The following is a 101,019-nucleotide window of genomic DNA, read 5'->3' as shown; positions in this document are numbered from 1 at the left end:
GGAACATGGTGCACGTCGACGTGGCTGCGCCTGCCGCGGCGGGCGGGAACACCTGGAGGAACACCGAAGAGCCGGTGAGCGTGTAGATCGTCCCGGACTTGTAGGCGTTGAAGCCGGTGTCGCAGGCGACGCGGGCCCGGCCGCCGGCTTCCTGGTAGGTGCCGTAGCTGCCGGGCCACAGGGTGCCGTTGACCGTGTTGTCGTTGAAGTTGTCGACCAGGGCCGAGATGCCGGTCATCGGTGTCTCCTGGCGGTGGCTCAGGCCGCCGAGGTGATCCGGCAGAAGTCGGCGATGGTGAGGGTGAAGTCGTTGCCGTCCGGGGTCATGGTCACGCCGTGTTTGGTGAGGGGGATGATGTCGGCGTCGGTGCCGCCGGTGGTGTCGGGGTCGTAGCAGATGAGGACGGCGCTGATGGGGTTGCCGGCGGTGGCGGTCCAGGTGATGTCGGCGCAGTCCAACGACACGCGGTCGTTTGCGGTGTCGACCGTGACGGTGACGGAGCTGAGCGTCTTGCGGCCGAGGGTGGTCTGCTCGTTGGAGGCGCCGGCGAGGAGGGTGGCGAGGTCGGCGTAGTCGCGCATGGTGGCGTCGGAGACGATGCCGCTGGTTTCGATGGGGACGGCGATGAGGGCGTCGTTGGCGGCGAGCAGGGACGCGTAGTAGGCCTGGCGGCCGAGGGCTACGACGAAGGCGATGTCGGCCACGGGTTCCTCCGGTGGGCGCGGGTGGTCAGCGGCCGGGTGGAGGGGTCCCGGGCCCTCGCGGGCGGTCCTATCGGAGCACGGGGGGCGGCGGGGAGTGCGAACGAGATGAGTGTAAGAATTTTTGACACTGCCAAATTATGGAGTGTATGATTCTCGGCATCACCGATCGAGGGGTTTCAATGCGCACCTACGCCACCGCCGACGACGCACTCGCCTACGAAGGCCCCGGCCTCGCCGACTTCGTCACCCCCGACGAGCTCAACCAGCTCATCGACGGCACCCTCGCCCCCGCCACCATCACCACCCGCTACATCGAGCACATCACCACCCAGACCAACTACACGGTCACCGACGACGCGGACGCCATGCACGCCGACCTCCTCGGCTTCATCCGCACCGAGATCGACATCGCCATCGGTCACCGCGAGCAAGAAGCGCTCGACGCCGCGACGCAGAAGACCCTGGACGAACTCCGCGAGCACGAGCGCGCCTCGCTCCACAAGAAGATGGAACTGATCGCCGCAGCCCGCAGCCGAACCGCCTCCAAGGGCGCCATCGCCAACGCCCTGGGCATCAGCCGGCCCACCCTCGACAAGATGCTCAAGGACCAGGAGTACCGGGCGCTGTTCAACAACGCGATCGAGTACCTCACCAAGCCCGGTACGGACCTCGCCGAGTACCGCGAGGTGCTTGACCAGCTGCTTGGGGAGGACTGGGTGAACCGCTACAACAACCTGCTCGGCATCCGTGAGGTTCGGGCTCAGGCGGTCGCGCTCGTGGAGGCGCTGACGGTCGTCAGCGACCTGGTGGGCCTGGAGTTGTCGGAGGAGCGGACGACGCTGTTCGCGAACGCCCTCGCGGCCGCCAAGGAGTTGGCCGCGTGAGATAGCGCAGAGGTCCACAAACGCGAAGCCCCGCCCGGTGAAGGGCGGGGCTTTCGTACTGCGGGCTCAGGCGCCGCTCCTGCCGAACAAGCTGGAGGTGCTGTTCGAGGTGGCGTTCGCCGAGGACGACGAGCCGGTGTTGCTGATGTTGAACGTGGCGGTGAGCTTCGGGGCGTTGCCCTTCAGGAAGGCCAGGCCGGCGAGGACAGCGCCGATACCGAACCCGGCCATCTGCACGGCGTGACCGACCTGCTCCAACTGCGGGGCGACGCTGCCGGTGACGCCGATGACCATGGACGCTCCGGCGCCGCCGGCCAGCAGCCGGGCGGGCCACACGTCCCTCTGTACCACAGCAGGCGGGGACGGCGCCTGGATCGGGGCGAGCGTCGGGGGTGCGGGCTGGTCCGAGTAGTACGGGCGGATCTCGCCGGACAGCATGTCCTGGCCCCAGGCGATGGCGCCGGCCGGGGCGGTGACGGGCTGGATGATGGTGGGCTGGTTCATGGCGGGTCCTCAGTTCTCGGTGTCTGTGGCGGGGAGGTAGAAGTGCTCGGCCTTGCCGGCCTTACGGACCAGGACGCCGCGGGTGACCCACAGGTCGAGAGCGCGGCGGACGGTGTCCCGGGAGCCGAACGGGCCGGCCTCGGTGAGATCGGCCTTCGTCGTGGAGCCGTGCTCGGCGCACAGGCGGAGGAAGACCCGGTACAGGTCCGGCCACTCGTCGCGGCCGACCGGGCTGCCGTCCGGGTAGGTCGACGCGGGCGGGGCAGTGGGCTTCGGCGGGAGGGTCTCCTTGACGAGGTGCAGCTGGCCCTGCGGGGCGAACCGGCCGACCGGCCGCGACGGTCCAGCCGAGTGCAGGTGGGCCACGTCCGCGGCGATGTCCAGGTCGGTGACGTACTCGGCCCGGCACCGCGGCGGGTCCGTCAGGGGCATCTCCGGCGCGCCGAAGTAGAACTCGCCCGGCCGAGTGAGCTGGTTCGGTGTGAACCCGGCGGACTTCCAGCCGGCTCCGAAGACGAACTGGGCGTGCCCTGCCTCGGCGACGCGGGTGCAGATCCTGTTGGTGTAGTTGCCGCGGGCGTCGGTGTCGCCGCCGAAGACCTTCGCGGAGGGCTGCTGGGTGGCGGAGAGGAACTGGATGGCGAAGCCGCGGGCGATGGCGAGGAGCGACTGGTAGGTGGTGGCGACGGGCTGCTCAGCGGGCCCGGCGTCCGGGTCGCCCTTGGCGGCGGCGGCTTCCTCCTTGCGGAGCTCGTCGTCCTGGCGGATCAGCTCTGCCAGTTCGTCGGTGACGACCCACCATGCGGGGCCGTGCACGCCGGGGATCCACTTGCGGACCGCCTCGCGGCCGGCCGCCAGCTCACGCCGGGACAGCTCTTCGAGGACCGCGCCGCGGCGGTCGCATTCGGCGCGGATGGCCTGCAGGAGGTCGCGAGCTTCCTCGGGTCCGCGGGCGAGGCGCTTCATGAGCGGCTCCCACGGTCCGAGCTCGACGGCGCCGGGCTTCATGTCGATGCCGTACAGCTCGACGTCGCGCTTCTTGAGGAGCTTCTTGATGATGAGGTTGACGAGGCCGGACTTGCCCCAGTCGGAAGCGCCAGCGATGAGGGTGTGCCGGTACAGGAGGGTGAGGTAGACGGGGCGGCCGTACTCGTCCCAGCCGATGCGGATCGGGGCGGCCGGGTCGTCGTCGTTGTCGTCGGCGTAGGGGATGGCCTTGTCGTGGAACGGCCCGCACTGGACCAGGGGCGCTTCGGCGGGCGCTGTGGCGATGGCGCCCGCCGGCACGGTGTTCACCTCGGCGGGCTTGGCCGCCGCAGCCACGGCCGGGGCGACGGGCTTGTGGTCCTTGCGGTAGCGGATCAGCCACGGCACGTACGCGCCGTACGCCGCGCCGGTGGTGACGGCCGCAGCGGTGAGGGACACGCCGCCGGGCCCGGCACCAACCGCAGTGGCGACGTCCGCGAAGGCGAGCGCCATGCCGGCGCCGCCGTTGAGGAGCGCCGGGTTCTGGAAGCGCAGGCCGACTCCGGCGACAGCGGCGGACGCCAGGCCGAGGCCCGTATAGGCCGCGACGGTCCAGCCGCCGGCGCCGGCGAGGTTCTGCCACCAGCCGAGTGCGGTGGCGGCGCTGACGGTGAGGGTGGGGGCCAGTTCGACCTTGTATCGGAGGGTGAGGGTGTAGGTGCGGCGGGCGACGGCTACGCAGCTGGCCAGGAGGCGTCGGGTGGGGGCCGACTTGTCGGTGGTGGCCAGCGCAGAGGCATCCCAGGTGGTTGCTGCCGACGACGACGGTGCGGCCTGAAGGCCCTTTTCCGGGCCGATCGGGGCTCCTCTCGTCGTCGTCGGCATCGCCGTCACGGTCGTCGCTTGGGCGGCCCGGATCGGCCTGGGGAGGAACGGCACCTCGACGGGGCCGGCGTACTGGGCCACGGAACTCTCTCCTTCGCATGGGGTAGCGGCAGTAGGTGGTGCGGTGAGGCGTCGAAGGGCTACAGGTAGCCGCCAGTGCCCTGCTGCGGGTTCTTCTGCGCGTCACGGGACAGCACCGTGCGGACGTAAGCCGCATCAGCGGTGATGCCGTGAGGCGCGAGCGCTTCAGCGATCTGACGCGCTGAAGCGTCGGGGAGCGCCTCGCGCATCACCCGAACCGCTTCGGCCTTCGACATGGCGGCGAAGTCCGCATCGGGAAGCGACTCACCCGCATCCGCGACGGGCGCATCAGCGGCTTCGAGGCGCGGCACGGTGATGACGCGCGGGGCCGTATCACGGCGCTGACGTGCGACGACATTGGGCGCATCATGCGCCGCAGCGGACTGCCGGGAGGCGGGTGATGCGGTGATGGCGTGTGGCTGCTGCAGGGTGATGACGATGTGCTGTGCATCACCGTCCGCCTCTGCCGTGACCGCGTGGCGGGGTGCGGTGACGCGCTGAAGGTGATGCGCATCGTCGGACGATGCGGCACGCTGCGCCTCGTTCTCGATGACGGTGAGGCGGGCGCCGACCGACTTGCGCATCACGCTCCACGACTTGGTGAGGAACAGCATCCAGGCGAGGCCGGGGATGACGGGCAGTGCGGTGGAGACGCGGCCCTGCTGGCGGAGCGCTTCACGGTGCTCGTAGCGGTGCCACATCTCGAAGGACAGTTCGGCGATGATCGGCGCGGCGGAGAGAATGACGCCGCCGACGAGGCCCCAGTGCTCCATCTGGGCGTGCGTCCAGTTGACCCAGGCACTGGTGGAGACCATGGCGAACATGGCGAGGCGGGGGGCGAGGCCGGAGTCGGGGCTGGCGGCGTATCGCTGGGAGAGGAGGGCGAAGAAGAGGGCGGCGATGTCGAACATGCCGGCGCCGAAGACGGCGACTTCTTCGGGGGCTCCGAATTTGCCGGTGAGGAGGGTGTAGATGGACCAGGTACCGACGGTGAGTGCTGCGCCCATGACGAGGATGAGTGCGCCGCGGATGAGCTTGTCGGTCCCGGTGCTGGGCTGCTCGTTCATGGGGGTGGGTGTCCTTAGCGGGTGGTGGGCTGGTGGTTGGGGGCGATGGCGTTGGCGGTGAGGTGGAGGAGAGCTGCTGCGAGGGCGAAGGTCGCGGCGGCCGTGAGCCGGAGGTGCTGCTGGTTGGCGGCGAGCGCGGCGGGGATGTTCCAGCGGAGCGCCCAGGCGGCGGCGGTGACGACGAGGAGTTGGGTGAGGACGGCTGCCGCGACGGCGAGGGCGCCGGGCGTCCAGGTCCAGGCGGTGAGGGCGAGGGCGATGGCGATGGTGGAGAGCGTCTGGTGTTCGGCGGGGGTGGCGGGGCGGGTGGATTTCATGCCGGTTCCATCTCGTCGGTGAAGAAGCCGTACGACCGGTCCGGGTCGCCGGCGAACCTGATGGCGATGTTGTTGCCGCCGATGCTGCTGACCGTTCCGGTCTGGCCGACGTACTTGGCGCAGGAGCCGTCGTCGGAGTACAGGTTGGTGATGCGGACGGGGTCGCCGGGCTTGGGCGTCTTGGCCATTGGGTTCTCCGTGTGTGGTTGGCGGGGTGTCTGAGTGCCTGCGGCTGCCGCACAGAGCTGTGGCTGTGCGGCGCCGTACGGCGGTCAGCCGGCGGTGTTGAGCGGCATGCGGAGGGCTACGTCGGTGAGGCGCTGGTAGAGGTTCCTGCCGGGGCCGCCCTGGTCGTACTGGCGTGCGGCGTCGATCAGGGCGGCCATCGCGTCGAGGTCGACGTCACGGCGGGCGCTGGTGTAGCTGTCGACGGTCTGCTGCTCGTAGTCGGTCATCGAGTTCTCCTTCGGGGTCTGGGCTGGGCGGAGGGGGCGGGCGTTACTGGGTCGGGTCGCCAGTGAGGATCAGCTCGTCGATGTCGTCGCTCATCTCGTTGCGCTGCGCGACCTCGGCGGCGATCTTGCTGATGGTGGACAGGCGGATGACGTTGATGAGTCCGGTGGCGGTGCCGTCCCGGCCGGCCGCGATGGCGAAGTGCCAGATGCCGGCGGGGACGGGCGTCTCCGGGTCGTTGCTGAGGTGGATGCTGGCGGTCATGGCGGATTCTCCTTCAGGGGATGCGGTGGCAGGTGCCGGCGTGGGTGTTGGCGGCAGCGTCGGCGGTGGCGCGTTGGACGGGCTGCTTGTGCTCGGCGTGCGGCTGGCTGCTGCCGCAGCCCGAGCACTTCCAGCCGTAGCCGCGGAACCAGAAGCCGAGGAGGGTGGCGCGGTGGACGGTGATCAGGGCGCCGCCGGCGGTGCGGTACTCGGTGACGGGTGTCAGGGTCACCGGGTGATCACCCAGTCCTTGGGGGCGTCGCGGAGGTCGCCGCGGACGAAGAAGTCCTCGCCCTTCGGGGGCTTGCGGGGCTCGGTGGTGGTGAAGCCGTCGAAACCTGCGCGGAAGAAGACATCCCAGCTGTGGGTGCCGATCTTCGTGAGCAGGCCGGTGCGGTCGCGGCGCACGAAGACGTAGCTGTTGGTGGCGATCAGCTGAGCGTTGCGCTCGTCGCCGTTCGGGCCGAGCAGCCAGATGTACTCGGAGTCGGGGGCGTAGTACGTCCGGTGGAGCTCTGCGGTGCGGGCCCAGTCGGCGTGCCGGCGGCGCATCTCGGTCTCGCCGGCGCCGGTCGGGATCTGGGCGATGATCGAGCGGCCCCAGGAGTCGATGCCGTCGGTCGCGCGGTCGACGAGGCGGTTGGAGATGCGGTTGAGAACGGACATGATGGTGTTGCCTTCTCATCTGCTCGTTGGTGGGTGGTGGGGTGCCCGGGGCGGTCGGCGTTCTTGGTCGGATGGACGACCGCCCCGGGGCTGAGCTAGGTCCAGTGCCAGACCGCGTTGCTGCGGGCAGCGGCGGCGGCGGATGCCCCGAGGTCGAGGCAGGCGCGGTTCCAGGTGGGGCCGGCGTGCGGGGCGAGGGCCTTGAGGGCTTCGGCGATTCGTGCGGCCTGCGCGGGCTGGATGTCGAACCCGTCGGAGTCGCGCGCGAAGAGGGCCTGGAGGGCCTGCCAGTCGGCTCGGGGGGCGATGTTGCGGAGGTGTTCGCCGAGTTCGGCGTGGGCGTTGTAGCTGCGGGATTCGATCGTTTGGGCGTGGTCCCAGTTCCATCCCATTCGGGTGCCTCTCAGTTCTTGCGGAGCTGGTCGGGGCGGTAGGCGCGCTCGCCAACGGCGAGTTCGACGATTCGGTTGTCGAGGCCCTTGACGGCGACGAGGCCGTTGCTGTTCTGGACGACGGTGCCGGTGCGGCCGAGGGTCTTGGGGTTCTGGTCGGTGGCGTCGATGACGGTGACGCTGTCGCCGGTGTTGAGCACGGGGGTTCCCTTCAGGGGGCCAGCTGCTGTTAGGCGGCGGCCGGCTGCTCCCAGCCGAGGGCTCGGAGGAGTCGGACGGAGTTGTCGAGCACTTGCTGGTCGGCGAGCTGGTCGATGACGGCTTGGGCGTCGGCGGGCGTCGAATCGGCGGGGATGTCGCCGAGGGCGGTGGCGACGGTGAGGGCGCCGGCTTCGTATTCCTGCTGGGTCACGGGTGGCTCCTTGGTGGGTTGGTGCGTCACCAGCTATGAAGGACCGTTGCCCGTCTCGCCGTGGGGGGTGCAGTGCCAGTCGGGGACTGCCGGGTCGTTCTTGTCGGGGTTGGTGCTGTCGGTGGGCGGGCGGGGGCGGGGGATCTTGGGGATGAGGGGGCCGGGGGCCCAGTTGTCGTCGCTCACTCGGAGTCGGGCTGGGGCTCGGCGGGCGGCTGCTCGGTGGTGGGCTGGGGGACGATGACGAGTTCGGCGAGCGGCTTGGGCTCGTTGTAGTTGCCGGCGTATCCCATGGGGTTCTCCTTGGGGTTGATGGTGCGTTGGCCGATGTTGGGTGCTCCGAACGGCGGGGTGGGTCGGGAGGGCTGCCGGCCGAAGGCGTTCCAGGCGGCGGGTCCGGTCGGGTCGTCGAAGCCGTCCCAGATGCGGGGGCTCGGGGCCGGCATCGCGATGCTGGCGTTACTGGACGGAGCGCCAGTACTCTGTGCCATGGCTGCCTCCTCTGTTTGCGCAGGTGGGCGGTACAGGTTGGGCCCGGTGTGTCACCACCGGGCGCGGCAATTCGGCCCCGGTCCGGTCATCCGGTCGGGGTTTTTCCTTGCACTGGAGAGCCTAGATGACTACTGGCGCATTGACAAGTAATTCCCGTAGGGTGGCACCATGACGGCCGCCGACGAAGGGAGGAGCACCCCGGACATGGTCACGTTTACCGAGATCGCCAAGCGGCTCAGAGACCGCGGACTCGTAGAGAAGCCCATCACCAGGCAGGGTGTACGTCACATCGCGGAGACCGACCCGGAGTGGCCAATCCCCGCCGATCGATGGCTCAAGATCGGCAACGCTTGGGCCATGGACTGGGCGCCCATCGAGGCGTTCTTCCAGTCACGCGACACGAAGGGTCGCGGACCGGATGCCCGCCCCCGTAAGCGCGCCGGCGAGTCCTCCCCGTCGGCAGAGTAGGCATCGCACACAGCTGCGCCCCACCATCACGTGATGGTGGGGCGCAGCTGTCGTTGGAGCTACCCGAGGTAGTCGATCTGGAAGACGTGCACGGTCTTGGTCTGGTGTCCCAGGTAGAGCACGGCCATCAGGTGGTCAAGGACAAGGGTCCGCATCACGCCGTCGTCTTCGCCGTAGGGCGCCGTGCTGCCAAGAGGGTCGTTGCAGACCTGGGCGAGCGCCAGGGTCAGCTGCGCGGAGACGTCCGGGGGGAGCGAGTCCCATACGGTCCTGATGGTCGGCTCGTCGTGAAGTCTGTAGGTCATCCGCTGTCCTGGTGATCAGCGCCCCGAGGGTCGCGAGGGGTGCCCGCCTTCGGGCTAACAGCTACGTGCGCGAGCGTAGTCGGCGCGGATGATCGCCGTCCTCGGAATCTGAAGTTCAGGCGGCCTGGCGGGCCCTTATCCTCGCGGCTTCGGCCTGGACCTTGTCGGTGATATCCGTCCACTCGCCGGGGATCGGCAGGCCGGCCTCTTGCGCAGCCTTGGCCTCGATCACCCGTTGCGCCGTGATGAGCAGACGTTCGGCGATGCCCTGCCACTTCGCGAAGACGGCGAGCATCTCATGCGCCGGTGCCCGGTTGATCTCGCCGAGAAAGCGGGTCGAGAGGGCGGGTGTGCCGAGGGCGTCGCAGATCCGCTCGATAGTCCAGGGCTGGTCGGCGCTCATTTCGTCTCCCGTGGGTGCTTCGGGTATCCGGGCGGGAAGTCAGGCCGTCCGGTGGTCGCCATGGCGTAGCGACGCCCAGCAACCGTAGCGCAGTGCGGTTTCGGCGAGCAGGGACTAGATGCCTTTGGTGCCCTTGTCTTCGCTGATCGCTTCGGCGAAGACCGGGGCCACCGCCTCGACCGAAGCGATGAAGAGCGGCAGCCTGTCCTCCGGGATCCCGAAGTTGCGACCGATTGCGGCCAGATCCTGCTCGGGGGGACGGGTGAGTTGCTCGCCATCTCCGGGGAGGTCTTCGGGGGCGATGGTGCCTGAGCGGATGTACATCTCCACTGGCTTGATCCCCATGGCGATGGCGAGTGCGCGTTGCGTGTCGATCTTCGGGATCATTTCGCCGCTCATGGCCCGGCTGACGGGAGCGGCGTCAATGCCGGCTGCCTTGGCGAGGCGAGCGATGCCGCCCCGCACTTCTGGGTCGTAGCCGGTGGCTGCGGCTGTTGCGCGCAGCCAGGTAACGAAGGCGCTCCGTTCAGCGTCCATGGCTTCCTTTGCGATGTCGGCGATTCGTGCACTGGTGCCGATGTTAGCGCGAAGACTTGTCTTTGAACATGTTGACTCACGCGCAAAGGTGCAGGTGGGCGGCTTTCGGTGAATCCGGTGACACGAGAAACCGTGCATGCGTGCATGAAGTGTGCGATGATTGATGCACGGGTGCCGATACTGGCGCCGCTCACCAACCACGCTCCCGAAGGGGGTGCCATGCGGATCGCCTTCAACCCGGCCGCCCTCTCGGGGGCAGCTGCGGAAGCCGGGGACACCATGCGCAGCGGGCGGCTCAACTACGAGCTCATCGCGCGCCGCGCCGGCCTGGACCGCGCCGTCGTCAGTCGCGTACACCGCGGAGTCAACCCGCCCGACCTGCGTACGGCCCTCGCTCTTGCCCTGGCATACGAGCTGCCGGTCGAGCGTCTCGTCTCGATCCAGCTCGACCTCGCGGCCGTGGCCTGACCACATCAATGCGTAGGGCCCAGTGCGTCAACACCGGGCCCTCGACTCACTGCAACCGCGCCCCTCAGGTCTGGAAAACCAAGGCGCAGAAGGAAGTGACTCAATCATGGCAGCTGTTCTTGAGAAGTTCCACAGTCTCCCGGCCGCCCTCGCGCCGGCCCTCCCGGACGACGCGCCGCACCCGATCCGGTTCCAGCGGATCCGCGAGGGTGTCGTCGCCGCCTACTCGCCGGCGCAGCTCGCTCGCGCTGACGCCTGGCAGATCCTCACCGACTTGTTCGGCACCCTCATCGACGTGACCCCCGCCTCGGTCGTGACCGCATGAGCGCCTCCACCGTGTCCCGCCCCACCGAGAACGCCGCGATCGGCAAGTGCCGCCCGCCGGCCCTCCCCTCCGTCGGCCAGATCCTGCACCTCCGGGCGCAGGCCCGACGCCGCCTGGACCGCGCGTTCACGCACCTCCTCGACCACCAGCTCGTCCGCGTCCTCGCCGCCGGGAAGGTGGGCGAACTGTGAGCCTCATCGCCCGCTTCTCCGGCCCGAAGGCCGCAGCGCAGACCGTCCACACCGCCGAGAAGGCGCAGCAGGCCGGCTTCGTCGACGTGCAGACGCACTACGAGCCGCCGACGGGCCAGCACTCGGTCACCGGATCCCTGCCCGAGCAGGCCGCCACGCGCACGGTCGACAGCATCCTCGGCCGCTGACCGCCCCGGGCCGCCCCGCGAAGGGGCGGCCCGCCCTCACATCCCTGCTCCTGCCACCGGAGAGCACCTCAGTGATCAGCAACTCCACCCCGGCTGTGTCCGCCTACGCCCGCGCGGTCGAGCCCGAGCCGTCCGTCACCATCACGGACGCCACCTTCTTCGGCCACGGCTGGCAGCCCACCACCATCGCCACGCTGCAGGCCATCTGGTTCATGCCGCAGGGCATGAGCTTCACGGTCGACGAACTCGCCGTGTGGTTCGGGCAGCTCGGCTGGAAGAGCACCAACGGCCGCCCGTTCGGCCAGGACGGTGTGCGCCGCGAGCTCGCCCTGATCCGGCAGGCCGGCTACATCCAGGCCGTTCGACTCCGAGGCGCTGGCGGCAAGGTGACGGGCATCCGCTACGAGATCTCCAAGCGGGCGCGAGCGGAACTGCCCGCCGCGAGCCCTTGGATTCCGATCCAGACCGCCGAGACGGAAAACCCCAGCTCGGACCATGTGCCGTCGCCGACAGGAGATGGTCGCCGACAGGAGAAGGTCGGCAACGGAAACCGCAGGTCGCACCATGTGCCGTCGCCCACAGGACATGGTGGGCGAGCCGAGATGGTGAAAAGCCCGTCTGTGCAGGTCGCACCATGTGCCGCTGGCAAGCCGTCCCCCCCACACCCCCCGGAGGAGGTGGAAACCTCCTCCCCCTACCCCCTCAAGCAGCCGGCTGCGCCGACGGAGGAGGAGGCGGACTTCACCGCCGACGAAATCCGCCACGCCGAACAGTTCCTCCAGCTGCTCCCCGCCCCATGGACAGTCGGCCGCAAGACCGCCCAGCGCCTCGCCCCCAAGCTCCTGGAAGCCATCACCGCGCAGGGCTGGAACCTCGACGACAACCTCCAGGCGCAGCTGGCCAGCAACCCGGACGGCATCAAGCGGCACGCGTCCGTCCTGGAGAAGGAACGCATCGCCGACCTGCCCCTGCGGTCAGCCGTCCTGAAGCCCGCCACACAGAGCCGGCACCAGGGCGCAGTGCCCGCCAACTGGCCGGCCTGGTGCGAAGACCTCGACTGCGACCGCGAGACCCGCCGACGGTCCTTCACCAACGACCAGGGCTTCGTCTACGCCGAAGAGTGCCCCGCCTGCCACCCCGACACCCAGACCCGACAGGAAGCCGCATGAGCCCCGACTACGACGAGCCGGCCGACGACGCCTGGGAGCTGAACGGCATCTGGGACGAGCTTGCCGAACAGGCCGTCATCGGCGCGATGATCATCTCCCGGCGCGCCATCGGCGAGATTGAACTCGTCCTCGGCAACGGCGACGCGTTCTTCCGCGAGGCCCACCGCATCCTGTACAAGACGATCCTGGCGATCCACGACACCCCGGGACAGAACGGCGCCCCCGATCCCATCAAGATCGTGGCCGCGCTGCGCTCCACCGGCGAACTGCAGCTGGCAGGCGGCCCCAGCTACCCTCACCGTTGCGTTGACGCCGTACCCACAGGCGGGGTGGGCGTCGACTACGCCGACATCGTCCTCGACCTGTACGGCCTGCGGCAGATCGAGCAGATGGGTATCCGCCTGGTGCAGCGGGCCCGGCTGCGCGACACCTCCTCCGACGAGATCGCGGGCATGGCGCTCACCGAACTGCAGCAGCTCTTCGGCGAGACGGCATCGTCCACCGAAGCGAAGCTGTCCGTCGCCGACCGCTGGCCGGACTTCCTCGACGAACTGGATGCCGGCGCCGACCCGCGGGCCGTGGACACCCCGTGGCCGGACATGAACGAGGTGATCCAGTTCAAGCCGAAGGAGGTGACGATCGTCGGCGCCGCCACGTCCGGCGGGAAGTCACTGTTCGCCCTCAACCAGGCCGCGCACGTTGCGTTCCGCCGGAACCTGCCGGTCCTCGTCGCGTCGATGGAGATGGGCGGCTCCGAGCTGCTGTCCCGCCTGACATCGGCGGAGGCGAACATCGAGATGGATGCGATGATGCGCCGGCGGTTCGGCGACCAGGAGTGGCTGAAGATCGCCCGGGTCACTGAGCGGATGACGTCGACGGCGGCGTCGAACTTCATCCTCGACGACTCGCCGGTCCTGACGATCTCCAAGATCCGGTCGCGGGTGCGGTGGATGGAGTCGCAGGGCCGCAAGCCCGGCCTGGTCGTCATCGACTATGCGCAGCTGATCACCCCCGAAGGTCCGAACGCGGGGAAGAACCGCACCCAGGACGTCGCGAACATCTCCCTCGGCATGAAGCGCATCGCCGACGAGTTCGACGTGCCGGTCCTCGCCCTCGCCCAGTTCAACCGCGGGCAGGCCGGCCGCCGCCCGGCCGCAACGGACTTCAAGGACTCCTCGCAGATCGAGCAGGACGCCTCGACCGTTGTCCTGCTGCACCGTGAGCTCGACGAGGAGGGTATGGACACCGGGCCGAATGCCGGGAAGGTCATGGCGATCATCGCGAAGAACCGCAACGGCAAGCGCGGCGTGGAGGTCTGGCTGCAGTTCGAGGGCCGGTACGCGTCGCTCCGCAACCTCACCTCGCAGACCCCGCCCCTCTAAGGAGGAAGTCGCCATGAAGATTCCAGACCAGGGCATCTGTGCGGTGTGCGAAGTCACGGTGCGGCTTCGCCGCGACGGACGAACCTTTCGGCACTCGCGGCCGTACGACCCCGACGGTCCGATCTACGCGACCGACACCTGCCCCGGAGCGGAACAGCACCCTGCGGTGCGGCTGGAGATGATGTTCGCCCGCTGGCTGCACGCCCACCACACCCGACGTGACGCCCGCGAAAACCCGGTCACCTACCTCGCGCAGTACGTCTTCCGGGCGTGCTCGCGTACCCCCGCCAAGGGGCCAGCCGAAGTGACCTGGTCCACGGCGGAGGAGCTGCGCCTGTTGTACCTGCGCCCGGGAGTGAACGACTGGCTCGCCCGGTACATCGTTCAGGCCGCTGCAGAGTACGACCGGTACGACGAGCAGCGGCGGGCTGTCGCGTAGCTCGGGGCGACCGCACCTTCCCGGCCGGCCCCACCTGCTGCTCCTCTCCGCCGAGTTGAGCGCATCCCGCCACGTCACAGCACTACCCGCACGCCCAAAACCGCGAGACAATTGACTACGAACCAGGAGGAATCACCATGACCCTCACGCCCTCCCGCATCCAGCGCCGCCGCACGGCCGGCTGGCGCAAGCCCGAGAACGGCGTCTACGTCGGCCGCGGCACCCGCTGGGGCAACCCCAGCCGCATCGTCTTCGACCCCACCACCGCCGGCTGGCACCTGCACCACGACAACGGTGGCAACATCGGCGTCTGGCCCACCGCAACCGCCGCCCGCGGAGCCGCCGTCACCATGTACCGCTGGCACCTCGAAGTGCACCCCGATCTCGCCGAAGCCGCACGCCGTGAACTCGCGGGGCGGGACCTGATGTGCTGGTGCCCGCTTGACGCCGCGTGCCACGCCGACGTCCTCCTGGCGCTCGCGGCCCAGACCGTGGAGGGCTGACCGGTGGCCATCGCTCCGATGACCGCGTACGAGAGGCGCATGACGGCTGCCGCCCACGCGCTGCTGTCCGCACTGCCCCACCAGGCCGTCATGACGCCCACCCCGAAGGGCCACAGTCGCCGGGCCGCCCTGTTCACCGTGCTCAACCGGACCGAGTACCAGCGCCGCCGCACCGTCCACGGCGACTCCTGCCCGCCGGCGATCGACAACCCCGAGCACCTCGACCTGCTGCTGTCCGTCCCCGAAGGGATGCCCGTCGCAGCATCCGCGCTGACGGCCCGGCAGCGGGCCCTCCTCCGGGCACTGCCGCCAACCGCTGCCAGCCTCACCCGCACCGACGGACAGGTCACGCACGTGACCCGCACAGCGATCAGGCCGGCCACAGTGCACCTGGCGCTCGTGACCGGTCCCGTGTCCGGGACGAACCTCGGCATCGCCGGCTCGTTCGCCCCGTTCTGCCCCCGGGCGATCCTCGCCCCGGAACGGCCTCGCCTCGCAGAGACCCTCATCGAAGCGGACTTCTGGGGCATCGGCGTCGCCGTCGAGGAGAACGACACGGTGGAGGTGCTGGTGCCGCCCCGCCCCTGGAAGCGCATGCGGCACTCGCCCGCCGGCTGGCGCTTCGAGGAACAGGCCGCTGTGGCCGCCGCCATCGAGGAACTGCAGAACGCCAACCCCGCTCTGCTCAGTACCAGTCTGGAGGGCTGACTCGTGGATCTCACCACTCCGCAGGGCCTCCGCGGCCTCCTCGTCCTCTGCCTGGACGGCCGCCGCAAGCGCACCCCCGCCAAGCTGGCCTCGGTCATGCCGCCCTACATGGTCAAGGCACTCCAGGAGCACGCCCCCGACGTCGCCGCGGCTCGGGCCGCCGCCCGCCAGGCTCAGCTCGCTGCCGACCGAGCTCAGCGTGCGTACGTGAAGAAGCTCGAAGCCTGGATCCGAACCCCGGGCACCACCGTCGAAGCGATCGACCTCCTTGCAGTGAAGGGCTGACCGATGACCATCCCCCTCGGAACCGTCCCCGACCAAAACTGGCGATCCCGCACCCCCGTCCGCCGCGGTCACATCGACGCGCCGACCTGGGCCGGCCCCCGCGCCTTCGCATCGAGGCCGAGCAGCGTCCACCGGCGCCTGGAGTACGCCGAGCACGACCGCGTCTTCCGGGCGATCAACCCGCAGCTGCAGCCCGGCATGCTCGTCATCTGGGAACGCGCACCGTGGCGCGTCGCCGAGATCCGCGAGATCCCGCAGGACCTGTGGCCCGCCCCCTGGATCACGCACTGGGACCGGCACTTCAGGTTCTGGTTCGACGGGAAGCAGGAGCAGCCGGCGCCGGACCCGGCAACGTGGCGGGACCGGCCGGTGAACGTCGTCCTGGAGCCCGACGGCGGCGGCAAGCGCAAGCACCTCGCGGCGAGGGCCTCCTTGGAATGGCCGATCCTGCCGGAGCACTACGCCGTGTGCCGGTCCTGCGGTGAACTCCCGCCGTGCCGTGAAGAGCTGCTGGAGAAGCACGTGGACAGGCAGGTCGCGAAGAGCGACCGGCTGCTGTCCATCCCCGCCGGCGCGTGCATGGGCTGCGGGGAGACGATCGGCAGCCGCCAGAAGGAGGTGGCGTTCCCCGGTCCGAACCTGTGGCGCCTTGACTTGCCGGAGGGTACTGCCCGGTTCCATGCCCGCGGTGACTGCTCGGACTGGGTGAATCAGTACCGGAAGCAGTGGCAGGAGCAGGGTGCGCCGGTGAGCGAGGAGCAGCCGTCCCTGTTCGGCGAGTCGGAGGGCTGACCGGTGATCGACCTGACGACGCTCAGCCGAGTCCGCTTCCGCAGCAGCACCAAGGTGCACGCCGTACCGCCCGGTACACGGCGAACCCACTGCGACAAGCAGGTGCACCTCGAAGACTTGTGGGGCCGGAAGGTCGACGAAGCCATGCCGGACCGGACCGAAGTCACCTGCCGTCCCTGCCTTGCCGTCACCCAGGAGGGCTGACCGATGTTCCACGCCGACGACAAAGTCCTGATCAAGTCCTGCGAAGACGACCCGCGCGCGACCGGCCTGACCGGAGTGATCGTCGACGAGGTCCCGCCCGGCCCGCTCACCGGCGGACGCTGGACCGTCCACCGAGTCAGTTGGATGATCGGCCCGCTGCTGTGCCACGACCATGAACTGCAGCTGCTCACCAAGTCCGCGTAGCGTTCCAACCGAAGGAGACCCTCATGGGCTGGGCATCCGCCTCCTACATCTTCGACCCCGTCGCACAGGCCCTCATCGACAGTGGCGCCACCGACGAACTCAAGACCCGCGTCCTCGCCGACCTCATCCGCACCCTCAAGGACGGCGACTGGGACACCGAGCACGAGTCCCTCGACCAGTTCGCCGGCGACGCCGCGATCGTCGAAGCGTTCCGCCAGCACGGAGTCGTCATCCAGTGCGACGCAGACACCGACGACTCGTCTTGCGAACTGGAGACCGGCCACGCCGGCGACCACCGCGACTGGCAGGGCAAGACCTGGCGCCAGGAGGACAACCCGGTCCGTGAGCACGCGGAGGTGCTCCAGCCGCACGATGTGCGCTTGCCGGGCACGCGGCAGTGGCAGGTGCACTGCCCGCGCTGCGCCGAGCCCAGCATCGACCGGGGCACGATCAACGAGGACGGCACCCTCTCCCAAGGTGGTGACCATGAGGCGGTGACGGTGCACCCGGACCGGGACAACTACGACGGGCCGATCGAGACGCGTGGCGGCTATGTCGAGGTGGCCCTGTACTGCGGTGCGGGTCATGCTTTCCAGCTCATCGTCGCGAACCACAAGGGCGCGGAGTACGTCGCGGTCGTCTCCTGACGTGCCTGCGAACTGTCGGCGTATGGCCGTCCGGGTGGGACACTCCTGATCCCGCTGCACGATCCGAAGGAGACACCATGGCCGACATCAGCTGGCTGACCGACGAGATGCTGACCGCGGCGGGGTCGTTCACGAGCGAGTTCATGGAGCAGCGGATTGCTGAGGGCAGGGCGGCGCCGGCCGGTCCGCAGCGTGACTCGGAGATGGTCGAGGTGTTCACGCAGATAGTCACGTCGATGAGGCCCCGCCCCTGACGGACGTGCATGCGCCCCGCCGTGATCAACACGGCGGGGCGCAGCGGTGTTCGGCGGGCAACTGAACACCTTCAGGGTGACCACCCCTCGTGCCGCGGAGGCTACGCCTGCGGAACGAGGCAGTCCAGATGTTGCGCAGCAGTCACTGCTGGGGCGGCCGGCCCCACGTGGTGCCCTGGGGCGGGGTCTGGCCCGGGGGCGGATACGGGCCCTGCGGGGCGCCGTACGGGGGCTGTGGCGGCCCGTAGCCCGGCGGAGGCGCCGCATATCCGGGAGGGGGCTGCGGAGCCGCGTACGGTACCGCCCCGCCCTTCACGGTCGTCACAGTCTTCCGGCCCATCATCGTCGCGATAGGCCAGCCCGTGATCGCCCACAAGCCGCACGTGATGATCGACAGAAACACGTGCAGACCATGGTTCGCGCCGCGCTTCTCAACCTGACGCTGCGACGGCTGGTAGTTGGAGTTGGACAAGGAAAGCCCCTCGGGCTGGTCGTTCGTGGACGCCGCCGATGCTCCCAGTCCACACCCACGCCCACCCCCCTCGTAACTGCATCGTGACGAAACGTCACCCGGCCCCAACCCGAACGGCTGAACAGCCCACGAATCCACCCACCAGCTGGCCACCCCCGCCCTACCCTCGCCGCCATGGAATCCATCCGCACCCACGAAGGCGACATCCGCCTCTGCCGCACCTGCGGCCAGCCCTGCTACGACGCCGAGACGGAAATCGGCCCGATGTGGCAGCACTTCCGCGAGCAGTGGGACGGCATCTACTGCGCCCGACACCCCCTCGCCGACCAGAACCCCATCAAGATCGAATGGGACTCGCACTCGCTCGACACCCTGAAGGCCAAGTACCCCGACACGTGCCCCGCTCGCGTCTGAGCCCCCGAACGCACGTAGGTCCCGCACCGATCGGTGCGGGACCTACTCGGCGAGAAGCCGAAACTGCCTGTCAGCTGTGCGCGTCGTGCTCCCGAAGGTGGCCAGCAGCATCCCGGAGCCCGTAGATCAGATCGATGAACACCTGAGCACCCGTGTGATCGATGCCGTCGTTCTCGTCACCGGGGATGCCGCGGGATGCATCACCGTAACGGGCCCTGAGGCCGGCGTAGATCAGCCGCTCCAGCAGTTCGGAGATGCCCGTCGCCGCAGCTGCAACTGCCGGGTCGCGAAGGCTCGCCCCGTGCACCTGCAACGCTCGCTCCCAGTGCTGTGCGGCATCGAGTTCCGCGCCGGCCTTCTCGGGTCCGGGCTTGGAATCGCGGCGGCGCGCAGACGCTGCAAAATCGACGGGGTCGCTCGGGTTGCTCACGGATGCTCCGCTGGTCGAGGTGGGAGGAGTCGACACTGGTGGACGTCAGCTGATCTCGTCGACGACCTTGAAGCCGGCCTCGTCCAGGTACCGGTCGAACTCGCTGCGACCGCCGCGGCTCTCGTCGAGGAGTCGCGCGACTTGCACATGGAACCTCGGTACCTCGTAGGCGACTGCCTTGCCTGCCGCAACTCGTTCGGCCGGCTCGAAGGTGGGGACGGGCCAGGGCAGGATGGCCCGCGCGCCGTCCACAACCGTCATGGCGTACCGGTCGACGGGGTTGCCGTTCCACATGATGTCGGCCCACGTGACGCGCAGGGGACTGTCGTCGGCGAACGTGTTCCAGTCCGGCATGAGATCTTGTGCGATCGGCTCGGCGACGTCCTGCGGCATGCCGTAGGCGATGCTGAGGGACACGTCCTCGACGTGCGCAAGTAGCTGGTGGTGGGAGGCGAGGTACAGCTCCCAGCCGGCGGCGGTCGTGGACTTGTCCCAGGCGGTAAGTGGGGAGGCAGCGGTGCCGCTGCCGAGGCCCTGGATGTCATTCCAGTCGTCGAGGGTGGAGTCGGTGATCATCTGGCGGATGGTGGCGAGGCGCAAGGTTGCTCCGTTCCTGGAGGGTGCGGTCACGTTAGCGGCCGGCCCTGACAACGGCCAGGGCTACGGGCCGTCGGGCTCGGCTGTGCCTGGTTCCGGCAGGGGCTTGCGTTGGTGTCGTTTGTCGACGCGGGCCTGGGCTTGGCGGGCCTTTTCGTGGTTCATGTTGGCGGCCTTGCCGATGTCTCGCCAGGACACGCCGTCCTTGTGCGCGAGGACGATCTCGTCGTCGAGGGCGTCGAGCTGCTGGCGGATCTTGATTGCGCGGCTTCTGAGGGCGTGGGTCCAGACGTCGGTGTTCATGGCAGAAATGGTCCCACGGGGTCTGTCTATTTCCTAGACATCAAGGGGGTGGCATGCCATGCTGATGTTGTCTAAAAAATAGACACCGATGGCAAGGGGAACTCGATGGCGCAGCGCACCTGGCCCACCCGCGAAGAGTGGGCAGCCAAAGCCGAGTACTCCGTCCGCACTGCCTGCCTCCCCAACGAGCGCGTCAGCAACAAGCCGGCCGACTGGCTCACCGCAGACGAACTCGACGAAGCTCGCACGCTGATCCCCGCCATCGTCAAAGCCGCCCGTGCCGGCCTCAACCGCGCCGTGAAGGCCGTCCGCCTCGAACTCGGCGCCATCCCGACGGGGGTCGGCTACTACGACTGGCACGAGAACCTGACCACCGACCAGAAGCACCTGGCCGACCAGTACCACCAGCTTCTGAGCGCCCGCCGCCACCTCAACAGCGAGTCCAAGCGGGCCTTCGACGAGTACGCCACCGCCGACGACCTGCTGTTCGCCTGGGGCCGCATCGGAGTGGCAGCCAAGCGTGCCGGTATCGCCAACGGCGAGACCGACCGGCTGAACGTCCTGCAGCACACGCTCGCCGAGAGGCGCAGCGCCGCCGCTGAGCAGGCACTCAAGGACGCCATCGAGCTGACCGTCGACCGCCGCAACTCCGACGAAGGCTGGGCCGCCGAGCTGGAACGCCGCGCCGACATCGACGCCGGCCCCCGCGTCACCTACCACCGAACCTGAGGAGCAGCACCATGACCGAGTACATCCGCGCCCTCGCGCAGGACGCGGCCCGATCCGAGGCACGCCGCATGCTGGCCAGCCTCATCCCCGGGCAGACCGGCATCAACCTTGCCGACGAGGTAGCCGACGCCGTGCTCGGCGCCGCACAGTCGTACCAGCAGGCCGGCACCTTCGCCATCATCCGCCACCTCGTCGACTGGCTCGACCAGGCCAACGGCACCGGCGAGACGGAGACCGCGAGGCGGCTGCTCAAGCTCACCGAGGAGGTCGGCGAGGTCTCCAGTGCCTACATCGGCACCGTCGGCCAGAACCCCCGCAAGGGCGTCACCCACACCAACGATGACGTCGCCGACGAGCTCTGCGACGTCATTGTCACCGCGATGGTCGCCCTCCACCGCTTCACGGACAACCCCGGGCAGCACTTCGCCGCGAAGGTCCAGCACATCGCCGACCGCGTCCTCGTCAAGGAGCAGCCGTGAGCGTGCAGACAGTCCGCTGCTACGTCGCCCGCTGCGACGGCTGCGGCCGCGAACTCGGCCAGGGCTACGGCCACCGAGAGACGTACGACACCACCCGCGAAGCCCAGACCGCCGCCAAGGTCGCGGGCTGGACTGTCCGCCCCGACGGCGACATGTACTGCTGCAACGGGGACCACCAGTGAAGCGGACCCCGCGCGAGCGGATCGAGCGTGCGTTCCACGTCAGCTTCAAGCTGCCCCGCCAGGCGGCCGAACTCCTCGACGACCTCGAAGCCGAAGCCCGCAACCAGGCCCTCGCCGAAGCCGCCGCCATCATCCACAACCTCCCGCCGGCCACCACCGCCAGCGACGACCAGCACTGGTACCGCTTCGGCCAGAACCGCGCCGCCGAAGCCATCCTCAACGCCCGCACCAGCAAGGAGGCGACGTGACGCGCCCGCTGCTCCTCATCGACATCGACGGCCCCCTCAACCCCTACGCCGCCAAGCCCACCCGCCGCCCCGCCGGCTACACCACCCACCGCATGACCCCCGACTCGTGGACCGCCCGCCACGGCGGACGAGCGAAACCCCTACGGGTCTGGCTCAACCACGACCACGGCGCACAACTCCAGGCGCTCCCGTACGACCTCGTCTGGTGCACCACGTGGATGGCCGAAGCCAACGAGTGGATCGCCCCGCACCTTGGCCTGCCCAAGCTGCCGCACGTCCCGCTCCCCGAGCTATGGGCGAAGCGCAGCGACGGCACCTACTTCAAGACCTGGGATGTCGTCCGCTGGGCTCAGGGCCGGCCGTTCGCGTGGATCGACGACGAGATCGGCGCGGCCGACCGCGAGTACGTGGCAGGCGTCCACGACGCGCCGGCGCTGCTCCACCACGTCGACCCGCGAATCGGGCTCACGTCGGCGGACTTCGCGACGCTCGCCAAGTGGGCTGGCGAGCTGAAGGAGGATGCACCCTGCCCCACCTGCGACGGCAACGCGGACTGCCGCCAGCTCGGCTGCCAGCCCGCCGCCTGACCAAGGAGAGGCAGTGCCCATACGTCCCGAGAACCGCGACCGCTACCCGACGAACTGGCCGTCCATCAGCCTCGACATCCGCACCAACCGCGCCGCCGGCCGCTGCGAATGCACCGGGCACTGCGGCCTCGACCACGACGGGCGATGCCAAGCCCGCAACGGCCAGCCCAACCCGATCACGGGATCGAAGGTCGTCCTCACCGTCGCCCACCTCAACCACCAACCGCAGGACGTCCGACCCGAGAACCTCCTCGCGGCGTGCCAGCTCTGTCACCTTCGGTATGACGGCCCCCACCACCGCGAGACCGCCGCCCGCACCCGGGCCGCGGCCCTCGCCGCCGCCGGTCAACTCACCATCGATCTGGAGGACCAGTGAGCAAGCCCCGCTTCGGCTTCACCGTCGAGTACGTCGACGAACCCTGGCTCGACGAGGACAACAAGCCCGGTTGGAAGGTCAGCCTGCCGAACCAGTGCGACGGCTGGCGCATCGACGCTGACACCGAGTACGCGGACCCGAGCACCCAGCAGAACGCCCTGTACTCCCTCGACAAGTTCATCGCCGAAGCACAGAAGGCACGTGAAGCCCTCGCCGCCGGCCGCGAATACCCGGGAGAGGGGGAGCAGCAGTGAGCATCGAACCCGCACCTGATCGAGACGACCCGAAGCACGTCGACTTCGTGGCCGTCACACTCGACAACGAGAAGCTCGGCGAGCTCCTGGACCACCTCGACGTCACCTACGGGCCGATCCCGGACGACGCGCTCGCCCGCGCAGAACGAGACTGGCCCACCACCGAGGAGCAGCAGTGACCGACGAGAAGATGTGTATCGGCTGCGGCCACCACCCGGACCAGCATGAGCGGATGCCCGACGGCACCCGACCCTGCCGATCCATTGGACATCCGGCAGGCGTCCCCTGCGCCGAGTGCCGGCGCCTCACCGAAGCTCAGCACCTGGAACGAATCGGGGAGATGCGCGTCGAAGGCACCGGCGCGTTCGACGCGGCCTGGGCTGCTTACAAGGTCACCTACGATCACGCGCGGCAGGAGATCGGGCCGGGCTGGCAGGCGTTCTTCACCGACCACCACCAGTCCGCGCTCGCCTCCGCACTACTCGCCTTCGCCCACCAGCTGGCCGAGCAGCAACGCCGAGAGATGCACGCCCCCGGCCGGTCCTACGACGCTTCACGCTGGAACCGCTGCGTCGGCATGACCGCCGACCTCATCGACCCGGAGGTGGCCAAGTGAGTGCTCTTCCCGCCCGCATCTGCGCCGCCGCCTGCGGTCAGCCGCTCACCACCTGGACCATCGACGCGGACGGCCGCCGCTGGCACCCCGACTGCCTGCCGCCCGGCACCCCGCTGCAGACGGTCCTGTCCCCGGCCGCCGCAGCCCGCCGCATCACCGAACTCGAAGCGGAACTCGCCCGACTGCAGGCCGCCGACCCGCACCACTACCTCTCCACCGGGTGCCTCCACGGCGAACACGCCTACTGCCAGGGCAAGACCGGGCAAGCCGGCACCAAGGTCCCGGCGCAGTGCAAGTTCTGCCCAGCCCCGTGCCAGTGCGACTGCCACCGATGACAGCTGCAACCCACCGCCAACTGCCCCTCACCGACGACCCGGTGCAGGGGCAGCTCGCCGTCCGCGTCACCTGCCGCCGCTGCAAACGGGCTCTGCGTGACCCGGAATCCCGGCTACTCCGCCTGGGCCCCGAATGCCGAGGCCACGTCAGCCACACAGCCCGCCACAACGTCGACCAGGACACGCCGCCCGGCATCTAGCCTCGCGGCTGACGCGGAATCTGGTACCAGCCCTGCGCGGCCAACGCCTCGTACATCCACTCCATCGACACCTTGGCGAACCGGTCCGCCGGCATCAGGCCAGACGTCAACATGGCGAGGAACTCGCCGCTCAAGCCCCCGCCGGGATCGCACCGCGTGCAGAGTTCAAGGTGCACGCCGCCGCCGAGATCCACGTCGATGGTCAACTCCACGTGCCCGCCGCACCGTGTGCATGGCACGGTCTCCTGCAGGCTGGCGAGTCTCATTTGCAGCATGCGGTCTCCTCCGTGAAGGGGAGCGTCAGCATGCGCCCGACCTGTTGCGGAGTCAAGACTTCCGGAACCGCCCATGCGGGTCTACGGTGAGACCGCGGTCAGTGCCCGCCGACCGCAACCCTCGGTACCTCCCATGCCGAGGGCGTCGCCTGCCGGACCAGGCCCGGCATGACCCTGCCGCAACCCCGCCTGATCACGCCTTGAGCCCCCTCGACGTGATCACCCGGGACAGGCCGCCGCAGACGACCATCCGTGAGCCCCGCCGGACCCAAGCCGGCGGGGCTCACGCACACCTACGAACCGGCCTCGCCCCTCAACACCTTCAACTGCCACCCCAACTGCGCAGCAGCCGTCACCGACCGGCGATCCCCCGCCGGCACCTCAACCATCCGCCGCACCAGACCGATCACCCCAGCAAGCCCCTCGGCATCGGTGTGCAGAACCACCACGTCGTCCTGCCCGTCAGGGATCTGCGGCGGCAGGTACCGCAAGCCCACCGCGTCGAGGTTCACCTCGATCCGCTCCGCGATGCCGCGGCTCATCCGGGCCTGGCCGACAAGGTTGCGGAGCGTTCGAACGGTCGTCTGGTGGATGCCGCCGTTGGCATCGGTGGCAGCGCGAAGGGCGGCGAACGAGGAGGGTGTCTCTGTCATCGGCAGAGCGTACCGTTCCCTTCACAGCATCAGCTCAGGGGGAACACATGACCACCACCACTGTCAGACCCACCTGGGCAAGACCCGCGCTGGCCCCCGGCCGGCGTGCACAGGCGATCCCCCACCTCGCCCTCGCCGCAGCCCTGTTCGCGACCTACACCCTCACCTCGGTCCTCCGCTACCACCGCTACGGATCCCCCAGCTGGGACCTCAGCATCTTCACCGAAGCCGTCAAGGCCTACGCCCACCTCCACACACCCGTCGTCCCCATCAAGGGCGAAGGCTTCAACATCCTCGGCGACCACTTCAGCCCCGTCACCACACTCCTCGCCCCCGCCTGGTGGATCGCCCCCACCCCCATCACCCTCCTCGTAGCCCAAGCCGCCCTCTTCGCCTGGTCCGCCGGCATCATCTCCGCCACCGCCGAACAACTCCTCGGCCGCGCCCGCGGACTCTGCATCGGCATCGCCTACGGCCTCTCCTTCGGCATCCTCCGCGCCAATGACTTCGAGTTCCACGAGATAGCGTTCGCCGTCCCCCTCATCGCCATGGTCAGCCGGCAACTCCTCCTCAAACGCTGGACCCGCACCGCCTGGTGGGCCCTCCCGCTGCTCCTCGTCAAGGAAGACCTCGGGCTGACCGTCGCTACCGCAGGGATCCTCATCGTGGTTCTCGGCCGGAAGAAGCTCCTCGGCGCGACCCTCACCGTTGTCGCGCTCGCCGCCGTCGCCGTCACCATCTGGTACGTCATCCCGCACTACTCACCCACCCACGGCTACCAGTACTGGGACAAGATCCCCGGCGGCACCCACCCCACCTGGTGGCACATGGCAACCAGCGCCATCACCCGCCTGCCGACATGGAAGACCCTCGGGTGGACGTTCGGCATCACCGGGCTCCTCGCCCTCCGCTCACCTCTCGCACTCCTCGCGGCACCCACCCTCGTATGGCGCCTCGCATCCGCCAACCCCGGCTTCTGGGGAACCGGCGCGCACTACAGCGCCACCCTCATGCCGGTACTGTTCCTCGCTGCTGCAGACGCCGCTGTACGAGGCCGCCACTCCCGCCGCATGTGGCTCCGCCAGTACACCGACCGGGCCATCACCGCCCTGCCCGCCGTCGCGATCGCCTGCATGGCCGCCCTCAACATGGGCCCCGGCGACCTGGCACGCGGTGCCGCATGGGACGGCGGCAAGGTGGCTGACGCCCGCACCGCAGTCACCAAACTCATCCCCAACGGCGCCACCGTCGAGGCAACCAACGCCATCGGCAGCCACCTCGCCGAACGCACCGACCTGCAATGGATCGGTGGCAGCAAAACCCGCCCGCCGGACTACGTCATCCTCGACCACTCCGACTGGGGCGAAGCGCCGCAAGGAGACGCCGGCGTCCGGTACGCACAAGCCGTGCACCCCGGGACGACCTACCGGGTCGTATTCGAACGGGACGGCATCACCGTCGTCAGCCGGACCTGACACGCGAAAGCGCCCGACCAGAATGGTCGGGCGCAGCGGGGGCGTCCCCAAGGGCTAGGCGGGACGGGCGTCAGCGGGCGATGGCCGCCGCAACGGCGAGAAGCGCCGAAGCTGTAGCGAGCTGGCCCTGCAGGGCCGCCACGGTCGCGGCCTGCTCGAAGTTGAGGTTGCGCGGCGTTCCGTCGGACTGGTTGGCCAGGTGGTTGATGTTCTCCTGGAGGGTGTTGATTCGGGCAGCGGCGTAGGCGTCGGGGCCGGTGGGCTCGATCACGATGTTCTCCTTCGGATGGTGATGATGGGCAGGTTGGCGTCGGATGACCGCTCGCCGCCGCTCACTACGTGCCTTCGGGCTGGCCCTGGCACGTGCACTCGTCGAGCCAGTGATGGCAGTCCTCGCAGGCTCCCTCCCAGTCCATCCAGTTGCGCGGGTCGGGCATCGGCGCCCGAGCCGGGATCGGTGGGACGGTGGCGCGCGGCCCGCGTGGCTGCCGATGCGGTGTCCGATGACGTCTGGTCACGACGTGCTTCGGGGCTGGCCTTCGCAGGTCGGGCAGAAGCCGGCCGGCGGCTGCTCGCTGGGTCGGGGCCCGTGCTCGTCGCGGCGGTAGCAGTCCACGCCCTCGCAGCGTTCACCGGCCGGGCAGGTCGGCCGGTCCCCGTCTGCACACGGCCAGCAGGCCAGCCACTCCTGAGCGCTCTGGTACCAGTCGCGTCCGCCATGCTCGTGAGCGCCGCAGATCGCGCACCGCTTGTCCGCGACGACCCGGCGCCAGTACGACTCCTCGGTGTAGTCGAGGCGGTCCCAGCCCTCTCGGCCGGCGGCGGTGTTGCGCTCCCATCCGCCGCCTTCGGGCGTCATGTCGACGTGGTCCCAGGCCTTTCGCGGGCCTTCGGTGGTGGCGTACTCCCAGCCGGGGTGCGCTCGGCGGGCGTGCAGCTGCTCGGCGGTCTCCTCCTCGGTGAAGCCGTGTGCCTGGGGGCTCTTCCCTTCGGCGAGCAGGGCGTCAATCTGGCCGCGGACATTGGCAGCGGCCATGAATGCGGCGTCGGCGGCGTAGACGGCGGTCCGGTACTCCGCGCAGGTCTGGCCGTAGTGGAGCGGCCAGGTGCAGGCCGGGCAGATCCGGCGGTCTTCCCGCGGTTCTGCCGGGGTGTCGGCGGGTCCGTCGAGGATCTGCACGATCGCGGCGGCAGTGATCTCGCCGAGCGTCGTGCGGAGCTGGTGTGCGGCCCCAGAGTGGGTCGGCAGGGTGGACCAGTGCGCGGCGAGGGAGCTGACGGCAGCGATGCGGGCCTCGGCGGCAGCCTGCTTGCCTTCGAGGTATTGGATCTCCTGTCGATCCGTCTCGGCCCGCTCGTCAGCCGCGTTGAGTTGGCGGTGGAGCGACTGCACGGCATCGTGCTGGGTCCGCCAGTCGGAGCCCACGTCCTTCACCTGCCGGGCGAGCTCAGCGAGCCGGCCCTCGGCCTGCTCGGCCCGGGCGGTCGTGGCGGCCAGCTGCTCGCGGAGGTCGGTGAGGTCGAGGGTCCGGGGCGGGCAGGCGAGGGAGAGCAGGCCGGTTTGGTGGGCGGTGACGACGGCGCTGGTGCGGTCGGTGACGTTGAGCTTGCGGTAGATCTGGCCGAGGCGGGTGCTGATGGTGTGGTAGCTGACGTGCAGCTCGTGGGCGATCTGTTCGGCGGTGCGACCGTTGGCGACGAGACGCAGGGTGTCGAGGTCGGTGGGGGTGAGCGGGTCGCCAGCCTTGGCGGGGGTGGAAGTGCTCACGGTGCGTACTCCTTCACGGGGATGTCGGCGTTGCGGGCGGCGCGCATGCAGTCGCGGGTGCCGGGGCTGGGACCGAGGGGGAAGGCGAGGCACAAGTCGGCGCCGGCGGCGACCATGGCCCTGTTGCGGATCGGTCCGGCGGCCCGGCCGTGGGCGCTCCAGTTGGCGAAGAACGCTTCGTGGGAGACGTGGTGCTTGGCGGCCCAGGTGACTGCGTGGAGATCGGCGCCGGTGGGGCAGGCGCCGTGGACGATGATCAGGTGCTCGGGGTCGTGGTCGGCGGTGGCCTGGTCGAGGGCGTTCCAGACCGCGGCCTCGTCGGTCCAGTTGCGGCTGCCGGTGACGATGATGCGGCTCACGAGGTCGGCCCCTCGGGGGTGGCGGCGGGCAGGAACTGTTCGCGTCGTACGGGCCAGCCGGACGCGCCGTGCATCCGCTCCCCGTCGATGTCGATCAGGCCGAGCTCCAGCAGGTGCAGCAGCGCTTCGCGGATGACGCCGCCGGTGATCTCGGAGAGGGACATGCCGGGCTGCCGGTAGGATCCGTGCTCGCCAAGTGCCCATTGGTCGCCGGCGCGGGTGGCGATGCGGATGATCTGCCAGGCGTCGGTTCCGTCGGTGTCGTCGATGGGGATGCGCGGCCAGTCGAAGGGAAGGCCGCTGGGGATCGGGGGCTTGCTGCTCGGGGTGGCACTGTCCGGCTGCTGGGCCAGCAGGTCGCTGGCCGCGGTTGGGTTGGGGCAGTCGAGGTGGGCGCAGGTGACGTACCCGTCGGCGCCGAGGATGAGGGTGGTGCGGTGGCAGGCGGGGCAGTGGCCCTGGACGGTGGGGATGGCGGTCACGGTTGGTCGTCTCCTCGGATGAGGCCGGAAGCGATGGCGTCGGCACGGGTGAGGTGCTCGGCGTGGGCGGTGAGCTGCTCGGCGCGGGCCCGAATGTCGGCCTCCAGGGCGTCCGCCTCGACACGCTGGACGCCTCGGGCGCACCAGGCGAGGACGGCGCCGGAGACCGCGATGAGGGCGACCAGCAGGCCTGCCTCCTCGGGGCCGGTCACTCGGCGGCCTCACCGAGCAGCAGGCGGGCGACGGCGAGGGCGTGGCGATCTGGTCCGATCAGTTCGGCACCCACGGCGGCCGAGTCCAGCCAGTCGGCGAGGGCGAGGCCGACGCCCGGGTGCATCAGGGCGATGTACTCGGCGGTGCCCCGGGCCTCTTCGGCGAGGTCGGCGCCGCTCTTCACAGTCCAGGCCTCGCGGGTCGTGTCCCGGTCGTTGTCGACTCGGAGGAAGCCGTTTGCCTGGTGGACGATCCAGGGTCCGGGCTGGACGTAGTCGGCGGTGGCTGTCGCGCGCAGCTTCGCCGCGGCTGCGGTGAGGGTCTCGGCGGGGGTGCGGTCGGGCACGGTGGCTCCTCGGCTTTGGGGGAGGTGTGGCAGGGACTGGGCCGGCCGTCGCGGGGACGGCCGGCCAGCAGGTCAGGTGGCGGCGGTCGCGGTGGAGCCGGCGACGAGGCAGGGCCACGGTTCGGCGTGGGTGCAGTACTCCCACTCGTCGTTGCTGAAGGTGGAGTGCTGCTCGCAGGCCTGCACCTCGCTGACGTGCGAGCAGCGGTCGATGCCGTTCGGTTCGCCGTCCTCGGTGGCCAGTTCCTCGCAGTCGCCGTCGAGGCAGTCGACGGGACCGGCGGTCAGGGTGATCGGCGTGCAGGTGGTGGCCACGGTGCTCCTTCGGGGTGGGCTGGTCGCCGGTGTGCGGCGGCCAGCAGACGGACGGTCAGTTCTCGATCTGACGCTTCAGTACGAGCGCGATCCGGGTGGCGCGGGCGGCGTCGGCCACCATCTGGTCGAGGTCCGCAGCCGTCATGCCCTCGACGTACTCGATGTCGTAGACGTCGCTGCCGACGAGGCGGCCGAGTGCGTGCTGAGCCTCGCGCAGCGCTGTCTGGGCGTCGGTGAGTGCGGCTCCGAGGACGGCGCGGAGTGCGTCGATCTCTCGGGCCCGCTCGGTCTCGATCTCGGTCTCGGCGGTGATGTTGGTCGGGATCTCGGCGGTGGGCACGGTGGCTCCTCGGGGTGGGGGCCGGCCGTCGTGGGGACGGCCGGCCAGCCGGTCAGCGGTGGTCGGTGTCGTCGTCGGGCGCGGGTGCGGGCGGCCCGGAGATAGGGGTCAGGCACCCACGAGATCGTTCGGGGCTGGGCGCCTCTTGCCGCGCAGCAGATTGCACAGCCCGGGTTTCGAGTAGCCGGTCTCCTGCGCCAGTTGCGCCAGCGTCGCCCCAGCGGCCCTGCGGGACCGCAGGGCCTCGACCTCGGCCTCGGTGAGCCGGCGTCTACCCGTGGAGTCGACCGCGGATCGGTTCCACACCCGCTTGTCCCGCGCGGGCCTGCGTGGTGTCTCGCCCTCATGCCACAGGGCCGCGGCCCGCAAGCGGGCGTTCCGAAGCCGGGCCGAGTAGCTGCTCATCGACATCCCCAGCTGGGCTGCGGCAGCGGCATGATCGTCGGTCAGCGCCAGTGCCATCACGGCCTGCTGCTGCGCCAGGGTCAGTGTCGGCCAGATCTGGGTAAGCGCCAGGCGCTCCACGACACGTTCGTCCATCGGCGTACGACCGGTGCTCTGCCAATACCGCTGAAATCCGGCGATCTGGCCGCCGCCCAGACTGGTGCGCTGCCTGCCGTGAGCGCGGCACTCCATGCGGACGTGCGCGTGCGCTCCTCGATCGCCGGCCCGGAGCAGTTCCTTGTGGGAGGGGCGGTGCTCGGCGGTAGCGAGGTGCTCCACGATGGCAAAAACGACCGCGTCGTAGCGATCGCTCGTGGCCACACCCATGTCGGTGCGGTACGGGTCCATGGACACGACCTGGCGGGCGAGCCGGTCAATGTCGTTGTGGCTGTAGCCGTGCCACAGCGGCTCCTGCGACGGTCTCACGCTGCCTCCTCGGTCGGGCTGGCGGGGTTGGCGGCGATGACCTCGCGGATTGCTCTGACGGACGGGGCGGTTGTCCATCCCGGCTGCTGCGGGGTCGATGCGACACCGCGGGCGTACCGCATTCGGCCGGGCGTCAGGTCCCGGGTCCACCAGGTGAGCCGGTACGCCCAAGACGAGCCGCCGGGGACGCGGTGCGCGACCTGGATGTCGACGAACGGGTTGCCGCCGCTGTCCTCGCTCCACCGGGCGGCTGTCAGCCATCTGTTCGCCTTGGCGAGGGCAAGCAGGTCGGCTGCGGGCTTGGGCAGCGCGTATCCGTCCGGGGCGGTTGCCTCGATCGTCCGCATCTCGGCCGTGAGGTCCGCGATGCGCTGCTGCTGGTCCGTGGTCCGCTCTGTGAGGCGGAGCAGGGTGTCGCGCTCGAAGTCGCGGCTCAGCCAGGTCGGGTTGTTGGTGTAGATCATCGCGCCACTTCCGGTGCAAGCTCGATGATTTGGGAGATGACGCCGCTCTTCGGGTAGCCGACGGTGTCGGAGGCGGCGAAGTAGGAGTCGATGGACGCACCGCCCACCATGTGGCCGATCAGGCGGAAGCCGGTGTGGGGCGAGAAGTCGGCAATCCGGCCGACGTAGCGGACGGTGCGTTCGTCGGCGAGGACGCGGGTGACGAGAACGTGATCGCCGGTTTTGGGCTGGTACATGTGGTTCTCCTGGTCCGACGTGTGGGTGGTGGGTGCCTGGAGCGGGGTTCGAACCCGCACTGGGCCGCTTTTAAGGCGGCTGCGTCTGCCGTTTGCGCGATCCAGGCAGGTGTCGGGGGCCGGGCGGTGGGTCCGCCCGGCCGGGGTGTCAGGCGGCGGCGTGGTCGGGGCAGAGGTCGTGGTGGCGGCCGAACCGCCAGCCGCGGGTCTTCAGGTGGCGTCGCAGTTCCCGGTGCGTGTCGACCCGGGTGGGGTGGCTCCATTCGGTGTCGCAGCGTTCGCCGTCGCCGTCTTGGTGGTCGCAGCGGACGGCGAGGTACGTCTCGGCGCTCACGCGGCGGCCCCGGCGGGCTGCACGACGGCGGCGCCCAGGTGCGTGGCGGCGTGGCGGCCGAGCAGTTCGAAGTAGGCGGGCGGGATCGCCTCGGTCAACTCCCGGCGGTCCGCCGTCCAGTCGATGCCCATCGCGGTCTGCATCTCGGGCACGGTCGCCTTGCCGCCGCCGGAGCCGTACGCGGCGACGTACGGGCCGTCCCGGTAGACGCCGTGGCGCCAGCCCCGGGTGTAGCCGCGGTGCGGCCGGTGCTGGGGCTGCTGCATCGTCCAGCCGCCGAGCTCGAAGTTGCGGTGCCGCAGGACGCCGAGGCCGAACATCTCGCCGCACAGGGTGACGTCCCGGCGGATCGGGGCCTTTCCAGTGGGCTGCTCGATGATGTACGGCCGGCCGGTGGACAGCAGGGCGTCGCGGGTGGGGGCGACCAGGTCGACGTGCTCACCGCCCCAACCCTGGGAGGCGTTCGTGCCGACGGTCAGCGTGCACTTGCTCTGGCAGGGCGGGCCGGCGGAGATGAGGTGGAAGCTGGATCCGTACCGGCGGATGAAGTCGACGGCGTCGGCGCGACGAAACTCGAACGGGTACCGGGGCTGGGGCAGCAGGTCGACGCCGATCACCTCGAAGCCGGCGAGGTACAGGCCCATGCCGGACCCGCCGATGTTGCAGAAGGCGTCGAGGGCGTAGAGGCCGTTCCAGGGGCGGTCGGGCAGTTGCACGGTGGTCCTCCGGTCAGGTGCGGGCAGGGGCCGGGCGGTGGTGGCCCGGCCGGGGGTCAAGTGCGGGCAGCGAGTCTCAGCGGCGTGGCCTTCTGGCCGGACCCGGGGCACCGGCGCCCGTAGTCATCACGGTGAACGGGAAGCCGGCCGCGCTTCGTCAGCGTGAAGATGCCGAGCTCGGCATCAGGGCAACGCCAGCCCTCGGGGCAGATGGCCCTGCCGACCGCCCAGGCGTGCGTCTCAGATACGAACCCGGACTCCAGCTGGGCCCGCAACGTGGTGGTGGCGGTGTGCACGGTGGTCCTCCGGTCAGGTGGCGGGCTGGGTGCGGGCGTTCACTGGTGGGCGTGCGGGTCGATGTGGTCGTCGGGCTCGCAGTCGTGGCCGTGCTGGGGGCAGCCGACGGCGGCGGCTAGGGCGGCGCGGGCGTCGATGAGCTGATCGGCCTGCTTGGCGGAGCGGTCCCGGTCCTCGGCGAGCTGCCGGCGGAGGTTGTCGCCCTCGGTCGCGAGGTTGTCGGCCCGGTCCCGGGCGGAGTGGAACAGCTGGCGGAGGCGGTCGGTCTCAGCGCGGGCGGCGTCCAGCTCGGCGGCCAGGCGGTCTCGGTCCGTCAGCAGCGCACCCAGGTCCGACTGGACCTGGCCGGCGTAGCGCTCCGGAACGAACACCCGGTGGCCCTGGGCGGTGGCGGTCTCGCACGGCCAGGAGGTGGCCCAGCCGTCGCCCCAGCACACCGCGCAGAGCCAGGCCTTGGGGGTCGAGGACTCGACGAAGGCCGGGGTGTGGAAGCGGGCCGGGAGGGCGGTTCGCTCGTCGTCGGTCATGTCCTCAAGGTCCGGGGCGTCCCAGGCCGGGGCGAGGGTGGCGCGGCGGCGGCATTCGGGGTGGATGGCGGCCTTGTGTGCGGTGGTGAGGTCGCGGCAGGTGCCGCAGGCTTCGGGGTCGGTGGTGCGGTGGTGGCGGGTGATGATGTCGGCGCGCTGCTGGTCGGTGAGGGGCGGGGTGGTCATCGGCCCTCCAGGGCGGCAGTCGGGACGGCGGCGGGCTGGGTGGTGCAACCGGGGCAGGTGGTACGGCGGCAGGTGGGGCAGGGCGGGAGGTGACGGGTGGTGACGCGGCAGTCGTCGCAGCCGGCGCACTCGGCGACCGGGCCTTGCGGGCAGGTCGCACGGTGCTCGGCGACGGCTCGGCCGAATGCGATGGGGTCGTTGCTGGTGGCGACGGTGACGACCGCGCCGCAGCGGAAGCAACGGAACTCGGCCGTGTCCCAGCCCTGGGTGCCAGCCATGGCTCAGGCCTCCGTCGCGGTCGGGGCGGCGGGGTGGACGGTGTACCTGCCGAGCTGGTCGAGGCGGATCGTCTCCCCGAACCGCACCCAGATCCGCTCACCGTGCGGCCGGATCGTGAGGCCGTCGATCGTGACGCTGATGCTCCAGCCGGGCCGGATGGTCCGGGGCGGGGCCGGCGCCCAGTGCGCCTTGGTGAACACCCCCAGTTCGTCGAGGGCGTCGGCGATCTGCTCCAGGTTGTCCGGGGTGAGCGTCCACTCGGCCTTCGGTAGGTATTCGATCTTCCAGGTCGGGTGGGTGGTGATGAGGTGGCGCTGGCCGTCGAGGCGGATCCGGAGGTGGGAGTCGGGGAAGGCGACGATGGTGCCGAGCTGGCGGCCCTTGGTCGGGTCGCCGGTGTAGGCGATGCGGCCGCCGCGTCGGGCGGGGACGTCGTAGTGGCGGCGGATCCAGTCGGCGGTCATCGAGCCATCTCCGGGTCGTCGGCGGGGGCGGGGTAGCAGGGGATGAAGTAGGTGCAGGTGCAGGACCGGACGCGGGCACCGGAGGCGTGGCAGTCGCGCTCGCCGTCCGGGTCGTGGGCGGACTCCAGGTGGCCGCAGGACTCGCAGGTGGCGGGGTCCTCGCCAGCGGCCTGTTGGGTGCGCTTCAGCACGTCAACCAGCCGGGCCTGCTCGGCGCGGAGGCGGGTGACCTCGGCGAGCAGGGCCGGGACGTCCTGCCGGGCGTGAGCGATGAACTCGGCGTTGGCGGCGCCGAGGTTGGGGAGGGCGACGTTGCAGGTCTCGCCGATCCAGAGGGAGTGCCGGGTGAGGTCGTCGGGGGTGCCGACGAGGATCTCGGGGCCGTCGGCCATCCACGGGCCGGCCGTCGCGGCGGCTTCGCGGGTCTGGATGGCGTCGAGGTCGAGCGGCGGGGTGGGCTGGGGTTGGGTCATGGCGGGTCCTCAGGTGGTCGGGGCGGGGGTTAGAGCAGGCCCGCGGGGACGGGCACCGCGGCTACCGTCCGGCTGCCGTGCAACGGGCCGGGTGTGAGTCGATGTCGGGGTGGGCGGCCTTCGGCAGCGGCAATCCACCGGGCGGCTTCGGCGGCGGTGGCATACCGGTCGACGGTGCGGCCGGTGTCTCGGTCGACGACCCAGTACGGGAGGTCTGCGGGGTTGGCCAGCAGCAGGCGATGGGTGTAGTACCGGCCGACGTCGCCGTCTGCGGCGGTGCGGAGCTTGTTGACCTGGATGGTGTGCTTGCCGTGCCGGTCGGTGTAGCGGTACCAGCCGCGCAGATTGTGGGCGTTGCTGTAGGCGTCGAGGCGGGCGACGTGGAAGGCGAGTTCGTCGGGGCCGATGCGGGCGGCGCGCATCTCGGCGCCGCCGAGGGCGGAGACGACCTTCAGGTGCGGGGCGCCCTGCTGTTCGAGCTGAACGGCGCGGATGGCGGCGGCGTGGAGGGAGAGGCGGTCGCCGGCGTCGAGGTAGGCGTCCAGGGAGGCCAGCGACCAGGAGTCGACGGTGTCGCGGTCGGGGACGATGGGCGCGGGGCCGGGTAGGGGGGTCAGTACGAGCGACATGGCGGGCCTCCTGGGCTGTGTGACGCCCTGTGCGGGGCGGGTGGGTGTGGCGGGTCTCAGGTCCGGCGTCTGGCAGCAGCACGCGCCCGACGGTCAGCGCGATACGCCTCCGCGCACGCCGTACAAGCCGGCTCACCACGCCACCGGTGCACATCAGCACCAGACCGAGTGCCATGCCGGATCGGCCGCAAACGCCGATGGACGGCCTGCTTGTACCGGCGGCTGGCCTCACGGTTCGCCGCCGTGCACGGCTCACACGGCTGCTCACGCCGCCTCAAGTGACGGTGGTACGCGGCATACGTACCGCACGGCTGCAGTTCCTTCGGCAGGCGAAGACCGCACGCCGCGAGGAGCAGCACGATCTCCTCATCGCTGGGGTTCGAGTTCACGGTGCTGCTCCTCACAGGTCAGACGGTCGGGATGGAGTGCGGGTCGGTCGGTTGTGCGCGGCGGGCCTTCATCCGCGCGAGGATCTGTGCCTGCGTCGGCGGCTCCCAGGCGTGCCAGCCGACGCCGGACTTCCAGCGCTGCATGTGCTCCGGCTTGGAGATGCCGCAGTGCCGGCACCCGGACGGTGCGGCGGTCGTCACGACTGCCGGGCCCCCAGCTCCTGACGCGCAACCTCCGCGGCGAGCTCCTGCTTCGTCCACCCGGCCGGGTTGTTGACGTCGGCCAGGCCGCCGGCGAACGCGGCGCGCAGCAGATGGGCCTTGGTGCGCTTCCGTGTCAGCTCCTGCACGCGAACAACGTGGGCGTTGTTCTCGGCGAGTTCCTGCGGGTCCCAGCCGTTCACGTCTGCGATGGCGATCTGCTCGGGGGTGGGGGTGATGGTCATGGTGTTCTCCGATGTCAGTAGGCGTACGGGCGGTTCTGGGCGATGGTCTGCAGGCAGTCCCAGCAGTGCGGGTCGCCGGACGGGCCGGGCTCCAGCTCGGCGGGCTCAGGCCGCAAGGAGGAAGGCGCGGGCGTCAACGAAGCGGGCGGCGCGCGGGTTGTAGGCGTTGACGGCCTGCAGGAACTGGGCCTCGGTGTAGCGGTGGACGCGACGCCCGTTTACGCCGGGGAGGCGGCCCATGGTGCTGCGGAAGGCACGGCCGGTGTTGGCGGTGAGGCGGAGCTGCTTGGCCTTGCTGTGCAGGGCGTTGCCGATGCCGGCGGCGAGCTCGGGCTCAAGGCCGGCGGCGATGCAGTGGCTGGCCATGGAGCGGGTGCCGGCGGGGAGCGTGTTGTCGCGGCGGCGCTGGCGGAGGATCGCGGCGGCGCGGCGGGTTCGGATGCGGGTGCTGGCGCTCATGTCGGTTACCTCGCGGGCTACTCGGTTCGGCCTCTCGCCGCTCCTTGTAGATACAAAGCTACGCCTCTCGTATCTACAAAGCAAGCCGTCCGCCCAAGATTCTGTATCTACAAGGCACACCACACGACCTTGCTCCTTGTAGATACAGCCAGATACCCTGCGAACATGACACCCGACTACGACCGCGCCCGCCCCCTCCGCATCCCCGACGACGAATGGACACCATTCGAAGCCGCCACCCGCGCCATGCACCCGAAGGGCCGCAGCCCGCGTACGGCAGTCGTCCGAGAGTTCATCCGCTGGTACATGCGCCGCCCCGGCGCCAAGCTCCCCGACAGGCCAGCAGCCGGCCCCTGGTCCACCACAGAGCAGCCCACCGAGTAGCCCACCCCGCCCCACCCGCAGCCGCCCGGCAACGCCGCGCGGCGTTTCTTGCTGCCCGCTCACGGCTCAACCACCCGCCGCGGATGCATACCGCCGACCGGCGCCGGCGACGACCACAACACCCCGAACGGCCGCACCTTCGCCACCAACCCGACCGACTCCGGATCCACGCACCGACGGTCCACGCCGAACACGCCGGTCCGGTGCCGGTCCGCCGCCGACTCGCTGCTGAACGTCCGGCAGCAACCGCTGCAGTGGAGCCTCGTCAGGCCGGTCCACGACTGTCCGCAAGCACCATGCCGGACCACGTTGGCGCTTCCGGGACTCTGGGTGTCACTCATAGATGCCTCTTCTCGGTCTAACGGAAGGTGCTAGAACGGCCGCACAGCGGCTTGGCGGGGATCTGCCCGCTCGGGGGTCTGCGCGGCCCTCAGAGGCGCCTGCGGCTTCGGTTGTGGCGCGGCTGCCTCCACCGGCGCCTCGATCCGCCACCCGAGCGCCCGCAATTCCTGCACGATCAGCCGCCCGCAGCGGGCCGGATCGCAGTCCGGCCGGTTCTCCAGCACGGACCGGATGACCGCGGCGACCGCGTCGGGGATCGGGTCAGTCCGCATAGGACTGCGCCTTCGCCGCGGCCCACGCGTCCTGCCGCGAGCCGTGTGCTGTTGCCCGCTGGCCCTTCCCGGTGGGCCGCTTGCAGGGCTTCCACGGCAGGGCCCGGCAGGACTCCTTGGGGCAGGCGACGGCGAGCTCGGGGTTCTTGTGGCTGTCGCGGGCGAACCCGGGGACGGCTTCGACGAGCGCGTTGCGGGCCATCGCGGGCACGTACGGCGGCGGCTGGTCGGACGGTAGTGGCGGTACCTGGCGGACGGCTCCGGCGATTGCTCGGGCGACGTCGGGGTGCGGCGGCCCGGTGAGGGCTTGGCGGATGGTGGCGGGCGGGATGTGCCCGTCGCCGGCTGCGGCGAGCTGCTGGCGTCGGTGGGCGATGAACTGTGCGGGCGTCTCGTCGGGTGTGGCTTCGTGCAGCAGGTGGGCGGCTGCGATGCGGTCGGTGCGTATGCCGGCGCGGATGGTGCGGACGTGGTGGGGCTGGATCCAGCGTTGCGATTCGCCGTCTTTGGGGGCGGTGCCGAAGAACTGGGCGACGGCGTCGAGGGTGTCGGGGTCGAGGGGGATGTCGTTGAGGGCGGCGGACCAGGCGCGGGCGTCGACTTCGCCGATGGTGCGGCGGTCGAAGGCGGCGATGTGGCCGAGGAGCATGGCGGCTTCGCTGGGGGTCATTGGTTCTCCTCGGCGGCTAGGCGGGCGGAGAGGGCTGCGGCGTCGGCGACTCGGCGGTCGGCGGTGGAGAGGGTTCGGCCGTCGGTGCCGGTGGCGGCGAGGGGTGTTCCGCGGCCGCGTTGGGCTTGGAGCTTCATCTGCTGGTACTTCTCGCGGAGCTTGGGTACGGAGAGCACGATGGAGCGCCAGAACTCGTGGTCGGCGGACCACTTGATCGCTCCTAGGGCTTCGGGGAGCGGGATCTGGTCCTTGTCGAGCATCAGGCGGGCGGCGTCTCGCCAGCGCTTGCCGTAGGTGGGGCGTTTGCCGGTGTTGCCGTGGACGGCGTCGGCGAGGGTGCGGCAGATGAGTTCGACGTCGTGTCGCGCTGGCGTCGTGTCGCGCGGCTCTGCCGCGTCGACGGGGGAGTGTTCGTCGTCGGGATTCGTCGACACGAACATGCTCCCTGCTCCATGCTCCATGCTCCCTGCTACATAAAGAAGCGACAGGTTGTCTGCGCCGCGCGCGGATTTGTCTGCGCGGATGTTCGCGTTGCCGTTGAGCTGCTGGTTTTGCGATTCGTTGACTGAGCCGTCGTGCGGGTGGTCTAGTCCTCCGCCCGAGGGGGGTGGAGGCGGGTTTTTCAGGGGTGTTTCCGGGAACTTTTCAGGGGGGGAAGGGAGTCTCGACGCCACCTTCGAGGCTTCCAGGCGCTGATGCTTCGCCAGGTTCGGCAGGAACAGGTAGGTGTCCCCGTCGGAGCAGATGTAGCGGAAGGCCTTCCGGACGGCGCAGAGCTCATCGAGGAGCGCATCGACCATGGACACCGTCAGGCCGTCGTCGTACGGGAACAACTGCCCCTTGATGTAGCGGGCCGAGCCGCGGAGCCGCGCGTGCTCGTCGGCGAGGTTCCACAGTCCGATGTACAGCAGCCGGCCGTCGCGGCTGACCGCGGCCGCGAGCTTCTCGTCCGCCCAGAACTCGGGCTTCACGGAGCGGATCCGAGCCATCAGGCACCTGCCGTACGGCTGCGCCGGTTGAAGAGGGGAAGCTCGGTGCGGATGGCGTGCCGTTCGGCGTCGAGCGCCAGGTGCATCGCCCGCCAGTGCTCGACTGCCACGAATTCGGCAGCGGACCACCATTCGGCCTTGCGGCGGTGCTTCGGCCAGCGTTCGCAGAGCTGGCCGGTCACTCCGACGTAGAGCAGGCGCAGCTGGCCGTCGAAGAAGCGGTACAGCGCCGTGGTTGGGTGGAAGAGGGGCTCTTCCGCAGTAGTGGCGAGGAGGCGACCGACGGCGGCCCGATCGAAGGGACGAAGGGGCATCCTGCGAAGGGGTTCGGTGGTCACGGCGGATCGTCCTTCGGGGCTGAGGGTGGTGGACAAGGGGTGCCGGGGCGGGGGTGCCGCCCCGGCATGTGTCGCTACTTCGGCATGGGCATGGGTCCGTCGGCGTCCTGCAGGATCCGGGCGAGGGAGCGGCCCTCGCGCACCGCGTTCCACGTGCGGATCAGGTACGCCATCTGGCGTCCGGCCGGGGTCTTGCGGTGATCGGCGGCCTCCGAGACGGCGCGGGTCCGCAGCGTCAGGATCGGATGGCCGGCCGGAAGTTCCGCACCGTCAGCGAGCCGCTGGAAGAACCAGACGGTGGCGTTCCTGTCGATGCGGGTGAACAGGTGGTGCGCGGTCCCGACGATGGACTGCGGGAGGCACCTGAAGCTCTGGTGGGTGCGGACCGCGATGTCGGTACTGCGGCGCAGGTCGGGGCGCTGACCGAGGAGTGCGGCAGCCTCCGCGGTGGTCGGGGAAGCGCCGTTGAACCCGTAGTCGCCCTGGTCCCACATCCACACGCGCTTCGTGATGGACGACAGGACGGAGGCGTTCGTCTCCCCGCGGAGCCCGAAGGCGTCAGCCGTGCGCCGCTTGCTGCCGGCGTCCATGGTTTCCTGGGTGGCGTTCTCCAGACCGGTGATGACGAGCATCCGGACGGTGACGCCGGCGAGGGCGACGGCGTTGAGGCGGTGCTGGCCGTCGAGGAGGGTCCCGTCGGCGGCGAACTTGATGGCCTCACCGTTCTCAGCCCAGTTGCCGGCCTCCATGTCGCGGGCGTAGGCGAGGACGGCCTTCTCCCGGATGTTGCGGTTGTGGGTGTTCTGCCGGAGCCACTTCTCGGCGAGCGCCGGCGTGACGTCGACGAACTGGGCCTGCATCGTGGGCGCCTGGGCGGGTACGGTGGTCTTGCGCATTACTGCTCCTGTTCGAGGGAGTTGGCGACGCCGGTCAGGGCGTCGCTGATCTTGTGGAGGCTCGTCGCCCACCAGCGGCGGGCCTCTTCGCTTGCCCCGGCTTCGGACAGGTTCATGGCCTGGACGAGGCGGGTGGTGTGCTCCAGGGCGCCGATGAGTTCGGGTACCTGGTGGTGGGTGGCGTCCCGGTTGCGGGTGAACCGGTCGTCTTCGGTGAGGCGGGTGAGCTTCTCGGCGGCGCGGGTGAGGTCGCGGCCGGCGTCGGCGAACGCCTCGGGTAGCGGGCGGCGGCGCGTCACCGTCGGCGTGACGGTCTCCAGCGCGGTGTGTTCCAACACGTGCGACTGGCCAGGGATCGTCGAGTCGTCCTGCTCAACCCAGGTGTGCAGATCGGGCGCCGTCCGGGCCGCGGGCCGCTCGCGGCCATCGAGCGACAGCACGGTGGTTCGCTCGACTGATGCATTTGCATCAGTTGCACTCAAGTCCCGCACGACAGTCGACTGGTCGGAGCCGACAGCGTCACCGATGGCCCGCGTCGACATGCCGGCCTGGGCCATCCCAGCGACGATCTCCCGCCGCTGGTCCCGGGGCAGTCGCACCCGGTGCTCGCCGTACTCCCCGTCGAGGTACGCCGCCCACGTCTCGTAGCCCAGCGCGATCCAGTCCCGGGCCGCATAGGCGGCGATCACGTCGGTCTGCCACTGCGCGAGGAGGGCCATACCGGTTCGGATTCGTTCGGCTCGGCTGCGTGCCTCCTCGACCGATGAGTTCTGCGCAAGGTCGGACATGGCGGGGGTTCCTTCATTTGGAGGGTCAGCGCGTCGGGCGGTTGCGCCGGCGCAGTTTGCGTTCGGTGGCTGCTTGGCGGACGGCGTCGCGGCAGGGCTGGCAGGTGGGGGTGCCGATCGTCGAGTGGTCGTAGTAGCCGCCGGGGGTGCCGCAGCGGGCGGTCCAGTCCGGGAGCGCGTCCGGGTTGTCGATCTGGTCGTCGTCCCAGGCGAGGCAGGGCGCCCAGCCGTTGTCGGCTGCGAGGAGTCGCGCCCGCTCGATGTCGTACTGGCGGGCGCCGTCAGCACGCGGGTCCCGGTTCCACAGGTCGTCGTACAGGCGGCGGATGGTGAGGGCGGTACGGGGGCTGACTTGCTGGAGTCGGCCGTGGAGCATGTCGAGGAGGTGGCGGTGCTGGATGCCGCAGTGCCGGCCGAGGCGGGCGAGGGGCCAGCCTGCGGCGGTGAGTGCGCGGAGGCGGCGGATGGTGCCGGTTGCGTCGAGGGGGGCGCGGCCGTCCGGGGCGATGTCGCGGGGGAGGGTGACGGCGAGGAGCTTGGCCGCGTTCGCTCGCCGGATGCTCTTGGAGGGTTCCCGTCCGGTGGCGCCGACGAGGAGGTTGCTGATGACGGCGAGGTTGAGGCCGGCGCGGTCGGCGATTTGGGCCCAGGTGAGGCCGGCGGCGCTGAGGGCGCGGGCGTGGGCGCGGGCGGGTTCGGCGGGTACGTTGCCTTGCCATCGGCCGTAGGCCTGGAGTCGGCGTCGGCTGCTCTGGTAGGAGGCTTCGGCGTTGCGGCACCAGTGGCAGCGGCAGTCGTGGTGGAGGTAGGTGGAGCGGCCGTGCTTGAGGGGGGTACCGCCGGTGGCCGGGGTGGTGGTGCTGGTCATGCGGCGGTACCTCCGTGCTGGGGGTGCGGGGCGGGGCGGGAAGTTGATCTAGAAGGGGGGCCCGGAATCGGTGGGTGCCGGCGCGCCCCACCCGCCGTTCTGATGCGGGGCCTGGCCGCCCTGCCGGCCCCACGAGTCGCCGCCGCCCGCCTGGCTGGGCTGCTGCTGTCCGCCCTGCGAACTGCCGGACCTGTTGGCCCGGGTGACCTTCGCCGTGGCGAACTGGAGGGATGGCCCGACCTCGTCGACCTCGACCTCGAAGACCGTCCGCTTCTCGCCTTCCTTGGTCTCGTAAGACCGCTGGCGCAGTCGGCCCTGCACGATCACGCGCATGCCGCGCTGCAGCGACTCGGCGACGTTCTCTGCGGGCTGACGCCAGACGTTGCAGGTGAGGAAGAGGGCTTCTTCGTCGACCCATGCGTTCGTCTGCTTGTCGAACTTGCGGGGGGTGGAGGCGATGCGGAACTTGGCGACTGCCGCGCCGCTCGGGGTAAACCTGAGTTCCGGGTCATCGACGATGTTGCCGACCAAGGTGAGCTGGGTGTCGTTAGCCATTGCTGTCCTTCGGGTTGATGGCCTCTTCGGCGCAGACTTTGTGAGATGGGAGCCGGTCGTCGTCTCGGAGGTGGGTGGGTCTTCCGCAGTACCGGCAGGGTTTGGCCTGGGTCGCCCAGTGCGAGCGGTCGCCCCAGGCCAGTCCGGTCACGGAACGGCCGGTTCCCGGGTGGCGGCGGTGCGCGTGGTGTCCGCGCGGTACCGCTCCTTGGGTGTCATGCCGCCGCAGATGCCGAAGCGGCTTTTCTCACCCGCGCCTGCCTCCCGGGCCATCACTTCGGTACGGCAGGGTTCCAGCAGGGGGCAGGCGGCACAGGCGGCCTTGGCGTCGACCACCTGGGCCAGGTACGCCCGGGAGTAGCCGGCGAGGAAGAACAGGTCCGGGTCGTCACCACACCGCGCCTGCGTCCAGTCGGGGCTCACGAGACCCTCCACACGCGGATCACGGCACCGCTGCCGAACGGAAGGACGTCAGCCGCGGGGTCGCCGGCGTAGTACTTGGCGAGCCGCGCGTAGTCGACGACGCGGGCGTCGTCACGCCAGACGATCCCGGTGAGGGCGTCCTCGGTGGACCGCAGCAGCTTCGACAGGTCAGGGGTGGATGCGGGGCGCCACCGGAGTCCCTTCGACCAGGGGAGTCCGGCCGTCCACCAGGTGGGCTTGCTGGCGGGCTGCTCCCGGACGGTGAACACGATGGTGGCGGCGAGCGGACCGTCGAGGGGTGTCCAGCCGGGCCGGGCTGCGGTGGCGGTCAGCGCGGCGTCCTTGACGTCTTGGCGCCACGGCTTGACCTTCTTCGACGATTCGATCATGACGCCGCCGCCGACGTGCCGCTTGGAACCCTGCGGCGCGGGGACGCCGTGGACGGTGACGGTGATGCTGTCCAGCGAGGCGGTGAGGTCGAGGGGCGGGGTGAGGAGGTCAGTCATTGGGGGTGCTCCACGCGGTGTAGGCGATGACGATGAGGGCGACGGAGACGCACAGGAGGACGGCGAGGATGAGCAGGAGCCACGCCTGGTCGACGGTCGTGCGGACGGCGATGTCGGCGATCACGCTGCGGCGAGCTCCTGGTCGGCGCCGGCCGGGAGCGACACGGACTGCAGGTTCCACAGCTGGGCTTCCAGGGTGCGCACGGCGGCGGCGGTCTCCCGCTGTCCGGCCGCTTCTTGGACCGCGGCGTCACGTTCGGCGCACAGTCGGGCGATGAGACCGTCGGCGTGGACGAGCTGCGCCTGGCGGACCAGGGCAAGCCGCTGCCACCGGTCACGGTCGGCGGTGAGGACGGGGATCACGTCGGCCGCGCGGTGACGGCCGCACCCCTGCACGCGGCGCCGCACTTCGGCGAGGAGGCGCTTCATGCTGTCACCGCCAGCGCAGGTTGGGCGGCCCTGTCGGCTGCCTCCGAGGCCGCCTGGTACGCGTCGAGCCGGCCCTGCTGGGCGTACAGCAAGGCGCGGAGCTTGCCGAGTTCCAAGTCCTTGGCGGCGACCTGAAGAACCAGGTCGGCGGACTTCAGCCGCTCAACGGTCAACGCCTTGGTGTCAGCGACGCGGTCGTCGCCTGTACGTTCGGCCCGCTCCCGCCACTCGGCTCGCTCCCTCTTCACGAGGGCGTAGTCGGCGCCAGCCGCGTTGAGGTGACGGCGCTGCTCTGCGACGGTGGCGGTCAACTTGCGGACTTCCCGGCGAAGTGCCGCCTTGGACTTACCGAACATCACTGCCTCCAGCGGGGGAGATGAGCTTGAGTGAGATGGCCTTCGCGACGGCGTCGGCGGTGTCCGTCGCGTCGAGGCGTTCCTTCGCGGCCTTGAGATGACCGCGGGCGGTGAACACGGAGATCTGCATCTCGCGGGCGATCTGCCACATGTCCTGACCGCGGCCGCGGCGTTCGAGAACTTCGAGCTGCTTGTCAGTGAGAGGCAGCGGTCCTACCGTCGGCCGACCGGTCACACCGTCACCGCCGCCGAGAAAGGGCGCATCGGCCACGCTCCGTCGATGACCTTGCCCGGATCGCCGCCCTGCTCCACGGTGGCCTTCGTCCGGAACCAGTCCTGCAGCCCGGCCTGCTGCTCCGCCCGCCAGGCCTGCTGCGCACGGAACAGGCCGATCGCACCGTAGGCCTCAAGGCCCGGGTAGCGGGCGAACTGCGCCTCGGCGATCAGCAGCGCCGCGAGAGCGTCAGCCTCCGCCGTGTGCCAGTCCGTCAGCTCGATGCCGTAGATCTCACTGGTCGGCTTGAGCTTCCGCATACCAGTGCCCTTGCGGTACCGGTCGACCTGCTTGTCGATGACGTGCGGGTCGATCAACGCCAGCTCCGTGTGGCCGGCGAGCCGCTGCTCCATGGTGGTGAGTCCGTGGCGTCGCAGGTCCCGGTCGAGGACGGTCCAGTCGAAGCTGAGGTTGAACGCGATGACGGGCATGCGGAAGGCGAGGGCCCGGGCGAGCATGTCGGCGATCTGCCCCAGCGCGGTCTTCGGGTCGAGGCCGTCGGCCTGCACCATGGCGTCGGTGATGCCGTGGACCTCGGTGGCTTCGGCGGGGATCGGCTCGCCGGGGTTGATCAGCCACGTGTAGTCCTGGTCGGGCCGGCCGCCGCCGCGGACGACGAGTGCCGCGGTGACGATGCGGGCGGTCTCGGGGTCCGGGCCGGTTGTCTCGGTGTCGAAGCCGACCTTGCGGATGTCCTTGAAGTACATGGGTCCTCCTCTCTGGAGGGAAGTGAGGGGGAGAGGGCCGCGCCCGAGGTGGGCGGGCGCGGCCCCGCGGGGCTAGAACGGGCAGTTGTCCAGTCGGCCTTCGACGCCTCGATCCGACGGACGGCGACGCATCTGCGCGAGGATCAGCCGATCAACGCGGTTCTCGATGTCCACCAAGCCCGCGTTGTCGACCGCGACCTCAAGCTCCTTGGCGCGTGCCACCTGCTGGCCGTCGCCCGACACATAGGCCCCAGCGATGTGCTCGGCGAGCACAGTCCGCAGCTCGTCGATGTTCGGCTCCCTCATGCCGCACCGCCTGGAACAGCGACCGCCGGCCAAGGCGTAGCCGCCCCGCCCTCCGAAGTCCACGCTTCCGACTCGGACCCGTCGTCCTCCACGTCCCCGACCACCGCCGCCCGGTCCACCTCAGACGGCTTCGGGAACTCCGGCTGCGGGACCGCCGCCAACACCTTCCGGCGGACGGTCTTCTTCGCCGGCTCCGGCGCCAGCCCGTCCTCCAACTCGTCCTTCGAGTACGCGAGGCCGAGCAGCGCATCCGACGCGATCATTCGCGCCATCGTCGACGTTGCCCGCGAAACCAGCATGTTCTGCGGCTGCGACTTCCAGTTCGGGTTCTTCGCAGGGAACCCAGCTTGCTCCGCCCGCTGAATCGTCCACTCGGAGCGCTGCACCTGCTCGTCACCCAAGCGCTGTCCGCACACCACGGCCTTCGTGGGCGACTCCGACTCCACCCAGATGCGGTGACCCTTCGCCTGGACGATTCCCCGCATCGCGTTCGCTGTGAGAGACGGAGTGCCGTGCACCATCACGATCGACCGCAGGGCCGCCATCGGAGACAGGCCGATCTCCTGCCCGACGAGGATCGCAGCGGTGATCTCGTCCGGCCTGCCCTGGAAGCCCTTCGGGACGAAGCTCGTCTTCGCCAGCGACTGCGCCACGGTGTAGGCGGCTTGCGCCTCCTGCGCCCATGCCGCGAGACCCATGAGCGTGGAAGACCCCGTGGGAACGGCCTCCACCTCGGCGCTCTCGCGCACCATCAGATCCGTCATGCCGACCCACCCCAGTTCGGTACAGGCAGCGCGCCGGAGACCAGCCGCTGCTTCATGTCCTTGTTGTTGCGGGCCATCCACGCGGCCCGGTTGAAGTGCTCAAAGGCGGAGAGGGACACGTCCATCTCGTACGGCTCGTAGGTGCCGTCGACCTTCAGGTGGATACCGAGGCCCTTCGTGATCCGCAGATCGGCCATCGGCTGCTCGCGACCGTCCTCGTCGAGGAAGAACTCGGCGTGCGTGTACGCGGCTGCCTGCAAGGCGGCCTCGCCCCAGATACCGCTCTGGCCGGACTTATAGTCGACCATCCAGCGGGTGCCATCCGGTGTCTCGATGACGGTGTCGAACGTCCCGGCGTACCACCACTGCCGGGAGGCGACCGGCCGTTCGATGAGGAGCATTCGGGGCTGCCAGTCGTCCATCCATTGGGCCGCGGCGGCGACGTAAGGTGCGATCTCCTCGGGTACCTCGACCTCCTCGCCGACGGCGAGGCGCTCCGCGAGCGTGTGGATCTCGCGCCCACGCTTGGCGGCGCTGTCGCGGATGGCGTTGGGCTTGCCGGCGAGCGTCTTCGCCATGTCGAGGGGCCGGTTCTGGTCCCAGAGGTCGTTGACGGCCTCGCGGTTGTAGGTCACGAACTCGGCGACGGACTTGGCGGCCCAGCCGATCAGTTTGGGCTTCGGGATGCCTTCGCCGATGAGGGTGGTGACGCCAGGGACGCGGAGTCCGTCGAGGGTGTACCAGTGGTTGCGGCCGTTGGAGTGCTTACGGAGGCCGCTCGGTACGGCCGGGGCGGTGGTCGCCCCGGCCGGCGAGGTGATGGTCACGTCAGTGCTCCTCGGGGGCAGTGCGCTGGCGGGGGAAGGCGGGCGGCATGTGCTGGCCCGGAGGCTTGCCGCAGCCACACCAGCAGGTGGGGCTGGCCGGTCGGTGGCGGGTCGCGACGAGGAACATCACCGCCAGGACGATCACACTCACCAGGGAGGCCCTCACGCCGCCACCGCCCGCCACGCCGCCAGGGCGTGGGCGTACGACGCCGAGTCGTCCTCGCACCAGCAGTTCGGATCACCGTGCTTGCCGATGTACGCGCACGCCCATAGCTGCTCAGCCACATCCGCGGGCTTCGGGTGGGCCTTCGCGGACACGCTCACCGAGATCGAGAGGTGCACTCCGTGCCACTCCACGGCGAGGAGCTGCGACACCCGGGTGCCGTCGCCGTTCAGCCACGGGTCGAACGGAGAACCGCCGAGGAGCGCGACGACCGTCTGCATCGCATCGGCCGGCGCCTCGCGGTAGTCGCCCATCAGGCCGAGCGCCGGCGACAGGGACCACTTGACGGCCTGGAGTTCGGGCATCTGGCGGAGCTCCACCAAGGCGAGCGCCGAGGTGAGCTGAGGGTCGGGGGTAGAGTTGTCGTTCACGTCTACTCCTCCTTCATGTCGTTTCGGGTTGATCGGGGTAGGCCAGGGGTCGCCTGCGGAATGCCGTCCAAGGGCGGCCCTGACCCGAAGTGCTAGGCGGCCGAGCGGACTTCGACTCCGGTGACCGTCTGAGCGGCATCCCGAGTACGAAGCCGGTTCATCGCCGGCGCGAGGATCGATCGAAGCTCGTCGACCAGTTCGGGTGGCGGCGGTGGTGCGAGGCTGGCGCGCTGGCGAATCTCAGCCAAAAATGCCGGGCCAAGAATCCGCAGGTGCTCTTCCGAAGTCACGCGGCGTCCTCCAGCGGTTTGAGGAACTCGGCCGGGCTGATGCCGTATGCCTCGGCGATCAGGGCAAGGCGCGCGAGGCTGGGCTGCCGCTTTCCGCTTCGGTAGCGGGAGATCGAGCCGGGATCGAGGCCGGTCCGCTCTGTGATCGCGGTGATGTTCTGGCCTGCGGTGATCCGCCGGAAGTTGGCCTGGAAAGTCGTGCTCATGGGTCACCCCCTCGTCGTGCTCTAGAGCAACGTGCTCATGAGCAAGACGCTAGACCTCATCGTGCTATCTGGCAAGACGTGGCGGGGGTGGCGTTTCATGTAGCGCGAGCACATGCGGCTGCATGTGCAGATGCAAGGGAGAGTTGCTGTGGTGGCGGTAGGGGTGCCCCGGTCGCGGCTTGAATGGCTTGACCAGTAATGTTGCTAACTAGCACGATCGGTGACACGGGTCGTGCTACCTAGCTAGCATCCCCCTATGGACGGCAACCACGTGGACACGTCACCTCTTCAGAGACTCGCCAACTACGTCCGCAAGACGGCACTCGCGGGCGACTACCCCAACCTCGACAAGCCCAACAGCGGCGACAAGGCCCGCCTTGCCAAGGCAGCAGGCATGTCGCCTACCACCCTCAGCCGGCTCCTCCTCGGCGAGCGCATGCCCGAAGCCAAATACCTCACCCCGCTCGCACGCGCGCTGGATACCGACCCCCTGGAACTTTTTGTTGAATCCGGACTGCTTCCCGCCGGTTCAGGGGCACAATCAGCACAAGAAGCAGTAGCATCGCCTCCTATCACTCCTGATGACGTGGCAGATGCGTGGCAGGTCGACGCGTTTGGCCGGGAGATGGTCCGCGCGATGTTCGAGCGACTCGCCACCCCCCAGCCCGCGGAGCACAACGACATCGGGGGCGCCGAAGCCCAATGAGGGGGTCGCACATGCAGGCACGCTGGCGAATCGGGGCAACCGTGGGAGCCGGGGCAGCCATAGCCGCCACCCTCACCCTGTGGAACCGCCAGAGCGTCGACATCGGACCCGTGCTCGGTACCACCATCGTCGTGACCATAGCCGCAGCAGCCGTGCTCATCCTGATGCGGCAATGGATCTCAACCCTCGGTGACCGACTCGCCGACACCACGCAAGAACGCCAGCAGCTCCGCGACCGCACAGCACAAGCCCAGGTCGCGGAGATCGCCCACGTAGCGATCCGCGAACAGCTCCTTGCCGCCGCAGCGGCGGCGGAACACTCAGCCGACGCCCGCGCACAAGCCGCAGAAGAGGCTGCCGATCAGCGCATCGCCGAAGCGACCAGCGCGATCAGGCGCGAGTTCGAGCAGAAGCGCGCCATCGAAATGAGCGAGATGTACGAACTCGGCGCCATGAACGAACGCAATGGCGTTCACAAGCACCAGGCTGCCGTACCCGTCGCCGATCTCATCCTCCTGAGCGAGCGACGCCGCCCCACCCCCACCGAGAACACCAGCCGCGGCGCCGGCGTCACTTCGCCCTGACCCAATCGGCGGCCCCCCGCTGAGGGCGCGCCTGGAAGCCCGCCTCGCCAACGAACGTCAACCCGATGCGACCAGGCTCCAAGCGTTGAATCCCGGGTGCCGACGCCCGGCGAAGCTCGATGTTCACCACCCGCCGAAGCACATGGCGGCGCTGTGCCAGCGCCAACTCCTCGTTCCACACCCTGTCCACCTCGGCAATCGGCGCCCCAACCAGGCGCGCAAGCAGCGGGTCCTGCGCCGACGTGAGAACCCGCAAGGTCTCTTCGTCCTCCGCGACCTTCGGGATCAGGGTCCGCTCGGTTGCAGCCAGAGACTCGATGCTGAGCGCAGGGACCCCAAAGTCGTCGATCTGGCCCGCCTGCTCGCGAGCAGCCTCCAGCTGGGCAGTCATGTTCCGGATCCGCGTCCGAAGGCGCTCTGCCTCGCCGCCGTCGGACCGCGAGTTGAATGCTGCGACAGCAGCTTCCGAGGAGAGCCACACGAAGACCGCAGCCTCAACGGCCGCATCCAAGACGTCCTCACGGATAGTCACGTGCGCCCCTGTAGAGCAGCGGTATCTCAGCGCCCCTCCGATGTCCTTCGCCTGCAGCAAACCCTCGTCGGAGCCGGCCTCCAGGCAGACGGAGCAGTGCCCTACCCCCGACAACAGGTGCTTCACGCGCGTGTCGCGCTGTGTACGACGAGAAGGGTCCGCAAGGACATCCTGCACATCGAGAAACAGGGACTCTTCGACGATCGCATCCCATGTGCACTTCGCCATGTCCTGGCCCTTGTGGGCACGAACACCGATGTAGGCGCGGTTCCTCAAGAGGTAGCGCAGACCTGCCCGCGATGCGTCAGCTACGTACCGGCGCAGTTCCCGGGTCAGGGAGTCGAGGCTCTCCCGGGCTGCGGCACGCTCGAACAGGTCGACAACGACCGCAGCGTGCTCGGGGTGTGCCGACTGTCCAATCAGATGTCCCGACTCGGGGTCGTACTTGCGTGTGTAGCCGAACGGGATCCTGCCGTGGGGTGAGCCGCGGTGAGCGTTCAGGCGCGCGGTGCGCTGGGCCCGAACGATGATCGTCTCGGCTTCCTCCTCGCTCTGCAGGGCGTCACGAGTGAACTCCTTACGATCGGAGGCCACCTGCATGTCGTAAACCCGGCCGCCATAGCAAAGCAGGATGCCCGTCTTCTCGCACAGGTCGCGGAGGTCAAGGGACGATCGCATGTTGCGGGACGCCCGCGAGCTGTCCGCGTAGACGATGACGTCGAACAAGCCGGCCTCGGCGTCTGCGACGAGGCGCTGGTAGTCCTCCCGGTCCTTGCGCGCCTTGCGCGACGCCGAGCGATCGCGGTCCTCGTAGCGGCCTACGATCGGCCACTCGCGGTCCTCGCACTCCAGCTCGGCCACTTCGAACTGGTCCTTGATGGACCGGCCTCGCTTCTTCGGGTCGCTGCTGGCCCGGCCATAGAGTGCGGCGCGAAGCGAGTCGTTGATGACTCGAAGCGTTGACTGCCTCGGAAGTGTGCGGCGGCTCATACCTGGACACGGTAGTGGCATCGGAGGTCATAGCTTGGGTATTTGGAAAAACATCGGCTGGTTCAACTTCCTCGGACAGGTCGCGGTCACCGCCGGTGTCGACTACGGCGCCGCCACCTTCCTCAACGCCCTGCTGGAGATGCAGTTCGGCTTCGCGGCGACGCCGGCCCACACCGTCACCCTCTTCGGGGTGATCCTGCTCGTCCACGGCCTGCTCAACACCCGGGGCGTCCGGCTGGTCGCCCTCCTCAACAACGTCAGCGTCTGGTGGCACCTGGCCGGCGTCCTGGTCATCGTCGGCACCCTCGTCCTGGTGCCCGCGCGGCACGCCCCGGCCTCCTTCGTGCTGACGAAGTTCGTCAACAACACCGGCTTCCACAGCTCCTTCTACGTCGCCATGCTCGGCCTGCTGCTCGCCCAGTACACCCTGACCGGCTACGACGCCTCCGCCCACATGACCGAGGAGACCAGGGACGCCGCCCGCACCGGCCCGCGCGGCATCGTCAACTCGGTGCTCGTCTCGCTGGTCGCCGGCTGGGTGCTGCTGCTCGGCCTCACCTTCGCCATCCAGGACTACGACGGCGCGCTGACCAGCTCCACCGGCGTGCCACCCGCGCAGATCTTCATCGACGCGATCGGCGACACCGGCGCCGAACTGCTGCTGCTGATCGTGATCGGCGCCCAGTTCTTCTGCGGCATGGCCTCGGTCACCGCCAACTCCCGGATGATCTACGCGTTCTCGCGGGACGGCGCCCTGCCCGGCTCCCGCCTCTGGCACCGGATCGACCCGCGCACCCAGACCCCCGCCAACGCCGTCTGGCTCGCCACCGGGGGAGCCTTCCTGCTCGGCCTGCCGGCGCTCTGGAACAGCACCGCGTACGCCGCCGTCACCTCCGTCTCGGTGATCGGCCTCTATCTCGCGTACGTCATCCCGGTGTTCCTGCGGCTCCGCCAGGGCGACGCCTTCGAGCGCGGCCCCTGGCACCTGGGCCGCTGGAGCCGGCCCGTCGGCGCGGTGGCCGTCGGCTGGACGGCGCTGATCGCCGTGCTGTTCATGCTGCCGACCGTCAGCCCGGTCACCGCCCGCAGCTTCAACTACACCCCGGTGGCGGTGGCGGTCGTCCTCGGCTTCGCCGGCGGCTGGTGGCTGGTCTCGGCCAGGCACTGGTTCACCGGGCCGAAGGTGCAGGGGCCGCCGCCCGAGCGGCCCGTCGCCGCCGAAGCCGAACTGGAGATCCGATGAGCAGCCCGCGCCTGACCCCGGAGCAACTGCAGCTGAGCGTCGCCGACGGCTCCGTCGACACCGTCGTGCTCGCGATGACCGACATGCAGGGCCGCCTGCAGGGAAAACGGATCGCCGCCGACTTCTTCCTCTCCGACGTCCTGGCGAACGCCGCCGAGGGCTGCGGCTACCTGCTCGCCGTCGACATCGACATGAACACCGTCGACGGGTACGAGATCTCCTCCTGGGAGAGCGGCTACGGCGACCTGGTGCTCACCCCCGACCTCAGCACCCTGCGCACCGTGCCCTGGCACCCCGCCACCGTGATGGTCCAGTGCGACGTCACCCACCACGACGGCCGGCCGGTCAGCGTCTCGCCCCGGCAGATCCTGCGCCGCCAGCTGGAGCGGCTGGCCGCCCACGGCTGGAGCGCCCACGTGGGCACCGAACTGGAGTTCATCGTCTTCAGGGACAGCTACGAGGCGGCCTGGGACGCCGACTACCACCGGCTCACCCCCGTCAACCAGTACAACGTCGACTACTCGATCCTCGGCACCTCCCGGGTCGAGCCGCTGCTGCGCCGGCTGCGCAACGAGATGGCCGGCGCCGGCCTGGTCGTCGAGTCGGCGAAGGGCGAGTGCAACCGCGGCCAGCACGAGATCGCCTTCAAGTACGGCGAGGCGCTGCGGACGTGCGACGACCACGCGGTGTACAAGACCGGTGCCAAGGAGATCGCCGCGCAGGAGGGCGTCAGCCTCACCTTCATGGCCAAGTACGACGAGCGCGAGGGCAACTCCTGTCACATTCACCTCAGCCTGCGCGACGAGCGGGGCACACCGGTGATGGCGGGCGAGGGGGCGCACGGATTCTCCCCCGTGATGGAGCACTTCCTCGCCGGACAGCTCGGCTGCCTCGCCGAGTTCGCCCTGCTGCTGGCGCCGACGGTCAACTCCTACAAGCGGTACGTGCCCGGCAGTTTCGCGCCCACCGCGATCGCCTGGGGCCGCGACAACCGCACCTGTGCCCTGCGCGTGGTCGGCCACGGCGCCTCCCTCCGGTTCGAGAACCGGGTGCCCGGCGGGGACGTCAACCCCTACCTCGCGGTCGCCGCCCTGATCGCGGCCGGCCTGCACGGCATCGAACAGAACCTCACGCTGGAGGCGGAGTTCACCGGTAACGCCTACACCTCCGACGCACCCCGGGTGCCCGCCACGCTGCGCGACGCCGTCGAGGCCTTCGAGCAGAGCGAGGCCGCCGCGCTCGCCTTCGGCAAGGACGTCGTCCGGCACTACAGCCACGCCGGCCGGGTCGAACTCGCCGCCTACGAGGCGGCGGTGACCGACTGGGAACGCCGGCGCGGATTCGAGCGGCTGTGACGGCCCCGCCGCTGGTGGGCGTCACCAGCTACCTCGACGAGGCCGCCTGGGGCGTCTGGCGCCAGCCTGCCGCCCTCCTCCCGCAGACCTACGTGGACGCCGTCGCCCGGGCCGGCGGCACGCCCGTCCTGCTGCCGCCGCAGACCGGCGACACCGGGCGGCTGCTGGAGCGGCTCGACGCCCTGCTGCTCGCCGGCGGCCCCGACATCGACCCCGCCAGATACGCCGGCGCCCCGCACCCCCGGACGGGCGAACCCCACCGGGTGCGCGACGACTGGGAGTTCGCCCTGCTGCGCGGTGCCCTCGGCCGCGGGCTGCCGGTGCTCGGCGTCTGCCGGGGCATGCAGCTGCTGAACGTGGCGCTCGGCGGCAGCCTGATCCAGCACCTGCCCGACCGGACGGGCGACGACGGCCACCAGGCCGCGCCCGCGACCTTCAGCACCCAGGCGCTGGCGATCCGGCCCGCCACCCGGCTCGCCGGGATCCTCGGCCGCTCCGCCAAGGTGTCCTGCTACCACCACCAGGCCGTGGACCGGCTCGGCGCCGGACTGCTGGCGACGGCCTGGAGCGCGGACGAGACCGTGGAGGCCGTCGAACTGCCGGGCCACCGCTTCGCGTTGGGCGTCCAGTGGCATCCCGAGACCGATCCGTCCGATCCGCGCCTCTTCGAGGCCTTCGTCACCGCGGCGTCCGCCACCACCCCGTAGCCCGCCACCGTCCCAGCCCGCCACCACCCACCCAGGAGACAGCAACCGTGAGTTCGGACCAGGACCTCTTCGAGGTGGTCAACCCCGCCACCGAGGAGGTGATCAGGACGGTGGCGATGACCGGTCTCGCCGAGACCGACGCCGCCGTCGCCCGCGCCAAGGCCGCCTTCGAGAGCTGGCGCAGGGTCGCGCCCGCCGACCGGGCCCGGCTGCTGCGCGCCTTCGCCGCCGCGGTGGACGCCGACCGCGACCACCTCGCCGCACTCGAAGTCGCCAACGCGGGCCACACGGTGGGCAACGCCCGCTGGGAGGCGGGCAACGCCCGCGACGTGATCGAGTACTACGCCGCCGCGCCCGAACGCCTCTTCGGCCGGCAGATCCCGGTCGCCGGCGGCCTCGATGTCACGTTCCAGGAACCGCTGGGCGTGGTCGGCATCATCGTGCCCTGGAACTTCCCGATGCCGATCGCCGCCTGGGGCTTCGCCCCGGCCCTGGCGGCCGGCAACACCGTCCTCCTCAAGCCCGCCGAGCTCACCCCGCTCACCGCCCTGCGACTGGCCGAACTCGCCCTGCGGGCTGGCATTCCCGAGGGCGTCCTGCAAGTCCTGCCGGGCCGCGGCCCGGTGGTCGGGCAGCGCTTCGTCACCCACCCGGACGTCCGCAAGGTCGTCTTCACCGGCTCCACCCGGGTCGGCAAGGGCATCGCGGCCGGATGCGCCGGGCAGGTCAAGCCCGTCACCCTCGAACTGGGCGGCAAGAGCGCCAACATCGTCTTCGCCGACGCCGACCTCGCGAAGGCCGCCGCCACCGCGCCGTACGCCGTCTTCGACAACGCCGGACAGGACTGCTGCGCCCGCTCCCGGATCCTCGTCCAGGCAGGGGTGTTCGACGAGTTCATGGCCCTGCTGGAGGCGGCCGTGCGGGGCGTGCGGGTGGGCGACCCGACCGACGAGAAGACCGAGATGGGCCCGCTGATCTCGGCCGCCCACCGGGCCCGGGTCGCCTCCTACCTCACCGAGGACGTGCCGGTCGCCTTCACCGGCAGCGCGCCGGACGGGCCGGGCTTCTGGTTCCCGCCGACCGTCCTGTCGCCCGTCGCCCACGACGCCCGGGCGTTCACCGAGGAGATCTTCGGGCCGGTGGTCGCCGTCGTGCCGTTCCGCGACGAGCAGGACGCGCTGCGGATCGCAAACAGCACCGACTACGGCCTCTCCGGCTCCATCTGGACCCGCGACGTGGGCCGCGCCCTGCGCGTGGCACGCGGCGTGGAGGCGGGCAACCTGTCCGTCAACTCGCACTCCTCGGTGCGGTATTCGACGCCGTTCGGCGGCTACAAGCAGTCCGGCCTGGGCCGCGAGCTCGGGCCGGACGCGCTGGCCGCCTTCACCGAGACCAAGAACGTCTTCATCTCCACGGAGGAGTAGCAGCATGACAGAGCGACTCGACGGCCGGGTGGCCGTCATCACCGGCGCGGGCAGCGGCATCGGCCTCGCCACCGCCCGCCGCTTCGCCGCCGAGGGCGCGCGGGTGGTCTGCGTGGACCTGGACAAGACGTCCGGCGAGGCGGCCGCGGCCGAGGTCGGCGGCCTGTTCATCCGGGCCGACGTCGCCGACGAGGACGCGGTGCGCGCGATGTACGAGACCACCGTCGCCGAGTACGGGCGGCTCGACATCGCCTTCAACAACGCGGGCATCTCGCCGCCGGAGGACGACTCGATCCTCACCACCACCCTGGAGGCCTGGAAGCGCGTCCAGGACGTCAACCTGACCAGCGTCTACCTCTGCTGCAAGTACGCCATTCCGCACATGCAGCGGCAGGGCAAGGGGTCGATCATCAACACCGCCTCCTTCGTCGCGGTGATGGGCGCGGCGACCTCGCAGATCTCCTACAGCGCCTCCAAGGGCGGGGTGCTGGCGATGTCGCGCGAGCTGGGCGTGCAGTTCGCCCGGGAGGGCATCCGGGTCAACGCGCTCTGCCCGGGGCCGGTGAACACCCCGCTGCTCCAGGAGCTGTTCGCGAAGGACCCGGAGCGGGCCGCCCGCCGGCTCGTGCACATCCCGCTCGGCCGGTTCGCCGAGCCGGCCGAGATCGCCGCCGCCGTCGCGTTCCTGGCCAGCGACGACTCCTCGTTCATGACCGCCAACACGTTCCTGGTCGACGGCGGGATCTCCGGCGCCTACGTCACACCGCAGTAGCACCGGCTCCCCGCAGGCCTCGCGGCGCGTCCGTTCCCGGCGCGCCGCGAGGCTTTGCTGCGCAGCACGCGCCGGGAGGACGCCCTGCTCGGCGGGTGCGACGCCCGGCCCGATCCGTCCGGCGGTTACCTGGCCGCGGGTGGAGCGCACCCGCGTCGGCGGCCGGCCGCGCCCCGGTCAGGCCGGGACCCGGCCGTGGTCAGGCCGAGGCGCCGCCGTCGATCACCAGGTCGGCGCCGACCACCGAGCCGGCCGCCGGGGAGGCCAGGTAGAGCACGGCGGCGGCGACCTCGTCGGTCGAGGCCACCCGGCCGAGCGGTGACTGCTCCCGCATCCGCAGCGCGCGCCCGGCCTCGCTCTCGCCGGGCAGCAGCGACATCGAGGTGTCCGAGGCGCCGGGGCTGACGGCGTTGATCCGGATTCCGTCCCCGGTGTGGTCCAGGGCCGCGCTGCGGGTCAGCGAGCTGACCGCCGCCTTGGAGGCGGCGTAGCCCGCCAGGCCCGGGCGGCGCTGGTGGGCGCCGAGGTTGGAGGCGATGTTCACGATCGCGCCGCCGCCGTGCGCGCGCATGTGGGCGATCTCGGCCTGCATGCAGAGCAGGACGCCGGTCACGTTGGTGTCGAGCAGGGTGCGCCAGTCCTCCTCGGCGAGGTCGGCCAGCGGCTGTCCGGCGCGCAGTACACCGGCGTTGTTGACGGCGATGTCGAGGCCGCCGAACCGCTCGACGGCCTGCCGCACCAGCTCCCGGACGTCGGCGGACCGGCTGACGTCGGCGGTGAACGCCACCGCCGTGCCGCCCTCCTTCTCGATCAGGGCGACGGTCCCGGCCAGCGTCGCCGCGCTGCGGCCGGCGACCGCCACCCGGGCGCCCCCGGCGGCGAAGGCCAGGGCGACGGCGCGGCCGATCCCCGAGCCGGCGCCGGTGACGAGCGCGGTGCTACCGTCGAATCGACTGGTCATGGTGGTGACTCTCCTCTGGTGAAGGATGTTCGGGCACTTCGGTGTTCGGGCGGAGCAGGGTGGCGACGGCGGTGGCGGCCAGCGCCGCGCCCGTCAGCGCCAGTGAGGCGGCGTCGCTGCCGAAGCTCAGCAGGACGGCCAGGACGACGGTGGGGCCCAGCTCCATGGCGGTGTTCATCACGCCGCCGGCCAGACCGGCCCGGCGCTGCGGCACGCCTTCGACGGCCAGCAGGACGGCGCCCGCGAACGAGGCGGCGGCGCCGGCCGGCAGCAGGACGAGCCCGGGGAGCAGCCCGACGGGGTAGGGGAGTGCGGTGTTGAGGCCGGTCGCGGCCAGCAGGGCGAGCCCGGCCGCCGCGCCGGCGAGTCCGCCGGTGGTGACGGTGCGGGCGCCGAACCGGCCGATCAGCGGGCCGGCGGCGCGCCCGGCGGCGATCAGGGTGACGGCGAACGGCAGGAACGCGCCCGAGGTCTCCAGGGGTGTCCAGCCGCGTGCCTGCTGGAGGTGCAGCGAGAGCAGGACGAAGGTGATCGCGGTGGCGGCGGCGGTCAGGCCGATCGCGGTCAGCGCGATCGCGCGGCGCGGCCGGAGCAGGAAGCGCGGCGGCAGGAGTGGGTCCCGGGTGTGCAGTTCGGTGAGCAGGAAGGCGCCGAGCACGGCGGCGGCGGTGAGCAGTGGGAGGCCGACGGCGGCGGAGGTCCACGGGTGGGCGTCGGTGAGGACGAGGCCGTAGCCGGCCAGGGTGATGCCCGTGGTGGCGAGTGCCGCGCCCGGCAGGTCGAGGGCGGCCCGGCGTCCGGCGGGCCGGCCCGGATCGGCGGGCAGCAGCCGGGGTGCGAGCAGCAGGGCGCCGGTGGCGACCAGCAGGGGTGCGGCGAAGGTCCAGCGCCAGGAGGCGAGGCCGGTGGCGACGCCGGACAGCAGGTTGCCCGCCGTCGCGCCCAGTACCGAGAGGCCGCCCCAGGTGGCCACCGCCCTGCCGTATTCGGCGGGTTGCGGGAACAGCGTGCGCAGCACGGCCATCGCGGCGGGCGCGACGAGGGCGGCGCCGGCGCCCTGGGCGTACCGGGCGGCGAGCAGGGCGGGGTATCCGGGCGCGAGCGGCGCGGCGAGCGAGGCCGCGGCGAAGAGCAGCAGCCCGGCCGTGAGGACGCGCCGCCCGCCGTAGCGGTCGGCCAGCCGGCCGCCGAACAGCAGCAGTCCGGCGAAGGCGAGCCCGTACGCGGCGTTGAGCAGGATGAGGCCGGCCCGGTCGAGGCCGTACTCGCGGCCGATGTCCGGCAGCGGGACGGCGATGGCGGTGAGGGTGAGGATCAGGCAGGTCTGGACGGTGCCGAGCAGGGCGAAGCCCGGGCTGCTGGTGCGGTTGCCGGTCGGCATGTCTCCCCCATATTTGACCGATCGATCCATTATTAAGCCAGGCGAAAACCCGCACCCGGCGGTGCGGATCGGAGGGCGGATCAGTCCAGCAGGGCCAGCGCCTGCTCCACCGCGTCCCGCACCCTGGCCGGGTCGGCGGTCGCCTTGCCGACCACCCGTACGCCCTGCATCAGGACGACCAGCAGGCGGGCCAGCGCCCGTGGCTCCCGCCCGGCCGGCAGCTCGCCCTGGGCCCCGGCCCGGACGAGGGCCGAGTGCAGCAGCGTCTCCAGGTGGTCCCAGCTGGCCTCGACCCGGCGGGCCGCGTCCCGGTCGTGGGCGGCGAGTTCGGCGGCCGTGTTGGTGACGAAACACCCCCTGGTCCGCCGGTCGGAGCCGGCTTCGGCGGCGAATCTCCGCAGCAGCGCCCGGATGGCGGGCAGGGTCGGGCCGGGCTGGGACAGCTCGTCGAGCAGCCCGGGGTCGACCAGTTCCCCGTACCGGTCGAGCGCCTTGAGGTACAGCTCGTGCTTGCTGCCGAAGGTGGCATAGATGCTGGCCCGCCCGATGCCGAGGTGCCCGACGAGGTCGCTCATCGAGGTCGCTTCGTAACCGCGCTCCCAGAACAGCTCAAGGGCTGCCCGCAGGGCGGCGTCCGGGTCGAATTCCTTTGTCCTGGCCACGGTGGAACCTTAGCCCTGCCTGGAACGCTCGGTCAAGAAATGGCGACGCCCGCCACCGCTCGTGGGGTCCGTGGCCGGAGCCTGCTCAGGCCACGCCGCGCGGGCGGAACTGGATGCTGATCCGGGGCCCGGCCGGTCGCAGGGTCTTCGGGACGGCATGCTCCCAGGTGCGCTGGCAGGAGCCGCCCATCACGAGCAGGTCGCCGTGGCCGAGCAGCCGGCGGACGGTCGCACCGCCGCCGTGCAGCGGGCGCAGCAGCAGTGCGCGGGGCTCGCCGACGGACAGGATCGCCACCATGGTGTCCTCCCGGTCGCCCCGGCCGATCCGGTCACCGTGCCAGGCCACGCTGTCCCGCCCGTCGCGGTAGTAGCAGAGCCCGGCCGTGACGAACGGCTCGCCGAGTTCGGCCGCGTAGTGCGCCCCGAGCGCCTCGCGGGCCTCGGTCAGGACGGGATGGGGCAGCGGCCGGTGCTCGCGGTAGTGGGCGAGCAGGCGCGGTACGGACACCACCCGCTCGTACATCTGCCGTTGCTCGGCCTGCCACGGCACGTCGGTGACCAGTCGTTCGAACAGGTCGTCGGCGCCGGTCAGCCAGCCCGGCAGGGCGTCGATCCAGGCGCCGTGGCCGAGCACGGTGCGCCGGACGGGCGTGAGCGGGCGCAGGCCGATCTCGTCGGCCTCGTCGAGGAGGGAGCCCTGAAGATGGATCGCCATGGAACTCAGCCTACGCCCTAAATCGAACTAGTGCTCGATTGTGCGAGGCGGATCGGCCTGCCCGATGTTCGCCGTCCGGATCCACCGGGTCACGGCGTCCAGCACGGGCTGGTCGAGCTTGGCGAGCCGGCGCATGGCGTCCACGTCGCCGACCGCGAGCGGGACCTGGGCCTCGGCCAGGGTGTAGGTCAGCTGCGCCCAGCGGTCGGCGTTCGCGATCACGTGCAGGGTGTCGCCCGCGCCGAGCACGAGCGTCTCGTCGCCCGGGCCCGCGGGCAGGCGCGCGCCCAGGGGCGGCGGGGGCGGCCAGGCGTCGTGCCGCTCGGGCGGGGGGCGGTGGTCTCCGGGGCTGCTGCTCACGACCGTCCCAACGCCGCTCCGCCCGCCCGGGGCACGCCGTCGGCGCAGGATTCACCCGCCTGCGCCGGCACTCCGGGCGCGGCGGCGCAGAAGCGGGGTCCGGTGACGTTCCAGGTCTCCATAAATCGGGCATACCGGGCATGCGGAAGCGGCCCGGGGCAGCGCGCCCCGAAGGCGCCCGCCCGGCGGCGGATCCGGCAGAGGGAGGTCTGCGATGCCCGACCCGAAGGGGTTCCTCACCACCGGGCGGCTGACCCGCGACCGGCGCCCGGTCGCCGAGCGGGCCGGGGACTGGAAAGAGGTCTACGAGGAACACGCGCTGCTGCCCGTCGTCTCCCTCCAGGCCGGCCGCTGCATGGACTGCGGGCTCCCGTTCTGCCACTCCGCCTGCCCGCTGGGAAACCTGATACCCGAGTGGAACGACCTCGCCTTCCACGAGGACTGGTCGGCCGCCACCGAGCGGCTGCACGCCACCAACAACTTCCCCGAGTTCACCGGCCGGCTCTGCCCGGCGCCCTGCGAGAGCTCCTGCGTGCTGGCCATCAACGCCGACCCGGTCGCCATCAAGGAGGTGGAGGTCGCCATCGCCGACCGCGCCTGGTCACGCGGCGAGGTCACCCCGCAGCCGGTGCCGCGGCCCACCGGCCGCACCGTCGCCGTCGTCGGCTCCGGCCCGGCGGGCCTGGCCGGGGCCCAGCAGCTCACCCGGGCCGGCCACGCCGTGACGGTCTACGAGCGGGCCGACCGGGTGGGCGGGCTGCTCCGCTACGGCATCCCCGACTTCCGGATGGCCAAGCGCTACCTGGACCGCCGGATCGCGCAGATGCGGGCCGAGGGCACCCGGTTCGTCACCGGCGCGGCGGTCGGCACCACCGTGGACGCCGCCGACCTGCGGGAGCGGCACGACGCCCTGGTGCTCGCCGTCGGTGCCACCGCCTGGCGCGAGCTGCCGGTGCCCGGCCGCGAACTCGACGGCATCCACCAGGCGATGGAGTACCTGCCGATCGCCAACCGGGTCTGCGCGGGCGATCTCGACGCGCCGACCGTCAGTGCCGAGGGCAGGGACGTCGTCATCGTCGGCGGCGGCGACACGGCGGCCGACTGCCTGGGCACCGCCGTCCGCCAGCACGCCCGCCGGGTCACCCAGTTCGACATCCACCCGCAGCCGCCGGAGGCCCGGCCGGCCGACCAGCCCTGGCCGATCCACCCGAAGGTGCACCGGATCACCGCCTCGCACGAGGAGGCCGGGCAGTTGTACGGGGGGTGGGGGAGCGCCGCCCCGGAGCCGGCCGCAGCAGGGTCCGGTCCGGACGTCCGGACGTACTCGGCCCGGACGGTCCGCTTCGAGGGGGACGGCCGCGGCCGCGTCCGCCGGGTCGCCTTCCGCACCCCGGGCAGCCCTCCCGGGGGCGAGGCCGAACAGTCGGTCCCCGCCCAACTGGTGCTGCTGGCCCTCGGGTTCAGCGGCCCCGAACCGGCCGGCCCACTGCTCGGGCAGCTCCGTCTGGCGCTGGCGCCCGACGGCACCCTGGCCCGCGACGCCGACTTCGCCACCGGCCAGGACGGCGTCTTCGTGGCGGGTGACGCGGGCCGCGGCCAGTCGCTGATCGTCTGGGCGATCGCCGAGGGCCGGTCGGCGGCCGCGGCGGTCGACCGCTACCTCAGCGGCTCGACCGCCCTGCCCGCCCCGATCCGCGCGACCCACCGGCCGCTCGTCCTCTAGGACTCGCCGCCACCTGGGTTCTCCGCCTGGGGCTCGCCGCCACCGGGGTTCTCCGCCTCGGCGGCGAGACCGGCGAGGATCGCCGCCTCGGCACCCGTCTTGTCCACGCCGAGCCCGCTGAGCAGGCCGGTGCCGCCTTCGAGCTCCAGCAGCGCGAGCAGGATGTGCTCCGTCCCGACCTGCTCTTGGCCGAGCCGCAGCGCCTCGCGGAAGGTGAGCTCCAGCGCCTTGCGCGCCTGCGCGTCGAACGGGACGAGCGCGGGTGCCTCGGCGGCGGCCGGCGGCAGCGCGGCGGTGACGACCCGGCGGACGGTCGCGAGCGTCACGCCCTGGGCGGTGAGCGCCCGCGCGGCGAGCGCGTCCGGTTCGGCCAGCAGGCCGAGCGCGAGGTGCCCGGGGCAGATCTCGTCGTTGCCGGCCGCGACCGCCTCGTTCTGCGAGGCCATCACGACGTTCCGGGCCTGCTCGGTGAACCGGCCGAAGCCCTGGGAGGGGTCGAGGCCGGACGGTTCGCCGGAGGCCTTGGGCACGAAGCGCTTCTGGGCGGCCTGCTTGCTGACACCCATGCTCCGGCCGATGTCCGTCCAGGACGCGCCCGAACGGCGGGCCTGGTCGACGAAGTGCCCGATCAGGTGGTCGGCCACCTCCCCGAGGTGGTCCGCGGCGATGACCGCGTCGGAGAGCTGGTCGAGCGCGTCGGTGTGAACCTTCTTGATGGCCTCGATCAGGTCGTCGAGGCGCACCGGGTTCGTCATGCGGACTGGATTCGTCATGCGACAACCATAGGTTGACGATTCCATCAACGTCAACCATCGGTTGACGTCATCGGTCATTCCCCGGGGCGGCGGGGAGCACCCGGAGGACGTCTGCGAGGCTGAGGCCGTGAACGAGGGGGCGCGGATACCGGGGGAGCGATGGCCGTGCGCTGCCCGCGCCCGCCCGCGCCGGCCCGCCCCGGGGCGCTGAGGACGATGCCCGCTCTCGCGTCGCTGCTCTCCGCCTTCGTCCCGATCTGGGCGCTCACCGCCGTCGGTTACCTGGCCGCCCGCACCGGCCTGCTGGGCGAGCAGGCCGAGGACGTCCTCGGCCTGCTCGTCTTCCGGCTGGCCATGCCCGCGGCCCTGTTCGGCCTGACCGCCAGGACGCCGTTGGGCGCCTTCGCGGACGCGTCCCTGCTCGCCTTCGCGGCCGGGACGGTGCTGGCCATGCTGCTCGGCCTCGCCGTCAGCCGGTGGGCCTTCGGCCGCCGGCCGGCCGAGCAGGCCATCGGGGCGATGGCCGCCGGCTACGTCAACGCGGCCAACCTAGGCATCCCGGTGGCGGTGCAGGTGCTCGGTGACGCCACCTTCATCGCGCCGGTGCTGCTCTTCCAGGTCCTGCTGGTCACCCCCGTCGTCCTCACCGTCCTGGAGGGGGGTGAGGCCGGCGGGCGCCCGGGGCGGGCCGCCGGCACCCGGGCGGGCCGGCTGCTGCTGCTCCCCCTGCGCAGCCCCGTCATCCTCGGCGCCGGGCTGGGCAGCCTGGTCTCCGCCACCGGCCTGCCGCTGCCGCAGGCCGTCCGGCACTCCTGCGAGCTGCTCGGCGGCGCGGGCGTGCCGACCGCGCTCCTGGTGCTCGGCATGTCGCTGCACGTGCGGCCCGCCGGTGCCGGGGCCGGTGTCGATGTGGGCGGCGGTGCCGGTGCGGGCCGGCCGGTGGAGATCGGGGCGTCCGTGGTGATCAAGACGCTGGTGCAGCCGCTGGCCGCGTTCGCCGTGGGCGTTCTCGCCCTGCACCTGACCGACCGCCAACTCCTCGCGGTCGTGGTCTGCTCGGCGCTTCCCACGGCGCAGAACGTGTTCATCTACGCCCGCCAGTACGAGTTGAGTACCGTCCTCGCCCGCAAGTCCGTGCTGTACTCCACGCTGCTGTCGATGCTCACCCTGTCGGCCGTCGGCTGGGCCCTGGGCACCGTGCCGCACTGACGGTGGATCCGAACGTCCCGGAAACCTCCGAACACGCGGCTGAATCAGCCAACCTCCCCGACAGTGGTGAGAGGTGACGGAGCGTCGGGCGCGGCCGGTGTTCCTGCACCGTTCGGCGGGCACCGGGGCCTGCGGCCCGCTCTTCGATGGCTGGAAACGATCGCTCGAAAATCGAATATGCCAATGGAATGTTCGTCATATGGAAACCCTGAGTAGCCTTCCGTGTCGGAACAGCGACCCGACACGGCCGTCCAGGTTGCGCCTGCCCCCGTGCGCCCTGCGGCCGAAAACCCTCAGAAGGAGCCCGTGTGCCGGGTATCGACGAATGCCTGTCCCAGGCGATGACGATCACCGGTGCGCGCGGTGCGAGCCTGATCGACTGGGGCAGCGGTCTCGCCCTCGGCAGTGCGGGGGCGAGTCCGACCGGCGACCACGAGGCCGTGGCAGCCGAAGCAACTGATCTGCTGCGTGCGGCAGCTGACAGTACGACATTCGCGGACGAGGTGGACAGCCGGGCCCCGCTGCAGGACATCATCGTGACCGGCGGCCGCAGTTACCACCTCTTCTGCTTCGTCGGGACGGTCTTCGACAGCCGGCTCGCCCTGCACCTCTGGCTGGATCGGGCCGACGGCAACCTGGCCGGTGCCCGCTACCGGCTGCAGGCGCTCGCGGAGGAGCTGGTCCTGGGATGAGCACCGCCGACGCACACCGCGAGCCGCGCCACCGGCAGTACCTTTCGGCCACCCCGTCCTCGTCCACCCCGCCCGCCGCCACCCCGCCCTCGTCTTCTGCCACCCCGCCCGCCGCCCGCGCGGCCGGGCCCGCCCGCGCGGCCGGGCCCGCCCGTGCGGCCGGCCACCGGAGGCCGGCGTGAGCAGGCAGCCCACCCGTTACTGGCAGCCCCCCGGTGAGACGGTCGAGCGGCTCGCCGAGCGGGGTGCCACCGGCGCCCTGCACGGCGAGGCCGGGACGGTGCATCTCGTGGACGGCTGGGTCGTCCACGTGGAGAGCGACCGGTCCCCGGGGATCGCCGGCCTCCTGACGGTCTGCGGGCGGGTCTCGCCGGAGGCCTGGCAGGAGACCGTCCGGACGGCCGGCCCCGACTGCCGGGTCGGCCGGGCACTCGTCGAGCAGGGCAGGCTGACCCGCGGTGAGCTGGAGATCTGTCATCTCGCGGCGCTCCACGACGCCGCGTTCTTCGTCCTGTCCACCCGCCCGGCGATGTCCTGGTTCGAGCCAGGTGCCCGGCACTGGCTGGGCCCCGTGCGCCCGGTCAGCGCGCGCGTGCTGCGCCGCGAGACGCTCCGGCGCAGGGCCGCGCTGGAGCGGATCTGGCCCTGGCCGCAGCTCGACACCGCCCCGGTCGTGCCCTGCCGCCCGCGCCCGGTGACCCGGCCGGGCGGCGTACGGGCGGCCGGTCCGCGTCAGCGGCAGCTGCTCGACCACGCCGACGGCCTGCGGACCCCGGCTGACCTGGCCCGGCTGCTCGGCCGCTGCGCCTTCGCGACGACGGCCGACGTCCGCCGGCTCGCCGCCGCGGGGCTGGTCGCGACCCCGGCGGCCGGCCGGCCCGCCGTCTCCGCGCCGGGTGGCGCCGGGGCGGCGCCGGGCCGCCACGCCGACGTGGACTCCGACACGGTGGAGCTGACCCTGGCGGGCCTGGAGCGCCGGACCCCGGGCGCGGCGCTGGCCGCCGCGCCGGGCGTGGCCGCCGCCCGCCGCCGGGGAGAGCCGGTACCGGCCCGCCGGCCCTCGCACGCAGCGGCGCACCCGCTGTCCGTCCCCGACCCGGACATCGCCCTGCTGACCCGGGTCCGAATCGCCCTGGAGGCCCGACTGTGATCCTCGCTCCGCCCGCCACCCGCCACCCGTGTCCATGAGGCGGGCGCTCAAGCAGCGCGCCGGAAGGAGACAGTTGATCGCCCTGGAGACCGACCTGCTGGCCGAACTCCGCGCCCTGAAACACCGGGTGCCGCACCTGGCGGGCGGTCTGGTGGCCAGCGTGGACGGGCTGCTGATCGCCCACGACACGCACGGCACCGAACCGACCGGCCTGGCCGCGCTCACCGCGGCGGCGCTCGGCCTGGCCCAGCGCCTGGCCGACACCACCGGGCAGGGCGACTTCCGGGAGTCACTCGTCCGCGGCGAGCACGGCTACGTGGCCACCTACGCGGCGGGCGCCGCCTGCGTGCTCACCGTGCTCGCCCACCCGGACGCGAACGTCGGCCGCCTGCACCTGGAGGCGCGGCGCTCCGCGGCGCGCATCGGGGCGCTCATCGACGACTCCGTCGGCCCCAAGGAAGTGGGGTGACGCTCCGGCCACCGGCCCGACCGGGCGCAAGCCCCCCGTGCTGGAGCGGCTCGTCCGACCAGCAGTCCCAGCAAGACCTATGACAGACAGACACCCGGAATCGGAGACAGAACAATGACCGACGTGGACGGCGCTCTCAAGCAGGCGATGACCTCGATCGAGGGAGCCATCGGGGCAGCCCTGGTGGACTACAACAGCGGTATGGCGCTAGGCGTCCTGGACGGCGCGGGCGGTCTGGACCTGAACATCGCCGCGGCCGGCAACACCGACGTCGTCCGCGCCAAGATGCGGACGATGGACATGCTCGGCCTCCAGGACGGCATCGAGGACATCCTCATCACGCTCAGCAGCCAGTACCACCTGATCCGGCCGCTCACCGGGCGCACCGGCAAGGGCCTCTTCCTCTACCTCGCGCTCGACCGGGGCCGCGCGAACCTCGCGATGGCCCGCCACCAGCTCACCCGGATCGAGGCCGACATGGAGGTCTGACGGCCGGGCAGCGGCCGGCGCCGCAGGGCGGGGACGGCGGCGGGCCCGCCGTCCCCGCCTTCGCTCCTTCGGGTGAACAGCGCGGTGCGGATGCCCCGGGCAGGGGCATCGATCGGACACGATGTCTTGCGTCCGCCGGATCCCGGCCCGCTGGCGAGAGGACGTAACGCCGTGCCTTTCACGGTCACCCGCTGCGGCCCGCCGGCCGCGGGCGCCGCGCACGTCGGTGGGGTCTCCCGGTGCGGCTGACCATCGGCCGGGACGCACCGGACTTCACGGCGGCCGAGCGGGCCGTCTCCGAGCTGCTGGACACCCTGCCGTTCGGCCGCGACGCCCGCCACCAGGTCGTCGTCGCGATGCTGGAGGCGCTCTCCAACGCGGTGCGGCACGGGCGCGTACCCGGCGCCGAGCAGGGCCCGGTGACGCTGGAGGCACAGGTCGCGGCCGACCGGCTCGTCCTCACGGTGGCGGACGACGGCCCGGGGTTCGACCCGGGAGCGTGCCCGGATCCGCGCGCCCCCGACCGCCTGCTGCTGCCCGGCGGCCGGGGCGTCTTCCTGATGCGCAGGCTGATGGACAGCGTCGACTTCGCCTTCCCGCCGGGCGGGGGCACCCGCGTCACGCTCGGCAAGGACCTCCCCGTGGCCCGTGGCGGGCCGTCCGGGGAAGAAGGGGCCATGACCGTCTCGACCCGGCAGAACGGCGCGGCCACCGTCCTCGATCTCGACGGCCGGATCACCGTCGGGGCGGGTGACGCGCAGCTGCGGTCCGCGCTCAGGGACGCGATCGAGGCGGGCGCCACCAGGATCGTGCTCAACCTGGCGAAGGTCACCGCGATCGACTCCTCGGGCGTCGGCGAACTGGTGAACTCCTCCACCACGGCGACCGGCCGGGGCGCGGAGCTCAGGCTGGCCAACGTGCCGTCCAAGGTGACGGACGCCCTGGTGATCACTCGGCTCATCACGGTGTTCGACGTCCACGACACCGAGGACGCGGCCGTCGCCTCCTTCTGACCTCCGGTCACGGCCCGCTCCCGGCGGCTGTTACAGAGCCGCCCGGAGGCTGTTACACGGCCGGCGGCGGTCCGTGCGGAGGGCTTCCTAGCGTGAGCGGTGTCAGCTTCCGGCCAGCGGGGCCGGGAGCGGCCACCCGTGGAGGTTCTCCCATGTCGACCCACCTGATCCGGCCCGCGACGGCCCGTCAGCTCGTGCGGCTCGCTCTCGTCTCGGCCGGTGTCGCGGCAGTGCTGGCCGCCTCCGGCTCCGCCGCCTTCGCGGACGGCACCGCCCCCACTGCGACGCCCGCCCCGGCCGCAGGATCGGGCGCCGCCCCGAGCGCGTCCCCGTCCTCGCCCGCCGCCCCGAGCGTCGTGCCGGCTCCGGCCGCGCCGCCGGCCGCGACGCGAACCGCGACTCCGACCGCGACGCCCAGCGCGGCCCCCAGCCGCGGGCCCGTCGCGAGCCCGGCCGCGCCGCAGGTCGCCGCCGTCCCCCGGGGCGGGGCCCAGACCGGTGAGGCGCAGACCGACCGGTCGGCCGTCACGCTGGTGGCCGGCTCCGGCCTGGCCGTCGCGGGCGTGGCGGGCATCGGCTTCGCCGTCGTACGGCGCCGTGCCGGCGCACAGGGCTGACCGGACCCGTCGCAGCCGGCGCCCCTCGTGGGCGCCGGCCGCGGCGGCCGGCAGTCTCTCCCTCGCCCTGGCGGCCCTCGTCCTCCTCCCGGCGCCGGAGCACGCCCCGGTCCGGATCGAGTACGCCGGCCGGGCCCCCGAACCGGCCACCGCCCCCACCGGGCCTGGCATCCCCGGGACGGCCGCGCCCGCACCCACACCCGTGCCGACGGCGCCCACCCCGGATCCCGCCGCCGCGGCGTCACCGCCCGTGCGTCTGCTGATCCCCGGGATCGGAGTGGACGCTCCGGTCGAGGGCGGCGGCCTGAACCCCGACGGCACCGTCGAGGTGCCGCCGGCCGACCGCCCCGGGCAGGTCGACTGGTACCGCGAGGGCCCCGCGCCCGGCCAGACCGGCCCGGCCGTCATCCTCGGCCACCTGGACACCCGCAAGGGCCCGGCGGTCTTCCACCGCCTCCCGCAGCTGCGGCCGGGCGACCGGATCGACATCCGCCGCCAGGACGGCAGCACCGTCACCTTCCGGGTGCGGGAGCTGCGGCAGGCCCCGAAGAGCGGATTCCCCACCCAGGCGGTCTACGGCAACACCGACACCCCGCAACTGCGGCTCGTCACCTGCGGGGGGAAGGTGGCCGCGGACGGCCACTACACCGACAACATCATCGTCCTCGCCGACCTGGCACCGACCGGCTGACACCGGAGACCCGCAGCTCAGCACATGCAACCGGGGTGCCTCGCGGTGCGTGATGGACAGGGGCGAGGACGATCCGTCCGCTCCGCCGCGTGCACCCGCCGCACACTCCCGAACCCGAAGGATGCCCACCACGTGAGGACATGGCTCAGCCGCACGGCGGCGGGACGGGGTGTGCTCCTCGCCGTCCTGGCCGTCGCGGTCACCACCGGCTGCACCTCCGCCGGCGGGCTCCACGACGCCGGGCGGACCCGCGCCGTCACCAGCCCCCCGAGTCCCCCGAGCCCCCGGCTGCTCTGGCAGGCCGCGGACGTGCCGCAGGCGCCGTCCGGTACGCCGACCCCCCAGTCGGCGCCCGTCCCGGTGCCGGGAGTCGTCGCGGACGGCGACGACATCAGGGCGGTCGACGTGCCGGCCCTGCTGGGCGCGGACCCGGCGCTGCAGAGCGACGAGCGGGCCGCCCTGGCCGGCTGCACCGGCTGCCAGGTCCGCCCCGCGCAGTACCGGGACCTCACCGGGGACGGGCGGGACGAACTCCTCACGGCGGTGCTGACCCCGGAGCGGAGGGCGTTCCTGCACGTGTACACCCTGCACGAGCGTCAGCTCCTGCCGGTGCTGGCCCTCCAGGCCCTGCCGGGCTTCAGCGCCGACACCGTCGGGGCGGACCTGCTGGTGCACGAGCCGACCAGTGAGGCGACCGAGACGAACAGCACGTACCACTGGAACGGCCTCCGGATGGCGTTCGAGAGCCGGCAGATCCGGGCGACCGGGCCGGCCGCCGACGTACCCGGCTGCGTGCCCACCCCGGTGGCGTCCGAACCGGCCCATCCGTCCGCCGCGCCGAGGACGGCCCGGCCCGGCGCGGGATCCGGCGCCGGAGACGCCCCCGCGCCCAGCGTGGTCCCGGGCGCCGCTCCGGCCGCTCCCGCCGTCCCTTCGGCCGCCGTCCCGCGCTCCACCCCGACGGGGCGCCCGTGAGCACCCCCGGTGTGCCGCGGATCCTGCTGGTCGAGGACGACGAGGTGATCCGCGAGGCCACCCGGATGGCGCTGGAGCGGTACGGCTTCCCCGTCGACACGGCCGCCGACGGGCTGGAGGGCCTGGAGCGGTTCCGGGCCGATCCGCCCGACCTGCTGCTGCTCGACGTGATGCTGCCGCTGCTCGACGGGGTCGGCCTGTGCCGCCGGATCCGCGAGGAGAGCCTGCTGCCGATCCTGATGATGTCGGCCCGGACGGAGCCGATCGACGTGATCTCCGGTCTGGAGGCCGGGGCCGACGACTACATCGTCAAGCCGTTCGAGACGGCGGTGCTGGTGGCCCGGATCCGTACCGTGCTCCGCCGGGCCGGCATCGGCGCCCAGCCGCTCGCGGCGCCGCCGGCCGCTCCCGCCGCCCCGGCCCCCGCACACACCCTGCGGGAGATCGACGGGCTGGAGGTGGACACCGGGGCGATGGAGGTCCGGGTGGCCGGCCGGTCCCGCTCACCCCGACGGAGCTGCGGCTGCTGCTGGAGTTCACCGCGGCACCCGGTGTGGTGCTGGAACGCCAGACCCTGCTGGAACGCGTCTGGGACTACTCCTGGGGCGCCGACACCCGGGTGGTGGACGTCCACGTGCAGCGGCTGCGCGCCAAGATCGGTGCGGAGCGGATCGAGACCATCCGGGGTTTCGGCTACAAGCTGCGGCGGCTGCGGTGAACCTGCGCCGGCAGATCGCCGTCACGGTGGCCGTGGTGTCCTTCCTGGTCGCCCTGACGCTCGGCCTGCTGGTCCATCAGGCCTCGGTGCGCCAGCACACCGAGCAGGCCCGCCGCTCCGCCACGGCCGCGCTCGACCCGCTGCTCACCGACTACCAGCACACCGGCGAGGTGGCCGACGACCCGGCGCTGCCCGCCACCCTGCGCGACCTGGCCGCGCAGGGCCACCAGGGCTCGATGCTCGGCCCGGGGCCGAACGGGACGGCGATGTGGGCGGCGGCCGGCAGCGACGGCAAGGTGTTCTCCGTCCGGGTCGAGTACCGGGAGGACGAACGCGCGGTCGCCGACCTGGACCGGACGATCCTGCTCTCCGCCGCGCTCGCCGTCGTGGTCACCGTCCTGGCCGGGGTGTTCGCCGCCGACCGGATCAGCAGCCGGCTGCGGACGGCCGCCCGCACCGCGCGCAGCATCGCGCACGGCGACCTCACCGCGCGGATCGGCCCGCTCGGCGGCCCGCGCGACGAGGTGGCCGAACTCGCCGCCGCCGTCGACTCCATGTCGGGTGTGCTGCGCAGCCGGCTGGCCGGCGAGCAGCGCTTCACCGCCGATGTGGCGCACGAACTGCGCACCCCGCTGACCGGCCTGCTGACCGCCGCCGAACTGCTGCCGCCGGGCCGTCCGACCGAACTGGTGCGGGACCGCGTGCGGTTCCTGTGCGGGCTCACCGAGGATCTGCTGGAGGTCTCCCGGCTCGACGCCCGGGCCGAGAGCGCCGACCTCGCCGTCGTCCGGCTCGGGCCGCTGGTGACCGCGATGGTGGGGTCCGCCGACCCGGCCGTGCGGGTACGGGTCGAGTCCGGCGCCGCGGTCACCACCGACCCGCGCCGGCTCGACCGGATCGTCTCCAACCTGCTCGCCAACGCACTGCGGCACGGCGCGGCCCCGGTCGAGGTACGGGTGGCGGGCGCGACGCTCACCATTCGCGACCACGGCCCGGGCTACCCCGACGACGTCCTGCGGGACGGGCCGCAGCGGTTCCGCACCGGTGCGCGTGAGCGGGGGCACGGGCACGGGCTGGGGCTCACCATCGCGCAGGGGCACGCCGAGGCCATCGGTGTCGAGCTGATCCTGCGCAACGATCCGGCCGGCGGTGCCGTCGCCGAGCTGCGGCTGCCCACGGGGGAGACCCGTCCCTGAACGGCCCCCGGCGCGGCCCCCGGACCGGATCTCAGACCGGGTCGACGTCCGCGAAGACGACCTCGAACTCCTCCAGGCCCGTCACCGCGACGTGCGCCTTGGCCGCGCTCTCGCCCCGGGCGGCGGCCTGGCCGGCCCGGGACGCGGCGAGCGCCGCCCGGTCCGTGAAGATGGCACCGACCATGCCGCGCCCCCGGGTGCGGTCGACGAACAGCGCGGCACTGATCAGTCCGTCCAGGGTCTGCAGCCGGGGCAGCGTGGTGCCCCGGAAGGTCTCGATCAGCAGGTCGACGTCGGCGGGGGCCGCGGCACGCCGCCGGGGTAACGGGGCCCGGACGCTCCCGGGCCCCGGGATGTGCCACGGACAAGTCTTCCCCCGGGGGGCGGCCCGATTCAACAGGGGCGGCCCCGGGTCAGTCGGTCACCGGTCAGCCGGCCGCCGCGTCCTGGCCGCCGGCCGCCATCCGGGCCATCCGCTCGGACATCTCCTCCGGGCCGACGTCCTCGATGTGGGTGCCGATGTTCCAGCGGTGCCCGAACGGGTCCTCGAACCCCCCGGAGCGGTCGCCGTAGAACTGGTCCTGCACGGGTGACAGCTCGGTGGCACCGGCGGCCAGCGCGCGGGCGTGCACCTCGTCCACGTTCTCCACGTACACGAAGATCGTCACGGGTGACCCGCCGACCGCCTTCGGGGACCGCGCGCCCATGTCCGGGAACTCGTCCGCGAGCATGATCAGCGAGTCGCCGATCCGCAGTTCGGCATGGCCGACCTTGCCGTCCGGCCCGGGCATCCGCACCCGTTCGACCGCACCGAGCACCTCGGCGTAGAAGTCGATGGCCGCCGCGGCGCCGTCGACGTACAGGTACGGCGTGACCCGCGGGTAGCCGTCAGGGATGGGTTTGACGCTCATGGCGCCACCTCCGGGCGTTGTCGTGGCCCCCGCCGACCAGCCTGGCACGGTCGCGCGGGGGCCGCAGTCCGCCCGCCGGGGTCAGCCCCTGGCCGGGATCTCCTGCACCGCCCAGCCGTTGCCGTCCGGGTCGCTGAAGAACACGAACAGGCCCCACGGGAACTCCTGGACGTCGCTCACGTCCACTCCGCGGCCCTTGAGCTCGGCGTGCGCCGCCCGGATGTCCGAGACCACCAGCTGAAGGCCCTGGGCCGAGCCCGGCGGGGTGTCGGTGATGCCGGTGCCCAACGCGATCGAACAGGCCGAGCCCGGCGGCGTCAGCTGGACGAAGCGGATCTCGTCGCTGACCCGGTGGTCGTGGTCGGCGGTGAAGCCGGCCTGCTCGGTGTAGAAGGCCTTCGCCCGGTCCACGTCCGAGACCGGTACCGCCACCAGTTCGAGTTTGTAGTCCACGGGTTCTCCCTCTCGTCCGTTGCCGTCGCGGCCGGCGGCCGCGCCCCGTCCGACGCTAGCGGCCCGGTCGCGTGCCCGCCCGCCCGCTCGCCCGTGGCGCGCCACGGGACGGGGCGGCTCAGCGGCCTCCCGCGGTGAGCTCCAGCAGCCGGCGCAGCGCGTCCGGCGCGGAGTCCAGGACGGAGACGTGCCCGTCGTCGGGGCGCAGCCACAGCTCGGCGGCGCGGCAGTGCCGGGCGAGCCATTCGCCGTGCGCCGCGGGGACGATCCGGTCCCGGCCGCCGTGCAGGACGAGCACCGGCGCGGCCAGCTGCCCGGGGTCGAAACCCCACGGCCGGACGTAGGCCAGGTCGTCGTCCACCATCGCGTCCGCACCGGCCTCCGTCTCCAGTGCCTTCCCGGCCACCGCGCCCAGCCAGGCCCAGGCTCCGTCCAGTGCCGCGAGGTCCGCTGCGGTGAACAGCTCCGGATCGAACCCGCTCGCCGCCAGGTGCTCCGCCAGCGCCGTCCGGCCCCGGACGGCCGCCCGCAGGTCCGCTTCGCCGGCGGGCCCCATCCCCGCGAACCAGTCCAGCCCCTCGGCGCCGAACGGCGCGAGCCCCGCCGCGCAGACCACCCCGAGGACGCGCTCGGGCAGCAGCGCGGCGCAGGCCAGCGCGTGCGGCCCGCCGCCGGAGTGGCCCATCACCGCGAAGCGGCCGAGGCCCAGGGCGTCGGCCACCGCCGAGACGTCCCGCCCGGCCGAGGCGACGTCCCGCCCGGGGTGGGGGCTCGACCCGCCGTACCCGGGCCGGTCGTAGGACACCCAGCGGATGCCGTGCCGTTCGGCGACCGGGAACAGCGGCTCGGGCGGTGCGCCCACGTTCGGCGTGCCGTGGTGCCAGACCACGGGGAGCGCGTCGGCGCCCCCGGTACCGGTGTCGTACACGTGCAGGGTGCGGCCGTCGGGCAGTTCGAGATCGATCTCCGTCAGCATCGGCATGGGCCGAGGGTAGCGACCGCCACCGACAGTGCCGGCCGTGCGCGGCCCCGGCGGGCCCGGCGGCAACGGCGGTCGGGGGGATTCCGCCGCCGCCCTGCGCGCCCCCGCCGACCGGCGGCGGCGGGTCTGCTATCTCTGGACTCCCCGGCTGTCTCCGGAGTCCCCGTCCGTGCGGAGAGTGAGCCGATGACCATCTCGGGACCGGCCGACCTCGCCGCCGTCCCGGGCCCCGGCCCCGCCGCGCTGCGAGCCCTGCGCGGCCCGGTGGCCGCGGCCACCCTGCTGGCGGCGGTGCTGCACGGCGTGTGGGCGCTCTTCCTGGCGCACGACGCGGGCGACCTGGCCGCCCAGTACGCCTGGACGGAGTTCACCAGCCGCCATCCGGGCGCGGCGTACAACCTGTCCTGGTACGGCGGCATGCACACCGCGTCCTACAGCCTGATCGCGCCCTACCTGATGGGCTGGCTCGGGGTCCGTACGGCGGGTGTCCTCGCGGGTACGCTCTCCGCCGCGCTGGCCGCCAGGCTGCTGCTGCGCCCGCAGGTCGCCCGACCGATACTCCCGGCGCTGTGGACGGCGGTCGCGCTGTGGTGCAACGTCGCGTCCGGCCGGGTGACCTTCGCCATCGGCGTGGCCTTCGGCCTGGCGGCGGTCGTGCTGCTGTTCCCGCCGGTGGCCCGTACGGCGCCGCGCGACCACGGCGGCCGGTCCTGGGCGGTCCTGGCGACGGCTGCTCCGGCGACCATGGGCAGTCCGCTCGCGGGGCTGTTCCTGCTGGTGGTGGCCGCCGCGCTGCAGCTCACCGGCCGCCGCCGGGACGCCTGCGTACTGGCGGCCGGCCCGGTGCTCGTGCTGGCCGGCACGGCGCTGCTGTTCCCGTTCCGGGGCGAGCAGCCCTTCGACTGGTACGTGGCGCTGCCGCTCGTCGCCGCCGCCGTCGCGGTCGCGCTGCTCGCGCCGCGCGAATGGCGCACGGTGCGCGCGGGCGCGGCCGTGTACGGCGCCGGGGCGGCCCTCGCCTGGGCGGTGCCCTCACCGGTCGGCAGCAACGTCGAGCGGCTGCCGCTGCTGTTCGCGGGCACCGTCCTGCTCGCCGCCGGGCTGCGGCACGCCGGCAGCGGCGCGCGGGCGGGCCGGCGGGCGCTGGCCGCGGGCGGCGCCTTCCTCGTCGTCGCGTTCTGGCAGGCCGTCAAACCCGCGGGGGACCTCGCCGTCTCCGTCCCCGTGTCGGCCACCGCCCAGGACACCGCACCGCTGGTCGCCGAGCTGCGCCGGGTCGGGGCCGACCGGGGCCGGGTCGAGGTGGTGCCGCTGCGCTCGCACATCGAGGCCTCCGGCATCGCGCCGTACGTCAACCTGGCCCGGGGCTGGAACCGGCAGGCGGACGTCGCCCGCAATCCGCTGTTCTACTCCGCGCAGCCCCTCACCCCGGACGCGTACCACGCCTGGCTGCGCCACTGGGGCGTCGGCTACGTGGTACTGCCCGCCGACGCACCCGACGACGCCGCCGTGGACGAGGCCCGGATCGTCGCGGCCGGCCACCCCTGGCTCAGCCCGGTCTGGCAGGACGACCGCTGGCGGCTCTTCCGGGTCGCCGACGCCGCTCCGCTGGCCGAACCGCCCGCGACCGTGACGCGGGCCGGGGCCGCCGCCCTCACCGTGGAGGTCACCGTCGCGGGGCCCGTCCTGCTGCGGATCCCCTGGTCGCCCTGGCTGGGCGTCCGGGGGCCCGCGGGAACGGCGGCGGCGTGCCTCGCCGCCTCCGGTGACTGGACGGTGCTGCACGCGCCCGGGCCCGGCAGCTACCGGGTGTTCGGCCGGTACGCGCTGACCCGGGGCGACCGGTGCCCCGCCGGGCGGAGCGGGGAGCGGTGACGAGCGGCGGTCACAGGTAGTCGTCGAGCAGGGCGAGCGCGAAGCCCTGCTCGGTGACGGTGTTCAGCACCCGCCGCAGCATGTCGGGCATGGTGCCCTTCCAGAGGGTGGGGCCGCGGAAGTGGGTGAGGATGATGTCGCCCGGGTGCAGGCGCTGGTCGGCGTAGCGCCACTCCATGTGGTCCGCGAACGCCTCCTCGTTCCAGAGGGCGGCCGCCTCGATGCCGCAGGAGCCGGCGGCCTTCAGGGTGGTGTCGGTGTACTCGCCGTACGGCGGCCGGAACAGCCGGGGGCGGGCGCCGATCTCGCGCTCCAGCTCGTCCTGCTGGCCGCAGATCTCCTGGCGCTGCTGTTCGTACGTCAGTTTCCGCAGGTCGCGGTGGTTGAGGGTGTGGTTCTGGACGGGTTCGCCCTGGGCGGCGAGGCCGCGGAAGTAGCCGTAGTCCGGGCGGGCCAGGTAGCCGGAGACGAAGGCGGTGAAGGGGATGCCGAGCTCGCGCGCCATCCGGGCGAACTCCGGGTCCTTCTCGGCTCCGTCGTCCACGGTCAGGAACACGACCCGGTCGGTGGTGGGCACCCGGCGGACGACCGGCGGCAGGCCGTCCCGCACGATCACCTGCGGTGGGTCGGAGCGCAGTACGGGCGGGCTCGCGGGCGGTTCGGGCGCGGTCAGCGGGCGGGCGTCGAGCCCCCAGGCGCGGACGGTCGCGAGGATCCGGCGGGTGGCCTCCTCCCGGGCGGCGACCGCGTCGGCGCCGGTGGCCTCCTGCCGGCGGGCGGCGCCGGGCAGCACGGCGGGGGCGGCGGGCAGGACGGCGGGGGGCAGCCCGACGCGGTCCGCCGTGGGAGCGGGCGCGGCGCTGGGCGCGGGTGCCGGGGAGGGCGTGCTCTGCCCGGCGCAGCCGGCTATGACGGTCGACAGGCAGAACAGGACGGCCGCGCGGGACGAGGGCCGGGAGCCCCGGTCCTGGCTGAAACGATAATGTGAAGAATGCCGCATGCGTGCACTGATCCCCCGCAGTGCCCGCCGGTCAACCCCGGCATCACCCGGTCGGCGGCATCACCCGGCCGGTGGCCGGGGTGACCTGACGCTCCGTGGGCCCGCGGTCAGGCCCACACCACCTCGCCGCCCTCCAGCGCGGTGCAGACGGCGCCGTGCGGAGTGAGGACGCTCCACGGCGGCCGCCGCGCGTCCGGCGGTACGGACAGCGTCCGGTCCGCCTCGAAGGCCAGCTCCAGGCCGCCGGCCATGGTCACCCGGGCCACGGCGAGGGTGTGGCCGACCAGGCCGAGCAGCGCCTCGGTCGGCTCGAAGGTGAGGCCCGGGTAGAAGTGCTCGACCTCCGACGGCAGGGCGAACCGGAACTCGTTCTCCACCCGGACGGTGACCGGCCCGGACAGCACGATGTCCAGCTGGACGCCGCCCTTGACCGACTCGACCCGCCGGCCGCTCAGGACGTCAATGATCGACTTCTGCATGTCCCCAGTGTGGACCAGCGGCGGCCCGGTGCACCGCTCATCGGACGAGTCCTGACCGATAATCCCTCCCTTCCGTCCGTCCTCTCGTCCGTAGGCTCAGCGCTGGGCGGCGGCGCCCGGGGGCAGGCCCGCCAGCGCGGCCGAGGCGGCCCGGGCCATCTGCTCGTCCAGCCGGGCCGTGGCACCGCGCAGCCGCCCGCGCCCCTCGGCGGCGGCCAGCGCGAGCAGGCCCGGCAGCAGGTCGGTGCTGCGCCCGGCCACCCACCGGGTGCCCCGGGTGGCCATCCACCACAGGTCGGCCGCCCGGCCCGGCGGCGGCGTGCAGACGTCCGCCCGGGGCGCCGGGCCGAGCGGGTGGCCGGCCGTGGTGAGCGCGGCGTGGAACCCGCGGGCGATCAGCTGGTGGCCCTTCGCGCTGGGGTGCAGCCGGTCCACGCTCAGCAGGCTGCGGTCCGTCGTCCACGGCAGCTCCGCCAGGTGCAGGTGCACGGTCGCGTAGCGGGCGGACAGCTCGTGCACCACGGTGTTGACGGCCCGCATCCGGCGCGCGAGCGGGCGGGCCAGCGGCTGCGGCAGCCGCAGCAGCACACCGGGGTCGGGCAGGCAGGCGGTGAGCAGCCGGGCGCCGTCCTCGGCCAGCGCGCGGAGCGCGGTGTCCAGCTCACGGGTGGTGCGGTGGATGTCGAAGCCGGCCCGCAGGGTGTCGTTGCCGCCGACCACGACGGCCGCCAGGGCCGGGCGCAGGGCCAGCGCGGCGGGCAGCTGCTCGGTCGTCAGGTCGCGGCTGAGTGCGCCGCTGCGGGCGAAGTTGCCGAACTCGACCTCCGCCGGCTCGGTCGTCAGCGTGCGGGCGAGTACGGCGGCCCAGCCGCGCCAGCCGCCGTGCACGGGGTCGCCGATGCCCTCGGTGAGCGAGTCCCCGAGGGCGGCGAACCGCAGCGGGCCGTCCGTCGGTGGTGCCGGCCGGGGGCTCATCGCCGCCCCCGGGGCGCGTCCAGGGCCGCGGTGGCGCCGTGCGCCGCGAGGAACCCGGCGACCGCGGCGGGCCAGCCGAACTCCTCGGCCCGCGCCCGGGCCGCCTCCCGCCGAGCGTGCTCCGGCCGCTCCAGCAGCTCCAGCACGGCGTCCGCGAAGGCCGTCCCGGAGTCCTCCGCGGCGACGCCCGCCGGGCCGACCAGCGAGGGCAGCGCGGAGTGCCGGCTCACCGCGACCGGCGTCCCGCAGGCGAGTGCCTCCATCGCGGCCAGGCCGAAGGTCTCCACCGGGCCCGGGGCGAGCACGACGTCCGCGCAGGCCAGCAGCTCCGCCAGGGTCTCCCGCCCGACCACGTGCCCGAGGAACCGCACCGGCAGGCGCTGCCGGCGGGCCCGCGCGGCGAGCCGGGGGAGCAGCGGCCCGGTGCCCGCCACCGTCAGCACGGCGGGCGTGCCGCGCCGCCGCAGCTCCGCCAGCGCGTCGAGGGCGCGCTCCGGCCGTTTCTCCGCCGACAGCCGCGAGCAGAGCACCAGCAGCACCTGGCCGCGCCCGGCGTACCGGGCCCGGGCCCGCTCCCGGCTCGCGGCGAAGCGGTGGGGGTGCAGCAGCTCCAGGTCCACCCCGAGCGGGGCCCGTACGACCTGCCCGGCGCCGATCCGGCGGAACTCGGCGGCGGCCCACTCCGTCGTGCAGACCACCGTGTCGTACGCCTGCGCGGTACGGGAGTTGAGCCGGTCGGCCAGCGCCCGCGCGGGGGCGCCCGGCAGGCCCCAGGTGCGCAGCAGGCCGGTCGCGCTCTCGTGCGAGACCATCGTGGAGCGCACGCCGTTGCGCCGGGCCCAGGCGCCCGTCCAGCGCAGCGTGGTGCGGTCGGACACCTCCAGCCGGTCGGGCGCGAGCGAGGCGAGGGTGCGGGTGACGGCCTGCCGGTCGGTCAGCACCCGGTACCCGCCGCTGCCGGGCAGCACCGGCCCCGGCAGGGTGATCACCAGGCCCTGCCCGGTGCTCTCCTCGCGCCGACGCGGCCCGGGGACGATCAGTACCGGCTCGTGCCCGGCCGCCAGGTAGCCGGCGCCGAGGTGGCGCAGGGCGGTGCGCAGGCCGCCGGAGACCGGCGTGACGAAGTTCGCCAGCCGGACGATGCGCAGCGAGGAGTTCATGCGGGCTGCCCCTCGGCGACGGCGGCCGTGGCCGGCAGCGCGGCGGGCAGCGGCAGCGGCAGCGGGGCGGCGGCCGGCGCCTCGCCGCGGTGCTCGGCGATCACCTCGGCGTAGTGCCGCAGCAGCAGGTCGCCGACGGCCTCCCAGGTACGCGCGGTCACGTCCGCGCGTCCGGCCTGCCCGTACGCGGCCCGCAGTTCGGCGTCGGCGGCCAGCGCGGCGACCGCCGCCGTGACGGCCCGGCCGTCGCGGGGCGGTACCAGCAGGCCGGTGCGGCGGTGGCCGACCAGGTCCAGCGGGCCGCCGGCGGCCGGTCCGACCACCGGGACTCCGCTGGCCATCGCCTCCTGGATGGTCTGGCAGAACGTCTCCAGCGGGCCGGTGTGCACGAACAGGTCGAGGCTGGCGTAGCAGCGGGCCAGCTCCTCGCCCGTCTTGCGTCCCAGGAATACCGCGCCGGGCATGGCGGCCCGCAGCGAGGGCGCGGACGGCCCGTCCCCGATCACCACCACCCGGACGCCGGGCAGCGCCGACGCCCCGGCCAGCAGGTCGACGCGCTTCTCGGGCGCGAGCCGCCCGACGTAGCCGACCAGCACCTCGCCGCCGGGCGCCAGGGCGCGGTGCAGCGCCTCGTCCCGGTGCCGGGGGTGGAAGCGGACGGAGTCCACGCCGCGCGGCCACAGCTGCACCCTCGGCACGCCGTGGGCGGTGAGGTCCTGCGCGGCGGGGGTGGACGGTGCCAGGGTGCGGTTCGCCGCGCGGTGCACGGTCCTGATCCGGTGCCAGGCCGCCGCCTCACCGAGCCCGCGCCCGACCCGGTACGCCTGGGCGTAGCCCGCCAGATCGGTCTGGTAGACGGCGAGGGCGGGCAGGCCGAGCGCTTTCGCGACCTCCATGCCGCGGGCGCCGAGGACGAACGGGCTGGCGAGGTGCACCAGGTCGGGCCGGTGTCCGGAGACTGCCGCGGCGAGCTGCCGGCTCGGCAGCGCGATCCGGACCTGGGGGTAGCCGGGGAGGGGGACGGAGGGGACCCGGACGACGGGCAGCGGGGTGCCGTCCGGGCCGAAGGAGTGCGGCGGGCAGTGCGAGCCGCGCGCGGGGGCCGGTGTGATGACCAGGGGTTGGTGGCCGCGCCGTACGAGGTGTTCGGCCGTCCGCAGCACGCTGTGGGCAACGCCGTTGACCTCGGGCGGGAAGGATTCGGTGACGATGGCGACACGCATGCCATCGTTCTGTCCGCGTCCGGCGTGCGTCCGGCCAAAGGGATATGTCGAACAGACGAACGCATGCAGGCGATTTGAGCGCGGCGGCGGCCCGAACGCGCCGGCCGGCCCCGCACACGGCCGGGCCGGCCGCCTCGGAGGGCGGCCGGCCCGGGGGAGCGTGCGGGGTCAGGCCGGGCTGCCCGCCGCCTCCTTGAGCTCCGCGTAGGGCGCGAGCTTCCTGATCGACTCGATGCTCTTGATGCAGTCGTCCCGCGTCTCGTGCGGGTGACCGGTCACGATCACGGTCCCGTTGCTCGCCTTGAGCCGGAACCGGTGCTGGCCCGTCTCGTCGGTGTAGAGCTCGAACTTCCCTGCCATCGGGATTTCCCTCTCGGTCGGTGGTGCCCCCTCCAGACGCACGCTAGGCCGACCGTCCTCCCGCTGCATGCCGGATCAGTCGTCCGGGTGGCCGGGGCCCGGTAAGTCCTGCGGCAGGATGGGGGCATGATCACCATCCACCTGAAGTACGAGATCGACGCCGACCAGCTGGAGGTCTTCGAGGAGTACGGCCGCCGCTGGGTCGGGCTGGTCAACCGCCTCGGCGGGACGCACCACGGCTACTTCCTGCCGAGCGAGGGCGACAGCGACATCGCGTACGCCCTGTTCTCCTTCCCCAGCATGGCCCGGTACGAGCAGTACCGTACGGAGAGCATGTCCGACCCGGAGTGCCAGGCGGCCTTCGAACTGGCCCGCAGCACCCGCTGCATCAAGCGGTACGAGCGCCGCTTCCTCCGGCCGCTCGACGCCTCCTGAGAACGGGCGGGGGCGCCCGGTGGCCGGGCGCCCCCGGGCGGTCAGCCCGCGCTCAGCGGGTAGTGGTCGGAGAGGTCGGTGTAGGTGTAGTCCTTGAACCAACTGGTCACCGTCCAGGGCGCGCTGTGCACGTGCAGGACTTCGTTGTGCCAGTTCGCCGGCCGCGCGTGGTCGGCGCGGTAGAGCACGTAGTCGAGGTCCTCCTTGGGCTCGCCGGGGTAGCGGTAGGCGGCGACGGAGTTGTCGACGGTGTCGAAGGAGTTCGCCCAGCCCGTGCGGCTGTCGGCGGGCGCGACGTTCGCGTTCGCCAGCAGTGAGGGGTACTCGCTGCCGTGCGAGTCGATGTTGAGGTCGCCGGCGATCAGGACGGGTTCGGCCGCCGGGATGTTCTTCGCGTCGACGAACGAGCGCATCGCGCGCAGCTGCGCCGCCCGGACGGAGGCCGGCTGGCCGGCGGAGCAGCCGGTGTCGGTCGACTGCAGGTGCGTGCCGATCACGTGGGTGCGGACGCCGGCGACGTCGAGGACGGCGTAGACGAAGCCCTTGTTCGAGTACCAGTCCGATCCGCAGGCGTCCTTGAAGACGTACTGCTCCTTGTGCACGATCGGCCACCTGCTGAGCAGGGTGACCCCGCCGTCCTCCGGGGTGCTGGAGCTGAAGCTCCCTCCGGTGGCGTCCCAGCCACCGGTCGAGCGGCCGACGACGGGGGTGTGGTACGGGTACGCGGCCGAGGCCTGCGAGGTCAGCAGGTCGGAGGCGGCGTTGTCGAAGGCCTCCTGGAGGACCACCACGTCGTGGCCCTGGAAGAAGCCGGCCGAGGCGATGGCCCTGGCGCGGGTGTCCTGGCCCCAGTTCGGGTACAGGTTCTTGCTCATCAGGAAGACGTTGTAGGTGAGCACGTTGAGCGCTGGTACGGACGCGGGCGTCGCGGCGTGCGCCGCCGGGGCGGTCGCGAGCGGTGCGAGCAGGGCCGCGGCGACCGCGCCCGCGGCGGCGAGACGAGGGGTGCGGCGGCGGGGGCGGCGGAGGGTGGGGAGGGGCATCAAGGGCTCCGTGGCGACTGTGGCGAGATGTCCTGACCCCGTCAAGCGACGGGCTGCGGGCAGTCAACGCCCCGCTCCCCACGCCCGGCAGGACGTCGGACGATCAGCGGGTGAACTCGTCCGGAACTTGTCTGGCCAACATCGTTGCGTCGGCCGTGCTGTCAGCTCACGTCCGCCCGCCGGCGGTCCGTCAGTTCCTCGCGTCGGCGCGACAGCAGGCTCGGCCACCACATGTGCCGGTCGAGGTCGATGGTCAACGCGGTGACCAGCACCGACCGCACGATCAGGGTGTCCAGCAGCACGCCCAGGGCCACCGCGAAGCCGATCTCGGCGAAGCCCACCACCGGCAGGGTGCCCAGGACGGCGAAGGTGCTGGCCAGGATCAGGCCGGCCGAGGTGATCACGCCGCCGGTCGCGGCCAGGCCCGCCACCGCGCCCGCCCGGGTGCCGCGATGGCCCGCCTCCTCGCGCACCCGGGTCATCAGGAAGATGTTGTAGTCGATGCCGAGCGCGACCAGGAAGACGAACACGAACAGCGGGAACGCGTTGTCCTGGCCCTCGAAGTGGAAGACGTGCGCGAAGAAGAACGCGCTGATGCCGAGCGCCGCCGCGTAGCTCAGCACGACTGTGCCGATCAGTACCAGCGGCGCGGTGACGGCCCGCAGCAGCAGCGCGAGGATCACCAGCACCACGCCCAGCACCAGGGGGATGATCGCCCGGTTGTCGGCGGCGGCGGCCCGCCCGGCGTCCAGGATCACCGCGGTGCTCCCGCCGACCTGCGCGTTCGCGTCCGGTACGGCGTGCACGGCGGCGCGGACCTGGTCCACGGTGTCCTCGGCCGCCTGGCTGTCCGGCGGGTCGGCCAGGGTGGCCTGGAAGACGGCCAGTTCGCCGTGGGTGACCGGCGGTGTCGTCGCGGCGACCCCGGGGGTGGCGGCGGCCGCGGCCTGCACGGCGCCCGCCGGGCCCGCCGCGCTGATCACCGTGAGCGGCGCGCCGGTGCCACCGGGGAAGTGCTGTTCGAGCACCTGCTGCCCGACCACCGAGTCGGGCTTGCCGGTGAACGTCCCGGCGGTGCTCAGGCCGTTGGCGTTGAGCGAGACCAGGCCGACGCAGCAGGCCGCCAGGGCGAGCGCGGTGCCGATCCACACCTTGCGCGGCCGGCGTCCGATCCACGTCCCGACGTGCGCCCAGTTGCCCGTCTTCGTCGGCTCCGGCGTGCCGTACGCCGGGCGGACCGGCCAGAACACCCAGCGGCCGAAGATCACCAGCAGGGCGGGCAGCAGGGTCAGCATCGCGACCAGCGCCACCAGCACACCGATCGCGCAGACCGGGCCGAGGCCCCGGGTGGAGTTCATCTGCGCGACCAGCAGGCACAGCATGGAGGCGACCACGGTCGCCGAGCTGGCCAGGATGGCCGGACCGGCCCGGTGCAGGGCGAACGCCATCGCCTCGTGCCGGTCCTCGTGACGGCGCAGTTCCTCCCGGTAGCGGGCGGTCAGCAGCAGGGCGTAGTCCGTCCCCGCGCCGAGCACCAGGACGATCAGGATGCCGGCGCTCTGTGCGTTGACGGTCAGTCCGGCGTGCTCGGCCAGCAGGTAGATCAGCGCCTGGGAGGCCGCCAGCGAGACGCCCGCCGCCACCAGCGGCAGCACCCAGAGCACCGGGCTGCGGTAGGTCAGCAGCAGCAGGATGATCACCACGGCGACGGTGCCGAACAGCAGGGTGCCGTCGATCCCCTCGAACGCCGCCGCCTGGTCCGCCCCGATCCCGGCCGGGCCGGTCACGTGGGTGGTCATCCCGTCGCTGCCGGCGGCGGCGGTCGCCCGCATGTCCTCGACGGCCGGCTTGAGGTCGTTCCAGCCGTTGCTGCCGATGTCGACCGGCACCACGGTCTGCAGGGCCTGCCCGTCGGCCGACTCCTGCGGGCCGACCACGGCGCCGACCACGTGCGGGGCGTCGGCGAAGGCCTCGGCGTCCTGGGCGGCCTTGGCCCGGTCGGCCGCCGTGATGCCGCCCGGCCGCTCGTACACCACCACCGCCTGCGCGGTGTCGACGGGCTGGAAGGTCCGCTGCAGGACGAGGACCTGGGTCGACTCGGCCTTGCCGGGCAGCCAGCTGGACGCCTCGTTGTCCTCGGCGCTCATCAGCTTGCCGGCGAGCGGGCCGGCCACCACCACCAGTACCAGCCAGAGCGCCAGGACCACCCATTTGCTGCGGCGTCCGCAGGGCAGTGCGGCCAGTCGTCGGGTCGGACTCATCGGGTGCCCCCTCGCGGGTGCTGAGCGGCTCGGGCATTCCTCGTACCACCCTGCCACCGCCGCCCCGGCCCGGCAGCTCGGGCGCCGCTCAGCCCTCGGCGGCCGCCTTCGCCCGCAGGTCCTTCAGCCGCGCGATGTCGGCGGCATGGCCGGTGCCGTCGCCGCCGTGCTTGCGGTCGGGCGTCTCGACGACCAGCGGCACGCCCCGCGTCGCGGGGTGCGCGAACAGCTCCTGGAACGGCGCCGCACCGATCTGTCCGGCCCCGATGTTGGCGTGCCGGTCCTTGCGGGCGCCCACCGCGTCCTCGGAGTCGTTGGCGTGGATCAGCCGCAGCCGGCCGGGGCCGGCGGCGGCCACCAGCGCGTCCAGCGTCGCCCCGACACCGCCCGCCGCGGCCAGGTCGTGCCCGGCGGCGAAGGCGTGGCAGGTGTCCAGGCAGACCCCGACCCTCGGGTGGCCGTCCAGCGCGTCCAGGTACTCCGCGAGGTCCTCCATCCGCGAGCAGAGCGAGCGGCCCTGGCCCGCCGTGGGCTCCAGCAGCAGCCACGGGGCGTCCTCGCCGAGCGTGCCCAGCTCGTCCAGCAGCGGCCGGACGTCGGCGCGGACCTGGGCCATCGCCTCGGCCCGCCGCGAGCCGCCGTCGGCCGCGGCGCCGACGGCGGAGCCGGTGTGCACCACCACGCCGCGCGCGCCGATCGCCCGCCCGCGCAGCAGCGAGTGCCGCAGCGACCGGACGGAGTGCTCCCGGGTGGCGGCCGTGTCCGAGCCGAAGTTGATCAGGTACGGCGCGTGGACGTACGCGGCGATGTCCTCCTCGGCGCAGGCGGTGCGGAACGCCTCGTCCTGGGCCGGGTCACCCGGGGGAGTGGCCCAGCCCCGCGGGTTGGCCACGAACACCTGCACGGTCTCGGCGCCGACCCGCCGCGCGTACGCCAGGCCGGTGCCCGCCAGCCCCTTCGCGGCGACCGGGACGTGGGCTCCGACCGGATTGCGGGCGGCGGGCGGCAGGGCGGCGGCGTTCATCCCCCGAGCCTGTCACGCGCCGTCCGCCCGCCCGCCACCGGCCCTCACCCGGACGCCGGGGCCGGCTCCCAGGGTGTGAACCACGGGTCGGGCCACTGCTCGGCCGCCGCCATCAGCGGGTCCCGGGTGGCGCCGTCGACGGTCTCGCGGATGATGTCGGCGTGGCCGGCGTGCCGCGCGGTCTCCTCGATCAGGTGCAGCAGCACCCAGCGGACCGACCACTCCTTGAGGTCGGCGGGGAACCACGGGAAGCCCTGCGGTACGGGCACCGGCCGGCCGAGATCGGCGATCGAGGCCACGATCGCGTCCGTCTCGGCGCAGGCCTGCTCGTACTGGACGAGCAGCCCGGCCAGGCTCTCGTCCGGCCCCAGGTGGAAGTCGCCGGTGTCCGGCTCGTCCGGGTCGCGGCGGGGCCCGCTGTCGCGCTGGAGGACGAGGTCCATCCAGCCGCGTTCGCAGCGGCCGGCGTGCTTGACCAGGCCGGCGATGTTGAGCTCGCTGGCGGAGGGCGCGGAGCGGGCCTGGGCCTCGGTGAGCCCGTGGGCGGTGATGCGCAGCGCCTGGCGCTGCTGGGTGAGGAAGGCGAGCAGTGCGTCGCGCTCGTCGGCGACGGGCGGCGGGAGTCCGGGCATGGCGGCGGCCCTTTCGGTGCGGGTGGTGGTGATGACCTTCCCGTCCCGGGAAGCGGCGCGTCAATGGCTTTCTGAAAGTTTCTGCAAGAAATTGCAGAGATCCCGCCCCGGCGTCCCCGCGCCGCCCTGACGGCCCGTTACGACAACCGGCCGATGGTCCGTCAGCCCCGCAGGCCCACCCGGTGGCGGGGCCGCGGCATCGCCCCTAGCGTCGAACCGGCGGACACGTGTGCCGCCCGAGCGCCCCGGCGGAGCACCGCCCGCGGACTTCGATCCGACCGGCCGTCACCCACCGCACCGCGCCCCGCGATCGCGCAAGGAAAGCAGGTTCCGATTCATGTCCACGCGACGGGTCACCCACCTCGCCGCGGCCACGGCCACCGCCGCGGCCCTGATCACCCTGGGCGCCGTACCCCCGGCGCACGCCTCCGCCCGCCACCTCGTCCGGCCCGGTGAGTCCGTCCAGCAGGCCGTCGACGCGGCCGCCCCCGGCGACACCGTCCAGCTGCTGCCCGGCAGCTACCAGGGGAGCGTGCTGGTCACCACCTCCGGCCTGACGATCCGGGGGGCCGGCCCCGAGACCGTGATCACCCCCGGGGCCGACGACGCCAACGCCTGCGCCCTGGCCGGCCACGGCATCTGCGTCACGGGCGCCGCGGGCCACCGCCTCACCGGCGTCCGGATCGAGGCGCTCACCGTCTCCGGCTTCCGCAAGAACGGCGTCAACGCCTCCGAGACGGACGGGATGGCCGTCCGCGCCGTCCGCGTCCAGGGCAACGGCCAGCAGGGCATCAGCCAGGAGAAGTCGACCCGGGGGATGCTCACCGGGAACGAGGCCACCGGCAACGGCCAGTCCGGGATCTTCCTCGCCAACACGGTCGACAACGAGGGCGGCGCCATCGACACCGAGGGCGCGGTGATCCGCGAGAACCGGCTGGAGGGCAACCGGATCGGCGTCACCGTCCGGCGGGCCCGCGACCTCACGGTCGAGCGCAACGCCATCAGCGGCAACTGCGGCGGTGTGTTCATCGTCGGCGACGAGGGCGTGCCACGTGCGGGCGCCCTGACGATCAGCCGGAACAAGGTCACCGCGAACAACAAGTACTGCCCCCCGAACCCCCGTCTGGACGCCATCCAGGGCACCGGAATCCTGCTCACCGGAGCCGAGGACACCCTGGTGAGCGGCAACCAGGTGGAAGGCAACGTCGGCGGCTCGTCGATGTCCGGCGGCATCGTGCTCTTCCGCAGTGTCGTCGGTGTGCCCAACACCCGGATCACCGTCAGCGGCAACCACGTCTCCGGCAACGGCCCGGCCGACCTCGCCGACCGCGACACCGGCGCGGACAACGTCTTCACCCGCAACCACTGCGCGGTGTCCGAGCCCGCCGGACACTGCTGAACTCCCGGCCCCTCCCGTTCTGCTGCCCTCCTGACCAGAAGAAAGACGGCCCCATGACCACCGCACCGATCACCGACCCGCAGGCCGCCATGCGCCTGCGCGAACTCGTCTTCGGCGCCGCCTGCGCCGCCGCCGTGCGGGCCGCCGCCCGGCTGGGCGTCGCCGACGCGCTGGGCGACGAGCCGACCACCGTGGACGACCTCGCCAAGGCCGTGACCACCGAGCCCAAGCCGCTGCGCCGCCTGCTGCGCGCGCTGTCCTGCTACGGCATCTTCGCCGAGACCGACGGCGACCGCTTCGTCCACACCGAGATGTCCCGTCTGCTGCGCGAGGACGCCCCGAACAGCCTGCGCTACATCTCCCTGTGGTGCACCGAGCCGTGGACCTGGGAGGCCTGGCCGCGGCTGGACGAGGCCGTGCGCTCCGGCAAGAACGTCTTCCCGGACGTGTTCGGCAAGGAGTTCTTCGACTACCTGCACAGTGACGCCGGCGACTCGGCGAAGGTCTTCGACAAGGCGATGACCACCTCCAGCCGGCAGTCCGCCGCAGACCTCGCCGAGTACCTGGACCTCACCGGCGTCGACTCGGTCGTCGACATCGGCGGCGGCCAGGGCCACGTGCTGGCCAGCCTGCTGGAGAAGTACCCGCACCTGCACGGCACCCTGCTGGACCTGCCCAAGGTGGTGGCGGGCGCCGATCCCCGGCTGCGCGAGGGCGGCGTGTTCGCCGACCGCGCCCGGCTCGTCCCCGGCGACTGCCGCAACGAGATCCCGGTCCGGGCCGACCTCTACATCATCAAGAACATCCTGGAGTGGGACGACGAGAGCACCCGGCGCACGCTGGCCAACGTCGTGAAGGCGGCCCGGCCGGGCGCCCGGGTCGTGGTCGTCGAGAACCTGGTGGACAACAGCCCGTCGATGCGGTTCACCACGGCGATGGACCTGTTGCTGCTGCTGAACGTCGGCGGTGCCAAGCACTCCGAGGACAGCATGGTGAAGCTGATGTCGGCGGCCGGCCTGAAGGTCGGCGAGGTCCGCCCGGTCAACCCGTACCTGCACGCCTTCGAGAGCACCGTCCAGGCCTGACCGGCCCGCGCGGGAAAGCCGGCACCCACCGGGTGCCGGCTTTCGCACGTCCCCGTGCCCGCGCCCGGGTGCTGCGCCCGGGCGGGGTAGGTGTTTGCCCACCCGGGAAGTAGGTCCCGGTCCATGGCGCCGGCCCGGCCCCGCGCACCAGCATGATCTGCGGGCCGCAGCTCGCGGCGCGAAGACAGACGGGGGTTGGATATGTGGCCGTTTCCGATGTACGCGGGAGCCTGGCTGCCCGGCGTGATCGTGGCGTTGACCGCCGTGTGCGCGGTCCTGGCGGTCAGGGCGGAGCGGGCGCCGGCGCGCGGGCCCGGCCTCGCCGGGCGTCTCGGCCGGCCGGTCGTGGCGGGGCTCATGGGCACGGCGGCGTACGGCAGCGCGTCGGTGCTGTCGGCCGACCTGCACAACCCCGGGATCGACCCGCACGACCCCGGATCGACCGGCTCCTCGGTCATCATGACCGTGCCGGACCTGGCCTCCATCGGGGTGCTCCCCACCGCACTGCTGCTGACCGCCCTGCTGGCCGGCGCCCTGCTCCCGCCGGTCCGCGCACCCAGGCAGTGGGTCCCGTCCGTGATCGCCGCCGTGACCGGCGAACTGCTGGCCCTGGTGAACGCGTTCACGCGCGTACCCGGCCTGCCGGGCCCGGACCTCGTGCTGGGCTGCTCGATCGTCCTGCCGCTCGCCGCCCTCGCCGGGCTCGCCGCGGCCCGGCCGTTGAATCGCGGGCCCGGACGGTGGGCCCTGCTGCTGCCCGCCGTCGTGGTGATGGCGGCCGGACTGCTCGGTCCGGATCCGTGGGCGCCCGCGTCGCCGAGCGCCGGCCCGGCACGGGCCGTGGTGGGCTACCTGGTGGGGCTGGCACTCCTGGCGGCCGTCGTGGGCGGGCTGGTGCGGTGGCCCCGGGCGGCGGCGGACCTGGCGGCCCTGGGGCTGGTGGGGCTCGGGCTGAACGGCATCGTCCAGGGCGGCTTCGGGCGCGCCCTGGTGGTGGAGACGTCCGGTACCCCGCCGCAGGACGCGCCGCCCCTCCCCTTCGAGCCCGTCGAGTTGGGTCACCACATGGCGGTGCTCGGCGGGATCCAGGGGGCGCTGCTGCTGGCCCTGGGGCTCTGGCTGCTGCCGCTGACCGTGCTGCCGGACGTCAGGCGGCTGCTGGGCCGGGGGCCGGATCCCAGGCTGGCCCGGCGGGTGCGGGAGCTGACCGAGACGCGCGCCGAGGCGGTCACCTCCGCGGCCGCGGAACTGCGCCGGATCGAGCGTGATCTGCACGACGGCGCGCAGGGCCGGCTGGTCGCGATCGGGATGAACCTGAGGGCCGCCGAAAAGATGATCACCAGCAGCCCGCAGGAGGCCGCCGCGCTGCTCGTGGAGGCCCGCGTCGCCTCGGTGGCGGCGCTGGAGGAACTGCGTGGCCTGGTCCGGGGCATCTACCCGCCGATGCTGGCCGACCGCGGCCTGGGGGAGGCGATCCGGGCGCTGGCACTGGACCTGCCGCTGCCCTGCGAGACCGAGATCGACCTGTCAGCGAGGCTCGACGCTCCCCTGGAGTCGGCCTGCTACTTCGCCGTGGCCGAGGTGGTGACCAACGCCGTCCGGCACGCCTCGGCGGGCAGCCTGCGGATCCGGGCGGGCCGGACGGACGGGCTGCTGCGGATCGAGGTGTCCGACGACGGGGTGGGTGGCGCCGATCCCGCCGCCGGCAGCGGACTGGCCGGGGTGGAGCGGAGGCTGGCGGCCTTCGATGGCATCCTGGCGGTCAGCAGTCCGCCCGGCGGGCCGACGATCGTGGTCATGGAGGTGCCGTGCGGGTAGTTGTCGCAGAGGATCTCTTCCTGCTGCGGGAGGGGCTGGTCAGGCTTCTCAAGGCGCACGGGTTCGAGATCGCGGCGGCGACCGGCAGCGCGCCGGGCCTGCTCGGCGCGCTGCTGGAGTTCCGGCCGGACATCGCGATCGTGGACATCAGGCTGCCGCCCACCCACACCGACGACGGGCTCCGCGCCGCCCTGTCCGCCCGGGAGCGGATCCCCGGGCTGCCGATCCTGCTGCTCTCGCAGTACGTCGAGCAGATCTACGCCCGGGAGCTGCTCGCCGACGGCGCGGGAGGGGTCGGCTACCTGCTCAAGGACCGGGTGTTCAGTGACGACCAGTTCGTCGACACGATCCGTACGGTCGCCGGGGGCGGTACGGTCATGGACCCCGAGGTGGTCACCAGGCTGCTCGGCCGCGGCGGCCGGGGTGAGCCCCTCGGCGGGCTCACGGAGCGGGAGCGGCAGGTGCTCGAACTCATGGCGGAGGGGCGCTCCAACAGTGCCATCGCCCACCGGCTCTTCGTCAGCGAGAAGGCCGTCTCCAAGCACAGCACCAGCATCTTCTCCAAGCTGGGGCTCGCTCCCTCCGACGACGACAACCGCCGGGTGCTGGCCGTACTCGCCCATCTCATGTCGACCCCGCGTGGGGGCGGCCACCCGCCCGGCCGCTGAGCGCCTGCGTCGGCGGGCCGCCGGGCCGGCGGGGGGTCAGGCCTTGCGGGAGGACTCCAGGTGCGCGAAGACCACCACGTTGTCCAGGTAGTCCTTGCGCTTCTTGTCGTACGAGCCGCCGCAGGTGATCAGGCGCAGCTGGGCGTCGCTCGTCCTGCCGTACACCAGGTCGTCGGGGAAGGCGTCCTTCGGGAAGGTCCGGACGGAGTCGACGGAGAACACCGCGATCGTGCCGTCCGCCCGCGTCACCTCGATCTTGTTGCCCGGCAGCAGCATCCGCAGCAGCAGGAAGACCGCGGGGCCCGTTCTGGTGTCCACGTGCCCGGCCACCACGGCGCTGCCGCGTTCACCGGGCGTCGGCCCGCCGCGGTACCAGCCGACCAGGTTCTTGTTGTCCTGCGCCGGCGCGTTCAGCGCCCCGTTGGCGTCGAGCGTCAGCTCGGTGAACGGCGCGTTCACGGCGATCTGCGGGATCCTCAGCCGGGTCGGCGCGGAGCGCGCCAGCACGGGCGCCGCGGGCTTGGCGGGCTTCGCCGGCTCGGCGGCCGGCGCCGGTGCGGCCGGTGCGGGGGAGGCCCCGGCGGCGCTGACCGCGGCGGCCACCGCCGGCGGTGCGGGTGCCGGGGTCGGTGCGGGCGACGCGTCCACCGAGCTGTAGAGCAGCAGGCAGCCGACGGCGGCCGCCGCCATGCCCACCCGCAGCAGTCCGGGGATGCCCTCCCGGCCGGGAGTCCGATCAGCCATCAGAGATACCTCGCCTTCGCCCCCGCTGCCTGAGCCCTCCCGCCCCCGTGTCCTTCCGGCCCTCTCGCACGCCCTGCCGTGGCCGGCGCTGAGCGGCGGCCACGGCAGGGAGCGTACGGGTGGGTGCTGCGGGTCAGATCGCGGCGCCCGCACCCTTGCGGCGGCGCAGCGCGTAGGCGCCGACGCCGAGGCCGCCGAGCAGCAGCACGGCGCCGGAGGCCGCGCCGCCGCCGGACACGGCCATGCCGCCGCCGCCGGTGTGCACGCCGCCGTGCGGGGCCTTCTCCTCCTCGGCGGAGGAGGTGGAGGAGTCGGGCTTGCCCGTCGCCTGCTTCTCCTCCCAGGTCTTCTGGCCCTCGGGGCTGGCCGCCTTGGCCTGCTTCTCCTCCCAGGTGAGCGTCTTGCCCTGGTCGGGTGAGTCGGCGGCGAAGGCGGCGGCGACCGGGGCTCCGACGGTGAGGGCGGCGGCGAGTGCCGCTCCGGTCAGCAGGGTGCGTGCAGAACGCATGGGGATGGTCCTTCCGGCGCGGTGTGCGACCGCCGACGGGTTGTCGGCTACCGAGTCGCACGGTGCGTCTTTCTCACGGTCAGTCAGATCCGGGCGTCCTGCCACCTGGGGAGATCACGGGACGGTAACGCCGTGGGCCCTTCGGGTGGACTCCCGGGATTCTTCACCCGCCTGCCGCACCGGGGGAGCTGATCAGGTGTCAGCAGTTCGGCCCAGTGCCCGCATGCCGGAGGGCGCCGCCGGTCTGCTGGAGACCGGACGGCGCCCTCGGAGGGTCGGGCAGCTGGTGTCAGCGGGCCACGGCGGCGCGCTCCCAGCGGTAGAACTCACGGGCCATGGCGTCCTGGGGTCCGCGCCAGGTCAGCGGGTCGTAGGCGTCCACGTACGGCAGCAGCCGCTCGCTCACCTCCCGGAAGGCCGGGTGCCCGGCGACCTTGGCGACGGCCGGCCCCGGCGGGCGGTCGGCCTCGACCAGGTGCACGTACACGTCGCCGAACTGGAACAGGCTGCGGCCGGTCACGCCGACCAGCTGCGGCAGTTCGCCCCGGTCGGAGTCGGCGAAGACCTCGGCGATGCTGTGGGCCGAGTCGGGCTTCATCCTGGCGACGATCAGGGTGCGGTAGGTCTCGCTCATTCGTCGCCCGCCTGCTTCTCGACCTTCTCGCGGATGAGCTGCATCTGGACCCGCGAGTTGCGGTTGATGTGGTTGGTCATGCCGTTGTCGTCGACCGGCGCGGTGGGCTTCATGGCGAAGTCCTGGATCCAGCGCATCCGGGTGCCGGCCGGGTGCTCGGCGTACTCCCAGCGGATGTCCATGAACTCGAACGGCCCCGGCTCGACCCGCCGTGCCTTGACCGCGAGCGAGGAGCGGTCGGTCGTGCGCTCGGAGACCCAGCTCCAGATCTGCCCGTTCTCGTCCGGGTGCATGGTGAGCCGGAAGGTGGTGCTGTCGCCCTCGCGGTTCAGCACCTCGACCGAGGCGTACTCGCTGAACAGCTGCGGCCAGTTCTCCAGGTCGTTGGTGATCTCCCAGACCAGGTCGACGGGGGCGGCGATGAGGATCTCGTTGTCGGTGTGCCCGGGCATCTCAGGCACCTGCCTTCGCGGTCAGGGACGCGTTGACGACGTCGATGAACTCGGCCGGGGTCTTGGAGAGTTCGGCTCCCGAGCTGATCCGGGTGGAGTGCCGGTTCTCCAGTTCGCCGACGATGCCGAGCAGGCCGAGCGAGTCGATGCCGTACTCCTCGAAGGTCACGTCGGGGCGGCTCTCCATGTCCAGGGCGTCGACGGTGATGCCGGCCCTCGTCCTGATCAGCGAGGCGAGTTCGGCGTGGGTGAGGGCAGTGCTCATGAGTGGGGTTCTCCTGATCGCTGTGGGTGTTGCGTGGTGGATACGGGGACGGTGCCGGGTGCGGTCAGGGCCGCTCGCCGTTGCCGCGGCGGATCACCACGGCGGCGTTGGAGCCCATCAGGCCCCGGCTCAGCACGAGCGCGGTGCGCAGCTCGGCGGGCCGGGCGTGCCCGGTCACCAGGGCCAGGTCGTGGCAGACCTCGGTGACGTTGGGGGTGGGCGGCACCACGCCGTCCTCCATGGCCAGGACCGCGGCCGCCACGTCGAGGACGGGCGCGCCGCAGTAGGCGCGTCCGATGCCCGCCTTGGGCGCGGTCACCGGGACGCGTTCGGCGTACGGGCCGAGCGCGTCGGCCAGCGCCAGGGCCTCGGCGCGGTCGGCGGCCGGGACGCCCAGGGCGTCGGCGAAGACCACGTCGATCTCCTCGGGCGAGCAGCGCGCCTCGTCCAGGGCGACGCGGATCGCCCGGACGAGCCCCTCCCGGGACTCCTCCCAGCGGGACGCGCCGGTGAAGGTCGCGCCGTGGCCGGCCAGTACGGCCCGGACCTTGGCGCCGCGCCGCAGTGCGGCGCCCTCGTCCTCGACCATCAGCATCGCCCCGCCCTCGGCGGGCACGAATCCGCTCGCCGCCGCGGAGAACGGCAGATAGGCGGTGGCCGGGTCCTCGCCGAGGCTCAGCTCCGGGTAGCCGAGCTGGCAGACCATCGAGTACGGGGCGAGCGGCGCCTCGGCGGCGCCGACCACGACCGCGTCCGTGCCGCGCCGGATCGAGCGCGCCGCGTGGGCGAGCGCGTCCAGGCCGCCGGCCTCGTCGCTGGCGACGACCGCGCAGGGGCCCTTGAAGCCGCCGCGGATGGAGATCTGCCCGGTGCTGGCCGCGTAGAACCAGGCGATGGACTGGTAGGGGCCGACGAAGTGCGGCCCCGAGCCCCAGAGTTGCTGGAGCTCGCGCTGGCCGAACTCGCCGCCGCCCGAGCCTGCGGCGGTGACCACCCCGACGCCGAACGGCGCGTTCTCGTCGGGCCTGAACCCGGCGTCGGCCACCGCCAGGTCGGCCGCGGCCATCGCGTAGTGCGTGAAGCGGTCGGTCTGGACGAGGAAGCGGCCGTCGATCGCGGCATCCGCCGCGAAGTCGCGTACCTCGCCGGCCACCCGCAGCGGATAGCCGTCGCAGCCCTCCCGGTCGATCCGGTCCAGGACGCTGACGCCCTGCCGGGTGGCCTTCCAGAAGGCGTCGGCGCCGACGCCGCTGGGGGCCACCACGCCGAGGCCGGTGACCACCGCGCGGCGCCCCTGCTGACGTGCCGTCATGTTCTCACCCCGTTCTGCTGAGCACTACGGCGGACTGGAAGCCGCCGAACCCGCTGCCGACCGACAGGATGTTGCGCAGCGGCAGCTCCCTGGCGGTGCGCGGCACGTAGTCGAGGTCGCACTCCGGGTCCGGAGTCTCGTAGTTGGCGGTCGGCGGCACCACGCCGTGGGCCAGCGCGAGGGTGCAGGCGACGACCTCGATCGCGCCGATCGCGCCGAGCGAGTGCCCGACCATCGACTTGATCGAGCTCATCGGCGTCTCGAACGCGTGGGCGCCCAGTGAGCGCTTGACCGCGGCCGTCTCGTGCCGGTCGTTCTGCTTGGTGCCGGAGCCGTGCGCGTTGACGTAGTCGACGTCGGTGCGCTCGACCCGGGCGTGGGCCAGTGCCCGGTCGATGGCCTCCGACATCTCGTGGCCCTCCTGCGTCAGGCCGGTCATGTGGTAGGCGTTGCCGAAGGTCGCGAAGCCGCCCAGCTCGCCGTAGATCCGCGCGCCGCGCCGCTTCGCGTGCTCCAGCTCCTCCAGCACCAGCACGGCCCCGCCCTCGCCGAGCACGAAGCCGTCCCGGTTGAGGTCGAACGGGCGGGAGGCGTGCGCCGGGTCGTCGTTGTGCTCCGAGGTCGCCTTGATGGCGTCGAAGCAGGCGACGGTGATCGGCGAGATCGGCGAGTCCGACGCGCCGGCCAGGCAGATGTCGGCGCGCCCGTCCTCGACCGCCTGGAAGGCGTAGCCGATCGCGTCCAGACCGGAGGTGCACCCGGTGGAGACGGTCTGCACCGGCCCCTGGGCGCCGGCCTGCTCGGCGACGGCGGAGGCCAGCGTGCTGGGCGCGAAGGCCCGGTGCAGGTGCGGCTCCGCCCGCAGGTGGTCGACGTCCCAGCGGGCGCCGGCGGTGCTCACCAGGGCGTAGTCGTGCTCCAGCCTGGTGGTGCCGCCGACGGCGGTGCCGAGCGAGACGCCGACCCGCCACGGGTCCTCGGCCTGGAGGTCGAGGCCCGAGTCGCGGACCGCCTCGGCAGCCGCCACGAGGGCGAACTGCACGTAGCGGTCCGAGCGTTGGACGGTCGCGATGTCCAGACCGTGCTCGGCCGGGTCGAAGTCGCACTCGGCCGCGATCCGGGAGCGGAACCCCTCGGGGTTGAAGAGCGTGATGCCCCGGGTCGCGGTGCGCCCGGAGGTGAGCAGGTCCCAGAAGGCCGGTACGCCGACACCGCCGGGGGCGACCACACCGATACCGGTGATCGCCACCCGCCGGGTCACGAGGCCACCTTGGCGTGTTCCGGCGGGCCGGACTCCAGGCCCTCCTCGGTGTCCACGTGCCCGAGTTCGGGGCGCGGGGCGAGCGGGCCGCAGTGGAAGACCATCCGCGCCTCGGTGCTGCCGACGTTGCGGAAGCGGTGGCGCATGTTGATCGGGATCATCACGCCCTGGTCGGGCGTGAGCCGGTGCGGGACGCCGTCGAGGTCGACCTCCAGGTCACCCGAAACGACGTATACGAACTCCTCGGAGTACGGGTGGTAGTGCTCGTTGATCTGCTCGCCCGGCAGCACCGTCGCCAGGCCCATGAACCCGCTGGTGGCACCCACCACGGTCGGGGTGAGCATGGCGCGGATCTCGCCGCCCCGCTTGTGGTTGGGCGCTGCCTCGTCGACGTGCACGATACGTGGGTACTGCGTGGTCATGGCTCTCTCCTCCAAGTGGTCGTACGGTCGCCTCTCCCCGGGCGGGGTCAGGACTCCTGCGAGCTGCGGTCGGTCACCAGGCCCATGTCGCACTCGGCGAGGAACCGCGCGACGCCGGCCGAGGTCCGCAGGTCACCCTCCGGGCCGAGGTCCAGCAGGCTGCCGAGCACGGCCGCCTCGCGCTCGTCGCCCACGCCCAGCGCCGCCGCCGGCTGCGCGCCGGCCTCGGCCTGCAGGTCCACCACCCGGACGACGATGTCCTCGCGCTGGAACACCGTGCCGCCGAGCACCGGGTTCCGCGGGTCGGCCGCCGCGAGCCCGTCCTGCTCGGCGAGCAGCTTGGCCACCGCGGCGCCGTTGCCCTTGCGGACGGGGTACACCAGCGCCTGGCGCTCCACCTCGCCGCGGACCGTCCCGGCCACCGGCGTATGGTGCACCGCCGGCAGCGCGGCGCGGGCGAAGAAGGCGCGGGCCGCCTCCGGGTTGCCCAGCTCGCGGTCCTCCTCCAGGTACGGGTTGATGGCCTCCTCGACCGCGCGGATCTCCGGCTGCATCGCCACGTGGCGCAGTGCGGCTCCCAGGTCGCCGACCACCTCGACCGCCCGCACCACCCGGTTGCCGTGCATGAACAGCGAGGTGCGCTGCAGCCTGGTGGTCTCGTCGACCTTCGCCTGCGGCGAGGTGTAGCCCGCGAGGATCTTCGCGACCTTGCGCTCGCTGCCGGGCTTGACCGTGAAGGTCAGCGCGTGCCGGATCACGCCGTCCGGGCCGGGGGTGACCTGCGGCATGCCCGGGTGCCCGCCCGCGCGCGGCGAGCCGGCCCGGACCTCCTCGGGCTTGCGGGTGCCGGTGGCCCCGCCCGCCGCCGAGGTCTCCCGCAGCACGTTGTAGCGCAGCGAGCGGAACCGGTCGCTGACGCAGCCGTGCATCGGCTTGACCATCTCGCGGTGCGCCGGGCTGTCCACCCAGGCCAGGAACGAGTCGGGGTCGTTCCACTCGCTGGTGATCAGCCACTGCCGGGGGTCGTCGATCGACTGGCAGAGCTGGTCGCTGACATGGCCGGGCACCGAGGCGACCCGGTGGCGGAGCTTCTCGTACACGTCCAGGAAGCGCTGCTGGGCGCCGTCCTGGATCTCCAGCATCAGCACCACCCGGAGCCGGGAGTCGTCGAGTTCGGCGTGCTGCTGCACCTGGGGTTCGGACAGAGTCGTCATGGTCCACTTTCTGCTCGTGCTGCCTGTGGTTCTGCCTGGGTGTGCTGCTCGGGCCGGGTGTGCCGCTCGGGCCGGCCGGGCGTCCGCCCGGTACGGCCGGGTGCCGGTGCTGCCGTACCGGGCGGACGCCCGCGTCACGGGCCGCCGCTGCCGAGGTCCGGGTCCAGGCCTGCGAGCCCGGAGGTGCGGCTGCGTCGGGCGCGGGCCGCACATCAGGGCTCTGTGGTCGATCGTGATGCGGCGCCACGGATGGCGCGAGATATGCGAGCCATCCGAGCGAAGAGGGCGGACAACCCCCCGCCGACGGGGGATGGAAGGACGGGGCGCCGCGTCCGCGGGCCCTGCCGACGGCCGGTGGCGAGCACGCCGCCGGGCCGTGCATCCCGTACAGGCTGGAGCAATTGATGAATCCGAAGGTGGACGACCGGGTGCCGGTCCTGATCGTGGGCGGGTCACTGGTGGGCCTGTCGGCCTCGCTGTTCCTGGGCCGACTGGGTGTCAGACACCTGGTCGTCGAGAAGCACGCGGGCACCTCGCATCACCCGCGTGGACGCGGCAACAACGTCCGGACGATGGAACTGCTGCGGGTCGCCGGCGCCGAGCCGGGCGTCCGCGAGGCCGCCTCGGTGCTCGCCGAGAACCACGGCATCCTGCAGGCCGACACCCTCACCGGGGCGGAGCAGGAGTGGCTGTTCCGGGAGATCGACCCGGGCGGGGCGCTGGCCCGGTTCAGCCCCTCCTCCTGGTGCCTGTGCAGCCAGAACGACCTGGAGCCGGTGCTGCTGCGCCAGGCCCGCGACCTCGGCGGCGAGATCCGCTTCGGGACGGAGCTGATGTCCTTCGAGCAGGACGCCGAGGGTGTCACCGCGGTGCTGCGCAGCCGCGAGACCGGGGAGGAGCGCACCGTCCGGGCCCAGTACCTGATCGCCGCGGACGGGCCGCGCAGCCCCGTCCGGGAGCGGCTCGGGATCGGGCAGTCCGGCAAGGGCGAGCTGTTCCACAACGTCAGCATCACCTTCCGCGCCAAGCGGCTGCCGGACGTCGTGGGAGACCGGCACTTCATCGCCTGCTACCTGACCAACCCTCAGGGGCCGGGGGCGCTGCTGCCGGTCGACAACCGCGAGCACTGGGTGTTCCACGCTCCCTGGCACCCGGAGCACGGCGAGCCGATGGAGGCGTTCACCGACGAGCGCTGCATCCAGCACATCCGGACCGCGACCGGGGTGCCCGACCTGGAGGTGGAGATCACCGGCAGGGCGCCCTGGCACGCCGCCGAACGGGTCGCCGACCAGTACTCCAGCGGCCGGGTCTTCCTGGCCGGGGACTCCGCCCACGAGATGTCCCCGACCGGGGCGTTCGGTTCCAACACCGGCATCCAGGACGCGCACAACCTCGCCTGGAAGCTCGCCGCCGTCCTCGGCGGCTGGGGCGGGTCCGCGCTGCTCGACAGCTACACCACCGAGCGCCGGCCGGTGGCCCGGGTCACCAGCGAGCGGGCCTCCGCCCGCTCGGCCGAGCACCGCCACCCGGGCTACGACGCCGTCCCCGGCACCGGCCGGCAGGCGGGCGTGCTCGCCGTCGCGCTCGGCTACCGCTACCCCGAGGGCGCGGTGGCCGGCGCCGACCCGCAGCAGCCGGTGGTGCCGGAGAACTTCCGGCTCAGCGGCGAGCCGGGCAGCCGGGCCCCGCACATGTGGCTGCTGCGGGCCGGGGTGCGGCTCTCCACGCTCGACCTCTACGAGCAGGCGCTCGTGCTGCTCACCGGGCCGCAGGG

152 protein-coding genes, 1 tRNA gene and 1 pseudogene (2 of these 154 cut by a window edge) are annotated in these 101,019 nt (G+C 72.1%); 58 read left to right on the top strand and 96 right to left on the bottom strand.

Annotated features, from left to right (window positions below):
- Window positions 1–238: the start of a hypothetical protein gene (locus ACFUK0_RS01045; RefSeq protein WP_380245871.1), read on the bottom strand. Its footprint begins 1,271 nt before the window's first position; 238 of the gene's 1,509 nt are visible here — the first part of the coding sequence; its start codon is at window positions 236–238; its stop codon lies beyond the left edge, outside the window.
- 20 nt (window positions 239–258) lie between these two features.
- The gene (locus ACFUK0_RS01040) at window positions 259–705 is read right to left on the bottom strand and encodes a hypothetical protein (protein WP_380245870.1); all 447 of its coding nucleotides are present in this window, start codon (window positions 703–705) and stop codon (window positions 259–261) included.
- Window positions 706–884: 179 nt separating this feature from the next.
- On the opposite strand from ACFUK0_RS01040, the gene ACFUK0_RS01035 reads away from it, so the two are divergent.
- Window positions 885–1,589: a hypothetical protein gene (locus tag ACFUK0_RS01035; RefSeq protein ID WP_380245869.1), complete on the top strand. Its 705-nt coding sequence runs from the start codon at window positions 885–887 to the stop codon at window positions 1,587–1,589.
- Between the two features lie 66 nt (window positions 1,590–1,655).
- On the opposite strand, the gene ACFUK0_RS01030 is transcribed toward ACFUK0_RS01035, so the two are convergent.
- From ACFUK0_RS01030 to ACFUK0_RS00965, 14 genes are all read right to left on the bottom strand, one after another.
- Window positions 1,656–2,093, bottom strand: a complete 438-nt coding sequence (locus ACFUK0_RS01030) for a hypothetical protein (RefSeq protein WP_380245868.1) — start codon at window positions 2,091–2,093, stop codon at window positions 1,656–1,658.
- Between the two features lie 9 nt (window positions 2,094–2,102).
- A complete protein-coding gene (locus tag ACFUK0_RS01025) occupies window positions 2,103–4,025 on the bottom strand; it encodes an FtsK/SpoIIIE domain-containing protein (protein ID WP_380245867.1) in 1,923 nt (640 codons plus the stop codon).
- 59 nt (window positions 4,026–4,084) lie between these two features.
- Entirely contained in the window at window positions 4,085–5,092 is a 1,008-nt protein-coding gene (locus tag ACFUK0_RS01020; protein ID WP_380245866.1) for a DUF2637 domain-containing protein, read from the bottom strand.
- A gap of 14 nt (window positions 5,093–5,106) precedes the next feature.
- A complete protein-coding gene (locus ACFUK0_RS01015; RefSeq protein WP_380245865.1) occupies window positions 5,107–5,409 on the bottom strand; it encodes a hypothetical protein in 303 nt (100 codons plus the stop codon).
- On the bottom strand, window positions 5,406–5,597 hold the full coding sequence (locus tag ACFUK0_RS01010) for a hypothetical protein (protein ID WP_380245864.1): 192 nt from the start codon (window positions 5,595–5,597) through the stop codon (window positions 5,406–5,408). The genes ACFUK0_RS01015 and ACFUK0_RS01010 overlap by 4 nt, the downstream gene beginning before the upstream one ends.
- An 84-nt stretch (window positions 5,598–5,681) precedes the next feature.
- A complete protein-coding gene (locus ACFUK0_RS01005) occupies window positions 5,682–5,864 on the bottom strand; it encodes a hypothetical protein (RefSeq protein ID WP_380245863.1) in 183 nt (60 codons plus the stop codon).
- Window positions 5,865–5,907: 43 nt separating this feature from the next.
- On the bottom strand, window positions 5,908–6,126 hold the full coding sequence (locus tag ACFUK0_RS01000) for a hypothetical protein (protein WP_380245862.1): 219 nt from the start codon (window positions 6,124–6,126) through the stop codon (window positions 5,908–5,910).
- A gap of 13 nt (window positions 6,127–6,139) precedes the next feature.
- Window positions 6,140–6,358 (bottom strand): hypothetical protein, encoded by a 219-nt coding sequence (locus ACFUK0_RS00995; RefSeq protein WP_380245861.1) that lies wholly within the window; start codon window positions 6,356–6,358, stop codon window positions 6,140–6,142.
- Window positions 6,355–6,792 carry a hypothetical protein gene (locus tag ACFUK0_RS00990; protein ID WP_380245860.1) on the bottom strand — a complete coding sequence of 146 codons (438 nt, stop codon included), beginning with the start codon at window positions 6,790–6,792 and terminating at the stop codon, window positions 6,355–6,357. The genes ACFUK0_RS00995 and ACFUK0_RS00990 overlap by 4 nt, the downstream gene beginning before the upstream one ends.
- Window positions 6,793–6,887: 95 nt before the next feature.
- A complete protein-coding gene (locus ACFUK0_RS00985) occupies window positions 6,888–7,184 on the bottom strand; it encodes a hypothetical protein (RefSeq protein WP_380245859.1) in 297 nt (98 codons plus the stop codon).
- Window positions 7,185–7,195: 11 nt separating this feature from the next.
- Window positions 7,196–7,384, bottom strand: a complete 189-nt coding sequence (locus ACFUK0_RS00980; protein WP_380245858.1) for a hypothetical protein — start codon at window positions 7,382–7,384, stop codon at window positions 7,196–7,198.
- A 29-nt stretch (window positions 7,385–7,413) separates the two neighbouring features.
- Entirely contained in the window at window positions 7,414–7,596 is a 183-nt protein-coding gene (locus ACFUK0_RS00975; RefSeq protein WP_380245857.1) for a hypothetical protein, read from the bottom strand.
- A gap of 33 nt (window positions 7,597–7,629) precedes the next feature.
- Complete coding sequence (locus ACFUK0_RS00970; RefSeq protein WP_380245856.1) at window positions 7,630–7,782, bottom strand: hypothetical protein; 153 nt, start codon at window positions 7,780–7,782, stop codon at window positions 7,630–7,632.
- A complete protein-coding gene (locus tag ACFUK0_RS00965) occupies window positions 7,779–8,087 on the bottom strand; it encodes a hypothetical protein (RefSeq protein ID WP_380245855.1) in 309 nt (102 codons plus the stop codon). The genes ACFUK0_RS00970 and ACFUK0_RS00965 overlap by 4 nt, the downstream gene beginning before the upstream one ends.
- 169 nt (window positions 8,088–8,256) lie before the next feature.
- Here ACFUK0_RS00965 and ACFUK0_RS00960 point away from each other — a divergent pair, with 169 nt between their 5' ends.
- Window positions 8,257–8,556 carry a hypothetical protein gene (locus tag ACFUK0_RS00960; RefSeq protein WP_380245854.1) on the top strand — a complete coding sequence of 100 codons (300 nt, stop codon included), beginning with the start codon at window positions 8,257–8,259 and terminating at the stop codon, window positions 8,554–8,556.
- 59 nt (window positions 8,557–8,615) lie between these two features.
- Here ACFUK0_RS00960 and ACFUK0_RS00955 read toward each other — a convergent pair whose 3' ends face one another.
- The 3 genes from ACFUK0_RS00955 to ACFUK0_RS00945 form a co-directional block, all read right to left on the bottom strand.
- Complete coding sequence (locus ACFUK0_RS00955; protein ID WP_380245853.1) at window positions 8,616–8,861, bottom strand: hypothetical protein; 246 nt, start codon at window positions 8,859–8,861, stop codon at window positions 8,616–8,618.
- Between the two features lie 115 nt (window positions 8,862–8,976).
- Window positions 8,977–9,264 carry a hypothetical protein gene (locus tag ACFUK0_RS00950; RefSeq protein ID WP_380245852.1) on the bottom strand — a complete coding sequence of 96 codons (288 nt, stop codon included), beginning with the start codon at window positions 9,262–9,264 and terminating at the stop codon, window positions 8,977–8,979.
- A gap of 114 nt (window positions 9,265–9,378) precedes the next feature.
- Entirely contained in the window at window positions 9,379–9,801 is a 423-nt protein-coding gene (locus ACFUK0_RS00945; RefSeq protein WP_380245851.1) for a hypothetical protein, read from the bottom strand.
- Between the two features lie 156 nt (window positions 9,802–9,957).
- Here ACFUK0_RS00945 and ACFUK0_RS00940 point away from each other — a divergent pair, with 156 nt between their 5' ends.
- From ACFUK0_RS00940 to ACFUK0_RS00865, 16 genes are all read left to right on the top strand, one after another.
- Window positions 9,958–10,269 carry a hypothetical protein gene (locus tag ACFUK0_RS00940; protein ID WP_380245850.1) on the top strand — a complete coding sequence of 104 codons (312 nt, stop codon included), beginning with the start codon at window positions 9,958–9,960 and terminating at the stop codon, window positions 10,267–10,269.
- 106 nt (window positions 10,270–10,375) lie between these two features.
- Complete coding sequence (locus ACFUK0_RS00935) at window positions 10,376–10,594, top strand: hypothetical protein (RefSeq protein ID WP_380245849.1); 219 nt, start codon at window positions 10,376–10,378, stop codon at window positions 10,592–10,594.
- Entirely contained in the window at window positions 10,591–10,785 is a 195-nt protein-coding gene (locus ACFUK0_RS00930) for a hypothetical protein (protein WP_380245848.1), read from the top strand. The genes ACFUK0_RS00935 and ACFUK0_RS00930 overlap by 4 nt, the downstream gene beginning before the upstream one ends.
- Window positions 10,782–10,973, top strand: coding sequence for a hypothetical protein (locus tag ACFUK0_RS00925; protein WP_380245847.1), 192 nt, complete (start codon window positions 10,782–10,784; stop codon window positions 10,971–10,973). The genes ACFUK0_RS00930 and ACFUK0_RS00925 overlap by 4 nt, the downstream gene beginning before the upstream one ends.
- 71 nt (window positions 10,974–11,044) lie before the next feature.
- Entirely contained in the window at window positions 11,045–12,142 is a 1,098-nt protein-coding gene (locus ACFUK0_RS00920) for a hypothetical protein (protein WP_380245846.1), read from the top strand.
- Window positions 12,139–13,524 (top strand): replicative DNA helicase, encoded by a 1,386-nt coding sequence (locus ACFUK0_RS00915; RefSeq protein WP_380245845.1) that lies wholly within the window; start codon window positions 12,139–12,141, stop codon window positions 13,522–13,524. Before ACFUK0_RS00920 ends, ACFUK0_RS00915 begins: the two co-directional genes overlap by 4 nt.
- A gap of 13 nt (window positions 13,525–13,537) precedes the next feature.
- The gene (locus tag ACFUK0_RS00910) at window positions 13,538–13,963 is read left to right on the top strand and encodes a hypothetical protein (RefSeq protein WP_380245844.1); all 426 of its coding nucleotides are present in this window, start codon (window positions 13,538–13,540) and stop codon (window positions 13,961–13,963) included.
- A 137-nt stretch (window positions 13,964–14,100) separates the two neighbouring features.
- Window positions 14,101–14,466: a DUF4326 domain-containing protein gene (locus tag ACFUK0_RS00905; protein ID WP_380245843.1), complete on the top strand. Its 366-nt coding sequence runs from the start codon at window positions 14,101–14,103 to the stop codon at window positions 14,464–14,466.
- A 39-nt stretch (window positions 14,467–14,505) separates the two neighbouring features.
- The gene (locus ACFUK0_RS00900) at window positions 14,506–15,174 is read left to right on the top strand and encodes a hypothetical protein (RefSeq protein ID WP_380245842.1); all 669 of its coding nucleotides are present in this window, start codon (window positions 14,506–14,508) and stop codon (window positions 15,172–15,174) included.
- A gap of 3 nt (window positions 15,175–15,177) precedes the next feature.
- Window positions 15,178–15,459 (top strand): hypothetical protein, encoded by a 282-nt coding sequence (locus ACFUK0_RS00895; RefSeq protein ID WP_380245841.1) that lies wholly within the window; start codon window positions 15,178–15,180, stop codon window positions 15,457–15,459.
- 3 nt (window positions 15,460–15,462) lie between these two features.
- Window positions 15,463–16,251, top strand: coding sequence for a hypothetical protein (locus tag ACFUK0_RS00890; protein ID WP_380245840.1), 789 nt, complete (start codon window positions 15,463–15,465; stop codon window positions 16,249–16,251).
- Between the two features lie 3 nt (window positions 16,252–16,254).
- Entirely contained in the window at window positions 16,255–16,455 is a 201-nt protein-coding gene (locus ACFUK0_RS00885) for a hypothetical protein (RefSeq protein WP_380245839.1), read from the top strand.
- Between the two features lie 3 nt (window positions 16,456–16,458).
- Complete coding sequence (locus ACFUK0_RS00880) at window positions 16,459–16,659, top strand: hypothetical protein (protein WP_380245838.1); 201 nt, start codon at window positions 16,459–16,461, stop codon at window positions 16,657–16,659.
- A gap of 23 nt (window positions 16,660–16,682) precedes the next feature.
- Window positions 16,683–17,306 (top strand): hypothetical protein, encoded by a 624-nt coding sequence (locus ACFUK0_RS00875; RefSeq protein WP_380245837.1) that lies wholly within the window; start codon window positions 16,683–16,685, stop codon window positions 17,304–17,306.
- Window positions 17,307–17,383: 77 nt separating this feature from the next.
- A complete protein-coding gene (locus ACFUK0_RS00870; protein WP_380245836.1) occupies window positions 17,384–17,560 on the top strand; it encodes a hypothetical protein in 177 nt (58 codons plus the stop codon).
- A gap of 646 nt (window positions 17,561–18,206) precedes the next feature.
- Window positions 18,207–18,446: a hypothetical protein gene (locus ACFUK0_RS00865; RefSeq protein WP_380245835.1), complete on the top strand. Its 240-nt coding sequence runs from the start codon at window positions 18,207–18,209 to the stop codon at window positions 18,444–18,446.
- Between the two features lie 70 nt (window positions 18,447–18,516).
- Here the strand turns inward: ACFUK0_RS00865 and ACFUK0_RS00860 are convergent, their stop codons facing one another.
- From ACFUK0_RS00860 to ACFUK0_RS00850, 3 genes are read right to left on the bottom strand one after another with little or no spacing between them, the layout of a single operon-like run.
- Window positions 18,517–18,876: a hypothetical protein gene (locus ACFUK0_RS00860; RefSeq protein ID WP_380245834.1), complete on the bottom strand. Its 360-nt coding sequence runs from the start codon at window positions 18,874–18,876 to the stop codon at window positions 18,517–18,519.
- A gap of 45 nt (window positions 18,877–18,921) precedes the next feature.
- Window positions 18,922–19,476, bottom strand: a complete 555-nt coding sequence (locus ACFUK0_RS00855) for a hypothetical protein (protein WP_380245833.1) — start codon at window positions 19,474–19,476, stop codon at window positions 18,922–18,924.
- Window positions 19,477–19,536: 60 nt separating this feature from the next.
- A complete protein-coding gene (locus tag ACFUK0_RS00850) occupies window positions 19,537–19,776 on the bottom strand; it encodes a hypothetical protein (protein WP_380245832.1) in 240 nt (79 codons plus the stop codon).
- A gap of 105 nt (window positions 19,777–19,881) precedes the next feature.
- Between ACFUK0_RS00850 and ACFUK0_RS00845 the strand changes: the two genes are divergently transcribed.
- Genes ACFUK0_RS00845 through ACFUK0_RS00795 form a run of 11 tightly spaced genes read left to right on the top strand, consistent with a single transcriptional unit; the run spans window position 19,882 to window position 23,782 of the window.
- Window positions 19,882–20,505 carry a hypothetical protein gene (locus tag ACFUK0_RS00845; protein WP_380245831.1) on the top strand — a complete coding sequence of 208 codons (624 nt, stop codon included), beginning with the start codon at window positions 19,882–19,884 and terminating at the stop codon, window positions 20,503–20,505.
- A gap of 11 nt (window positions 20,506–20,516) precedes the next feature.
- Window positions 20,517–20,984, top strand: coding sequence for a MazG-like family protein (locus ACFUK0_RS00840; protein ID WP_380245830.1), 468 nt, complete (start codon window positions 20,517–20,519; stop codon window positions 20,982–20,984).
- Window positions 20,981–21,166: a hypothetical protein gene (locus tag ACFUK0_RS00835; RefSeq protein WP_380245829.1), complete on the top strand. Its 186-nt coding sequence runs from the start codon at window positions 20,981–20,983 to the stop codon at window positions 21,164–21,166. Before ACFUK0_RS00840 ends, ACFUK0_RS00835 begins: the two co-directional genes overlap by 4 nt.
- Entirely contained in the window at window positions 21,163–21,414 is a 252-nt protein-coding gene (locus ACFUK0_RS00830) for a hypothetical protein (protein ID WP_380245828.1), read from the top strand. Before ACFUK0_RS00835 ends, ACFUK0_RS00830 begins: the two co-directional genes overlap by 4 nt.
- Window positions 21,411–22,001 carry a hypothetical protein gene (locus tag ACFUK0_RS00825; RefSeq protein ID WP_380245827.1) on the top strand — a complete coding sequence of 197 codons (591 nt, stop codon included), beginning with the start codon at window positions 21,411–21,413 and terminating at the stop codon, window positions 21,999–22,001. Before ACFUK0_RS00830 ends, ACFUK0_RS00825 begins: the two co-directional genes overlap by 4 nt.
- A gap of 13 nt (window positions 22,002–22,014) precedes the next feature.
- Window positions 22,015–22,377 (top strand): hypothetical protein, encoded by a 363-nt coding sequence (locus ACFUK0_RS00820; protein ID WP_380245826.1) that lies wholly within the window; start codon window positions 22,015–22,017, stop codon window positions 22,375–22,377.
- Window positions 22,374–22,631: a hypothetical protein gene (locus tag ACFUK0_RS00815; protein WP_380245825.1), complete on the top strand. Its 258-nt coding sequence runs from the start codon at window positions 22,374–22,376 to the stop codon at window positions 22,629–22,631. Before ACFUK0_RS00820 ends, ACFUK0_RS00815 begins: the two co-directional genes overlap by 4 nt.
- Window positions 22,628–22,810, top strand: a complete 183-nt coding sequence (locus tag ACFUK0_RS00810; protein ID WP_380245824.1) for a hypothetical protein — start codon at window positions 22,628–22,630, stop codon at window positions 22,808–22,810. The genes ACFUK0_RS00815 and ACFUK0_RS00810 overlap by 4 nt, the downstream gene beginning before the upstream one ends.
- Entirely contained in the window at window positions 22,807–23,247 is a 441-nt protein-coding gene (locus ACFUK0_RS00805; RefSeq protein WP_380245823.1) for a hypothetical protein, read from the top strand. Before ACFUK0_RS00810 ends, ACFUK0_RS00805 begins: the two co-directional genes overlap by 4 nt.
- Window positions 23,244–23,582, top strand: coding sequence for a hypothetical protein (locus ACFUK0_RS00800; RefSeq protein ID WP_380245821.1), 339 nt, complete (start codon window positions 23,244–23,246; stop codon window positions 23,580–23,582). The genes ACFUK0_RS00805 and ACFUK0_RS00800 overlap by 4 nt, the downstream gene beginning before the upstream one ends.
- Window positions 23,579–23,782, top strand: a complete 204-nt coding sequence (locus ACFUK0_RS00795; RefSeq protein WP_380245819.1) for a DUF6011 domain-containing protein — start codon at window positions 23,579–23,581, stop codon at window positions 23,780–23,782. The genes ACFUK0_RS00800 and ACFUK0_RS00795 overlap by 4 nt, the downstream gene beginning before the upstream one ends.
- Here ACFUK0_RS00795 and ACFUK0_RS00790 read toward each other — a convergent pair.
- Entirely contained in the window at window positions 23,779–23,994 is a 216-nt protein-coding gene (locus ACFUK0_RS00790; protein WP_380245818.1) for a hypothetical protein, read from the bottom strand. The genes ACFUK0_RS00795 and ACFUK0_RS00790 overlap by 4 nt on opposite strands.
- 356 nt (window positions 23,995–24,350) lie before the next feature.
- On the bottom strand, window positions 24,351–24,710 hold the full coding sequence (locus ACFUK0_RS00785) for a hypothetical protein (RefSeq protein WP_380245817.1): 360 nt from the start codon (window positions 24,708–24,710) through the stop codon (window positions 24,351–24,353).
- Window positions 24,711–24,757: 47 nt separating this feature from the next.
- Here ACFUK0_RS00785 and ACFUK0_RS00780 point away from each other — a divergent pair, with 47 nt between their 5' ends.
- Window positions 24,758–26,185 carry a DUF2079 domain-containing protein gene (locus ACFUK0_RS00780; protein ID WP_380245816.1) on the top strand — a complete coding sequence of 476 codons (1,428 nt, stop codon included), beginning with the start codon at window positions 24,758–24,760 and terminating at the stop codon, window positions 26,183–26,185.
- Between the two features lie 70 nt (window positions 26,186–26,255).
- Here ACFUK0_RS00780 and ACFUK0_RS00775 read toward each other — a convergent pair whose 3' ends face one another.
- The 22 genes from ACFUK0_RS00775 to ACFUK0_RS00670 all read right to left on the bottom strand — a co-directional run bounded on the left by ACFUK0_RS00775 (window position 26,256) and on the right by ACFUK0_RS00670 (window position 36,777).
- Complete coding sequence (locus tag ACFUK0_RS00775) at window positions 26,256–26,456, bottom strand: hypothetical protein (RefSeq protein WP_380245815.1); 201 nt, start codon at window positions 26,454–26,456, stop codon at window positions 26,256–26,258.
- Window positions 26,457–26,699: 243 nt separating this feature from the next.
- Window positions 26,700–27,953 (bottom strand): LuxR C-terminal-related transcriptional regulator, encoded by a 1,254-nt coding sequence (locus ACFUK0_RS00770; protein WP_380245814.1) that lies wholly within the window; start codon window positions 27,951–27,953, stop codon window positions 26,700–26,702.
- Window positions 27,950–28,312, bottom strand: a complete 363-nt coding sequence (locus ACFUK0_RS00765) for a DUF2493 domain-containing protein (protein ID WP_380245813.1) — start codon at window positions 28,310–28,312, stop codon at window positions 27,950–27,952. The genes ACFUK0_RS00770 and ACFUK0_RS00765 overlap by 4 nt, the downstream gene beginning before the upstream one ends.
- Entirely contained in the window at window positions 28,309–28,794 is a 486-nt protein-coding gene (locus ACFUK0_RS00760) for a DUF6085 family protein (protein WP_380245812.1), read from the bottom strand. Before ACFUK0_RS00760 ends, ACFUK0_RS00765 begins: the two co-directional genes overlap by 4 nt.
- Window positions 28,791–29,006 carry a hypothetical protein gene (locus ACFUK0_RS00755; RefSeq protein WP_380245811.1) on the bottom strand — a complete coding sequence of 72 codons (216 nt, stop codon included), beginning with the start codon at window positions 29,004–29,006 and terminating at the stop codon, window positions 28,791–28,793. The genes ACFUK0_RS00760 and ACFUK0_RS00755 overlap by 4 nt, the downstream gene beginning before the upstream one ends.
- The gene (locus ACFUK0_RS00750; protein WP_380245810.1) at window positions 29,003–29,353 is read right to left on the bottom strand and encodes a hypothetical protein; all 351 of its coding nucleotides are present in this window, start codon (window positions 29,351–29,353) and stop codon (window positions 29,003–29,005) included. The genes ACFUK0_RS00755 and ACFUK0_RS00750 overlap by 4 nt, the downstream gene beginning before the upstream one ends.
- Before the next feature lie 72 nt (window positions 29,354–29,425).
- Window positions 29,426–29,668: a hypothetical protein gene (locus ACFUK0_RS00745; RefSeq protein ID WP_380245809.1), complete on the bottom strand. Its 243-nt coding sequence runs from the start codon at window positions 29,666–29,668 to the stop codon at window positions 29,426–29,428.
- Window positions 29,669–29,723: 55 nt separating this feature from the next.
- Window positions 29,724–30,008: a hypothetical protein gene (locus ACFUK0_RS00740; protein WP_380245808.1), complete on the bottom strand. Its 285-nt coding sequence runs from the start codon at window positions 30,006–30,008 to the stop codon at window positions 29,724–29,726.
- A 108-nt stretch (window positions 30,009–30,116) separates the two neighbouring features.
- A complete protein-coding gene (locus ACFUK0_RS00735) occupies window positions 30,117–30,878 on the bottom strand; it encodes a helix-turn-helix domain-containing protein (RefSeq protein WP_380245807.1) in 762 nt (253 codons plus the stop codon).
- Window positions 30,875–31,342 carry a hypothetical protein gene (locus ACFUK0_RS00730; protein WP_380245806.1) on the bottom strand — a complete coding sequence of 156 codons (468 nt, stop codon included), beginning with the start codon at window positions 31,340–31,342 and terminating at the stop codon, window positions 30,875–30,877. The genes ACFUK0_RS00735 and ACFUK0_RS00730 overlap by 4 nt, the downstream gene beginning before the upstream one ends.
- Window positions 31,339–31,578: a hypothetical protein gene (locus ACFUK0_RS00725; protein ID WP_380245805.1), complete on the bottom strand. Its 240-nt coding sequence runs from the start codon at window positions 31,576–31,578 to the stop codon at window positions 31,339–31,341. Before ACFUK0_RS00725 ends, ACFUK0_RS00730 begins: the two co-directional genes overlap by 4 nt.
- Before the next feature lie 33 nt (window positions 31,579–31,611).
- Window positions 31,612–31,685 (bottom strand) — tRNA-Leu (locus ACFUK0_RS00720).
- Window positions 31,686–31,726: 41 nt separating this feature from the next.
- A complete protein-coding gene (locus tag ACFUK0_RS00715; protein WP_380245804.1) occupies window positions 31,727–31,912 on the bottom strand; it encodes a hypothetical protein in 186 nt (61 codons plus the stop codon).
- Window positions 31,909–32,556 carry a DNA methylase gene (locus ACFUK0_RS00710; RefSeq protein ID WP_380245920.1) on the bottom strand — a complete coding sequence of 216 codons (648 nt, stop codon included), beginning with the start codon at window positions 32,554–32,556 and terminating at the stop codon, window positions 31,909–31,911. The genes ACFUK0_RS00715 and ACFUK0_RS00710 overlap by 4 nt, the downstream gene beginning before the upstream one ends.
- Window positions 32,557–32,963: 407 nt before the next feature.
- Window positions 32,964–33,638, bottom strand: coding sequence for a hypothetical protein (locus tag ACFUK0_RS00705; RefSeq protein WP_380245803.1), 675 nt, complete (start codon window positions 33,636–33,638; stop codon window positions 32,964–32,966).
- Window positions 33,635–33,916 carry a hypothetical protein gene (locus ACFUK0_RS00700; RefSeq protein WP_380245802.1) on the bottom strand — a complete coding sequence of 94 codons (282 nt, stop codon included), beginning with the start codon at window positions 33,914–33,916 and terminating at the stop codon, window positions 33,635–33,637. Before ACFUK0_RS00700 ends, ACFUK0_RS00705 begins: the two co-directional genes overlap by 4 nt.
- 3 nt (window positions 33,917–33,919) lie before the next feature.
- On the bottom strand, window positions 33,920–34,381 hold the full coding sequence (locus tag ACFUK0_RS00695) for a hypothetical protein (protein ID WP_380245801.1): 462 nt from the start codon (window positions 34,379–34,381) through the stop codon (window positions 33,920–33,922).
- Window positions 34,378–34,854 carry a hypothetical protein gene (locus ACFUK0_RS00690; protein WP_380245800.1) on the bottom strand — a complete coding sequence of 159 codons (477 nt, stop codon included), beginning with the start codon at window positions 34,852–34,854 and terminating at the stop codon, window positions 34,378–34,380. Before ACFUK0_RS00690 ends, ACFUK0_RS00695 begins: the two co-directional genes overlap by 4 nt.
- A gap of 29 nt (window positions 34,855–34,883) precedes the next feature.
- Window positions 34,884–35,483, bottom strand: a complete 600-nt coding sequence (locus ACFUK0_RS00685) for a hypothetical protein (RefSeq protein WP_380245799.1) — start codon at window positions 35,481–35,483, stop codon at window positions 34,884–34,886.
- Window positions 35,484–35,890: 407 nt separating this feature from the next.
- Complete coding sequence (locus tag ACFUK0_RS00680) at window positions 35,891–36,073, bottom strand: hypothetical protein (protein WP_380245798.1); 183 nt, start codon at window positions 36,071–36,073, stop codon at window positions 35,891–35,893.
- Complete coding sequence (locus ACFUK0_RS00675; protein WP_380245797.1) at window positions 36,070–36,318, bottom strand: hypothetical protein; 249 nt, start codon at window positions 36,316–36,318, stop codon at window positions 36,070–36,072. Before ACFUK0_RS00675 ends, ACFUK0_RS00680 begins: the two co-directional genes overlap by 4 nt.
- Before the next feature lie 105 nt (window positions 36,319–36,423).
- Window positions 36,424–36,777: a hypothetical protein gene (locus tag ACFUK0_RS00670; protein WP_380245796.1), complete on the bottom strand. Its 354-nt coding sequence runs from the start codon at window positions 36,775–36,777 to the stop codon at window positions 36,424–36,426.
- Window positions 36,778–36,942: 165 nt separating this feature from the next.
- Between ACFUK0_RS00670 and ACFUK0_RS00665 the strand changes: the two genes are divergently transcribed.
- Window positions 36,943–37,161 carry a hypothetical protein gene (locus ACFUK0_RS00665; RefSeq protein ID WP_380245795.1) on the top strand — a complete coding sequence of 73 codons (219 nt, stop codon included), beginning with the start codon at window positions 36,943–36,945 and terminating at the stop codon, window positions 37,159–37,161.
- A 603-nt stretch (window positions 37,162–37,764) separates the two neighbouring features.
- Here the strand turns inward: ACFUK0_RS00665 and ACFUK0_RS00660 are convergent.
- From ACFUK0_RS00660 to ACFUK0_RS00565, 20 genes are all read right to left on the bottom strand, one after another.
- Window positions 37,765–38,445 carry a hypothetical protein gene (locus ACFUK0_RS00660; RefSeq protein ID WP_380245794.1) on the bottom strand — a complete coding sequence of 227 codons (681 nt, stop codon included), beginning with the start codon at window positions 38,443–38,445 and terminating at the stop codon, window positions 37,765–37,767.
- A complete protein-coding gene (locus ACFUK0_RS00655; protein WP_380245793.1) occupies window positions 38,442–39,416 on the bottom strand; it encodes a hypothetical protein in 975 nt (324 codons plus the stop codon). The genes ACFUK0_RS00660 and ACFUK0_RS00655 overlap by 4 nt, the downstream gene beginning before the upstream one ends.
- Window positions 39,417–39,433: 17 nt before the next feature.
- On the bottom strand, window positions 39,434–39,772 hold the full coding sequence (locus ACFUK0_RS00650; protein ID WP_380245792.1) for a hypothetical protein: 339 nt from the start codon (window positions 39,770–39,772) through the stop codon (window positions 39,434–39,436).
- Window positions 39,773–39,846: 74 nt separating this feature from the next.
- Window positions 39,847–40,668 carry a hypothetical protein gene (locus tag ACFUK0_RS00645; protein WP_380245791.1) on the bottom strand — a complete coding sequence of 274 codons (822 nt, stop codon included), beginning with the start codon at window positions 40,666–40,668 and terminating at the stop codon, window positions 39,847–39,849.
- On the bottom strand, window positions 40,668–41,456 hold the full coding sequence (locus ACFUK0_RS00640) for a hypothetical protein (protein WP_380245790.1): 789 nt from the start codon (window positions 41,454–41,456) through the stop codon (window positions 40,668–40,670). The genes ACFUK0_RS00645 and ACFUK0_RS00640 overlap by 1 nt, the downstream gene beginning before the upstream one ends.
- Before the next feature lie 25 nt (window positions 41,457–41,481).
- Window positions 41,482–42,324: a hypothetical protein gene (locus ACFUK0_RS00635; protein WP_380245789.1), complete on the bottom strand. Its 843-nt coding sequence runs from the start codon at window positions 42,322–42,324 to the stop codon at window positions 41,482–41,484.
- Between the two features lie 48 nt (window positions 42,325–42,372).
- Entirely contained in the window at window positions 42,373–42,879 is a 507-nt protein-coding gene (locus ACFUK0_RS00630) for a single-stranded DNA-binding protein (RefSeq protein ID WP_380245788.1), read from the bottom strand.
- A 147-nt stretch (window positions 42,880–43,026) separates the two neighbouring features.
- Complete coding sequence (locus ACFUK0_RS00625) at window positions 43,027–43,302, bottom strand: WhiB family transcriptional regulator (protein WP_380245787.1); 276 nt, start codon at window positions 43,300–43,302, stop codon at window positions 43,027–43,029.
- Complete coding sequence (locus tag ACFUK0_RS00620; RefSeq protein ID WP_380245786.1) at window positions 43,299–43,808, bottom strand: RusA family crossover junction endodeoxyribonuclease; 510 nt, start codon at window positions 43,806–43,808, stop codon at window positions 43,299–43,301. Before ACFUK0_RS00620 ends, ACFUK0_RS00625 begins: the two co-directional genes overlap by 4 nt.
- Entirely contained in the window at window positions 43,801–43,932 is a 132-nt protein-coding gene (locus ACFUK0_RS00615) for a hypothetical protein (protein WP_380245785.1), read from the bottom strand. Before ACFUK0_RS00615 ends, ACFUK0_RS00620 begins: the two co-directional genes overlap by 8 nt.
- Window positions 43,929–44,237: a hypothetical protein gene (locus ACFUK0_RS00610; RefSeq protein WP_380245784.1), complete on the bottom strand. Its 309-nt coding sequence runs from the start codon at window positions 44,235–44,237 to the stop codon at window positions 43,929–43,931. The genes ACFUK0_RS00615 and ACFUK0_RS00610 overlap by 4 nt, the downstream gene beginning before the upstream one ends.
- The gene (locus ACFUK0_RS00605; RefSeq protein WP_380245783.1) at window positions 44,234–44,593 is read right to left on the bottom strand and encodes a hypothetical protein; all 360 of its coding nucleotides are present in this window, start codon (window positions 44,591–44,593) and stop codon (window positions 44,234–44,236) included. The genes ACFUK0_RS00610 and ACFUK0_RS00605 overlap by 4 nt, the downstream gene beginning before the upstream one ends.
- Complete coding sequence (locus ACFUK0_RS00600; RefSeq protein ID WP_380245782.1) at window positions 44,583–44,864, bottom strand: response regulator transcription factor; 282 nt, start codon at window positions 44,862–44,864, stop codon at window positions 44,583–44,585. Before ACFUK0_RS00600 ends, ACFUK0_RS00605 begins: the two co-directional genes overlap by 11 nt.
- Window positions 44,825–45,574, bottom strand: coding sequence for an exonuclease domain-containing protein (locus ACFUK0_RS00595; protein WP_380245781.1), 750 nt, complete (start codon window positions 45,572–45,574; stop codon window positions 44,825–44,827). The genes ACFUK0_RS00600 and ACFUK0_RS00595 overlap by 40 nt, the downstream gene beginning before the upstream one ends.
- A 72-nt stretch (window positions 45,575–45,646) precedes the next feature.
- Window positions 45,647–45,880 (bottom strand): hypothetical protein, encoded by a 234-nt coding sequence (locus ACFUK0_RS00590; RefSeq protein ID WP_380245780.1) that lies wholly within the window; start codon window positions 45,878–45,880, stop codon window positions 45,647–45,649.
- Window positions 45,877–46,644: a hypothetical protein gene (locus ACFUK0_RS00585; protein WP_380245779.1), complete on the bottom strand. Its 768-nt coding sequence runs from the start codon at window positions 46,642–46,644 to the stop codon at window positions 45,877–45,879. The genes ACFUK0_RS00590 and ACFUK0_RS00585 overlap by 4 nt, the downstream gene beginning before the upstream one ends.
- Window positions 46,641–47,471 (bottom strand): hypothetical protein, encoded by an 831-nt coding sequence (locus tag ACFUK0_RS00580; RefSeq protein WP_380245778.1) that lies wholly within the window; start codon window positions 47,469–47,471, stop codon window positions 46,641–46,643. The genes ACFUK0_RS00585 and ACFUK0_RS00580 overlap by 4 nt, the downstream gene beginning before the upstream one ends.
- 162 nt (window positions 47,472–47,633) lie before the next feature.
- Window positions 47,634–48,065 carry a hypothetical protein gene (locus tag ACFUK0_RS00575; protein WP_380245777.1) on the bottom strand — a complete coding sequence of 144 codons (432 nt, stop codon included), beginning with the start codon at window positions 48,063–48,065 and terminating at the stop codon, window positions 47,634–47,636.
- A 92-nt stretch (window positions 48,066–48,157) separates the two neighbouring features.
- Window positions 48,158–48,355: a hypothetical protein gene (locus ACFUK0_RS00570; RefSeq protein WP_380245776.1), complete on the bottom strand. Its 198-nt coding sequence runs from the start codon at window positions 48,353–48,355 to the stop codon at window positions 48,158–48,160.
- Window positions 48,352–48,561 carry a helix-turn-helix domain-containing protein gene (locus ACFUK0_RS00565; protein WP_380245775.1) on the bottom strand — a complete coding sequence of 70 codons (210 nt, stop codon included), beginning with the start codon at window positions 48,559–48,561 and terminating at the stop codon, window positions 48,352–48,354. The genes ACFUK0_RS00570 and ACFUK0_RS00565 overlap by 4 nt, the downstream gene beginning before the upstream one ends.
- Before the next feature lie 256 nt (window positions 48,562–48,817).
- Between ACFUK0_RS00565 and ACFUK0_RS00560 the strand changes: the two genes are divergently transcribed.
- Together ACFUK0_RS00560 and ACFUK0_RS00555 are read left to right on the top strand one after the other, a co-directional pair.
- A complete protein-coding gene (locus tag ACFUK0_RS00560) occupies window positions 48,818–49,267 on the top strand; it encodes a helix-turn-helix domain-containing protein (RefSeq protein WP_380245774.1) in 450 nt (149 codons plus the stop codon).
- Window positions 49,268–49,278: 11 nt separating this feature from the next.
- Window positions 49,279–49,851, top strand: coding sequence for a hypothetical protein (locus tag ACFUK0_RS00555; RefSeq protein ID WP_380245773.1), 573 nt, complete (start codon window positions 49,279–49,281; stop codon window positions 49,849–49,851).
- On the opposite strand, the gene ACFUK0_RS00550 is transcribed toward ACFUK0_RS00555, so the two are convergent.
- The gene (locus tag ACFUK0_RS00550) at window positions 49,838–51,373 is read right to left on the bottom strand and encodes a recombinase family protein (RefSeq protein WP_380245772.1); all 1,536 of its coding nucleotides are present in this window, start codon (window positions 51,371–51,373) and stop codon (window positions 49,838–49,840) included. The two genes, ACFUK0_RS00555 and ACFUK0_RS00550, sit on opposite strands and share 14 nt — an antisense overlap.
- A 34-nt stretch (window positions 51,374–51,407) precedes the next feature.
- On the opposite strand from ACFUK0_RS00550, the gene ACFUK0_RS00545 reads away from it, so the two are divergent.
- The 5 genes from ACFUK0_RS00545 to ACFUK0_RS00525 are packed head-to-tail and all read left to right on the top strand — an operon-like array spanning window position 51,408 to window position 56,874.
- A complete protein-coding gene (locus ACFUK0_RS00545; protein ID WP_380245771.1) occupies window positions 51,408–52,616 on the top strand; it encodes an amino acid permease in 1,209 nt (402 codons plus the stop codon).
- Window positions 52,613–53,971: a glutamine synthetase family protein gene (locus ACFUK0_RS00540; protein WP_380245770.1), complete on the top strand. Its 1,359-nt coding sequence runs from the start codon at window positions 52,613–52,615 to the stop codon at window positions 53,969–53,971. Before ACFUK0_RS00545 ends, ACFUK0_RS00540 begins: the two co-directional genes overlap by 4 nt.
- Window positions 53,968–54,678: a gamma-glutamyl-gamma-aminobutyrate hydrolase family protein gene (locus tag ACFUK0_RS00535; RefSeq protein WP_380245769.1), complete on the top strand. Its 711-nt coding sequence runs from the start codon at window positions 53,968–53,970 to the stop codon at window positions 54,676–54,678. Before ACFUK0_RS00540 ends, ACFUK0_RS00535 begins: the two co-directional genes overlap by 4 nt.
- 47 nt (window positions 54,679–54,725) lie before the next feature.
- The gene (locus ACFUK0_RS00530; RefSeq protein WP_380245768.1) at window positions 54,726–56,102 is read left to right on the top strand and encodes an aldehyde dehydrogenase family protein; all 1,377 of its coding nucleotides are present in this window, start codon (window positions 54,726–54,728) and stop codon (window positions 56,100–56,102) included.
- 4 nt (window positions 56,103–56,106) lie between these two features.
- Window positions 56,107–56,874, top strand: coding sequence for a 3-oxoacyl-ACP reductase (locus ACFUK0_RS00525; RefSeq protein WP_380245767.1), 768 nt, complete (start codon window positions 56,107–56,109; stop codon window positions 56,872–56,874).
- Window positions 56,875–57,073: 199 nt separating this feature from the next.
- On the opposite strand, the gene ACFUK0_RS00520 is transcribed toward ACFUK0_RS00525, so the two are convergent.
- The 5 genes from ACFUK0_RS00520 to ACFUK0_RS00500 all read right to left on the bottom strand — a co-directional run bounded on the left by ACFUK0_RS00520 (window position 57,074) and on the right by ACFUK0_RS00500 (window position 60,953).
- Window positions 57,074–57,835 carry an SDR family NAD(P)-dependent oxidoreductase gene (locus ACFUK0_RS00520; RefSeq protein WP_380245766.1) on the bottom strand — a complete coding sequence of 254 codons (762 nt, stop codon included), beginning with the start codon at window positions 57,833–57,835 and terminating at the stop codon, window positions 57,074–57,076.
- Complete coding sequence (locus ACFUK0_RS00515) at window positions 57,813–59,216, bottom strand: MFS transporter (protein WP_380245765.1); 1,404 nt, start codon at window positions 59,214–59,216, stop codon at window positions 57,813–57,815. The genes ACFUK0_RS00520 and ACFUK0_RS00515 overlap by 23 nt, the downstream gene beginning before the upstream one ends.
- A gap of 80 nt (window positions 59,217–59,296) precedes the next feature.
- On the bottom strand, window positions 59,297–59,878 hold the full coding sequence (locus tag ACFUK0_RS00510) for a TetR/AcrR family transcriptional regulator (RefSeq protein WP_380245764.1): 582 nt from the start codon (window positions 59,876–59,878) through the stop codon (window positions 59,297–59,299).
- Window positions 59,879–59,963: 85 nt separating this feature from the next.
- Window positions 59,964–60,593 carry an alpha-ketoglutarate-dependent dioxygenase AlkB gene (locus ACFUK0_RS00505; RefSeq protein WP_380245763.1) on the bottom strand — a complete coding sequence of 210 codons (630 nt, stop codon included), beginning with the start codon at window positions 60,591–60,593 and terminating at the stop codon, window positions 59,964–59,966.
- A gap of 27 nt (window positions 60,594–60,620) precedes the next feature.
- Window positions 60,621–60,953 (bottom strand): hypothetical protein, encoded by a 333-nt coding sequence (locus ACFUK0_RS00500; protein ID WP_380245762.1) that lies wholly within the window; start codon window positions 60,951–60,953, stop codon window positions 60,621–60,623.
- Window positions 60,954–61,167: 214 nt separating this feature from the next.
- On the opposite strand from ACFUK0_RS00500, the gene ACFUK0_RS00495 reads away from it, so the two are divergent.
- The gene (locus ACFUK0_RS00495; RefSeq protein ID WP_380245761.1) at window positions 61,168–62,676 is read left to right on the top strand and encodes a glutamate synthase subunit beta; all 1,509 of its coding nucleotides are present in this window, start codon (window positions 61,168–61,170) and stop codon (window positions 62,674–62,676) included.
- On the opposite strand, the gene ACFUK0_RS00490 is transcribed toward ACFUK0_RS00495, so the two are convergent.
- Entirely contained in the window at window positions 62,673–63,449 is a 777-nt protein-coding gene (locus ACFUK0_RS00490) for a Clp protease N-terminal domain-containing protein (RefSeq protein WP_380245760.1), read from the bottom strand. The genes ACFUK0_RS00495 and ACFUK0_RS00490 overlap by 4 nt on opposite strands.
- Window positions 63,450–63,647: 198 nt before the next feature.
- On the opposite strand from ACFUK0_RS00490, the gene ACFUK0_RS00485 reads away from it, so the two are divergent.
- From ACFUK0_RS00485 to ACFUK0_RS00430, 12 genes and pseudogenes are all read left to right on the top strand, one after another.
- On the top strand, window positions 63,648–64,640 hold the full coding sequence (locus ACFUK0_RS00485; protein ID WP_380245759.1) for an AEC family transporter: 993 nt from the start codon (window positions 63,648–63,650) through the stop codon (window positions 64,638–64,640).
- A 308-nt stretch (window positions 64,641–64,948) separates the two neighbouring features.
- Complete coding sequence (locus ACFUK0_RS00480) at window positions 64,949–65,332, top strand: hypothetical protein (protein ID WP_380245758.1); 384 nt, start codon at window positions 64,949–64,951, stop codon at window positions 65,330–65,332.
- Window positions 65,329–65,514 (top strand): hypothetical protein, encoded by a 186-nt coding sequence (locus tag ACFUK0_RS00475; protein ID WP_380245757.1) that lies wholly within the window; start codon window positions 65,329–65,331, stop codon window positions 65,512–65,514. The genes ACFUK0_RS00480 and ACFUK0_RS00475 overlap by 4 nt, the downstream gene beginning before the upstream one ends.
- A complete protein-coding gene (locus ACFUK0_RS00470) occupies window positions 65,511–66,482 on the top strand; it encodes a hypothetical protein (protein ID WP_380245756.1) in 972 nt (323 codons plus the stop codon). The genes ACFUK0_RS00475 and ACFUK0_RS00470 overlap by 4 nt, the downstream gene beginning before the upstream one ends.
- Window positions 66,483–66,555: 73 nt before the next feature.
- The gene (locus tag ACFUK0_RS00465) at window positions 66,556–66,951 is read left to right on the top strand and encodes a roadblock/LC7 domain-containing protein (RefSeq protein ID WP_380245755.1); all 396 of its coding nucleotides are present in this window, start codon (window positions 66,556–66,558) and stop codon (window positions 66,949–66,951) included.
- Window positions 66,952–67,065: 114 nt separating this feature from the next.
- The gene (locus ACFUK0_RS00460; RefSeq protein WP_380245754.1) at window positions 67,066–67,440 is read left to right on the top strand and encodes a hypothetical protein; all 375 of its coding nucleotides are present in this window, start codon (window positions 67,066–67,068) and stop codon (window positions 67,438–67,440) included.
- A gap of 239 nt (window positions 67,441–67,679) precedes the next feature.
- Window positions 67,680–68,453 carry an anti-sigma factor antagonist gene (locus tag ACFUK0_RS00455; protein WP_380245753.1) on the top strand — a complete coding sequence of 258 codons (774 nt, stop codon included), beginning with the start codon at window positions 67,680–67,682 and terminating at the stop codon, window positions 68,451–68,453.
- A gap of 152 nt (window positions 68,454–68,605) precedes the next feature.
- Window positions 68,606–69,070: a hypothetical protein gene (locus tag ACFUK0_RS00450; RefSeq protein ID WP_380245752.1), complete on the top strand. Its 465-nt coding sequence runs from the start codon at window positions 68,606–68,608 to the stop codon at window positions 69,068–69,070.
- On the top strand, window positions 69,051–69,761 hold the full coding sequence (locus ACFUK0_RS00445) for a class F sortase (protein WP_380245751.1): 711 nt from the start codon (window positions 69,051–69,053) through the stop codon (window positions 69,759–69,761). Before ACFUK0_RS00450 ends, ACFUK0_RS00445 begins: the two co-directional genes overlap by 20 nt.
- 132 nt (window positions 69,762–69,893) lie before the next feature.
- The gene (locus ACFUK0_RS00440) at window positions 69,894–70,736 is read left to right on the top strand and encodes a hypothetical protein (RefSeq protein ID WP_380245750.1); all 843 of its coding nucleotides are present in this window, start codon (window positions 69,894–69,896) and stop codon (window positions 70,734–70,736) included.
- Between the two features lie 65 nt (window positions 70,737–70,801).
- Window positions 70,802–71,454: pseudogene (locus ACFUK0_RS00435) on the top strand (winged helix-turn-helix domain-containing protein).
- On the top strand, window positions 71,451–72,650 hold the full coding sequence (locus ACFUK0_RS00430) for a sensor histidine kinase (protein WP_380245748.1): 1,200 nt from the start codon (window positions 71,451–71,453) through the stop codon (window positions 72,648–72,650). Before ACFUK0_RS00435 ends, ACFUK0_RS00430 begins: the two are co-directional and overlap by 4 nt.
- A gap of 31 nt (window positions 72,651–72,681) precedes the next feature.
- Here ACFUK0_RS00430 and ACFUK0_RS00425 read toward each other — a convergent pair whose 3' ends face one another.
- From ACFUK0_RS00425 to ACFUK0_RS00410, 4 genes are all read right to left on the bottom strand, one after another.
- Window positions 72,682–73,047: a hypothetical protein gene (locus ACFUK0_RS00425; RefSeq protein ID WP_380245747.1), complete on the bottom strand. Its 366-nt coding sequence runs from the start codon at window positions 73,045–73,047 to the stop codon at window positions 72,682–72,684.
- Between the two features lie 31 nt (window positions 73,048–73,078).
- Complete coding sequence (locus tag ACFUK0_RS00420; RefSeq protein ID WP_380245746.1) at window positions 73,079–73,561, bottom strand: VOC family protein; 483 nt, start codon at window positions 73,559–73,561, stop codon at window positions 73,079–73,081.
- 81 nt (window positions 73,562–73,642) lie between these two features.
- Window positions 73,643–74,014 carry a glyoxalase superfamily protein gene (locus ACFUK0_RS00415; protein ID WP_380245745.1) on the bottom strand — a complete coding sequence of 124 codons (372 nt, stop codon included), beginning with the start codon at window positions 74,012–74,014 and terminating at the stop codon, window positions 73,643–73,645.
- Between the two features lie 118 nt (window positions 74,015–74,132).
- A complete protein-coding gene (locus tag ACFUK0_RS00410) occupies window positions 74,133–74,990 on the bottom strand; it encodes an alpha/beta fold hydrolase (RefSeq protein ID WP_380245919.1) in 858 nt (285 codons plus the stop codon).
- A 192-nt stretch (window positions 74,991–75,182) separates the two neighbouring features.
- Here ACFUK0_RS00410 and ACFUK0_RS00405 point away from each other — a divergent pair, with 192 nt between their 5' ends.
- Window positions 75,183–76,871, top strand: a complete 1,689-nt coding sequence (locus ACFUK0_RS00405) for an MFS transporter (RefSeq protein WP_380245744.1) — start codon at window positions 75,183–75,185, stop codon at window positions 76,869–76,871.
- A gap of 10 nt (window positions 76,872–76,881) precedes the next feature.
- Here ACFUK0_RS00405 and ACFUK0_RS00400 read toward each other — a convergent pair whose 3' ends face one another.
- The 6 genes from ACFUK0_RS00400 to ACFUK0_RS00375 form a co-directional block, all read right to left on the bottom strand.
- Complete coding sequence (locus ACFUK0_RS00400; RefSeq protein WP_380245743.1) at window positions 76,882–77,871, bottom strand: polysaccharide deacetylase family protein; 990 nt, start codon at window positions 77,869–77,871, stop codon at window positions 76,882–76,884.
- Window positions 77,872–77,978: 107 nt separating this feature from the next.
- On the bottom strand, window positions 77,979–78,350 hold the full coding sequence (locus tag ACFUK0_RS00395; RefSeq protein WP_380245742.1) for a DUF6188 family protein: 372 nt from the start codon (window positions 78,348–78,350) through the stop codon (window positions 77,979–77,981).
- A 96-nt stretch (window positions 78,351–78,446) separates the two neighbouring features.
- Complete coding sequence (locus ACFUK0_RS00390; RefSeq protein ID WP_380245741.1) at window positions 78,447–79,325, bottom strand: SGNH/GDSL hydrolase family protein; 879 nt, start codon at window positions 79,323–79,325, stop codon at window positions 78,447–78,449.
- Window positions 79,322–80,485, bottom strand: coding sequence for a glycosyltransferase (locus tag ACFUK0_RS00385; protein WP_380245739.1), 1,164 nt, complete (start codon window positions 80,483–80,485; stop codon window positions 79,322–79,324). The genes ACFUK0_RS00390 and ACFUK0_RS00385 overlap by 4 nt, the downstream gene beginning before the upstream one ends.
- Window positions 80,482–81,708 carry a glycosyltransferase family 4 protein gene (locus ACFUK0_RS00380; protein ID WP_380245738.1) on the bottom strand — a complete coding sequence of 409 codons (1,227 nt, stop codon included), beginning with the start codon at window positions 81,706–81,708 and terminating at the stop codon, window positions 80,482–80,484. Before ACFUK0_RS00380 ends, ACFUK0_RS00385 begins: the two co-directional genes overlap by 4 nt.
- Window positions 81,709–81,876: 168 nt before the next feature.
- Window positions 81,877–82,068 (bottom strand): YegP family protein, encoded by a 192-nt coding sequence (locus ACFUK0_RS00375; RefSeq protein WP_380245737.1) that lies wholly within the window; start codon window positions 82,066–82,068, stop codon window positions 81,877–81,879.
- A 126-nt stretch (window positions 82,069–82,194) separates the two neighbouring features.
- Between ACFUK0_RS00375 and ACFUK0_RS00370 the strand changes: the two genes are divergently transcribed.
- Complete coding sequence (locus ACFUK0_RS00370) at window positions 82,195–82,503, top strand: NIPSNAP family protein (RefSeq protein WP_380245736.1); 309 nt, start codon at window positions 82,195–82,197, stop codon at window positions 82,501–82,503.
- 41 nt (window positions 82,504–82,544) lie between these two features.
- Here the strand turns inward: ACFUK0_RS00370 and sph are convergent, their stop codons facing one another.
- The 4 genes from sph to ACFUK0_RS00350 form a co-directional block, all read right to left on the bottom strand.
- Window positions 82,545–83,546 carry a sphingomyelin phosphodiesterase gene (gene sph, locus ACFUK0_RS00365; RefSeq protein ID WP_380245735.1) on the bottom strand — a complete coding sequence of 334 codons (1,002 nt, stop codon included), beginning with the start codon at window positions 83,544–83,546 and terminating at the stop codon, window positions 82,545–82,547.
- 161 nt (window positions 83,547–83,707) lie between these two features.
- Complete coding sequence (locus ACFUK0_RS00360; RefSeq protein WP_380245734.1) at window positions 83,708–85,807, bottom strand: MMPL family transporter; 2,100 nt, start codon at window positions 85,805–85,807, stop codon at window positions 83,708–83,710.
- An 88-nt stretch (window positions 85,808–85,895) separates the two neighbouring features.
- A complete protein-coding gene (locus ACFUK0_RS00355) occupies window positions 85,896–86,831 on the bottom strand; it encodes a deoxyribonuclease IV (protein ID WP_380245733.1) in 936 nt (311 codons plus the stop codon).
- Window positions 86,832–86,875: 44 nt separating this feature from the next.
- Window positions 86,876–87,463, bottom strand: coding sequence for a DinB family protein (locus ACFUK0_RS00350; RefSeq protein ID WP_380245732.1), 588 nt, complete (start codon window positions 87,461–87,463; stop codon window positions 86,876–86,878).
- Window positions 87,464–87,800: 337 nt separating this feature from the next.
- Here ACFUK0_RS00350 and ACFUK0_RS00345 point away from each other — a divergent pair, with 337 nt between their 5' ends.
- The 4 genes from ACFUK0_RS00345 to ACFUK0_RS00330 all read left to right on the top strand — a co-directional run bounded on the left by ACFUK0_RS00345 (window position 87,801) and on the right by ACFUK0_RS00330 (window position 92,433).
- Window positions 87,801–88,862, top strand: coding sequence for a nitrous oxide reductase family maturation protein NosD (locus ACFUK0_RS00345; RefSeq protein ID WP_380245731.1), 1,062 nt, complete (start codon window positions 87,801–87,803; stop codon window positions 88,860–88,862).
- Window positions 88,863–88,915: 53 nt separating this feature from the next.
- Window positions 88,916–89,947, top strand: a complete 1,032-nt coding sequence (locus ACFUK0_RS00340; protein ID WP_380245730.1) for a methyltransferase — start codon at window positions 88,916–88,918, stop codon at window positions 89,945–89,947.
- A gap of 201 nt (window positions 89,948–90,148) precedes the next feature.
- Complete coding sequence (locus tag ACFUK0_RS00335; protein WP_380245729.1) at window positions 90,149–91,765, top strand: sensor histidine kinase; 1,617 nt, start codon at window positions 90,149–90,151, stop codon at window positions 91,763–91,765.
- On the top strand, window positions 91,756–92,433 hold the full coding sequence (locus ACFUK0_RS00330; protein ID WP_380245728.1) for a LuxR C-terminal-related transcriptional regulator: 678 nt from the start codon (window positions 91,756–91,758) through the stop codon (window positions 92,431–92,433). Before ACFUK0_RS00335 ends, ACFUK0_RS00330 begins: the two co-directional genes overlap by 10 nt.
- Before the next feature lie 36 nt (window positions 92,434–92,469).
- Here the strand turns inward: ACFUK0_RS00330 and ACFUK0_RS00325 are convergent, their stop codons facing one another.
- The 9 genes from ACFUK0_RS00325 to ACFUK0_RS00285 all read right to left on the bottom strand — a co-directional run bounded on the left by ACFUK0_RS00325 (window position 92,470) and on the right by ACFUK0_RS00285 (window position 99,245).
- Entirely contained in the window at window positions 92,470–93,177 is a 708-nt protein-coding gene (locus ACFUK0_RS00325) for a class F sortase (RefSeq protein WP_380245727.1), read from the bottom strand.
- Between the two features lie 133 nt (window positions 93,178–93,310).
- A complete protein-coding gene (locus ACFUK0_RS00320; protein WP_380245726.1) occupies window positions 93,311–93,685 on the bottom strand; it encodes a hypothetical protein in 375 nt (124 codons plus the stop codon).
- Window positions 93,686–93,974: 289 nt separating this feature from the next.
- Window positions 93,975–94,319, bottom strand: a complete 345-nt coding sequence (locus ACFUK0_RS00315) for a TcmI family type II polyketide cyclase (RefSeq protein WP_380245725.1) — start codon at window positions 94,317–94,319, stop codon at window positions 93,975–93,977.
- A complete protein-coding gene (locus ACFUK0_RS00310; protein ID WP_380245724.1) occupies window positions 94,316–94,771 on the bottom strand; it encodes an SRPBCC family protein in 456 nt (151 codons plus the stop codon). The genes ACFUK0_RS00315 and ACFUK0_RS00310 overlap by 4 nt, the downstream gene beginning before the upstream one ends.
- A gap of 1 nt (window position 94,772) precedes the next feature.
- Window positions 94,773–95,036, bottom strand: coding sequence for an acyl carrier protein (locus tag ACFUK0_RS00305; RefSeq protein WP_380245723.1), 264 nt, complete (start codon window positions 95,034–95,036; stop codon window positions 94,773–94,775).
- 64 nt (window positions 95,037–95,100) lie between these two features.
- Window positions 95,101–96,348, bottom strand: a complete 1,248-nt coding sequence (locus tag ACFUK0_RS00300; RefSeq protein ID WP_380245722.1) for a beta-ketoacyl synthase N-terminal-like domain-containing protein — start codon at window positions 96,346–96,348, stop codon at window positions 95,101–95,103.
- A 4-nt stretch (window positions 96,349–96,352) separates the two neighbouring features.
- Window positions 96,353–97,609: a beta-ketoacyl-[acyl-carrier-protein] synthase family protein gene (locus ACFUK0_RS00295; protein WP_380245721.1), complete on the bottom strand. Its 1,257-nt coding sequence runs from the start codon at window positions 97,607–97,609 to the stop codon at window positions 96,353–96,355.
- Window positions 97,606–98,031 carry a cupin domain-containing protein gene (locus ACFUK0_RS00290; RefSeq protein WP_380245720.1) on the bottom strand — a complete coding sequence of 142 codons (426 nt, stop codon included), beginning with the start codon at window positions 98,029–98,031 and terminating at the stop codon, window positions 97,606–97,608. Before ACFUK0_RS00290 ends, ACFUK0_RS00295 begins: the two co-directional genes overlap by 4 nt.
- A gap of 47 nt (window positions 98,032–98,078) precedes the next feature.
- On the bottom strand, window positions 98,079–99,245 hold the full coding sequence (locus tag ACFUK0_RS00285) for a SchA/CurD-like domain-containing protein (RefSeq protein WP_380245719.1): 1,167 nt from the start codon (window positions 99,243–99,245) through the stop codon (window positions 98,079–98,081).
- 404 nt (window positions 99,246–99,649) lie between these two features.
- Between ACFUK0_RS00285 and ACFUK0_RS00280 the strand changes: the two genes are divergently transcribed.
- Window positions 99,650–101,019 carry the 5' portion of an FAD-dependent oxidoreductase gene (locus tag ACFUK0_RS00280; protein WP_380245718.1) on the top strand. The gene runs 259 nt beyond the window's last position, so the window shows 1,370 of its 1,629 coding nt (coding positions 1–1,370); the start codon lies at window positions 99,650–99,652; its stop codon lies beyond the right edge, outside the window.

This window comes from Kitasatospora sp. NPDC057223 (assembly GCF_042669755.1).
Lineage (GTDB): Bacteria > Actinomycetota > Actinomycetes > Streptomycetales > Streptomycetaceae > Kitasatospora.
Note: the sequence above shows the minus strand (reverse complement) of the source record. Positions and strands in the feature narration are given on the sequence as shown.

What these genes read in the sequence shown, in the direction of transcription:
- ACFUK0_RS01035 (WP_380245869.1), top strand. Translation starts at nt 885, where the DNA reads ATGCGCACCTACGCCACCGCCGACGACGCACTCGCCTACGAAGGCCCC.
- ACFUK0_RS01030 (WP_380245868.1), bottom strand. Translation starts at nt 2,093, where the DNA reads ATGAACCAGCCCACCATCATCCAGCCCGTCACCGCCCCGGCCGGCGCC.
- ACFUK0_RS01020 (WP_380245866.1), bottom strand. Translation starts at nt 5,092, where the DNA reads ATGAACGAGCAGCCCAGCACCGGGACCGACAAGCTCATCCGCGGCGCA.
- ACFUK0_RS01015 (WP_380245865.1), bottom strand. Translation starts at nt 5,409, where the DNA reads ATGAAATCCACCCGCCCCGCCACCCCCGCCGAACACCAGACGCTCTCC.
- ACFUK0_RS01010 (WP_380245864.1), bottom strand. Translation starts at nt 5,597, where the DNA reads ATGGCCAAGACGCCCAAGCCCGGCGACCCCGTCCGCATCACCAACCTG.
- ACFUK0_RS01005 (WP_380245863.1), bottom strand. Translation starts at nt 5,864, where the DNA reads ATGACCGACTACGAGCAGCAGACCGTCGACAGCTACACCAGCGCCCGC.
- ACFUK0_RS01000 (WP_380245862.1), bottom strand. Translation starts at nt 6,126, where the DNA reads ATGACCGCCAGCATCCACCTCAGCAACGACCCGGAGACGCCCGTCCCC.
- ACFUK0_RS00990 (WP_380245860.1), bottom strand. Translation starts at nt 6,792, where the DNA reads ATGTCCGTTCTCAACCGCATCTCCAACCGCCTCGTCGACCGCGCGACC.
- ACFUK0_RS00985 (WP_380245859.1), bottom strand. Translation starts at nt 7,184, where the DNA reads ATGGGATGGAACTGGGACCACGCCCAAACGATCGAATCCCGCAGCTAC.
- ACFUK0_RS00965 (WP_380245855.1), bottom strand. Translation starts at nt 8,087, where the DNA reads ATGGCACAGAGTACTGGCGCTCCGTCCAGTAACGCCAGCATCGCGATG.
- ACFUK0_RS00960 (WP_380245854.1), top strand. Translation starts at nt 8,257, where the DNA reads ATGACGGCCGCCGACGAAGGGAGGAGCACCCCGGACATGGTCACGTTT.
- ACFUK0_RS00955 (WP_380245853.1), bottom strand. Translation starts at nt 8,861, where the DNA reads ATGACCTACAGACTTCACGACGAGCCGACCATCAGGACCGTATGGGAC.
- ACFUK0_RS00950 (WP_380245852.1), bottom strand. Translation starts at nt 9,264, where the DNA reads ATGAGCGCCGACCAGCCCTGGACTATCGAGCGGATCTGCGACGCCCTC.
- ACFUK0_RS00945 (WP_380245851.1), bottom strand. Translation starts at nt 9,801, where the DNA reads ATGGACGCTGAACGGAGCGCCTTCGTTACCTGGCTGCGCGCAACAGCC.
- ACFUK0_RS00940 (WP_380245850.1), top strand. Translation starts at nt 9,958, where the DNA reads ATGATTGATGCACGGGTGCCGATACTGGCGCCGCTCACCAACCACGCT.
- ACFUK0_RS00935 (WP_380245849.1), top strand. Translation starts at nt 10,376, where the DNA reads ATGGCAGCTGTTCTTGAGAAGTTCCACAGTCTCCCGGCCGCCCTCGCG.
- ACFUK0_RS00930 (WP_380245848.1), top strand. Translation starts at nt 10,591, where the DNA reads ATGAGCGCCTCCACCGTGTCCCGCCCCACCGAGAACGCCGCGATCGGC.
- ACFUK0_RS00915 (WP_380245845.1), top strand. Translation starts at nt 12,139, where the DNA reads ATGAGCCCCGACTACGACGAGCCGGCCGACGACGCCTGGGAGCTGAAC.
- ACFUK0_RS00910 (WP_380245844.1), top strand. Translation starts at nt 13,538, where the DNA reads ATGAAGATTCCAGACCAGGGCATCTGTGCGGTGTGCGAAGTCACGGTG.
- ACFUK0_RS00905 (WP_380245843.1), top strand. Translation starts at nt 14,101, where the DNA reads ATGACCCTCACGCCCTCCCGCATCCAGCGCCGCCGCACGGCCGGCTGG.
- ACFUK0_RS00900 (WP_380245842.1), top strand. Translation starts at nt 14,506, where the DNA reads ATGACGGCTGCCGCCCACGCGCTGCTGTCCGCACTGCCCCACCAGGCC.
- ACFUK0_RS00890 (WP_380245840.1), top strand. Translation starts at nt 15,463, where the DNA reads ATGACCATCCCCCTCGGAACCGTCCCCGACCAAAACTGGCGATCCCGC.
- ACFUK0_RS00880 (WP_380245838.1), top strand. Translation starts at nt 16,459, where the DNA reads ATGTTCCACGCCGACGACAAAGTCCTGATCAAGTCCTGCGAAGACGAC.
- ACFUK0_RS00875 (WP_380245837.1), top strand. Translation starts at nt 16,683, where the DNA reads ATGGGCTGGGCATCCGCCTCCTACATCTTCGACCCCGTCGCACAGGCC.
- ACFUK0_RS00870 (WP_380245836.1), top strand. Translation starts at nt 17,384, where the DNA reads ATGGCCGACATCAGCTGGCTGACCGACGAGATGCTGACCGCGGCGGGG.
- ACFUK0_RS00865 (WP_380245835.1), top strand. Translation starts at nt 18,207, where the DNA reads ATGGAATCCATCCGCACCCACGAAGGCGACATCCGCCTCTGCCGCACC.
- ACFUK0_RS00850 (WP_380245832.1), bottom strand. Translation starts at nt 19,776, where the DNA reads ATGAACACCGACGTCTGGACCCACGCCCTCAGAAGCCGCGCAATCAAG.
- ACFUK0_RS00845 (WP_380245831.1), top strand. Translation starts at nt 19,882, where the DNA reads ATGGCGCAGCGCACCTGGCCCACCCGCGAAGAGTGGGCAGCCAAAGCC.
- ACFUK0_RS00840 (WP_380245830.1), top strand. Translation starts at nt 20,517, where the DNA reads ATGACCGAGTACATCCGCGCCCTCGCGCAGGACGCGGCCCGATCCGAG.
- ACFUK0_RS00795 (WP_380245819.1), top strand. Translation starts at nt 23,579, where the DNA reads ATGACAGCTGCAACCCACCGCCAACTGCCCCTCACCGACGACCCGGTG.
- ACFUK0_RS00785 (WP_380245817.1), bottom strand. Translation starts at nt 24,710, where the DNA reads ATGACAGAGACACCCTCCTCGTTCGCCGCCCTTCGCGCTGCCACCGAT.
- ACFUK0_RS00780 (WP_380245816.1), top strand. Translation starts at nt 24,758, where the DNA reads ATGACCACCACCACTGTCAGACCCACCTGGGCAAGACCCGCGCTGGCC.
- ACFUK0_RS00730 (WP_380245806.1), bottom strand. Translation starts at nt 31,342, where the DNA reads ATGATCTACACCAACAACCCGACCTGGCTGAGCCGCGACTTCGAGCGC.
- ACFUK0_RS00725 (WP_380245805.1), bottom strand. Translation starts at nt 31,578, where the DNA reads ATGTACCAGCCCAAAACCGGCGATCACGTTCTCGTCACCCGCGTCCTC.
- ACFUK0_RS00710 (WP_380245920.1), bottom strand. Translation starts at nt 32,556, where the DNA reads ATGGGCCTGTACCTCGCCGGCTTCGAGGTGATCGGCGTCGACCTGCTG.
- ACFUK0_RS00705 (WP_380245803.1), bottom strand. Translation starts at nt 33,638, where the DNA reads ATGACCACCCCGCCCCTCACCGACCAGCAGCGCGCCGACATCATCACC.
- ACFUK0_RS00700 (WP_380245802.1), bottom strand. Translation starts at nt 33,916, where the DNA reads ATGGCTGGCACCCAGGGCTGGGACACGGCCGAGTTCCGTTGCTTCCGC.
- ACFUK0_RS00695 (WP_380245801.1), bottom strand. Translation starts at nt 34,381, where the DNA reads ATGACCGCCGACTGGATCCGCCGCCACTACGACGTCCCCGCCCGACGC.
- ACFUK0_RS00690 (WP_380245800.1), bottom strand. Translation starts at nt 34,854, where the DNA reads ATGACCCAACCCCAGCCCACCCCGCCGCTCGACCTCGACGCCATCCAG.
- ACFUK0_RS00685 (WP_380245799.1), bottom strand. Translation starts at nt 35,483, where the DNA reads ATGTCGCTCGTACTGACCCCCCTACCCGGCCCCGCGCCCATCGTCCCC.
- ACFUK0_RS00675 (WP_380245797.1), bottom strand. Translation starts at nt 36,318, where the DNA reads ATGACCATCACCCCCACCCCCGAGCAGATCGCCATCGCAGACGTGAAC.
- ACFUK0_RS00670 (WP_380245796.1), bottom strand. Translation starts at nt 36,777, where the DNA reads ATGAGCGCCAGCACCCGCATCCGAACCCGCCGCGCCGCCGCGATCCTC.
- ACFUK0_RS00665 (WP_380245795.1), top strand. Translation starts at nt 36,943, where the DNA reads ATGACACCCGACTACGACCGCGCCCGCCCCCTCCGCATCCCCGACGAC.
- ACFUK0_RS00660 (WP_380245794.1), bottom strand. Translation starts at nt 38,445, where the DNA reads ATGACCCCCAGCGAAGCCGCCATGCTCCTCGGCCACATCGCCGCCTTC.
- ACFUK0_RS00645 (WP_380245791.1), bottom strand. Translation starts at nt 40,668, where the DNA reads ATGCGCAAGACCACCGTACCCGCCCAGGCGCCCACGATGCAGGCCCAG.
- ACFUK0_RS00640 (WP_380245790.1), bottom strand. Translation starts at nt 41,456, where the DNA reads ATGTCCGACCTTGCGCAGAACTCATCGGTCGAGGAGGCACGCAGCCGA.
- ACFUK0_RS00635 (WP_380245789.1), bottom strand. Translation starts at nt 42,324, where the DNA reads ATGACCAGCACCACCACCCCGGCCACCGGCGGTACCCCCCTCAAGCAC.
- ACFUK0_RS00630 (WP_380245788.1), bottom strand. Translation starts at nt 42,879, where the DNA reads ATGGCTAACGACACCCAGCTCACCTTGGTCGGCAACATCGTCGATGAC.
- ACFUK0_RS00620 (WP_380245786.1), bottom strand. Translation starts at nt 43,808, where the DNA reads ATGACTGACCTCCTCACCCCGCCCCTCGACCTCACCGCCTCGCTGGAC.
- ACFUK0_RS00610 (WP_380245784.1), bottom strand. Translation starts at nt 44,237, where the DNA reads ATGAAGCGCCTCCTCGCCGAAGTGCGGCGCCGCGTGCAGGGGTGCGGC.
- ACFUK0_RS00605 (WP_380245783.1), bottom strand. Translation starts at nt 44,593, where the DNA reads ATGTTCGGTAAGTCCAAGGCGGCACTTCGCCGGGAAGTCCGCAAGTTG.
- ACFUK0_RS00595 (WP_380245781.1), bottom strand. Translation starts at nt 45,574, where the DNA reads ATGTACTTCAAGGACATCCGCAAGGTCGGCTTCGACACCGAGACAACC.
- ACFUK0_RS00590 (WP_380245780.1), bottom strand. Translation starts at nt 45,880, where the DNA reads ATGAGGGAGCCGAACATCGACGAGCTGCGGACTGTGCTCGCCGAGCAC.
- ACFUK0_RS00585 (WP_380245779.1), bottom strand. Translation starts at nt 46,644, where the DNA reads ATGACGGATCTGATGGTGCGCGAGAGCGCCGAGGTGGAGGCCGTTCCC.
- ACFUK0_RS00565 (WP_380245775.1), bottom strand. Translation starts at nt 48,561, where the DNA reads ATGAGCACGACTTTCCAGGCCAACTTCCGGCGGATCACCGCAGGCCAG.
- ACFUK0_RS00560 (WP_380245774.1), top strand. Translation starts at nt 48,818, where the DNA reads ATGGACGGCAACCACGTGGACACGTCACCTCTTCAGAGACTCGCCAAC.
- ACFUK0_RS00555 (WP_380245773.1), top strand. Translation starts at nt 49,279, where the DNA reads ATGCAGGCACGCTGGCGAATCGGGGCAACCGTGGGAGCCGGGGCAGCC.
- ACFUK0_RS00550 (WP_380245772.1), bottom strand. Translation starts at nt 51,373, where the DNA reads ATGAGCCGCCGCACACTTCCGAGGCAGTCAACGCTTCGAGTCATCAAC.
- ACFUK0_RS00540 (WP_380245770.1), top strand. Translation starts at nt 52,613, where the DNA reads ATGAGCAGCCCGCGCCTGACCCCGGAGCAACTGCAGCTGAGCGTCGCC.
- ACFUK0_RS00525 (WP_380245767.1), top strand. Translation starts at nt 56,107, where the DNA reads ATGACAGAGCGACTCGACGGCCGGGTGGCCGTCATCACCGGCGCGGGC.
- ACFUK0_RS00520 (WP_380245766.1), bottom strand. Translation starts at nt 57,835, where the DNA reads ATGACCAGTCGATTCGACGGTAGCACCGCGCTCGTCACCGGCGCCGGC.
- ACFUK0_RS00515 (WP_380245765.1), bottom strand. Translation starts at nt 59,216, where the DNA reads ATGCCGACCGGCAACCGCACCAGCAGCCCGGGCTTCGCCCTGCTCGGC.
- ACFUK0_RS00505 (WP_380245763.1), bottom strand. Translation starts at nt 60,593, where the DNA reads ATGGCGATCCATCTTCAGGGCTCCCTCCTCGACGAGGCCGACGAGATC.
- ACFUK0_RS00495 (WP_380245761.1), top strand. Translation starts at nt 61,168, where the DNA reads ATGCCCGACCCGAAGGGGTTCCTCACCACCGGGCGGCTGACCCGCGAC.
- ACFUK0_RS00490 (WP_380245760.1), bottom strand. Translation starts at nt 63,449, where the DNA reads ATGACGAATCCAGTCCGCATGACGAACCCGGTGCGCCTCGACGACCTG.
- ACFUK0_RS00485 (WP_380245759.1), top strand. Translation starts at nt 63,648, where the DNA reads ATGCCCGCTCTCGCGTCGCTGCTCTCCGCCTTCGTCCCGATCTGGGCG.
- ACFUK0_RS00475 (WP_380245757.1), top strand. Translation starts at nt 65,329, where the DNA reads ATGAGCACCGCCGACGCACACCGCGAGCCGCGCCACCGGCAGTACCTT.
- ACFUK0_RS00460 (WP_380245754.1), top strand. Translation starts at nt 67,066, where the DNA reads ATGACCGACGTGGACGGCGCTCTCAAGCAGGCGATGACCTCGATCGAG.
- ACFUK0_RS00450 (WP_380245752.1), top strand. Translation starts at nt 68,606, where the DNA reads ATGTCGACCCACCTGATCCGGCCCGCGACGGCCCGTCAGCTCGTGCGG.
- ACFUK0_RS00420 (WP_380245746.1), bottom strand. Translation starts at nt 73,561, where the DNA reads ATGAGCGTCAAACCCATCCCTGACGGCTACCCGCGGGTCACGCCGTAC.
- ACFUK0_RS00410 (WP_380245919.1), bottom strand. Translation starts at nt 74,990, where the DNA reads ATGCTGACGGAGATCGATCTCGAACTGCCCGACGGCCGCACCCTGCAC.
- ACFUK0_RS00405 (WP_380245744.1), top strand. Translation starts at nt 75,183, where the DNA reads ATGACCATCTCGGGACCGGCCGACCTCGCCGCCGTCCCGGGCCCCGGC.
- ACFUK0_RS00400 (WP_380245743.1), bottom strand. Translation starts at nt 77,871, where the DNA reads ATGCGGCATTCTTCACATTATCGTTTCAGCCAGGACCGGGGCTCCCGG.
- ACFUK0_RS00395 (WP_380245742.1), bottom strand. Translation starts at nt 78,350, where the DNA reads ATGCAGAAGTCGATCATTGACGTCCTGAGCGGCCGGCGGGTCGAGTCG.
- ACFUK0_RS00390 (WP_380245741.1), bottom strand. Translation starts at nt 79,325, where the DNA reads ATGAGCCCCCGGCCGGCACCACCGACGGACGGCCCGCTGCGGTTCGCC.
- ACFUK0_RS00385 (WP_380245739.1), bottom strand. Translation starts at nt 80,485, where the DNA reads ATGAACTCCTCGCTGCGCATCGTCCGGCTGGCGAACTTCGTCACGCCG.
- ACFUK0_RS00380 (WP_380245738.1), bottom strand. Translation starts at nt 81,708, where the DNA reads ATGCGTGTCGCCATCGTCACCGAATCCTTCCCGCCCGAGGTCAACGGC.
- ACFUK0_RS00375 (WP_380245737.1), bottom strand. Translation starts at nt 82,068, where the DNA reads ATGGCAGGGAAGTTCGAGCTCTACACCGACGAGACGGGCCAGCACCGG.
- ACFUK0_RS00370 (WP_380245736.1), top strand. Translation starts at nt 82,195, where the DNA reads ATGATCACCATCCACCTGAAGTACGAGATCGACGCCGACCAGCTGGAG.
- sph (WP_380245735.1), bottom strand. Translation starts at nt 83,546, where the DNA reads ATGCCCCTCCCCACCCTCCGCCGCCCCCGCCGCCGCACCCCTCGTCTC.
- ACFUK0_RS00360 (WP_380245734.1), bottom strand. Translation starts at nt 85,807, where the DNA reads ATGAGTCCGACCCGACGACTGGCCGCACTGCCCTGCGGACGCCGCAGC.
- ACFUK0_RS00355 (WP_380245733.1), bottom strand. Translation starts at nt 86,831, where the DNA reads ATGAACGCCGCCGCCCTGCCGCCCGCCGCCCGCAATCCGGTCGGAGCC.
- ACFUK0_RS00350 (WP_380245732.1), bottom strand. Translation starts at nt 87,463, where the DNA reads ATGCCCGGACTCCCGCCGCCCGTCGCCGACGAGCGCGACGCACTGCTC.
- ACFUK0_RS00345 (WP_380245731.1), top strand. Translation starts at nt 87,801, where the DNA reads ATGTCCACGCGACGGGTCACCCACCTCGCCGCGGCCACGGCCACCGCC.
- ACFUK0_RS00340 (WP_380245730.1), top strand. Translation starts at nt 88,916, where the DNA reads ATGACCACCGCACCGATCACCGACCCGCAGGCCGCCATGCGCCTGCGC.
- ACFUK0_RS00335 (WP_380245729.1), top strand. Translation starts at nt 90,149, where the DNA reads ATGTGGCCGTTTCCGATGTACGCGGGAGCCTGGCTGCCCGGCGTGATC.
- ACFUK0_RS00325 (WP_380245727.1), bottom strand. Translation starts at nt 93,177, where the DNA reads ATGGCTGATCGGACTCCCGGCCGGGAGGGCATCCCCGGACTGCTGCGG.
- ACFUK0_RS00320 (WP_380245726.1), bottom strand. Translation starts at nt 93,685, where the DNA reads ATGCGTTCTGCACGCACCCTGCTGACCGGAGCGGCACTCGCCGCCGCC.
- ACFUK0_RS00315 (WP_380245725.1), bottom strand. Translation starts at nt 94,319, where the DNA reads ATGAGCGAGACCTACCGCACCCTGATCGTCGCCAGGATGAAGCCCGAC.
- ACFUK0_RS00310 (WP_380245724.1), bottom strand. Translation starts at nt 94,771, where the DNA reads ATGCCCGGGCACACCGACAACGAGATCCTCATCGCCGCCCCCGTCGAC.
- ACFUK0_RS00305 (WP_380245723.1), bottom strand. Translation starts at nt 95,036, where the DNA reads ATGAGCACTGCCCTCACCCACGCCGAACTCGCCTCGCTGATCAGGACG.
- ACFUK0_RS00300 (WP_380245722.1), bottom strand. Translation starts at nt 96,348, where the DNA reads ATGACGGCACGTCAGCAGGGGCGCCGCGCGGTGGTCACCGGCCTCGGC.
- ACFUK0_RS00290 (WP_380245720.1), bottom strand. Translation starts at nt 98,031, where the DNA reads ATGACCACGCAGTACCCACGTATCGTGCACGTCGACGAGGCAGCGCCC.
- ACFUK0_RS00285 (WP_380245719.1), bottom strand. Translation starts at nt 99,245, where the DNA reads ATGACGACTCTGTCCGAACCCCAGGTGCAGCAGCACGCCGAACTCGAC.